The organism is Sphingomonas molluscorum (assembly GCF_039522995.1).
GTDB lineage: Bacteria > Pseudomonadota > Alphaproteobacteria > Sphingomonadales > Sphingomonadaceae > Sphingomonas > Sphingomonas molluscorum.
Genome location: NZ_BAAAEL010000010.1, coordinates 224,922 through 337,931, shown reverse-complemented (window position 1 = coordinate 337,931; position 113,010 = coordinate 224,922). Strand labels below are relative to the sequence as shown.

Below are 113,010 nucleotides of genomic sequence, written 5' to 3'. Positions count from 1 at the left end.
CTTGACGCCGCTCGGCGGCTTTGACCGCTTACTCGACCAGATGGCCCAACACGTCCGCCGTCCGATCGACGAGCGGACAAACAAAGGCTTCCGGTCCCTCCGTTCGATCGAAGGTTCAACTTAGAAGCCACGGGACGAAGCAGTATTCGAGTTGGGCCATGCAGCGTCGCCGAGGATCGACGACGCTGCATGGCGGGTTCATCGACGCGACGAAGGCCGCGCCGCTACTCGAACCACTCTGCGGGCATTACCTCGATCAGGGCACGCGCATATGCCGCCGCCGCCAGGGCGGCCGAGAAGCGCCACTCGTCGTTCTTGTGCTGATCGCAGTAGTCACTCACGCCGCGGACGATGATGGAGTCCTTTCCGGCCGCCCAGGAGGCCGTACGAACCGCGCTCCCCTCCATCTCGATCGCCCGAGCGCCATACCGGTCGCGCAGTTCGTCGCGGAGCTTCGGATCCTTGACCAGAGCATCACCGGTTGCCACGCCGCCTCCGAAGACGCGCGGTCGTCCGGGACGTCGGCGTTTGTCCTCGGGGTGCTCGACGGCCTTGCCATCCACATGCAGCACGTCGGTCGACGGATCCGGGCGCTCGAACGAATCGTCGGCCTCCCTGAGCTTGGGGAGCGAAGCGTCGATCACCTCCTCCCACCGCCTACGGCCACCGAACGCATCAGCCTTCACGGCCGCCAACGCCTGCAGCATCGTGTAGCCCGGCAGTTGGGGCGATCCTCGGCGCTCCACCTCCCCCATCTTGAGCTTGACGTCGTCGTACTCGAAGATGCCCTTGTGATCCGAGATGACGATGTCGCCCAGCCGCACGTGCTCGGCCGGTTGGGCGGGATTGGGACAGCCGCCGGCGATCCCGACCATCAGCACGTGTTCAATGTCGGGGAAGCTCTGCAGTGCCGTCGCGGTGACGATGGCGGCATTCGCCTTACCCATGTCCGACAACGTCGCGACGACGACCTTGCGCGTGGTCTTATCGGGAAGAACGTAATCGCATAGGCGATAGATCGCCCGGTCACCCTTCCCCGCGATCGTCCGGTGGGCATCGCAGGTCGAGAGTACTGCCGCGAGTTCCTCCGGCAGAGCGGTAACGACGAGGACCTTTGTGGCATCGGTCCGCGGCGGCGTATGCTGCACCTCAATGGTAGGCATGGAGTAGACGATCCCCCGATAGAGTTGGTTGGCCTGTGCAGTTCCTGCGGCCGCCGCGCAGGCGAGGACGAACCGTTCGTCGTCCCGCAGACGCAGGAGCTCCCGCGGTTCCGTTCGGTCGACGTCGCCGAGGACGCCCGTCGACCGACATGCGCCTACCAAAGCACGATAGTCGATGTCGTGGTTCGGATCTCCCGAAGGAAGCGGCTGGGAAGAACCCAGCCAGACGAGTTCCTGCACTAGCGCCGCCTTCAGGTCGAGGGCGTAGCTGTCGAAGTAAGCGGCGTTGATGGTGGAGAGCAGGCGGTTCGTGAGCTGCAGGGTAGGTTTTGCGTCACCGATCAGGATGCGGGCGGCATTGCCGGCGATGAAGGCCGAGCGCCCGAGCCGCTCGGGCAGTTCGGCCAGCCTTCGATCCAGATCGGAAGGCCGGTCGCGGATGGCGCGGGCGATCCGGTCCTGGCCATCCAGCTCCATGCCGGTCTGCCAGGCCTTGCCGATGTCCTGTGTGGAACTGCGGGAACGCCCATGCCAAGGGAACGCCGTGGCCAGGCCTCCGGCGCGGTACGCCTGGCCCTGCACCTCGGCGGCGCCGTACTGGCTCAGCTTGCCTTCGACGAACTCGTCGAGGTTCGCGCCGCTCGCGACGAACGAGATTTGCTCGGCAAAATGGTCCGGGTGGAACTCGTCCAAGATCGCGCGACACAACGCACTTTCGAAGTAGCTGCTCGCCGGGACCATGACGTGGTCGGCGAGGAGCAATGCGAAACGGAAGGCACGCCGCATCTCCATCGCCAGGCGGGGCAGGTCGCAGGCCCCTTTCTCGGCCAGTAGGTGGATGTCGAAGAAGTGCGTGAACAGCCGTCTCGCACGGAGCACCCGTGTCAGACCTGAAGGTCCAGCTGTCTCTCCCGCTCGCCGCACGCGTCGCGGTATAGTTGCACTAGAGGATCGAGTCTTCCGTGAAGAGGCACGGCCTTCCACGCACTGAGCAGGTCGCGGTACACCGGCGGGAACTCGTTGAGGATGAAGATTCTCTTGCCGTGGCTCGCAGCGGCCGCGATCTCCGCAAAGGTGCTTGGGCCGATGTAGTCCTCGATCCCGTGCTTGTCGAAGTTCGCGACCAGAATGGCGAACGTGTTGCGGCCACGGACCCGCTTGAGATGGTTCAGCGCGGCGCGGCCTACGAACTGCCGGTAGTTGGCTTCGTCCAGCGCCGCAATATCCTCGTCCTCTACGTCGGGCAGCGCGACGGGAACGGCGTCATCGAGCAGTTCCTCCTTGACCTGGCACATGCTCCCGAAGTGGGACATGCTGCCGCACACCACGACCACGTTCGACCTGCAGTTCCTTGCCATAGGCGCTGGAGCGTTCACCGGATCAAGCCTCTTTCAGTCCTCGACGATAGATCATCATCCATGGCGTGGATACTCTCGAGCGTCATTCTGGCTCCCGAGTTTCCGACGAGTTGCTCCGGCGTCGCCACGAACCTGTCGGGCACGCGGATCGGCAGGTCCTCGGGTTTCTCGGAGAAGTAGATCGGCCTGCCGGACTGGATCAGCCGGCCGATCTCGTAGCAGGTGGTCCGCCCGACGTATCCCGACGGAGCAATCACGTACGTCAGGTCGGCCGAGAAGATCCGCTCAAGCGTGATCGATTGGATCTCAGCATCGGTCCAATCGGGTTCGTCGGTGTCGAAGCGGACGAACTCGACGGCGGGGTCCAGCACCGATGATCCGTCCGGCGACGTCACGCTCCAGCCGGCTGCGCGGAATGTCTCGATCGCGCTTAGAACGGCATCGTAGTGCTGCCTGAAGCTGCCGATCACGGCGACCTTCAAGGCTTGCTGCGCGACTTCCGCGTGTTCTTCCTTGCGGAGACAGCAGTTCTGCTCGTGCGCTTGCAACCCTCATCCTTCCCCATTTGGTCGGCCTGCTTCTTGCCAGCGCAATCGGACGTGTTCAATCCGCTCACTCACGCCGATTCGGTCGCGTGATGCCCAAAAGAGGCAGCGCGTGACACCGCTCAGGCGCACGCGCTGCTCCTTTTCCCCAGCCCGTTGGCGCGGAGGCCGCCGTGACGATCAGCGGGTGCACATCGGCGCAAGCGCAACCAAGTTCGCGTTATGAGGATCAATTCGGCTCGCTGGACCGGGTGTCTGCGATCTGCTGCGAGGGATCGACTTGCATGCCGTCCGCGGTACGATCCGGTCGAGGCGGATAGGAAGGGGGCGGAGTTGCATGCAGGACGGAAGCGCGATCTTCGTGGATTTCGACAACGTGTTCTCCGCGTTGTGGGCCATCGACGGTGGCTTGGCCATACGCTTCGCTACAGACCCCGCGAACTGGCTGAAGGGCCTGGCGGAGACGGATCGGGGTGAAGAAGGACGTCGATGGCTCGTGGCACGCTGCTACATGAATCCGTCGGGTTGGGTCAGTGCGCCGGGAGAGCAGAACGATCGGATCTGGTTCTACAGGTTCCGAGCCGATTTCGTGAAGGCGGGCTTCGAAGTGCTGGACTGCCCGACGCTGACGCGCGGCGCCAAGAATGCGGCGGACATCCGCATCGTCATCGACGCGCTGGATCTCCTCGACCATCGCACCCGCTTCGGGGAGTTCGTGTTTGTCTCCGGCGATTCCGACTTCACACCGTTGCTGTATCGGCTGCGCTCCGAGGATCGCAGGACGATGATCGTCGCGCCGGGCCGCCTCTCATCCGCTTACGCCGCCGTCGCCGATCAGGCTTTGGGGTTCGACAGGATCGGCACCCTGCTCGGCGGTTCGGGGCGCGAACTGCCCGATGATGCGTGCGTCGGGCCGGCAGAGGCCGTGCTCGACGGCTCTGCCGACGAGCAGGCCTTTGCGGCGCTCGTGCGTCGCCGCTACGACGAGGCGCGTGCGCCGCTGAACCTGTCCACTCTTTCCAGCGAGGTGGTTCGCGGCCTCCCAGGCGCGAAGTCCAGCGACTGGTTCGGCAACGGCACCTTCCGGAAGGCACTCGACCGTTTGTCCCTGCCGAACGTGCGCTTTGCACAGCACCATCTGTGGGATGAACGCAGGCATTCGCCGCCCGCACCGATGCTCATTGCCGAAGCTAGTCCCAGCCCTTCACCGGGGGATGGCTGAATCCAGGTACCCGGCGATCGCTCTCCTAAGGATCGAAGGAGCCAGATGCATCGCAACGATGGCCGGCGGATCAGGGTCCGGACCGGGGAAAGGTTGCGGTGGCATCAGGAACATGGCGCGCTGGGGTGCGAACCTGAACTCGTCTTGCCCCTTGCACGAGGATGCCCTCCTCGATGCGGATCAGCATGCGCTTGCTATCGATGTCGTCGGCTCTGAGGTGCGTGACCTCGGACACCCGCAATCCGGCGCCGTACGCGACCCCCAACGCCGCTCGGTACTTGATGCCAGGGGCCGCCTCGAGCAGCCGCGCTGGGTCCGCGACCGCATTGAGCGCATCGCCATGTCGTCGAGCATACGCTGACGCAGCGGGGTGACAGCTGTCTCGGTCGGTAGGGTCGCCATGGGGAAGTTCCTCTCGTTGAAGGAACTCCATCGTCTGCCGCCGCTGCCGCAGGACCAAACCTCAGCGAGGCTGCGCTACCTCACCACCATCACCACTGCCGCGCAGCGGCTTCGTGCAATGGGTGTCAGCCGACGCGAAGCTGCCAGTCGGCTCCGGCCCACTTCCCGCTAGTGAAATATCTCGCCCGCGCCCCAGAATACGCCGCTAGGATGCAAGCGCCTCGATGATTCTAAAGTCCGCCACGGATCCACCGCCACACGGCTCGATCACCCTCTTCAGCTCTCGCCGCAGCGATGATGGGCGCGCGGGGGCAGTCGGTCGAGACGCGCATAACCAATGTCCGCAATCCGGGCAGCCTGTTCTGGCGGATGGCGCTTTCCCGCCCGCTGGACTGAGTACGACCTTCCAACTCTCCGCCAGGAAGATTCGCGCCCTTATGCTGGGGCAGTATATCTTAACCAGGATCCCCATCACATCGGCAACGGCGTTCCTCAGGGCAGGGCAGCGACTATCGATCCCGGTACCGCCTGTGGGACGGACGGCACGCCTAATCTGTCCGCGTCTCGGTTCACGCCTGGCGTTCAGGCGAGCCCGAAATAGCGTTCGAAGAAGTCGGTCAGCCTCGCGAGCACCGACACCTTCTTGGCGGAGTGGGTGCCACCCTTGGCGAACCTCGACACGGGCGGAAGAACATTCGTGATCGCCATGCCCGCGGTCGGGATCGCGCCGTCGCGGAAGGCATCCGCGATGAAGCTATGGGTGGCGGCCGGGTTGAGTTCCTCCTCGATGATAATCCGGTCAAGATCCTCGACCTTCTTGGCGGCCACGAAGGCGCCCCACTGAGCATCCACCTTGGCCTCGTTCGACACGGAGTCGACGAACTGCTCGATCAGGTCCTTCTTGTTCCTCAGTGAGGGGCTGGAGTTGATCGCGCGCTCGATGGTGGCGCGGATTTCCTTGTCCTCACCCATGCCCTTGGTGGCCAGATAGCGTTCGACCAGCATCAGGATGTAGTCGACGTCGATCTCGACCTGCTTCACCAGCTCGATTTCGAACACGATGTCGTCGTTGATCGCCTCCTTGTCCGCATCCGACGCGGTGCGGAAGTCGGCGTAAAGGTTCAGGTAAATGCTGAGATAGTCCTGGAACTCGCGCGCGCTCAGGATCTCGTGACCGGCGAAGTCGTCGAAAGCCGTCAGGACGTTGCGCAGGCGCAGGATCGAGCTGAAAAGCCTGATGAACGCCTTCTGCGCGGCCTCACCGACGATCGGCGATCCAAGGACATATCCGACCTGCAGGTCGGCTACCTTGGACTCGTACTCACCATAATAGTCGCCATAAGGCTTGAGCAGGACGATGCCCTTCGCATCCTTGTTCCCGAAGAGGGCAAGGGCGTCATTGGTCTCCTCTTCCAGGTCACGGAAGCAGATGATGTTCCCATAGGTCTTGACGGAGTTCAGGATCCGGTTCGTGCGCGAATAGGCTTGGATGAGACCGTGCGACCGAAGCCGCTTGTCGGCCCACAGCGTGTTGAGCGTGGTGGCGTCGAAGCCGGTCAGGAACATGTTGACGACAATTACGACGTCCAGCTCACGCGCCTTCAGCCGACGTGACAGGTCCTTGTAGTAGTTGCCGAACTTGTCCGCCGACGTATCGTAGCTGGTATTGAAGAGCACGTTGTAGTCCTGGATCGCCGCATCGAGGAAGTCGCGCGACCCTTTGTCGAGGCCAGTGGTCTCGAACTCCTCCTCGCCCAGAAGGCCGCCGTCCTCCTCCTCGTTCGCGGCGAAGCTGTAGATCAGGCCGACCTTGAGCCGCTTTGCCGGCATCACGGACTGCTGCTGCGTGGCGAACTCGGCATAGTAGCGCTTGGCGGCATCGATGGAGGCGGTCGCGAGCAGCGAGTTGAAGCCGGCGAGGCGCTTGCCGTCGTGGCGGTAAGTGCTGCTCCGCCGTGTTTTCTGGTCGAAGTGTTCGAGGATGTAGCTGACTACCTGCCCGATCCGCTCCGGCGCAAGCAGGGCGCGCTCGGTATCGATGGCCGACACCTGCTTGTCCTTGATCCCGGCACCGGTCTTGATCGTGTTGATGTAGTCGATCCGGAAGGGCAGCACGTTCTTGTCGGTGATTGCGTCGACGATCGTGTAGGTATGCAGCTTGTCGCCAAATGCCTGCTCCGTGGTGCGGCGCAGGGGATTGCCGCCACTGCCGGAGTTCTCGGCGAAGATCGGCGTCCCGGTGAAGCCGAACAGGTTGTAGCGCCGAAACGACCGCGTGATCTCCGCGTGCATGTCGCCGAACTGGCTGCGGTGGCACTCGTCGAAGATCACAACCACATGGCTGTCGAACACGGGATGCTTGCCGCCACCGGCCACGAAGCGAGATAGCTTCTGAATGGTGGTGATGATGATCCGGGCGTTCGGGTCCGAAAGCTGCTTCCGCAGCACTGCGGTTGAGGCGTTGGAGTTTGCAGCCCCCTTCTCGAAACGCTCGTATTCCCGCATGGTCTGATAATCGAGGTCCTTGCGGTCGACGACGAACAGGACCTTGTCGACGCCGGGCAGGTCGCGCGCGTGCTGCGCCGCCTTGAAGCTGGTGAGTGTCTTGCCACTGCCGGTCGTGTGCCAGATGTAGCCGCCGGCGGCGACCGTCCCGAGCTGCTTCGCGCTGGTGGCGGCGCCGATCCGTAGCAGGATGCTCTCAACGGCCACGATCTGGTACGGCCGCATGACAAGCAGCTTGCGATCAACGTCGAACACGCAATACCGAGTCAAGATATTGAGCAGCGTGTGTTTGGCGAAGAAAGTCTTGGTGAAGCCGACCAGGTCCATGATCGGCATGTTCTTCGCGTCCGCCCACCAACTGGTGAAGGCGAAGCTGTTCGAGCTCTTGGGGCGACCGCGCTTCCCGCGCTGCTCTGCGAGATGCCCGTCGCGCACCGTGTTGCTGTAGTATTTGGTCAGCGTGCCGTTGCTGATGACGAACAGCTGCACGTACTCGAACAGACCGGATCCGGCCCAGAAGCTGTCGCGCTGATAGCGGTCGATCTGGTTGAACGCCTCGCGGATGTCGACGCCGCGACGCTTCAGCTCGATGTGCACCATCGGCAGGCCGTTGACCAGAACGGTGACGTCGTAGCGGTTCGCCCGGGCGCCCTCGACCTCATACTGGTTGATGACCTGGACTGTATTGTTGTGGATGCACTTCTTGTCGATCAGCTGGACATTCCTGATCGTGCCGTTATCGCGCTTTAGGACCTGCACGTGGTCCTCCTGCAGGCGCGCGGTCTTCTGGACGATGCCGTCGTTCGCCGGGGCAATGCAGGTGTTGAGGAAGCGATCCCACTCGCCGTCGGTGAAGGTGATCTTGTTCAGCTTCTCGATCTGGTGACGGAGGTTGGCGACCAGCCCTGCCTCCGACGTGATCTGAAGGTATTCGTAGGCCTGGCCTGACAGCTGCTTGACGAACGCCTTCTCCAGCTCCGCCTCCGACTGGTAACCCGCATCGCCCGAACCGGCCGCACCGGGCTGGTATTCGGCGACGACCGTGCTTTCGCCGGAGACGGCGATAGGCTGGTAATGGGGAGGAGGCGGAGCGTCGGTCATGCGGCCATCTTGAAGGTGAGGAGGCGGTCACGATAGTGCTGATATTGCTGGCGGCGCGCGTTAATCTCGGCCGGCAACCCACTCGACAGGTCGTTCACCAGCGCATCGAACTTGTCGAGGATGCCGACGATCCGGGCCTGCTCCTCGAGCGGCGGCACGGGGATTCGCAGCTTGGCGAGGCTCTCGCCGGACAGTCGCTTCACCTTGGCGCGAGCCACGAACTTGTTCTTCTCGGCATTTAAGGCTGCCGTCTGAAAACAGTAGGAGATGAACTTGGGGTTCTGATCGTGATGGAAGGTGAAGCAGTCATCATGGACCGCAACCTCGTCCTCGCCAAGCCAAGCGACTGCCTTTCCGACGTCCTCGACCGTTTCGCCGACGGCTGCGATGACCACATCTCCCTTTGTCGCGAAACGCAACGATGGGGCAAGATCGGAGCGGACCTGAGAAACTGTCTTCGTGGCTGAAGTGCCGTACTGGGTGTAGATGTCAGCGTAGTGAATGCAGCCGATCCCCTCAGGGTCGTAGTCGTCCTTCGTGAACCTGCGACCACGCGTGAATGTGCCAATATCGCCAAGACTGACGTAATTGTCGGCAACCAACAGCGTGTCTCGATAATGGCTATACTGCTTCCGCCGAGCCTCCAGCTCTGCAGTCAGTTCAGCTTCCAATTCGACGAAACTGTCAAGAATGGCGACTACTGCGTCCTGCACCTCAAGCGGAGGAACGGGAATTTGGAACTGAGCATATGTGCCGATCCACTGTCGAGCATGATCCTGTGGAGCATATCTTATAGTTTGCATCGCATAGTAAGCGTAACGCAAACTAACCTGCTTGCTGGACCCAACAGAAATCATCTTCATAGCTGAAGATTTTGCTTTGAAAGGAAAATCGACCCACTTAAACGCAGTCGTGAAGTCGTCAAATATAATAACAGGGTCGTCTCGAGACGCCGGGTAGATACCATCAGTCTCATCAGTGTATCCGAGAACAAATGTCTGACCGGCCGTCAGTACAGGGGTTGCGTAATCATTATTGTAGTTCGTGGAGCTCACTAGGTATTTACCTGGCTGCTGATATGTGAGCAGTTCTCCAAGTTTAGCAAGATCGACGCCATTGGGGCACCGCTCTGTAAGCAGCTCGTCAATCCGGCTCATGCAGCACCTCCCTCGAGGTCGGCCACGATCGCATCGATCTCGTCGCGCAGCCGCGCCTGCCTTTTAACGATACCGGCGATGTCGCCGTTCAGCGTCTGGATGTCGACAGCCTTTCGATTGTCGGCCTGCTCAACATAAGAGGACACGGCGAGGTTATAGCCGTTCTCGGCGATGGAGTCGTTGTCCACCAGCTTGGCAAGGTGGTCTATGTTCGCGCGGCCAGCAAAAGCGTCTATGATCTTTTGTCGATGGCCCGGCATCAATGTGTTCTTGTTGCCCACCCGCTTGAACTCCGCGCTGGCGTCGATGAACAGCGTTGCGTTGTCCGTTTTCGACTTCTTGAGCACGATGATGCACGTTGCGATGGGCGTGCCGAAGAATAGGTCGGGCGGCAACTGAATGACGGCGTCGACGTAGTTGTTGTCGATCAGGTACTGGCGTATCTTCTGCTCCGCCCCGCCCCGGTAGAGCACGCCCGGGAACTCGACGATTGCCGCGGTGCCGTTCACCGCCAGCCAATGCAGGATGTGCATGGTGAAGGCGAGGTCGGCCTTGCTCTTGGGCGCCAGCACGCCGGCGGGAGCGAACCGCGGATCGTTGATTAGGAGCGGATTGGCGTCGCCGTCCCACTTCACCGAATAGGGCGGATTGGAGACGATAGCCTCGAACGGCTCGTCGTCCCAGTGAGCGGGGTCAATCAGCGTGTCGCCAAGGGCGATGTCGAACTTCTCGTAGTTCACGTCGTGCAGGAACATGTTGATCCGGCACAGATTGTAGGTGGTCAGGTTGATCTCCTGGCCGAAGAAGCCCTGACGCACCTTGTCGTGGCCCAGCACCTTGCTGAAGCTGAGCAGCAGCGATCCCGACCCACAGGCCGGATCGTAGACCTTGTTGACCTCCGTCTTGCCGGCGACCGTGATGCGGGCGAGCAGCTCCGACACCTCCTGTGGCGTATAGAACTCGCCTCCCGACTTGCCGGCGGTCGAGGCATACATTTGCATCAGGTACTCGTAGGCGTCGCCGAAGAGGTCGATGCTCTTGTCCGAGAAGCCTCCGCTCGTGAGGGGAAGATCGCCGATCGCCCCCAACAGCTTGACCAGCTTCTCGTTGCGCTTCGCCACGGTCGGCCCCAGCCGGGCGCTGTTCACGTCGAGATCGGCGAACAGGCCGTTGATGTCCCGCTCGCTGTCGGTGCCGTTCGCCGAACCTTCGATGTCCGAGAAAATCTGCGACAGTGTTACGTTCAGGTTCTCGTCCTTCCGCGCTCGCTTCCGCACGTTGGCGAACAGGCTGGACGGCAGGATGTAGAAGCCCTTCTCCTGAACCGTCTCGACACGTCCGAACTCGGCGTCGGCGTCGCTCAGGTTTGTATAGTCGAAGTCCGGATCTCCGGCCCGGCGTTCCTGGTCGTTCAGGTAGGCGACCAGGTTCTCGGAGATGAACCGGTAGAAGAGCATGCCGAGCACGTAGCTCTTGAAGTCCCATCCATCGATGCTGCCCCGCAGTTCGTTGGCTAGGCGCCAGATGGTCTTGTGCAGCTCGGCGCGCTCGATCTCACGGGTGGCACTCATTGCTTCCTGCTTTCGTCTTCGGTGGTGTCGATGAGCTCGAGCACCGCTTCTATTGCCAATCCCCGTTCCCGCAGCAGCACCTCCAGGCGGATACGCAGATCGTTCGGAGGCGCGTGCTGGCCGGCAAGCCAGTTGCGTATGGTGCGATAGGTCGTGCCCAGATCCCGAGCGATCGGCGTCTGCCACCGATCCCCGTAGAGGGCGCGCCCAGCCGCTTCGAGAATTTGTGCCCCCCTCATCCCCTTCATAATAATAGGAAGGGATTGCGGTACGCAACAGGAAGTTGCTATCTTGTTCTGCGTCAACCGCCGCCCGGTCGAGGCCGTCGGCTTCATCAACAGGGAGAGCGGATTTGAACGAGATCGTTGCACTGGCCATCCACAAGCTGGATCGTGTCGACGGCACGTATCAGGTCAGGCTGGCGGACAAGCAGCTGCCGGTCACTGTTACCACGCAGCGGGTGATCGACGAGCTCTACGATCTTTATAATGGGCGGGCGTCCAAGTCGCACGGCAAGTTCACGACCAACGAGGGTTATCCGACGCAGTCACAGGTGAAGGACTATGTCGCCGGATCGCATCGTGACTTCCTAAAACTGACGTCTCGGCTTATGGAGACGCTTCGCACGCAGGCTCAGGCAAGGTCCGCATCGATGGGCGGCCACGTGCTGTTCGCGCACTTCACGCGTGAGGCGCGTGACTTCCTGCTCGTCGCGATCATTACCGAGAAGCTCAGCGCTGCCCTGACGTCGCAGAACGACATGCAGGACGTTAAGCACCTCGACCTGGATGGCTTTAGGTTCGCCGGTCGGATAAACATGACCGCTTGGGCGGCGCGTGAGGAGCGCTACATCAGCTTCCTGAAGGGCAAGGGCGATGTGTCGGAATACTTCCGCCACTTCCTCGGCTGCGACTCCGTCGTCCAAGACCGGGTGGACACCTCCAATCTGGTGACTGCCCTGCGGGAGTTCGCCGTCGAGACGCGCATGCCCGAGAAGGAGGCGAGCGAGTTCCTGGGGCGTGCCAAGGCGATCTGCGAACGGGCATCACGTGAGAAGGAAGAGCTGCAGTTCGACACGTTCGCGAACGAGCTGATGCCCAAGGACCCGCGGAAGCTCGTCGATCACCTCGCCCACACGGATCGCGCGCTCAGCGATGGCTTCGTCCCTGATCGCCGCGCCTTGGCGGCCCTGGTCCGCTACCGTGGGGGCACGAAGCGATGGAAGGTGGAGTTCGATCGGGACGCAATCGGCGACCGTTCGGTCATCTACGATCCGAAGGCGAATACGCTGACGTTGACCGGCATCCCCGATGAGCTCGTCGCTCAGCTTCGGTCGGATGGGTTGGACAATGGCTGAGATCGGCTTCGCCGACCTCGTCGAAGTGTATCGGAACACCCGCTTTACCGGAGCGGGCGAGGGTATTCTGACGATTGCGGACGAGCATGTTGCCGGGACGATCCGCACGATCGAAGCCGACGAGGACCTATATGATCTGACGCAGATCAGTCTAGTCGATCCGGCCGATCCTGTCGTCGGGACTTCGGTGAGCATCAACGTGGCGGCACCGAGCCATCGGCTGGGGGTGTTGGCACAGGACTTCGATAGGCTGTTCCTCGCGCCTGGCGCGGCGTTCGAGGAGCCCCTTGCATACTACGTGATCGATGCCGGGTTTGCTCGTGGCGATGCGTCGCCTCCGGGAGATCTGGTTCGATATCGCGTACTGCTCGGTGTCATCGCGGTTCTGCGTAATGCGGCAACATACGTAGGCGAGTTGCAGCGGGAACTGGTGTTCATCGGCAACGAGAAGATCGAGGTGCCGATCGCGTTCACGACTTCCGATCTGCCGGCATTCCTGATCGAACAGGCGGAGCGCCTTCGCCGGATATTCGATGATCCGCTACATGCCGACGAGAAGACGGGGCTGCTTGCCGATGCGGTGATCGAGATTGCTGCGGGACAGAGGCGGCAAGCCCGGTTCACGCACCTCATCACGAACCTCGACAGGATCTGCGATGAAGTGGAAAGAGGATATCGGCTCTTTGTCTCCAGCTTCTCGTATTCCAAGATCAGGAAGGAGATCGAGACCGCTAAGCTCGAGTACATCGGCAAGATCCACAAGACGATCGTCGACATTCAAGGTCAGCTGCTGGGAATACCGGTTGCGACGATCGTCGTCGCGTCCCAGCTCAAGCGTTCAGAGCACTGCGATGCCGTGTTCTGGACCAACTCGGCGGTGTTGCTCGGCGCTTGGATATTCGTCGTGCTCCTAGGGATTGCGATCAAGAACCAGTGGCATACTCTTGCAGTCATCGGCACCGAGATCGATGGGCAACGTGAGCGCCTCTCCAGCGACCATGCGGCTGTCCGGGATGACTTCATAGACGTCTTCGATGATCTGGAGCATCGCATCGGTTGGCACCGCAAAGCCCTGATCGTTGTGAGTGTCGCGGCGTTGGTGGGTGCGATCTTGGCAACGATGGCGTTCTTGCTGCTTACCGCTCGTGGATCCGCGGTCTGCCTCATCTCGGGTTGAAAGACACCCGACGCCGTCACGGCGTCGGGTGATCGAGGAAGGTCACTTAACCGACAGGAGCCTGGTCGCAGCTCCGTGGTCCTCCAGCGACGCCGCCATCACCATCAGCATCCTGTGCGTCAGCTTGTCGGCCGTGTCGCCCATCAGGAGTTCCGCCCAGTTCGCCCAGCGATCCAGACGGAGCCCCAGCCATTCGTAGAAGGCGTCGCGCTGATCCTCGGTGTCGAAGGTCAGCGACCAGACCATCTGCATCATGGGAATGGGACCGTTGCCGCGGCGGAGCAACACGACCGCCGGCCTAACGCCGATCTGCTTCCTGACGAACGCGCAATCCCAGTGCGCAGCCGCCTGCTCGAGGCGCACCAGACGTGCCTCCCGCTCCTCCGGACCGAGCCCGAATTCGGACAGCTGCCGGATCGTGGCCACGCTCGGACGGGCGCTGCTGACGCCGGTGGGACGGGTCGCCGCCAGCATTTGGAGGACGGACATGCCGAAGGCGGTCGGCTTGTCGAAGCCGCTGCGGCCGACCTTGATGAACCCCAGCGATCGCAACCATTGGACGTACCACCATGCGAAGTCGGTGTTGCCGCGGAACAGGTCGGTCGCCCGCTCCTGGTCGTGCAGGTCGCGACGCACCATGGCCGCGAGCACGGCATGCATCATCTCCAGGCGGGCGTCGGGCACCCGACCGTACTCCAGTTCGCCTTTGAGGTGCCCGACCCAGAAGGCCTCGCGGATGGTAGCCCATTCCATCCCGGCGTCATCGACGAACACCGGCGCGGCGTTGTGCCTTGGCTCGAGGCGGAGGTGGCTGCCCCAGGGCAGTTCATGATCATGGTTCCTGGGCATGGCGCTCAACCTCCCACCCGGCGGGAATCGTAGGCGGACACCGACGGCTGTTCCGGCTCGACCGTCGTATGATCGACGCCGTCTGCGATAGCCCGGAGCTGCGCCGCGAGACGGACGCATTCGCGGTAGACGAACGCCTCGTCGCGGTAGACCCGCTCGTTGACGCCGGCCGTCACGTCGCGACCATGCAGGGGATCGCGACCACCCGGGATCACGTCACCGGCCTGGTCGCACGAGAAACCCAGCCACCACGCGTCATCGTGCTCCTTCCCTTCCTTGGTGAGTGGCCGCTGAGAATGAGAGGGACGAGTGTCCACGTCTGTGACATGGCAGACGCTGGTCGATTCCGGCTCGTACTTCTGGCAGGCCGCCGCGTAGTTGATCCCGCCGTGGGCACGGAGGCCGAGACCGACGAGCGCGCCCGGCGTGACGCCGAACAGCGGGTGCTCGGGACCCACGCCGACGAAACCCTCCAAGCATCCGGTCCAGCCCGAGCGCTTGATGATGCAGCCGAGACCGCTCATGCGGTCGGTCCAGGCGAGCTTGTCCGCTTCGCCGGTCCAGGGCCCAACACTGGTGGGATGAACGGCTGGCACGTGGAACACGGCCTCAACGGGCACGATATCGGTGCCGCCGTGCATGGGACGGACGACGTCGCGGGTCGGCTTTATGGCGGGCAGGTTCGTACCGCCGGCGTTCTTCTTCCTGGGCATGTTTATAGTCCTCATCGGCCCGGCGTCATCGCGCGGGCATGTCATCGTTCTGAATGAATGGCAGTGCTGCCGCCGCGCCGGCTTGGGCGGCCCGCGTGCTCCTCCGGAGGCAAGGCGGTGGCGTCCGCCGACGGGAACGTGCCCGCCGACGTGGTAGGTGTCGGTCATGATGATGGTCTCCGGCGGGCGGCTCAGGCGTGGAGCAGCACCCACTCCTCATTGAAGTCTTTGGCACCGCCACGCGGAAACAGTTCGCCGGTCTGGATTCCCTTGCGGCCGAGGGCGTCGCGCGCTGCCGCTACCGCTGCGCGGCCGGAATCGTCATCGTCACCGCAGACCGTGACGTGCCAGATGCCACGGGGCAGATCGACATGCTGGAGGTTGGCGTCGCCGAACGCGGACCAGACGGTGGCGCCGGGGAACATCAACCTGAGCGACAGAGCATCCTCCACTGCGCTCGCCAGCATGATCTTCGGCATGACGGGACCGAGACGCAGGGCTGCACCGCGCACGCGACCAAGGCTGAGCCTCGGCGAACCTCCACGCATCTTGCGACCGTCACGATCGAGGTAGGTACGCTGGATGCCGACGATCCTGCCCTCCGCGTCCTGCGCCCCAGCGATCATCGCCGAATGGCGCGGACCCGGGCTGCCGTCATCGTTCCAGTAGCGGGGGGTCTTCCCGAACCGAATGGTGCCCGGAACGGAGTACCCGATGACCCTGCTCAGGAGGTAGGTGTCCGCCGCCGTCCCATCGATCGGCCCTGCCATGCGCCACTCGTCACGGGCGCGGTTGCGGTTGGCTGCCTTGACGGCAGGGTTCACCTTCCTGTCCGAAATCGTGACGGCGTGGGATTCACTCCCCGCCAGCGCCTTGCACGCTTCGGGGAAGTCCACCTGCTTGAGGCGGGAGAACAGGTCGATCGTGTCCCCGTGCGCCGCACAGCCGTGGCAGAAGTACACGCCCTTGCTCTCGTTCAGGAAGAAGCTGGCGGTGTTCTCGTCGTGAAAGGGGCAAAGACCCTTCATCTCGGCGCCGACGTGGACGAGGTCAGTGGCTTCTGCCGCCACTTCGGCGATGGACACCTCCGCCTTCAGCTTCCCGGTATCGATCGATCCGTCCGGTCTGACGTACCTGGCGGGCAGGCCCGCCGTCCAAGCATTCGCTCTCATGTCATGATCCTTCAACTGCGCGTCACTCACGACGCTCCGGTGGATCGAAGGCCAGATTTCCTCCGGCCTTCCGCTTCCACCGTTGTTTCCTCCACCCACGGCGGCGCCGATTAGGCGGCGCCGGACTGCCCGGTTTGCGTTCTTCTGCGGGCCTGGACCGTTGCGTCGTCGGTGATGACGACGCCGATCACGATGCCGACCTTCAGCCTGCCCCGCGGCCTCGCTGGCCTCTCGTGTCCCGCAGGATGCTGCACCAGGTCTCGAGCGCCATGGCGGCGATCTCGGCCCTAACGCGGGGCTGCTGCAGGCCGCGGTCGTACCGGCCGAGCGCCGTCGCGATCTCCGCGGGCAAACGGCCCGCGGCGCTGAGGGCTCGTTCGCCCGCGGCCCGGATGCCGTGGAAGTTCCAGCTCTCGATCTGGAGGGCCTCCGGCACCGCGTTGGCGAGATGGTCCTGCAGCCGGTCCAGCCGGACGTATCTGGCCTCGAGGCGCTTCCCGCGTCCGGCCGTCACCGCCTGACCCTTGCCCGACGCCGAGCCCGCCACCCGGAGGATGGTCGCCCTTGCGTCGCCGGGAAGGACGAGGATGCGGTTCCTGCCGCCTCGGGCCGGGACGTCGACGAACCCGGTCGCCCACTCGATCTTCTCAAGATCAATCGCAACCGCCTCCCACGGTAGGCACAGCGCCAGGATGGATACTTCCAGCACGGTGCCGTACGGCCCTCCGGCGCTGCGAGCGGCTGCCAGCAGACGCCTGACTGCCGTGATCGACGGCACGATGGGACTGCTCCCCGCCATCAGCCTGCTCGCCCCGGACGGAACGGCGGCAATCCACTGCGGCGAATGGGAGCGCGTGCTCCCCCATCGATCAGCGCGAAGGGTGAGGGCGGCATCAGGCCGAGCCTGTACGACCACCAATCGGCGGCGGCGCGCTGATCGAAGAGCATCTGGGCTCGATCGATGTCCTTGACGTGCCCGATTCCGAGCCCCGCCTGCGCCATCGCGATGTGATGGGCGACGCCATCGTCCGCCATGTTGGCGAACACGCTCTCGCGCAGCAGGCGAAATGACCACGTGAACGTGATCGGTTCCTCGTTGTCGGACGCAAGCAACTCCCTGGCGTAGTCCTCGGTGTCCTTGTCGGCGGTGATGCCGCGCCCGAAACCGTCGTCCAGCAGTGGACCATCATGACGATCGTAGATGGCTGCAGCGATAGTCATCGCGGCATCGTGACCGAGCGCGACTTCTGCGACGAAGCCGGAGGGATCCTTGACGCGCAGCAGGCCCTGGTTCCTGTCGATCATCTCGATGGGGGCGCTGGCGATGGCGGCGGCGCTGCACGGGATCAGCGCCATGATCGCGGCCAGCTGGGCCGGCGGTTCGTGGTTGCGCGACGCGGTGCGCTGCAGCGCCGCGATCTGTTCGTTGTCGAGTAGGCACACGTGGGCGTGCGCCTCCTTGGAGACGTTCGGCATGTCCATTCCTTTTCGATGGATCGGGGCGGACCGTGGTCCGCCCCCGCAGATCAGTTGGCGGCCCAGTGCTCGCTGGTGCTGGCCACGCGGTTCATCGCCTTGAAGCGGTTGAGGTCGCGGATGCTGTAGCGGACCGAGCGTCCGATCTTATGGTAATGGCAACCGCCACCATATACGCGCTTCTTGCGCAGCGTGCCGGGCTTCTGGCCCAGGACGATGGACGCCTCATGAGTGTCGACGAGGCGATCCTCGTTAAAATCGTCGGCAACTTCCGACATGATGGTTCTCCGTCGCTGACCGACCGGATGTGATCGGCGACACACCATCTACGCCCCTTGACAAGCGGACGCTCCACGCTCGAAAGTCGTTATTCGGCCAGATTGCGAAGCAAACGTGGAGGAATCGGTGGAGCTTTCGCTTCAGCCCTGTCGGGTAAGAGCCTCCGGCGAAGCTGCGCGGGACCGCCGCTTTTTAAAACGTGATCGCTTGTTGTCCGAAACAGCGATCGCCTTGGCGCGCTCGTAGCAACGTCCGAGTCCGCGCGTGCCGAATTCGGCCTGTACGGCTGCCTCGAAGTCGCTGTTGGTGGCGTACTCCCATTCGCCCGAGTCCATCAGCTGGATAAGGAACTCGGCAACCTCTGCCCGTTGCACGGCGTAATAGTCGACCGACCGCCTAAATCCCCACGGGCCGAGTTCGCTTGCTCCGAGCTCAACGTAGTTCTTCCTCGCTGCTTCGATCAATGCGTTCTGCAGACCGTCACGCGACACGAAGATGAGATGGTCGATAGGCGCGTCCGCATCCATGGGGCGAGCCAAGTTGAGGCCGGAGGTAGCGATGCGCCTGACCGCCTGGTCAGGGAGCAAATCCCACCATTCGGGACCAGAGATATCCTCTGGATCTGGACTTCCGTTAATCCGTCGGGCGAAGCAGGAGATCTGCTTATCGTATGCCATCCGCGCGAGAATCGGGGCCACGGCGTTGGCGGCGTATCTCGCGCCCACACCATCGCTCCAATAGCCCTGACCTTCGAAGATGATCGCGTCCCATTCGTCACGCGTGATCATGTCCGGGCTGGTGATGCCGATTTCGAGATCATCGGCATGCGAACGCATCAGACTATCGAGACGCCGATGCACCGAGTGAATGGGCGTACCGTCGGCGTTGAAGGCGCCCTCGCTATCCACGATCCGCCCGGGCGGCGTGTTGCCGGCATTTGCGAGGAAGGAATCACCTTCCGGTGGCGGAGCGCAGACGTGCTTGACGAGCATGTCCACCACGGACGTCAGGATGATCTTCCCGCCTAAGTATGCCCGTTCGCCGATGCGATGCCGGGACCAGTCCAGGTCGGCGATCCATTCAGAGTCGATGTCGATGTCGATGTCGCGCAATCCGGCCCCCTTCGCGTGCTGCATAGCGGTTCCGCCGCGGTGATCGCAACGGACCCGAACGAGTGGCTGGGATTAGGCGGCCTTTTGGACGCCGACGTAGATCACCTCGGGGTTCTCGGGGTCGATGGCGCGCCAAGCGGCGTCGATCAGGTGTCGCGGAAGGGACATGCCGGCTACCTCCTCGCAGGCCGCACGGATGTCGTCCGGCCATGGATTGCGCAGGATCACGCCATCGTCGATGGCCTGCACGGGGCCGAGCAGTAGCCATTCGTCGCGTATGCCGGTGACCGGCTGTCCGCGGTAGAACTTCGGTGCGACCAGCGACCCATTCGCTGCCAGCATGCCCTCGGCGGGATCCGGCAAACCCTCGTGCGCCGGTTCGTCGAAGTTCGCGAGGACCATCGGCTCCCCCGGCGCGATCTCGACCAGGTCCTTGTCGATCCGACGCATGCAGAGATGCGACCATTCACCGCCGGCGGGGAGCTCGATGGTCCAGCACCACTCGACCGTCACGCCATGACGACCCCCGAGCCAAGGATCTTCCACAATTCCTTCGGGCGGGCGCTTGCCGTCACGATGGTTGCCATCGTGATCGAACCAGGTGCAGTCGGATGGTGACCAGACGATGCAGTAGCTCGCCTTCGACCAGCTCGCCTTCTTCTGGAAGGCGGCGATCACCGCGTCGCGCCCCGAAGCGGTGATGGTTCCGAATTCATCGACGAAACCGGGACCGTGGAAGGTCAAGGCTTGTGTGGCGTAGTGGGCCGTGACCGGTTCGTTCGTGACGGACATGGCCCACCGTCGATTTTGCCTGACGCCTCGAGTGATCACATGTGGGTATTCACGGTATCCCGCGAGGGCGTCGGCCGTTTTCATCACCGTTCTCCTATTCGAAGTTGAATGGAGACGATGACGGTTCTTCTCAATCCTTGCGCCGCCTGTTCCGCCTCCGGTCTCCAGCCGTTTCCGCGGCGCGCTTCTGATCGGCACGCTTCGGCCACCCCGCGCGGAGGTCGTCCAGGCGCGCCGTCCGCTCTGCCGGCGCCATCGACGGGAGTTCGCGCCCGCCGGGCCACGCCTTGGTACTAGCCAGCTGCTGATCGACGTGGTCGTTCCAGCGCTGCACCATGTCGCCCGCCTCCTGCACGAGCTTGGTGAGGATGTAGGTCGCGTCGAGTTCGTCTCCGTTGGTGTGGAGCAGCATCGCGTTGATCGTGTCGCGACTGAAGGAGAAGGGTGCCTCGGCGAGGTCCGACGCGGGAACCTTCCTCGTGTCGTGGATCGTGAAGTGCGCGATGCGCTTCGAGGTGCCGTCACGCTGGTTGGCGAGTTCCATGCGGCGGTGGATGAGCGAATCGAGCACGTCCTTCACCTGCGACCCCATCTCGACGGGCGCCGTGCCGTTGAGGGTGAACACCGGGCCGGTGCGCTTCGTGGGATCCGGCTGCTGACGCGCGATGATGTCGTAGACCTGCTTCGGCAGGAGGATCAGGTGGGGCTTGCCGCTCTTGTTGCGCTCCGGCGGCAGGCGCCACTGGCGCTTGTCCATGTCGAGCTCCTCCCATGGCAGTTCGGCGATCTCTTCCTTCCGCTTACCGAACCGGATCAGCACCTCGACGACGTCGCCACGGGGGCCACCGAGATCCCGCGCGGCTTCCAGCAGTCGCAGCCACTCCCAGTCGGTCAGTCGCCTGTCCCGCTTGCCGGTCTTCGGAACCTCGAAAACGTGGCCGGACGTCCGCAGGAAAGCCGAGCGGTACACCCCGTCGTTGATGAGCGTCTTGAGGCATACCAGCCCCGAGCGGACCATCGAGGGGCCGCGGGCGAACAGCTCCGCCTTGTACTTGTCCACGTCGTCAGTGGTGAGCTTGTCGAGCCTTTTGTCGCCTATGTGGGCCAACAGGTCGCGGCGGAAGACGCCGATCTGGCTGGCGCTCATGGGATCGTTGCCGGTACGTCGACGAGAGACGTAATCCTCGAAGTAGGTGCTGATAACGAGGCCAGTGTCTGCCGCAGTGGCGGCCATTTCCGCCTTGCGCTTTGCAATGGGATCGGTGCCGGTCCGGACTTCGTGTGCGAGGGTCGAGGCGAAGGTACGCGCACTATCGACGGTGAATTCGCCCAGGGTGCCGAAAGTGACGCGTTGAGAGCGCCCGCCCTTGAACCTATACTGGTAGACGAAAGTCGGGACCCCTTCGCTCGTCTTGTAGACACCGAACCCTCTCACTTCGGTGTCCCACACGAACTTCTTCGTGCCGGATGCAGGGGAGTTGACGATCGGTTTAATGGTCGAAAGGCTGATGCGCTTCTTGGCCAAGGTTCGCTCCTGAGTAATCGTGGAGCAATCCTATTGGCGGCACTTTGGGGTGCTTTCGACCACAGTGGTCTACAAGCGAAAATAAAGTAAGACACTGACACATAACGATAATCTACGGTGAGGAACAGTCATCTACCTCCGCGCCTCTTATCCCGATGAGGACGTTAGACAAGACTTCTTCCTACGAATCTGAGGGTCGGACGTTCGAATCGTTCCGGGCGCGCCATTTTCCTACATCTCCGTCTTCATATCGACGGCACCCGCTCGGGCGCCGCGTCGGGGAAGATCCGCGCGACCAGCGCTTCCGAACCGACGCCGATCGCGGCCCCTGCGAGGACGTCGATCGGAAAATGCGAGCCGGTCGGCAGCTGGAGAGCGCCGATCGCTACCGCCGCGGCATAGGCGGGGCGGCTCGCGCCTGGATATTCCCGCAGGATCGCGCGGCTTACCGCCATCGCCCCCGCCGTGTGGCCGGAGGGGAAGGAATTGTGCGGCCCCTCGTTGCGGTCGCCCCGTGTGAGCCGGTGATCATGGTCGCTGCTGAACAACCGCGGCCGTGCGCGATCGACCCTGCGCTTGATCGCGGCCTTGATCGCCGTGGCCGCGAGATGGCTGGCCAGCATGCGCGCGCCCGTCCGTGCGAGGCGGCGATCGCTCCGTGCCGCACCGACTGCTGCCGTGCCGATCGACAGCGCGATCAGCGGCGGCTGGTCGGCAAGCTCGCGCACCAGCTTCAGCGCACGCACCACGACGTGGTCGTGCCATTCGGCAGCGGCGCGCCCTGCCTTGATGTCGACGCGCTCCAACTCGTGCGCCAGCGCCTTGCCCGTCCTGCCCTTGCTCATTCGTCGCCTTCCATGGGTGCGCACGAACAACCCCTGGGAGCATGGCAGGCTCCATCGGCGCTTGGAGCCAGCGCGGCGGGCGGCTACAGCCCCGCGCCATGACCGATCCGACCTCGATCCGCCGCCTCTACGGCCGCCGCCAGGGACACAAGCTGCGCCAGGGCCAGGCCGCGCTGGTGGAAGACCTGCTCCCCGTCGTCAGCATCCCCGACGAAGGCCCGCTGGATGCGCAGACGCTGTTCGGCGACACACGTCCGCTGGAGTTCGAGATCGGCTTCGGCGGCGGCGAGCACCTCGCAGGCCAGGCGGCGATGCGCCCGGACCATGGCTTCATCGGCTGCGAGCCGTTCCTGAACGGCGTCGTCGGCGCGCTCAACCACATCCGCGACGGCGAGCTGGAGAACGTCCGCCTGCACATGGGCGACGCGCTGGAGGCGCTTGAGCGGCTGCCCGACGCCAGCCTGGAGCGCGTCTACCTCCTCCACCCCGATCCCTGGCGCAAGGCGCGCCATGCCAAGCGGCGCATGGTCAACGACGGCCCGCTGGACATGATCGCCGCCAAGCTCAAGCCCGGCGGCGAGTTCCGCCTCGGCACCGACGACTCGACCTATTGCCGGTGGTCGATGATGGTGATGCGCGGGCGCCGCGACTTCGCTTGGGCTGCCGAGACGGCGCAGGACTTTCTCACCCGCCCCGCCGACTGGCCGGAGACGCGCTACGAACGCAAGGCGCGGCGCCAGGGGCACGAGGTCTGGTACTTCCGCTACCTGCGGCTATGAGCGCTGAGATGACCGCTGCCGACCTGCTGGACCTGTTCGTCACGACCCTGGTGCGGGATGCGGGCGGCACGCGCCGGCACTGGCGGCTGGTGATCGGCCAGGTCACCGTCCACAGCCTGGACACGCACGCGCACTGCAACTGGTCGATCCATCCGTCGGGCAACGCCGCCGCGGTCGAGGCGGTGGAACGCGTCGCCGACGACCTGCGCGAGCGGCATCCGATCGTACGGGGATAGACGGGACCGCGACGCCATCGAGCAGACCCGTCCATGCTGAGTAGGGGCTGAGCCTGTCGATGCGTCGTATCGAGAGGCCGGTTGCGGGGCATCTCTCGATACGGGCTCTCGACAAGCTCGATCCCTACTCGAGACAAACGGGGAAGTATCGGCTCGGTCTTCAAGTGGATGCCGATACCGGCTGACCGCTCCGGCCGGCCGAAGCGCGGCCTCAGTCCGTGTTCGACCCCGTCCCGGCATTGGCGTTGGCGCCAGTCTTGCCCTCGCCTTCGCTGCCCTGGCCGGGGCCGCGATAGTCGATGTCGGTCTGGCCGCCATGGCCCATGAAGCCGCTCTGCTTCTCTTCCTTCCCCGTGTGGGGATTGGGATAGGCGCCGCCGCCGCTCTCGCCTCCGGCGTTGCGGCCGTTCACCCGCTCCTGGTCGACGCCGTCCTGGCCCTCTGCCACGCCCTTGCCGGCTGCCTGCATCGGCTGCTTGTCGCTCATGGTCCTTCTCCTCGGAATCTCTCTTCCCGAACCAGTGCCGGCGGCGAGGGTTCCGTTCAGTCGGCGGGCGTGGCCGGGATCGGCCCCTGTTCCGTCGCCTCCAGCAGCGTGTCGCCGCCGAGGGTACGGTACAGGGTGACGCGGTTGCTGGCGGCCACCAGCCGGGTCTGCACCAGGGTGCGCTGCGACTGGTAGAGCGATCGTTGCGCGTCGAGGCTCGCGAGGAAGGTATCGATCCCTCCGCGATAGCGCGCCTCGGTCAGGGTGAAGGTGTCCTCGGCCGCCGCGGTCTGCGCCTCGGTAGCGCGCAGCTGCTCGCCGATCGTCCCCTGCCGGGCGAGGGCGTCGGACACTTCGCGGAACGCGATCTGGATGGTCCGCTCATATTCCGCGAGCAGGCCTTCGCGCTGCGCCTCGGTCAGCCGGACGTTCGCGCGCGCGGCCCCGGCCTGGAAGATCGGGTAGGCCACCGCGGGTCCGGCCGAATAGGTGAAGGCGCCGTTGTCGAACAACGAACCCAGCGCATTGCTGGCGAGCCCCAGCACCGCCGTCAGCGAGATGCGCGGGAACAGCGCGGCACGGGCAGCGCCGATCTCGGCGTTGGCGGCACGCAGCTGGTACTCCGCCTGCACCACGTCAGGCCGGCGCAGCAGCACGCCGGAGTCGACGCCTGCGCGCAGCGCCCGGATGGCAGGCGCCGCCTGCTCGATGGTCTCCGGCAACAAGGCACGGTCGAACGGCGCACCGACCAGCAGTTGCAGCGCATTCACGTCCTGCGCCAGCTGGGTACGCTGCTCCGCGACGTCCGCCTGGGCGGCGGTTAGGATCTGTTCGGCCTGGCGCAGATCGGTGCGGGGCGCGACCCCGCCCCGGAGCCGTGCGCGCGTGAGCGTGACGCTGCGCTCCGCACTGGCCGCCGTCTGCTCGGCAATGCGCAGCAGGCTCGTGTCCGCGGCATAGGTGAGCCAGGCGTCCGCGATGTCGGCGACGAGCGTCAGCCGCGTCGCGCGCGCCGCCGCTTCGGTTGCGAAATACTGGTTCTGCTGCGCGCGCGTGAGCGAGCGGATCCGGCCGAACAGGTCGAGCTCGAACGAGGTGACGCCCAGGTCCGCGCCGAAGCGGTCGCTCGTCCTCGCCCCGCTGCCGCCTTGGTCCCCCGAGCTTCCACCGTCGGTGCCGCTGCCGGACGATTGCCCGGCACTGCGCGACCGGGTGTAGCTGGCCGAGGCATCGACTTGCGGGAACAGCTCCGAACGCTGGATGCGGTACTGCGCCCGTGCCGCCACGATGTTCGCAGCGGCGATGCGCAGGTCGCGGTTGTTGACCAGCGCCTGGCCGATCAGCGTCTGGAGACGCGGGTCCACGAACACGTCGCGATAGCTCACCACCGGCAGGCTCGCCTCGCTCTGGCGCAGATAGGCATCGCCCACCGGCCAGGACGCGGGCACCGGCGACGGCGGACGGACGTCCTCCGGGGCCATCGAACAGCCTGCCAGCAGCAGCGGCAAGAGCGCGGTCAGCCGGGCGTTCATGCCGCGGGTTCCTCCTTCGGCAGGTCCTTGGGCTGGTGACCGGTCGGCTTGCCGCGGAGCTTGGCAAGACCGTCGCGCACGCCGCGGCGCACCAGCACGAAGAACAGCGGGATGTAGAAGATGGCGAGGATCGTGGCCGTCACCATGCCGCCGATCACCGACGTGCCGATCGCGATGCGGCTGTTGGCACCGGCGCCCGTGGACAGCGCGAGCGGCAGCACGCCGAAGATGAAGGCAAGGCTGGTCATCAGGATCGGACGCAGACGGATGCGGGCCGCCTCCAGCGCGGCGTCGATGACGCGCGCGCCCTTGCGCTCTGCCTGTTCGGCGAACTCGATCATCAGGATCGCGTTCTTGGCCGCCAGCCCCATGGTCGTGAGCAGGCCGATCTGGAGATAGACGTCGTTCTCCAGCCCGCGCAGCGTCACGAAGAACACGGCGCCGATCAGGCCGAGCGGGATCACCAGCAGCACCGCGATCGGGATCGACCAGCTTTCATAAAGCGCAGCGAGGCACAGGAAGACGACCAGCAGCGACAGGCCGTAGAGCAGCGGCGCCTGGCCGGAGGACAGCCGCTCCTGGAACGACAGCCCGGCCCAGGCGACGCCAACCCCCGGGATCTCGGCCGCAAGCGCCGCAATCCGCTCCATCGCCTCGCCCGAGCTGGTGCCTGGGGTGGCATCGCCCTGGAACTCGTAGGACGGCAGGCCCTGAAAGCGCGATAGCGTCGTCGGTGCCACGCCCCAGGACGTCTGCGCAAAGGAGGAGAAAGGCGCCATTGAGCCGTCCCCGGTGCGAACGAACCACTGGTCGAGATCGGAGGGCGCGGCGCGGTAGGGCGCATCTCCCTGGACGTACACCCGCTTCACGCGGCCACGATCGATGAAGTCGTTGACGTAGCGGCCGCCCCATGCGGTCGACAGGGTGGCGTTGACGTCGCTTTGCGAGAGACCCAGCGCGGAAAGCTTGGTCTGGTCGAGATCGACCTGCAGCGTCGCGACGTCGGGCAGCTCGGTCAGGCGCACGCCCGTCAGCTTCGGATCGGCGGTTGCGGCCGCGAGCAGCTTGTCGCGCGCTTCTGCGAACGCCTCGGCGGACATGCCGCTGGTGTTCTGCAACTCCATGGTGAAGCCGCTCGATTGACCGAGACCCCGGATCGCCGGCGGGATCAGCGCATAGACCTGCGCGTCGCGCAAGCCGCGGAAGGCGGCCGCGGCACGGGCGACGATCGCATCGGCGCTGTTTTCCTTGCCCTCGCGCTCCGACCAGTCGACGAAGTTCATGAAGCCCTGGCCGGTGTTCTGGCCGGCCGCTCCGCTGCCGCCACCGCTGACCGTCAGGATGGTGCGAACGTTCTTGCCTTCGTGCTTGAGCAGGTAGTCCTCGACCGCCCGCTGCACCGCCTCCGTACGCCCGCGCGTCGCCCCGGCCGGCAACTGGTAGCGTACCAGCGCCGCGCCCTGGTCCTCGGTCGGCAGGAAGCTCGTCGGCAGCCGCACGAACAGCAGCACCAGCAGCGCGAGAACGCCTGCATAGATCAGCAGGAACAGCCACTTGCGGTTGATGACCCGCTGCACGCCGCCCTCGTAGCGCGCGACCATCCGTTCGAAGCCATGGTTGAAGCCATGGCGGGCGCGATCCGCCAGGCGGACGACGCCCGGGAAACGGCGCGCGAACCGGCTGTCGCGCAGATGCTCGCCATTCTCGTCGCGCGGGTTCTGCTTGAGCAGCGTCGCGGTGAGCGCGGGCGAGAGAATCAGCGCCACCAGCACCGACAGCACCATGGCCGCCACGATCGTCACCGAGAACTGGCGATAGATCACGCCGGTCGAGCCGCCGAAGAAGGCCATCGGCAGGAACACCGCGGAAAGGACGATGCCGATCGCGATCAGGGCGACCTGGATCTCCTTCATCGACTCGATGGTCGCCTGGCGCGGCGTCATCTCGGGATTCTCTTCGAGCAGACGCTCGACGTTCTCGACCACCACGATCGCGTCGTCGACCAGCAGGCCGATCGCCAGCACCAACCCGAACAAGGTCAGCGTGTTGATCGAGAAGCCCGCGAGATAGAAGACGGCAAAGGTGCCCAGCAGCACGACCGGCACCGCGATCGTCGGGATCAGCGTCGCACGCCAGCTCTGCAGGAACACGAACATGACGATTACGACTAGGATCACCGCTTCGATCAGCGTCTTGATCACTTCCTTGATCGACAGCTGGATGAAGGCGGTGGTGTCGTTGGCGTAGTCGTACGTATAGCCCTGCGGGAAGTCCTTGGCGCGGCGCGCCACTTCCGCCTTCACCAGCCGGGCGGTCTTGAGCGCGTCCGCCCCTGGCGCCAGCGAGATGGCGACGCCGGCGCCCGGATGCGCGTTCACGCGGCTGAGCGAGCTGTAGTTCTCCTGGCCCAGTTCGACGCGGGCGACGTCGCCGAGCCGGACGCTCGCACCGCTGCTCTGGGTCTTCAGGATGATGGCGCGAAACTGCTCGGGTGTCTGGAGACGCGCCTGCGCGGTCACGGTTGCGTTCAGCAGCTGGGTGTTCGGCTGCGGCTGCCCGCCCAGTTCGCCCGCGGCCACCTCGGTGTTCTGGTTCTGGATGGCGGTGATGACGTCGCCGGGGATCAGGCTGTAGCTCGCGAGCTTGGCCGGATCGAGCCAGATGCGCATGGCATATTGCGAGCCGAAGACGTTGGTTTCGCCCACGCCCTCGATGCGGCCCAGCGGCTCCACGAGGTTGGATTCGAGATAGTCGGAAACGTCGCCGTTGGTGCTGCGGTCGGTCTCGTCATAGACGCCGACGATCATCAGGAAGTCGGGGTTCGACTTGGTGACGCGCAGCCCCTGCTGCTGCACCTGCTGGGGCAGGCGCGACAGCGCTTGCTGGACCTGGTTCTGGACCTGCACCTGCGCGATGTCGGGATCGGTGCCCTTGGCGAAGGTCGCGCTGATCGTCACCTGCCCGCGCGAGCTGGACTGGGAGCTGAAATAGAGCAGCCCGTCGATGCCGGTCAGCTGCTGCTCGATGATCTGGGTGACGCTGTTCTGGATCGTCTGGGCATTCGCGCCCGGATAGGTCGCGCGGATGTTGACCTGGGGCGGCGCGACGTCGGGATACTGCGCGATCGGCAGGCTGAAGATCGCGCCGATGCCCGCAAGCATGGTGATGATCGCGATCACCCAGGCGAAGATCGGGCGATCGATGAAGATCCGGGACATGCTGGCTCAGCCCCCCTTGGCGGAGGTGGCTGCGCCCGACTGGCTGCCCTGCTTGCCCTGGCCGGAGGGGTTTCCCTGCGGCGGGGCGACCCGTTGCGGGCTGTCCGCGGGGACCGGGCGGACCTGGGCGTTGGGACGCAAGTTGCCGGTTCCCTGCACGATCACCTTGTCGCCGGGCTGCAACCCCTGGGTCACCACCCAATTGGTCCCCTGCGTCAGGCTGGTGACCACCTTGCGCTGAACGGCGGTATTGTTGGGTCCCACCACGAACAGCGTCGCCTCGCCGGCCGGGCTGCGGCTGATGGCGGGCTGCGGCACGAGGAAGGCCCGGCTGTTGATCGACTGGGCGAACACTGCGCGTGCGAACATCCCCGGCAGCAGCAAGCCGTTCGGGTTGGGGAAGCGGGCGCGCAGCGTCACCGTGCCGGTGCTGGGATCGACCAGCGATTCCGCGAACTCGACCGTGCCGGTCTGTTCATAGTCGCTGCCGTCCTCCAGCTTGAGCCGCACGGTGGCACGCCCCGGAGCGACGCCGTCGCGCGACAGCGAACGCCGCAGCGCGAGCAGCTCTGCGCTCGACTGCTGGATGTCGACAAAGATCGGATCGAGACGCTGGATCACCGCAAGCGGGTCCGCCTGGTTGGCGGTCACGAGGGCGCCGACGGTCGCGAGCGAACGACCGATGCGCCCGGTGATCGGAGCCGGGACGCTGGTGAAGCGCAGGTTGATCCGCGCCGTCTCCAGCTGCGCCTGCGTCTGCGCGACCGAGGCCTGGGCCTGGCGCGATGCGGCGGCGGCGTTGGTATATTCCTGCTGAGAGACTGCTTCCATCCGCGCCAGCGGGCGCAGCCGCTCGGCGTTGACGCGGGTCGCCTCGGCATTCGCGCGCGCGCTCTGGAGGTTCGCCTGCGCTTCCGACACGGCGGCGCTGTAGATGCGGGGATCGATCTCGTAGAGCGTTTGGCCCCGCCGGACGATCGAACCTTCGGTGAAGAACCGGCGGCGGATCACGCCCGCGACCTGAGGCCGCACCTCCGACTGCTCATAGGCGGTGACGCGCGCGTTCAGCTCGACGGTCTGGGCGACGCTGGTCGGCTGGACCACCACGAAGCCGACCTGCGCCGGCCCGCGTGCGCCGCCGCGTCCCCCACCCTTTTCCTGCTCTTCCTCATGCGAGCAGCCGGCGAGCAGCAGAGCCGCGGCAAACATGGGAAGGGTCGCGTGAGGAAAAGCCGGGTGCATAGCGAAAGCCTGGTCGTTGCACGACACCACGGCCGAGGCCGCGGCTACGCGCCGGGGATACGGGCGGCCCCGCACGGAGCAGCCGGACGCAGACCCGGAGCTGGCGCTCTGGGCATCGCTGGCCGCCCGCCGAGGCGCTGGGCAAGGACGAGGCCTTGTTAGCCGTCGCCTCCGCGGGCTGGCAATCGCTACTTTGTAACCGATTGTCGCAGGTTAGCGCGCCCCTTCGGCGCTTCTTCCTTGGGCGTTTCGACGGGCTCGACCGCCCCGATGCCGCCGTAGAGGGTCCCAAAGAAGTCGCCCCGGTTCCAGACCGGCCGTTCGGGCGCATCGGCGATGTCGCGGGCGATCTGATAGTTCACCTTGATGAAGCGGACGCCGGATTCCCAGTCGATCGCCGGGTCCTGCACCACCTCGTCGGAGGGCTGGTGGTAATGCTCGGCAAAGAACTTCTCGACCGCAGCCTTGCCCGCGCCGGCCTCACCCGGCCACAGGAAGACCGAGGGGATGCCCTGCTGCACGAAGCGGTAGTGATCGGAGCGCACGAACAGGCCCTGCTCCGGCATGGGATCGGGCGAGAAGCTCGCACCCGCCATCGCGGCCGCGCGGCGCACGATCGGCCCCAGCGTCGAACGGTCTGCGCCGAAGGCGATCACGTCGGTGAACTTGTAGGTGATGATCGGCATGTCGAGGTTGACGTTGGCGACCAGTGCCGACTTCGCGATCGTGGGATTGTTCGCGAAATAGTCGGAGCCGACCAGCCCCTTCTCCTCGGCGGTGACGGCCAGGAACAGGACGCTGCGCCGCGGCGGCTGCCCGGAGGCCTGGAACCGTTTCGCCTCCTCGATCAGCGAGGCGACGCCGACCGCATTGTCCATCGCCCCGTTATAGATGCTGTCGCCCTTCACCGCGGTGCCGACACCGACGTGATCCAGGTGCGCGCTCAGCACGACCACCTCGCTCCCCACTGCGGGATCGCTTCCCACCAACAGCCCAGCGACATTGTAGCTGGTGAAGGACGTGCTGGTGGTGGTCATCCGCACCGACAGGTTCTTGTGCAGCGGGATCGCCTCGAACCGCTCCGGGCCCTTGAGCGCGGCCGCCACCTGTTCCCAGCTGGTTGAGGCGCCCGCGAAGAGCTTGGTGGTCGCGGCCTGGCTGAGCATGCCCAGCGTCGGCGTGGAGGGTGCGGGGACGTTGGCGATGCCGTTGCGGTTCACCCAGGTGACGCGCGGCTGGTTCCAGCTCTCGGCCAGCTTGGCGAAGGGTCGCTGCTTGGCCGCCTCCGGCGTCTCCAGCGTGACGATGCCCACCGCGCCCTTCGACATGGCGATCGCGGCCTTGGTGGCAGGGCTGCCGAAGTGGGCGCGCTCCTCTCCGTTCAGGCCGTCGGGCGTTCCCGGCACGATCGCCACGATCTTGCCCTTCACGTCCACGCCCGAATAATCGTCGCGGCCGATGCTCGGCGCGACCAGGCCATAGCCGACGAACACCACCGGCGCGTCCACCGCCAGCTGCGGCGTCGCAGGGTTGCCGGCGGGGATATAGTCCTCCCCGAACACCAGCGGCTCGCCGCCGATCGCGACGCCACCCTTGTCGGCCGGCTTGTAGCTCAGCAGCGGCACCTTCTGGAGATAGCTGCCCTGGTCGCCCGCCGGCCGCAGCCCGGCCGCATAGAATTGCGACGCCACATAGTTGGCGGCGATGTCATATTCCGGCGAACCCGCCTCGCGCCCGCGCATCGCGTCGGAGGCGAGGAACAGCACATGCGCCTTCATCGCCGCCTGATCGGATGGCAGCGGCGCGTTCGCCGCGGCATTGCGCTGGGCAACATCGGCGGCGGGCTGTGCGGCCGGTGCAGGCTTGGCCTTCTGGGCCAGGACCGGGGATGCGATCGGAGCGGTGGCGACGAGAGCGACGAGCGGCAGGACGGTACGGAGCATTGGAATCCTTGACGTCGAGGGCATATGGGTCGGCTATGCAGCGGGCCGCGGTGCGACGCAATCACGCGCGCACTCAGGCCCCGACCGCCTCCGCAAGGGTTTTCCGATGGCCGACGCACTCCGTTCCCCCGACCAGCCTCCCGCGCCGATCCTGCGCAGCGACTATCGCGCGCCGGACTGGCAGGTGTCGGAGATCGCGCTAGACTTCGACCTCGATCCGGCACGCACGGTGGTGCGCGCGAAGCTGCACGTGACGCGCAACGGCGACCACGACCGGCCGCTCCGCCTCGACGGCGACGGGCTCCAGCCGCTGTCGGTGGGGATCGACGGGGTGGCCGGCAGCAACGACCGCTGGCGCATGGACGGCGACGCGCTGGTGGTCGACCTCGACGGCAAGGCCCATGTCGTGGAGACGGAGGTCGCGATCGCGCCGGAACGCAACACCCAGCTGATGGGGCTCTATGCCTCGGGCGGGAACCTGTGCACCCAGTGCGAGGCGGAGGGCTTCCGCCGCATCACCTTCTTCCCCGACCGGCCCGACGTGCTCGCGCGCTATTCGGTGCGCATGACTGCCGACAAGGCGCGCTTCCCGGTGCTGCTCGCCAACGGCGATCCGATCGCGCACGGCGACCTGGAAGACGGACGCCACTGGGCGGAGTGGCACGACCCCTTCCCCAAGCCCTCCTACCTCTTCGCGCTGGTGGCGGGCGACCTGGTTGCCAACCGCGCCACCTTCGTCACGGCAAGCGGACGCGAGGTGCAGCTCGCCATCTGGGTGCGGGAGAAGGACCTCGCCAAGACCGATCACGCGCTCGACGCGCTCAAGACGTCGATGGCCTGGGACGAACGCGTCTATGGCCGCGAATACGACCTGGACGTGTTCAACATCGTCGCCGTCGACGACTTCAACTTCGGCGCGATGGAGAACAAGGGCCTCAACATCTTCAACTCGCGCTACATCCTGGCCGATCCGGACACCGCGACCGACCACGACTATGACGCGATCGCTGCCGTCGTGGCGCACGAGTATTTCCACAACTGGTCGGGCAACCGCGTCACCTGCCGCGACTGGTTCCAGCTGTCGCTGAAAGAGGGCTTCACCGTCTTCCGCGACCAGGGCTTCTCCGCCGACCAGGGCTCGGCCGCGGTCAAGCGGATCGAGGACGTACGCTCCCTGCGCGCGGCCCAGTTCCCGGAGGACGCGGGTCCGCTCGCGCATCCGATCCGCCCGGACAGCTATCTGGAAATCTCCAACTTCTACACCGCCACCATCTACAACAAGGGCGCGGAAGTGGTGCGGATGCTCCACACCATCCTGGGCCCGCAGCGCTTCCGCGCCGGCACCGACCTCTATTTCGAGCGCTTCGACGGCACCGCCGCCACCTGCGAGGACTTCGTCGCCTCCATGGAGGAGGCGAACGGGGTCGACCTCGCCCAATTCCGCCGCTGGTATTCGCAGGCCGGGACGCCGCGGGTCACCGCCACGCTGGAGCACGAGCCGGGCGGCGGCACCGCGACGCTGCACCTCGGCCAGGCGGTTCCGCCCACGCCCGGCCAGCCGCACAAGCTGCCGATGGTGCTGCCGCTCAAGCTGCGGCTGTTCGGCGGCAACACCGGCCGGCCGCTCGGCGACGAGCAGCTGGTGTTGCTGTCGGACGCGGAGGCGACGCTGCGCTTCGAGGCGGTCACCGAGCGGCCGGTGCTGTCGATCAACCGCGGCTTTTCCGCACCGGTGATCGTGGACACGAACCGGACGCCTGCGGACCTGGGCTTCCTCTCAGGCCACGACGACGATCCCTTCGCGCGCTACGAGGCGATGCAGCAGCTGATGCTCGACACGCTCGTCGCGTCGGTGGCGAGCGGGCGCGGCGACCATGGCGCGGTGGTGGATGCCGTGCGCGAGACGCTGCGCAACCCGGACCTCGACCGCGCCTTTGTCGCGGAGGCAGTGCTGCTCCCTTCCGACAACTTCATCGGCGACCAGCTCCCGATCGTCGATCCGGACGCAATCTTCCGCGCGCGGGAAGCCCTGCGCCGCGACATCGGCCGCGCCCTCGAACGCGACTGGCGCCAGGCTTATGAGGATACGCGCGGCGGTGCGTTCGAATATTCGCCCGAGGCCAAAGGAAAGCGCCGCCTGAAGACGGTCGCGCTCGGCTATCTCGCCGCCTCGGGCGCGCCCGACATCGGCGAGCTCGCCTTCGCCCAGTTCGAGCAGGCGGACAACATGACGGACCGCCAGGGCGCGCTGATGACGCTGGTGAACGGCCCCGGGGACCAGCGGGTCGCAGCGCTCGACATCTTCTACAATCGCTACCGCGACAATCCGCTGGTGCTCGACAAGTGGTTCTCGACCCAGGCGCTGTCGACCCGCGACGACACGCCCGAGCGGGTGGAGGAACTCGCCGGCCACCGCGACTTTACCCTGGCCAACCCCAACCGCGCGCGCGCGCTGGTGGGTGCGTTCGGGGTCAACCAGCGCGCCTTCCACGCAGCCGACGGCCGCGGCTATCGCTTCTTCGTGCAGCAGCTGATCGCGCTCGATCGGCTGAACCCGCAGACGGCGGCCAAGATGATGCCGCCGCTCGGCCGCTGGCGCCGCTTCGATCCCACCCGTCAGCAGGCGATGCGCGCCGCGCTGGAGCAAATCCTCGCCTCGCCCGGCCTGTCCAAGGACATGCTCGAGCAGGTGAGCAAGAGCCTCGCCGCCTGATCTCCTGGACTCCACCACCAAGGTTGTTTGTTATGCGTTTTCCGCTTCTCGTTGCCCTGCTTGCCACCACCGCCTGCACGCAGGCCCAGAGCGTTTCCCCGCAGTCCGCGACCGCGTTGAAACCCATCCCGTCCACGACCGAGGACGACGGCTATTCGGTGGAGGCGCAGCGCGCCAAGATCGCGCGGGTCGACATTGCACCCGACACCGGCTTCCTCTCGGCCGAGGAGCGCCAGGTGGTGAACCTGCTGATCCAGGCATCCGACCTGATGACGCCGATCTACCTGCGCCAGCGCTCGGTCCACAATCCGGAGACACGGCTCGTGATTTCGCGCATGCGCCGCGCGGATCAGCCGCTGATCCTCGACTGGTTCGACGCCAACCTGGGTCCTTGGGACGATTTCGCCGAGCTGCGCCCCTTCTGGGGGGACCAGCCGATGCCGGAGGGTGCGGGCTTCTACCCCGAGGACCTGACCCGCGAGGAGTTCGACGCCTATGTCGCCCGGCACCCGGCGGAGAAGGCGGCGCTCACCAGCCTCTACACGGTGGTCCGCCGTGACGGCACCAAGCTGAAGGCGGTGCCCTATTCGGTGGAGTATCGCGAATGGCTGGAGCCGGCGGCCAAGCTGCTCGAGCAGGCGGCGGCCGTCACCACGAACGCCAGCCTCAAGCGCTTCCTCACCCTGCGTGCCAAGGCGTTCCGGACCGACGACTATTTCGAGTCGGAGCTCGCCTGGATGGACCTGAAGGATACGCCGATCGAGGTCGCGATCGGGCCGTACGAGGTCTATACCGACCGCCTCTATGGCGCGAAGGCAGCGTTCGAGAGCTTCGTGACGATCAAGGACCCTGAGGAGTCCGCCGCGCTCGACAAGTACAAGCACTACCTGCGCGACATGGAAGCGAACCTGCCGGTCGACGCGCGCTACAAGAACTTCACGCGCGGGTTTGAATCACCGATCGCAGTGGCGGAACAGGTGCGCGGCGGCGGGGACAACGAGCATGGCGGCCGCACCATCGCCTTCAACCTGCCCAATGACGAGCGCGTGCGCGAAGCCAAGGGCGCGAAGAAGGTCATCCTCTCCAACGTGCTGGGCGCCAAGTACGACCGCATCCTGGCCCCCATGGCGCCGCTGGTGCTGGTGCCGGACCAGGCGGGGCTGGTGGCCAAGAAGTACATGCAGCTCGAAACCCTGTTCCACGAACTGTCGCACAGCCTGGGGCCGGGCAACATCACGCTGAACGGCCGCAAGACGAGCGTGAACGCGGAGCTGAAGGAACAGGCCTCCGGGCTGGAAGAGGCCAAGGCCGACGTCATGGGGGTCTGGAACATCCTGTTCATGATGAACAAGGGCGAGCTGCCGGTCGCGGAGAAGCCGCAGCTGTTCTCGACCTATCTGGCGGGCGTGTTCCGCGCGATGCGCTTCGGCACGGCCGAGGCGCATGGCCGCGGGGCCGCGATGCAATACGGCTACCTGCGCGACAAGGGCGCGTTCGCCTGGGATGCAAATGCCGGCCGCTTCCGCATCGACGACGCCAAGATGGAAGCGGGGCTGCGCGACCTGCTCCGCGACATGATCGTGGTGCAGGGCAATGGCGACTATGCGGGCGCCAAGGCGATGCTGTCGCGCTGGCAGCAACTCGATGCCGATGCGCAGAAGGTCGTCGGCACCATGGCCGCGATCCCGGTCGACATCCAGCCGATCTACCCGACCCGGATCTGACCGGATGGGGAGGCGTATCCGTCGCCTCCCCTCTTCCGCCTCAAGCCTGTGCCTGCGCTTCGTCTTCTTCGTTCATCCGGATGCCTGCCTTGGCGGCACGCTCCGACTCCCGCTCCAGCGCGACCTTGATCATCGCCACCATCGGATCGGCGAGCGCGAGGCCCAGGATGCCGAACAGCGTCGATGCCAGGATCTGCGAGGACAGCGTCAGCGCCGGCGGCAGGTCCACCGTGCGGCGGGCCACGATCGGCAGCAGCACATAGCCGTCGAAGGTCTGCACCACGAAATAGATGACGATCGCCCACAGCCCGGTGTCGACGCCGGCGCTGAAGCCCACCGCCACCATCAGCACGCCGCTGATGAACGCGCCGATGTTGGGGATGAAGGCGAGCAAGCCCGTGATGATGCCCAGCAGCAGCGCCATGGGCACGCCGGCGATCCACAGCAGCAGCCAGGTGAGCACGCCTTCGAACAGCATTCCGGCCAGCCGGCCTGCGAGCAGCCGGCGCATGGTCGTGGCCATGCGGTTGATGGTGACGGCAAACTCGGCGCGATTGCCGACCGGCACCATCCACTGAAGGCCGCGGTCGTAGATGCGCGGCTCCATCGCCACGAACAGCCCGATGACCATGATCATGAACAGGCTGGTGAACGCGCCGAACACCGTTCCTACCGCGGAGGTGAGCCGGCCCACCGATCCCATCGCCTGCTGGACGATCCCGCTCAGGTCGGATCGCCCGGGCATCAGGCCCATGCCGTTCGCCCAGGCGATCAGGCGGTTGCCCTGGACTTCCAGGGTGGAGCGCAACTGCTCGGCCTGGGCGGCGATCTGGACGCCGGTGAGGTAGAAGGTGCCGAGGATGAAGGCGAGGGCCAGCAGCACCACGATCATCAGCCGCAGCCCACGCCCGATCGGCAGCACGCGCCCGAGCAGCCGCACCCCGCCGTCCAGCATCGCGGCGAACACCAGCCCGCCGAAGATGATGAGCAGCGGCTGGATCAGCAGCACCACCAGGCCGGCGGCGATCGCCAGGCCGAACCAGACCGAGGCACGGCGCAGCTCCGCCCGCACCAGCGGATCGCGCAGCTCGTTCGGGCCGGGCGCGCGCTCGACCTCCACCCCCTCGTTCTTGCTCATTGGGCGCGTTCCGGATGCAGCGAGGTTCCCGCACGGCCACTACGCAGCGAGGACCACCAGGTCAGCGGATTCAGGCTCGTCGTTCCGTCGAGCGAGAAGGTGATGAATTCGGCGCGACCGCCGATATTCTCCCAGGGCACGGGACCACCCAGCCCCTGGTCCGCCAGCGAGAAGCGGCTGTCGGCGCTGTTGTCGCGATTGTCCCCCATCAGGAAGACGTGGTCGGCAGGTACCGTGATCGGCCCGAAATTGTCGCCGATCGAGCCCTGTACCGCGTCAATCGTGTCATAGGATCGCCCGTTGGGCAGCGTCTCGCGATAGATCGGCAGGCGGCAGAATGCTTCGCCCGCTGCATTGCGCACCTGCGCATCGGGATACTGCCCCGCGGGGCAGTGGGTGTTGGCGTCGACCGGGATCATCCGGTCGCCAGCCGCATGCCGCTCGACCGGCTTGCCGTTGAGGTAGAGCATGCCGCCTGACACCTGCACCCGGTCACCCGGCAGGCCGATCACGCGCTTGATATAGTCGGTCTTGGTGCCCGGCGGCGTCACGATCACGACGTCGCCACGTTCCGGCAGGCTGCCGAACAGCCGGCCGTGGAAAAAGGGCAGCAGGTGGAAGGCGGGGGTGACGAACGAATAGCCATAGGGGTACTTGGTCACCACCAGGCGATCGCCGACCAGCAGCCCCGGCATCATCGATTCCGACGGGATGTAGAAGGGCTTGGCCACCAGGCTGTGAAAGCCGAGCACGGCCAGGACCAGCACCAGCAGGTTGCGGATCTCCGCCCCCCAGTCTGTGGGTCGACGCGTCGTTTTGGACGGCTGGTGGGTTTCGGACGGCAGCGCCAGGTCCTCTCCGGTCATCGGACTTCCTGCTGGGCGCCGGGCAGCGCCTCGATGATAACGAACGCCTGCGCCCAGGGATGGTCGTCGGTGAGCGTCAGGTGAATCTTGGGGACGTGCCCCGGCGGGATCAACGCATCGAGCGCCGCCTTGGCTCCGCCCGAAAGCGCCAGCGTCGGCGCTCCCGAAGGCGCGTTGACCACGCCGATGTCGCGCATGAACACGCCGCGGTTGAAGCCGGTGCCGACCGCCTTCGAAAAGGCCTCCTTGGCGGCGAAGCGCTTAGCGAAGGTCCCGGCGCGGGTGAACGGCCGGCGTGCGGCCTTGGCCTGCTCCACGTCGGTGAAGACGCGCTGGATGAACCGCTCACCGAACCGGTCGAGCGAATTCTGGATGCGCTCGATGTTGCAGAGGTCGGAGCCGAGCCCGACGATCACCGCGCCGCGTCCATCAGCGCGCGCATCCGCGCGACCACGGGCGCAAGGCCGTCGAAGATCGCCTCGCCGACCAGGAAGTGTCCGATGTTGAGCTCGCGGACCTGGGGAATGGCGGCGATCGGCACGACATTGTCGAAGGTTAGGCCGTGGCCGGCGTGCACCTCGATGCCGTTCTTGGCGGCCAGCGCCGCGGCGTCAGCAAGCCGCTTGAGCTCGACTTCCCGGGCGGCCTCGTCCAGCTCCGCATAGCGGCCGGTGTGGAGCTCGACCACCGGCGCCCCCAGCCGGACCGCGGCGTCGATCTGCGCCGCCTCGGGCTCGATGAACAGCGACACGCGGATACCCGCATCCCGCAGCGACGCCACCATGGGCGCCAGGGAATCGAACTGACCGGCGGCGTCCAGTCCGCCCTCGGTGGTGCGCTCCTCGCGCTTCTCGGGCACGATGCAGGCGGCATGGGGACGATGGCGCAGCGCAATGCCGAGCATCTCCTCGGTCGCCGCCATCTCCAGGTTCAGCGGCACCGGCAGCTCGGCGGAGAGGCGCGCGATGTCCGCGTCGGTAATGTGCCGGCGATCCTCCCGCAGGTGCGCGGTGATGCCCTGGGCACCGGCCTCTGCCGCCAGCAGCGCCGCGCGCACGGGATCGGGATAGCCGCTGCCGCGCGCGTTCCGGACGGTCGCGACATGGTCGATGTTGACGCCCAGGCGGATCGGCCCCGTCACGCCGCGGCCCTGCTCCCCGGCTTGATCGCAGGGATCGCCGCCAGTTCCGGCGGCAGGGCGTCCGCCTCGTAGCTCGGGACCTCCAGCCGGATCAGCGGATAGAAGGGCACGCCCAGATCCGCCTGGCCGTTGGAGCGGTCCACGAGTGCCGCAGCCGCAACGACCTGGCCGCCCGCCGCGCGAATCGCCGCGATCGCTTCGCGTGACGAGAGTCCGGTGGTGACGACGTCCTCCATCATCAGCACGCGCGTGCCCGGATCGAGGCGGAAGCCGCGGCGCAGTTCGAACGTGCCGGTCGGCCGCTCCAGGAACATCGCCGGGCGGCCGAGCGACCGGCCCATCTCGTGCCCCGCGATGACGCCGCCCATGGCGGGCGAAACCACCGCGTCGATCGCGCTGCGCACGTCGCTCGGCAAGCGCGCGACGAGTTCGTCCGCCAGCCGTGCACCCCGCCTGGGATCCATCAGCACCCGCGCGCACTGGAGATAGCGTGCGCTGTGGCGCCCGGAGGAGAGAATGAAATGCCCTTCCAGCAGGGCCTCGGCCGCGCGGAATTCCGCCAGGATGTCGTCGTCTGTCATGGTCGAGGCTCTCTCTAGGCGCAGCCGTGCGGCGCGGCAATCGGCGCGGCAAAAAGAGGCGGTACGCGCTTGAGGCACGGCAAAACGCTGCCTATACCCCTCAACTGGGCCTTTTTTCGGGGTTCCGGATGCGCAAGCCCGCGCGACAAAAACGGGTGGATGGGGATGCGAATGGCTGGAATGGGGCTTTCCGGACTGAAGCTGGCCTTGCTGGGTGCCAGTCTGGCGCTGGCAGCGGGCGGCCATGCGACGACGCCCGCGGTGCCGGCGAGCACAGGCACGCAGGCAGCGGCACCGCAAGTGGGGGCGCCGCCTCCCGGTTCCGCAGAAGCCCAGCCCGACGGCAGCGTCACGCCTCCGGCCACCGCCGGTGCGGCCCAGCCGGCCGGAGCCGTCGCCGATCCCACGCTCAACGCCGATGGCAGCCCGAAGCTTCGCCCGACCGAGAACAAGGGCCAGCCGAGCCCGCGCGTGCTCGGCATCCAGAACCAGGTGACGCCCAACGGCGAGGAGGCGGCCCGCTTCCACAACAACCTGCTGATGCCGGTCGTCACGCTGATCGTCCTGCTGGTGCTCGCGCTGCTCGTGTGGGTGGTGATCCGCTATCGCGCGGCCGCCCACCCCAATCCGTCGCGCACCTCGCACAACACCACCATCGAGATCCTGTGGACCGCGGTGCCGGTGCTGATCCTGGCCGTGTTCGCCGTACCCTCGATCCGGCTGCTCGCCCATCAGTTCAAGCCTGCACCCGACAACGCGGTGACGCTGAAGGCGATCGGCAATCAGTGGTTCTGGACCTACGAATATCCGGACAACGGCGGCGTGTCGGTGACCGCCAACATGCTCAAGGAGCGTGACCAGGTCGCACCCGGCCAGCGCTATCGCACCGATGCCGACGGCCCGCGCCTGCTCGCCACCGACAACCGCATCGTGCTGCCGGTCGGCGTGCCGATCCGGCTGATCACCACCGCCAACGACGTGATCCACAGCTGGGCAATCCCGTCCTTCTGGGTGAAGCTCGATGCGATCCCCGGCCGGGTGAACGAGACCAGCTTCACCATCAAGGAGCCGGGCGTCTATTTCGGCCAGTGCTCCGAACTGTGCGGCGCGCGCCACGCCTATATGCCGATCGCCATCGACGCGGTTTCCCCGGCCGAGTTCGCCGCCTGGATCCGCGCCAAGGGCGGCACCATGCCGGGTGCTGCCCAACCCTCCACCGCCGCGCCGGCGCAGCCTTCGGCCGACCATGTCGACGACACCGCGACCCCGCCGACGGGCGGTGACGGTCCGACCGTCAACGCGACCGAAACCGCCACTCCCGTCACCCAGGGCGCAACCGGCAACCCGGCCGGCGCCGGCAACGTGGATCAGTAAGCCATGACCGACACCGCCCTGCAGCCCTCTGCGTTCGAGGCGCACTCGCATGATTCGCACGACCCTCATGCGGACCATCGCCCTGGTTTCTTCGCCCGCTGGTTCCTGTCCACCAACCACAAGGACATCGGCACCCTCTACCTGATCTTCGCGATCTTCATGGGCGTGGTCGGCGGCGCCATCTCCGGCCTGATGCGCTGGGAGCTGGCGGAGCCCGGCATCCAGCATCTGGGCAGCTGGGCGACCTGGCTCGCCGGCTCGGAACAGAGCCTCGATGAATCGCTCCACCTCTGGAACGTGATGATCACCGCCCACGGCCTGATCATGGTGTTCTTCATGGTGATGCCGGCGATGATCGGCGGGTTCGGCAACTGGTTCGTGCCGATCATGATCGGCGCACCGGACATGGCGTTCCCGCGCATGAACAACGTGTCCTTCTGGCTGCTGGTGCCCTCAGGCATCCTGTTGCTCGCCTCGCCCTTCTTCGGCGGCGCCGGTACCGGCTGGACGGTCTATGCGCCGCTGTCGACCTATGGCGAGCCCTCGGCCTCGGTCGACATGGCGATCCTGTCGCTGCACCTGTCGGGCGCCAGCTCGATCCTGGGCGCGATCAACTTCATCACCACCATCTTCAACATGCGCGCGCCGGGCATGACGCTGCACAAGATGCCGCTGTTCGCCTGGTCGGTGCTGGTCACGGCCTTCCTGCTGCTCTTGTCGCTGCCGGTGCTGGCCGCGGCGATCACCATGCTGCTGACCGACCGCAACTTCGGCACAACCTTCTTCGATCCGGCCGGCGGCGGCGATCCGGTGCTCTACCAGCACCTGTTCTGGTTCTTCGGCCATCCGGAGGTCTACATCATGATCCTGCCGGGCTTCGGCATGATCAGCCATGTGGTCGCGACCTTCAGCCGCAAGCCGGTGTTCGGCTATCTCGGCATGGCCTATGCCATGGTCGCGATCGGCGCCGTCGGCTTCATCGTGTGGGCGCACCACATGTTCACGACCGGCCTGAGCGTAAACACCAAGATGTACTTCACCGCCGCGACGATGATCATCGCGGTGCCGACCGGCATCAAGATTTTCTCGTGGATCGCGACCATGTGGGGCGGCTCGCTGCGCTTCCCGACCCCGATGCTGTGGGCGCTGGGCTTCATCTTCATGTTCACGGTCGGTGGCGTGACCGGCGTCATCCTCGCCAACGGCGGTGTCGACGATTACATGCACGACACCTACTATGTCGTGGCGCACTTCCACTATGTTCTGTCGCTGGGCGCAGTGTTCGCGCTGTTCGCCGGCTTCTACTACTGGTTCCCGAAGATGTCGGGGAAGATGTACAACGAGCTGCTCGGCAAGCTGCACTTCTGGGTGTTCTTCGTCGGCGTGAACGTACTGTTCTTCCCGATGCACTTCCTGGGTGCCAACGGCATGCCGCGCCGCATCCCGGACTATCCGGACGCTTTCGCGTACTGGAACCACATCGCCTCGATTGGCTATGTGATCATGGCAGTCGGCATCGTGATCTTCCTGATCAACCTGGTCGTGTCGCTGGCAAGCGGCCGCCGCGCCGGCGACAATCCCTGGGGGGAAGGCGCCACCACGCTGGAGTGGACGCTGTCGTCCCCGCCGCCCTACCACCAGTTCGAGACACTGCCGAAGGTCGACTGACCGTCCAGCACCTCCGCAAGCAAGAACGCCCCGGGGAGCATCCTCCCCGGGGCGTTTTCTTTATCCGCTGCCGCCGGAGATCAGGGGCGGACGAACAGGCTCACCGAGGCCACGTGGTTCACCGCGGTCTCGCCCCCGGTGCGGTTCACCAGCTGGTTGAGATATCCCGCCTCGATGGTCGACTTGCCCTTCAGCGGCACCTCGACGCCCACGAAGCTGCGCAGCTGGTCGAAGCCGCCGCGGGCGCCCCAGTCGGCGTCGTTGAGCGCGAACATGGCTTCCGCGGAGAGCAGCGCCTTGAGCGGCTTCGTCCCGCTGGCGATCGGCGTCTCCAGGCGGGCCATCTGGCGCACGCGCAGCCCAGTGTCGCTGAAGCCGTCCACCCAGCGCTGCTCGAATCGCGTGCGCGAGGACAGCTCGGTCGCGCCCGGCACCAGCGTCCATGACAGCTGCTGGAAGCTGCGGTGCTCGTCGCGGTCGGGCGCGGGCCCCTCCACCGGCTGCACGACATAGGCATAGCCCTGGTAGACGCTGACCTGGTCGCTCAATCGCCAGCCGATCGCCCCGCGCAGGAGGGCCTGCCGCATCTCCGACAATCCTTCCATCAGCCGCGGCTGTGCCTCGACGAAGTAGAGGAGGTCGTCCTTGGCCGATCCGGTGACGGTAACGTTGATCCAGACCTGCTCGTCCTGCGTCGTCTGCGCGAGCGCCGGGGTCGGGGAGATGGCGGCAGCGAGGGCCGCGCAGGCTAGAAGAGTTCGCATGCCGCCCCCTGTATCGCCGCAGGGGGTGGCGGCAACCCTTTCGCCGCGGCGTCCGCCGGACTATACACGGACGCAGCCCATGACGACCGCAGTTTCCCTGACGATGCCCGCCGATTGGCGGGACTTCCTCGCCCTCACCAAGCCGCGCGTGATGACCCTGGTGGTCTTCACCGGCCTGTGCGGCATGCTTGCCGCGCCCGTCGGCATCCATCCCGTGCTCGGCTTCACCGCGATCCTGTGCATCGCGCTCGGTGCCGGTGCGGCAGGTGCGCTCAACCAGTGGTACGAGGCGGATCTGGATGCGCACATGAAGCGCACCCGCGGCCGTCCGCTTCCCGCGGGGCGCATGGACCGGCAGTCGGCGCTGCATTTCGGTGTCGGGCTTGCGGTGTTCTCGGTCGCGCTGATGGGGCTGGCGATCAACCTGGCCGCCGCCGCGATCCTGACCGTCTCGATCCTCTTCTATGTGCTGATCTACACCGTCTGGCTGAAGCGCCGCACGCCGCAGAACATCGTCATCGGCGGTGCGGCCGGCGCCTTTCCGCCGCTGATCGGCTGGGCGGCGGCGACCGGCGAGATCGCGTTGCTGCCGCTGCTGCTGTTCGCGCTGGTGTTCCTGTGGACGCCCCCGCACTTCTGGGCGCTCGCGCTGTTCGTCCGCATGGACTATGCGGCGGCCGGCGTGCCGATGCTGCCGGTGGTGGCCGGGGAACGCACGACCCGTACCCAGATCGGCCTCTACACCATCCCCATGGCGCTGGCCGCGATCGCCCCCTGGCCGCTTGGCCTCGCCGGCCCGGTCTATGGCGTGGTGTCGGTTGCGATGACCGCAGTGTTCGGCTGGTTCGCGCTGGGCGTGGCTCGGCGCACGACAGCGCCTGAGGGCGACACGATGCAGCCGGAAAAGCGGCTGTTCGGCTATTCGATCCTCTACCTCTTCGTGGTGTCCGGCGCGCTAGTCGTCGACCGGTGGCTGCTGCCGTGACGCCGGAGGAGGAAGCCCTGGTTCGCGCCCGCCAGCGATCGCGTGCGAAGGTGATGGCCTGGCTGCTCGGCGCGCTGGTGCTGCTCGTGTTCGCGATCAGCATCGTCAAGATCCAGGCAGGGATGATGTGACCCGCAACGGCCGCACCGCACTGCTCGCCGGCCTTGCCGCCGTGTCGATGACGGGTCTCGGCTGGGCGAGCGTGCCCCTCTACCGCGTCTTCTGCCAGGTGACGGGGCTGAACGGCACCACGCAGCGCGGCGAGCTGGCGCCCGGCGGCATCGGCGACAAGGTCACCGTCCGCTTCGACAGCAACGTGGCGCCCAACCTCAAGTGGCGCTTTCGACCCGAGCGACCGGCCGAGACGATCGACATCGGCGCGCGCGACATGGCGTTCTTCACCGCCAAGAACCTGACCGACGGCCCGATCACCGGCACCGCCACCTTCAACGTGACCCCCGCCCAGGCCGGCAAGTATTTCACCAAGATCCAGTGCTTCTGCTTCACCGAGCAGACGCTCCAGCCGGGCGAGGAGGTGCGGATGCCCGTGATCTTCTACGTCGATCCCAAGCTCGCGAGCGATCCCGACACCCGCGACGTGCGCGTGATCACCCTGTCCTATACGTTTTACCCGGTGGATTCCCCCCGAACGCCAAGCTAGACCTTTGCGGACAAGAGAGGATGGGGACGACGATGGCCGGAACCAAGAACCACGATTATCACATCCTGCCGCCGAGCCCGTGGCCGATGCTGAGCAGCTTCGCCGCGCTGGTGCTGGCCGTGGGCGGCATCATGTACATGCGCGATGCGGCCTATGGCGGCCTGGTGTTCGGCGCCGGCCTGATCGCGGTTCTGGCCTGCATGGGTCTGTGGTGGGCCGACGTGATCCGCGAAGCGCGTGCGGGCGATCATACGCCGGTCGTGCAGCTGCACCTGCGCTACGGCATGGTGCTCTTCATCGCTTCCGAAGTGATGTTCTTCCTGGGCTGGTTCTGGGCATGGTTCGACTTCGCCCTGTTTCCGGCCGCCGTGCAGTTCAACCATGAGGACGGGGTCTCGCTGATCGACTCCGCGTCGCAGCTCGCCGCCCAATGGCCGCCGGCCGGCATCGAGGTCCTCGACGCGTTCCAGCTTCCGCTGCTCAACACCTTCCTGCTGCTGCTCTCGGGCACGACCATCACCTGGGCCCATCATGCGCTGATCCATGGGCAGCGCGGTGGCCGGCGGGTTGGCCTGTGGGGCCTGCTCGGCGTCGGCGAGGACGATGGCGTCAAGAAGGGCCTGTGGCTGACGATCGTGCTCGGGCTGCTGTTCTCGTGCATCCAGGCGTATGAATATGCCCACGCGCCCTTCCCGTTCGGGACGATCAACTACACCTCCGCCTTCTACATGGCGACGGGCTTCCACGGCTTTCACGTCATCGTCGGCACGATCTTCCTGATCGTGAACCTGGTGCGCGTGTACCAGGGCGACTTCACGCCGCGCCAGCATTTCGGCTTCGAGGCGGCGGCCTGGTACTGGCACTTCGTCGACGTGGTCTGGCTGTTCCTGTTCGTCACCGTCTATGTCTGGGGCGGATGGGGCGCGCCGGTCCACGCGGGCTGACGTGACCGGCCCCGCCGGCACGCCGCCGGAACCCCTGGCGGCCGCGACCGGCGGGCTTTGCCCGCGCTGCGGGGCGAAGACGCTGTTCGCCGGCTTCATCGCCTTCGCGCCGCGGTGCGCCAACTGCGGGCTCGACTTCCTCCAGTTCAACGTGGGCGATGGCCCCACGGTATTCCTGACGATGGGCATCGGCACGCTGGTGACGGTGCTCGCCGTGGTGGTCGAGCTGCTCTTCTCGCCGCCAACCTGGCTGCATGTGGCACTATGGCTGCCGCTCACGCTGGGAGGCGTCGCGGTGTCGCTCCGCTTCACCAAAGCGCTGCTGCTCGCGCTCGAATATCGCAATGCCGCGCGTGAGGCCCGGCTGACGAGCGACGAACCATGAGGCGCCTCCCCGCCGTCGCCACCGCAGCGGTGCTGCTGGCGGTGGCCGCGATGCTCGGCCTCGGCTTCTGGCAGCTCCACCGGCTGGACCAGAAGGAGGAGATGATTGCCCGCTTCACCGCCAATGCGGGTAAGGACGTCATCCCCCTTCCCCGCGCCCCGACAGACGATCTGCTGTTCCGCCGCGTGACCGCGCACTGCCTCGCCGTGACGGACTGGAGCATCAACGCCGGCCGCACCGGGGACGGCACCCCGGGCTGGCGCCACATCGCACATTGCAAGACCGCTCCGCACACGGCGACGTTCCGCGCCGACATGGGCGTCGGGAACGATCCCAAGCTGCGCCCCAACTGGGAAGGGGGCCGGATCACGGGCCTGCTGACACAAGCCCCGACCGGCACGCCCGCCATTGCCGCGGCCTTCGGCGCGCGGGCGGCAAAGGTGTGGATGATCGTCGCCGAGACGCCCGCACCCGGCCTTGCGCCCAGCCACCAGCCGGACCCCGCCGACGTGCCCAACAATCATCTCGCCTATGCCGTGCAGTGGTTCGCCTTTGCGGCCATCGCAATCGCCATCTATGCACTGGCACTTCGGCGGCGCCTGAAGGGCTGACGCGCTTGTGCCCTCCCGGCCGGGGGGCTAACGCCTCCGCATGCGCTATGTGAGCACCAGGGGGAATGCGCCGGTCCTCGATTTCGAGGGCGCGACGCTGGCAGGGCTGGCCGCCGATGGCGGACTCTATGTGCCGGAGGCGTGGCCGACGCTCTCGCGCGAGCAGATCGCGGACCTCGCCGGCCTCTCCTACGCCGAGACGGCGGTACGCGTGATGCTCCCCTTCGTCGGCGACAGCCTGAGCGAAGACGAACTGCGGGACCTGTGCGAACGCGCCTATGGCACCCGCTTTGCGCATGCCGCGGTCACCCCGCTCGTCCAGCTCGACCATCGCCACTGGCTGCTGGAGCTGTTCCATGGGCCGACGCTCGCGTTCAAGGACGTGGCGCTCCAGCTGCTCGGCCTGTTGTTCGAACGCTTCCTGACCGGCCGGTCGGAGCATGTGACGGTGATCGGCGCGACCTCGGGCGACACCGGCTCCGCTGCGATCGATGCGCTCGCCGGCCGCACCGGCGTCGACATCTTCATGCTCCACCCGCATGGCCGCGTGTCGGACGTGCAGCGGCGGCAGATGACGACCGTGCTCGCGCCCAACGTCCACAACATCGCCATCGACGGCAGCTTCGACGACGCGCAGGCGCTGGTGAAGGCGATGTTCAACGCGCCGGACTTCGCCGGCCGCTTCCACCTGTCGGCGGTGAACTCGATCAACTGGGCCCGGCTGATGGCGCAGGTGGTCTATTATTTCTACACCGCCGTCCGCCTGGGCGCGCCCGAGCGGCCCATCGCCTTCTCCGTTCCGACCGGCAATTTCGGCGACGTGTTCGCGGGCTATGTCGCACAGCGCATGGGGCTGCCGGTGGCCAAGCTGGTGGTCGCGACCAACGTCAACGACATCCTCCATCGCGCGCTATCCGCGGGCGACTATTCCACCGGCACCGTCACCGCGACCGACACACCGTCGATGGACATCCAGGTGAGCTCCAACTTCGAACGGCTGCTGCACGATCTCGGCGGCCGCGACGGGGCGGCACTCGCGCTGCAGATGCAGGGTTTCGAGACCAGCCGCGCGATGCAGCTGAGCGGCGCCCACCGAGACGGTGCGGCTGCTCTGTTCACCAGCGCGCGCATCGACGCGGACGGCATGATGGGCGCCATGCGCTGGGCGTGCGAGCGCACCGGCGAGCTGATCGACCCCCACACCGCCATCGGCCTCGCCGCCGCGCGGGAGCTGGACATTGCGCCCGACGTTCCCGTGGTCACACTCGCCACCGCCCATCCGGCCAAGTTCCCGGACGCGGTCGAGCGGGCGACCGGCCACCGGCCGGTCCTGCCTGCCCGCGTCGGCGACCTGTTCGAGCGCGAGGAGCGCTGCGATCGCCTGCCCGCCACGTTCGAGGCGGTCACCGGCTACATCGCCGAACGCGCGGTGGCACGCGCGTGAAGCTCATCAGCCTGATCGGCGAGCCCTGGCCCGACTATGGCCTCGTGGACTCCGGGCATGGCCGCAAGCTGGAGCGCTACGGCCCCTATCGCTTCATCCGACCAGAGCCCCAGGCGATGTGGGCACCGGCCTCCCCGGACTGGGATGCGCACGGCGAGTTCGTGCCCGGCTCCGACGAGGAAGGCGGCGGCCGATGGCAGTTCGACAAGCCGGTACCGCGCGAAGGCTGGCCGCTCGCCTGGAACCAGGTCCGCTTCACCGCGCAGAACACGCCCTTCCGCCACCTCGGCTTCTTTCCCGACATGGCGCCGGTGTGGAGCTGGATGCGCGAGCAGCTGAGCGACGCGCAGGATCCGGAGTGCCTCAACCTGTTCGGCTACACCGGGGTCGGCACCCTCGCGCTCGCCTCGGCCGGCGCCCGCATGGTGCACGTCGACGCATCCAAGAAGTCGGTCGAGGCCGCGCGTGGCAACGCCGTGCTCTCGGGCATGACCGACCTGCCCGTCCGCTGGCTGGTCGAGGACGCCAGCAAGTTCGTCGCGCGCGAGGTGCGTCGCAACCGCCGCTACGACGGCATCCTGCTCGATCCGCCCAAATGGGGCCGCGGCCCCAATGGCGAGGTGTGGAAGCTGGAGGATCACCTCCCGGGCCTCATCGCCGACTGCCGCCAGCTGCTCGACGAGAACTCGCGCTTCCTGTTCCTCACCGTCTACGCCGTGCGCATGTCCGCGCTGGCGATCGGCGAACTGTTGCGCCAGACCCTGGCGGATCTGGGCGGCACCGTGGAATGCGGCGAGCTCGGCGTCCGCGAGGAAGCCCGCGGCCTGACGCTGCCGACGGCGATTTTCGCGCGGTGGCGGCGGTAGCGGCTGGGTCACATCGACCGTAAACGCCCCAACCTAGTCTTTTCCCGTTCGTCTCGAGTAGCCGTCGAGCTTGTCGAGACGGCATATCGAGAGACTGGCTGCGGCTCTCTCGATACGGGCTCTCGACAAGCTCGATCCCTACTCGAGACAAACGGAAGGGATTGGGTACAGTCCCGCGCTATTCCCTCGCAAAGCGCAGCGCGGCGCCCGCGACGAACGGCGCGCCGGCCAGCAGCAGCAGGCTGGTGGCCGCGACGAGCTTGAGGCCGGAACTGCCGCCCTCCAGCGCGCCGGCGCCGAACACCAGCAGGGGGAGCGCGAAGGGCAGCATCACCATGCCGGCCACCGCGCCGGCGCCGCGCAGGCCGGCGACCAGCGCGGCGGTTGCGACGGCCAATGCAGCCAAGCCCGGGGTGCCGAGCAGAAGCCCCAGTTGCAGCCTCAACAGCACGTCCGCCGGCATCTCCAGCAGCGCTGCGCTGAGCGCCGCCGCCAGCATCACGGCGGGTCCGAAGCCGATCCAATGGCCTAGGATCTTGGCCAGCGCGACACCCGCACCGGACAGTCCTCGGACCGCGAACTGGTCGATTACGCCCGATTCGAGGTCCGGCAGCACCAGCCGTTCGACCGGCAGCAGCGCAGCGAGCAGCGCGGTCGCCCACACCACCCCGCCGCCGATCCGCGCGAGCAGCTTCGCGTCCGGGCCGATCGCGAACGGGAACAGCGTCGCCACCAGCAGGAAGAAGGCGAGCGTCAGCATCAGCCCGCCGCCGCTCCAGGCGCGACGCAGCTCGCGCAGCACGATCGCGATCATGCCGCCGGCTCCAGCGGCAGCACGCGGGCGTCGGGCAGCGCCACCGGCACATGGCTCGCCACCAGAACGATGCCGCCCCCCGCGCGGTGCCGTGCCACCAGATCCTCCAGCAGGGTGGTCGAGGCGGCGTCGAGGCCGTTGACCGGCTCGTCCAGCAGCCAGATGGCGGCACCGCCCGCGACCACCCGCGCCAGCGCCGCGCGCCTACGCTGGCCGGTCGACAGCATCCGCACCGGTACTTCCGCGAGCGCCCCGAGCCCCACTGCCTCCAGTGCGTCCGGCACCCGCCCGCGCGCGCCATCGAGCGCCGCCCAGAAGCCGATGGCGTCGGCGAGCGTGCGTTCCGGATCAAGTGCGGCGGCCTCCGCCAGCAGCGCCGGCGCGCCGCTCGCCTCGACCCGGCCCGCGGCGGGGGCGAGCAGGCCGGCGGCGATGCGGATCAGGCTGGACTTGCCGACGCCGTTGGGGCCAGTCACCAGCGCCGCCTCCCCAGGGCCCAGCGCAAGGCTGAACCCTTTGAACAACAGCCGCCCGCCACGGATGCAGGCAACGTCGTCCAGCACGAGCGCCGCCGTGCTCACGCGCCCGCGGCTTCCTCCAGCGCGTGCATGTCGGCATCGGACAGGCCGAAATGGTGTCCCACCTCATGCACCACGACATGGGTGATGAGCGCTTCCAGCGAGACGTCGGTCTCGACCCACTCGTCGAGCAAGGCGCGGCGATAGAGGTGGATGCGGTCGGGCATGGCAGCGCCGGTCCAGGCCGATTTCTCGCCCACCGGCAGCCCGTGGTAGAGGCCGGTCAGCGCGAACGGATCCTCGATGCCCATCGCGTCCAGCGTCTCGTCGTCCGCGAACTCCTCGACCAGCAGCACCACGTCCTTCAGATGCTCGGCAAAGGGCTCCGGGATGCGGGCGAGCGCGGCGCGGGCCAGCGCCTCGATGCGGGCGGCGTCGGGGGCGAACTGCAAAGGCGCTTGCTCGGACATGGCTTCGTCCATAGGCCTTGCCGGCGAGGCCGCACAAGGAGGGTCGAATGGAGCTGTTGAACGAGGCGGAGCGCGCCGATGCGCTCGACGGACTGCCGGACTGGGACCATGACGACGCGCGGGACGCAATCACGCGCAGCTTCACCTTCGACAATTTCAGCCAGGCCTTTGCCTTCATGACCCAGGTGGCGCTGCTGGCGGAAAAGGCCAATCACCACCCGGAATGGTCGAACGTGTGGAACCGCGTGGACATTCTCCTGACCACGCATGACGCGGGCGGGCTGTCGTACCGCGACATCGACATGGCCCAGGCGATCGACGCCCTGGTGGAATAAAGGACCCTCTGGCGTCCCCGCCCGTTGGACGGGCGATGCCGAACCGATCCGACCGCCCGATGCGGCTGGGCTTCCCCGTCAAGGTGATGGGCAAGCCCGAGCTCAAGAGCAACGACACCCGCCGCTGGCAGGCGGGTCCGCACCTGAAATGCTCGCTCGAGCATGTCGACCGCGTGCTCGACTATTGCGCCGCCAAGGGCATCTCCATGTACCGGCTGTCGTCGGACCTGGCGCCCTATGCCACCCATCCGGACATGCCGCAGTTCCACGCCATGGTGGCGGAAAGCGATGCGGAGCTCGCCGCATTCGGTGCCAAGGCGCGGTCGCTCGACATGCGACTGTCCTTCCACCCGTCGCAATATATCCTGCTCAACAGCCCGAACCCGGAGCTGACCGCCAAGAGCATCCAGGATCTCGCCAGCCAGTCGGAAATGCTCGACCGCATGGGGCTGGACGACGAGGCGGTGGTCATCACCCATGTTGGTGGCGTGTATGACGATCGCGAGGCGGCGCGCGCCCGCTGGATCGAGGGCTGGGAGCAATGCCCGGAGCATGTCCGCCGCCGGCTGGTGCTCGAAAACGACGACCTCCGCTTCTCGGCCGCCGACGTGCTGTGGATCCATGCGCGCACCGGCGTCCGGCTGATCTTCGACTATCAGCACTTCTGGTGCCTCAACCCGGAAGGGCTGGACCTGCGCGAGACGCTGGAGCGTTTCATGGCGAGCTGGCCCGAGGGCGTGCGCCCCAAGATCCACTTTTCGTCGCCGCGCACCGAGATGCGTGAGGTGAAGCAGAAGATCACGCCCGCCAAGCGCGGCAAGGCGGCCAAGGACGAGGTCACCAAGGCGCCGGTGAAACCGAATGCACGCGTGAAGACGGTGCTGCGCCCGCCGGTGTGGACGGGCCATGCCGACTTCACCAACCCGTTCGAATTCGCGACCTTCATGCGCACCGCAGAGGGGCTCACCTTCGACGTGATGCTGGAGGGCAAGTCCAAGGACCTCGCCCTCATCAAGCTGCGCGGCGACCTGCTGCGCTACGCGCCCGACGTGGCGGCTAGGTTCGGCATCCATGCCGAGGACGCCGCCGCGCTCGCCGCCGACGATGCCGCGCTGGAGAACGGCGTCGATGCGGAGGATGCGCCCGACGTGGACGAAGGCGCCGCCTGATCCCCGGGGATACCCGGCGCCCTCCGCTCGTTGCCTTCCAGACCATTCCAGGAGACCCGCATGCTTCGCTCCCTCCTCATCGGCCTCGTCGCAGGCCAGCGCGCCATGACCCCGCTCGCGCTCGTCGCGGGCGCCGCCCGGCGCGACCGCCTGCCAAAGGATGCGCCGGCCCGCGATCTGCTCGCCCATCCGCTGGTCGCGGGCGGTGCGGTGGCACTCGCTGCGGCGGAGATGGCGGGCGACAAGATGCGCACCGCACCCGACCGCACAGTCGTGCCGGGCCTGATCGCGCGCACTGCGACCGCAGCCTTCGCCGGTGCCGCTCTGGCCCCTGCCGAGCAGCGCAAGGCTGCCGCGGTGCTGGCCGCGGCGACCGCAATCGCCGCCTCGTACGTGGGCTTGTCGCTGCGCATGCGGGCGCTGCGCCGCTACGGCCAGGACAAGAGCGGCTTCGTCGAGGACGCGCTGGTCCTGGGCAGCGGATTGGCCATCACGCGCTGACGCGGCCACCATCGTGCTCCTGCGGAGGCAGGAGCCCAGGGCCACAAGCGCTGCGTTCCGTAACCCTGGACCCCGGCCTCCGCCGGGGTACGGGGCGTCAGCCGTCCCCCACCTCGCCCAGCAGCGCCTGCACCCGGTCCGCGCGCGCGGCCGCATCCTCGATGCGCTCGGCCAGCACGTAACGCTCACCCTTTGCCTCCAGCCCCGCGGCCTTCAGCTTCGCCTTGCCGTAGGGCGTGAGCGCGATTCCGCCCGGCCCGGCATCGACCCGCGCGACTTCCGCCACCCGCGCCAGCTGGCGGATGCGCGCCACCGTCATCAGCCGCTGGGCGTCTTCCGGCAATTCGCCGAAGCGGTCCTCCAGTTCCTCCTCGAACCCGTCGAGCGCCGCCTCGTCGCCCAGCCGCGCAAGCCGGGCATAGAGGGTCAGCCGCACCTCGGCTTCAGGGATCCAGCCCTCCGGCAAGCGACCCTCGATTCCCAGGTTCAGCTCCGGGGTCCACACCGTCACCTCCTCCCCGCGCGCCGATCGCAGCGCGAGGCCGAGCAGATGCTGGTAGAGATCGACGCCGATCAGCTTCATGTGCCCGGCCTGCGCCTCGCCCATCAGATCGCCGGCGCCGCGCATGTCGAGGTCGCGGGCGGAGATCGCAAATCCCGCACCCAGCCGGTCGAACGCCTGCAAGGTCCGCAGTCGCTTCAACGTGGACTCGGCGATCTCGGCACCGGCTTCGGTCATCAACAGCACCTGCCCGCGGCGGCCGCCACGTCCGACGCGGCCGCGCAGCTGGTGGAGCTGGCTCAACCCGAAGCGGTCCGCGTGGTGGACGATCATCGTGTTGGCGCGCGGCACGTCCAGCCCAGCCTCGATGATGTTGGTGGCGAGCAGCACGTCGCCCGCGCCATTGGCAAAGGCGACCATCGCCTCGTCGATCTCGGCCGCAGGCATCTTGCCATGCGCGGTGACCAGCCGCAGCTCCGGCACCAGCTTCTTCAGCTCCGCCTCCAGCGGTGCCATGTCCTCGATCCGCGGCACCACCACGAAGCTCTGCCCGCCGCGACCCTTTTCGCGCAGTAGCGCGCTGCGCACCGTCACGGGATCGAAGCTGGCGATGGCGGTGCGGATCGGCTGGCGGCGCGCCGGCGGCGTCGCGAGGATCGACAGCTGCTGCAGGCCGACCAGCGCAGTCTGCAGCGTGCGCGGGATCGGCGTCGCCGACAGTGCCATGACGTGCCCCGCACCCAGGTCGCGCAGCTTGGCCTTGTCGGCCGCGCCGAAGCGCTGCTCCTCGTCGATCACCACCAGCGCAAGGTCGTGGTACTCCACTCCGGCGCCCGCCACCGCACCGGTGCCGATCACCACCCGGATCGAGCCGTCGGCAAGGCCGGCCTTGACCTCTCTCTTCTCCGCCTCGCTCGACAGGCGGGAGAGGCCGGCGACGGCGATACCGGTGCCTTCGAAGCGCTTCTGAAAGGTCTCCAGGTGCTGGCGGACCAGCACGGTGGTGGGTGCCGCGATCGCCACCTGGCGGCCGGCGAGCGCGACCATCGCAGCCGCGCGCAGGGCCACCTCGGTCTTGCCATAGCCGACGTCGCCGATCACCAGCCGGTCCATCGGCTTGCCCGAGGCGAGGTCGTCGCGCACGGCCGCGATCGCCCGCGCCTGATCCGGCGTCTCGGTAAAGGCGAAGCCGGCGGCGAAGCGCTCGTACGCAGCCGGGTCCGGCTCGATCGGATCGGTGGTGCGCGCGTCGCGCTCGGCGGCCAGGGCGGCGAGGCCCTTGGCGCTCTCCGCCACCGCCGCATCGATCGCGCCGCGCCGCTTCTCCCAGCTCGATCCGTCGAGCGAGTCGAGCGTCACCGAGTCGGCGTCGGCGCCGTAGCGCCAGATGCGGTCAGCCTCGGCGACCGGCACCAGCCGGCGGCCTTCGCGCGCATAGCCGAGCATGATCGCGTCCCCGCCATGCTCACCCGGCAGCGTCTCCAACCCCATCACGGTCCCGATACCGAAGTCATCGTGCACCACCACGTCGCCGATGCGCAGTTCGCCGGCACCCGCAAACAGCGGGTCGATCGCGGCAACCGCGCTGTCCTCTGCCAGCGCGCGTCCGCCGAGCAGGTCGGACGCGGCGACCACCGCCAGTCCTTCGACGCGGAACCCGCGCTCGATCGGCGCGACCAGGGTCGCGACCGTACCAGGTCCGAGCGCCCGCGCAGCCTGCCAGCTGGCGACCTCCTGCGGCTCGGTCTTGAGCAGCTTCCTCACCCGCGCGCCCAGGAAGCGCAGGTCGCGGCGCGATCCGACCAGCAGCAGCGCGCCATCCTCCAATGCGGCGCGGCCGAACCGCGCAAAGCCGCGCGAGGGCTGGCGCTGCTCGACGAAGCGCGGCGGCACTTCCCCGCCCTCCGGCAGGGCGAGCGTATCGGCCTTGGCCAACTGCGCGTTCCAATCGCTGTCGGACACGACGCCGGCGTTTGCGCGACGACGCTTGGCGCCGTCTTCGGCCAGCGCCAGGAAGCGTTTCCGACGCTTCTCGGCGCCGGGATCGCTGGCAATCGCGACCGGGGGCAAGTGCGCGAACAGCGATACGCCTGCCGCACCCTCCCCGACCCCGGGCTCCATGGCCCGGCCGATCTCGATGGTGTCCAGCGTCTCTTCGGAGCGCTGGGTCGCGGGATCATAGCCGCGGATCGCGGCGATCCGTCCCTCCACCACCTCGATCCGCACCGGGCGCGGGGCGTCCGCGGGGAAGATGTCGACCACGCCGCCCCGCACCGCGACCTCGCCGGGCTCGTCCACCCGATCGTCGGTGAAGTAGCCGATCGCCTCCGCCTCGGCCCGGAAGGGCTCCGGATCGAGTTCGTCGCCGACCGCAAGCGCCGGCGGCGCCGCATCGAAGCTTTCCACCGGCGGCAGCAGCGGCACGGTCGCCTCCGCCGTGGTGATGCAGGCGAGCCGCGGCCGCTTGGCGTCCCCCGCCAGCAGCCGCAGCCGGCGGAGTGCTCCGACCCGGCGCCCCACATTGGCGGCGGAGGGCGGCGCATCGTCGCCCGGGATCGCGTCGCTCGACGGCAGGTGCACCACCGCCGCGTCGGGAGCGAGGGCGGCCAGCGCCGCGGCAATGCGTTCGGCGCGCTGCTCGTCGGCCGCGATGAACAGCAGGTCCTGGTTCGCAACTGCGTCCGCCAGGGCAGCGGCAAGCGCCCCATAGGGCATGGGATCGGCGGTCGGCATCAGGCGGCGCCACCGGCGCGCACGGGCAATGGGTGCATCGGGAACTCCAGCACGCCGGGCGGCGCGTGCGGGTTCAAACGAGCGCAGCCCAGCCGCGTTCCTTGGTCACTCCGCCTTGGCGATCCAATCGGCGAGCGAGCACTCGCGGGTGGGGCCGATCTCCGCATCCATGCTGTTGCGCATGATCTCCAGCGCCCATTTTGTACGCTGCGGATCGCTGCTGGCGACGGCATCCTCGGGCACCCACAGGTCGTACGCCCGCATGTGCGCGTCCGCGGCGGTGAACAGCACGCAGATGTCGGCGGCTACCCCGGTCAGGATCAGCCGGCTGACCCCCAGCTTGGGCAGCAGCACCGGCAGGTTGGTCGAATAGAAGCCGGAGAACTGCGGCTTGATGATGAAGTAATCGTCCTTGCGCGGCGCCAGCTTGCGGGTGAGCTCGCGCCCCGGCGCATCGCTCTCCGTCACGTTTTCGACGAGGCGCGAGCGTTCGGAATGCCATTCGCCGTTGTTGTCGTTGACGTAGATGACGGGCACGCCCGCCGCGTCGGCCGCCGCGCGCAGCGACAGGATCGGCTCCGCAGCCGCCTCCGCCGCCTCCTGTAGCGGCGCCGCGTCCTCGAAATCGAGCGCGTTGATCATGTCGATGATCAGCAGCGCCGTCTTGCCGGGCGCCTGTTCCGTGTCCGCCATCGCCTCTCTCCTCGCCGCCGGCGCTTGCGAGCCGGTGGATCGTTCCAGCGCGCGGGGGAGGCTCCTGGTTCCGCTCGCGCCAGACCTGGCGACGGACGCGATCGCCGCCGCCGCCCGGCGCCTAGTCGAAAAGGCCGTCCTGCGAGTTCACCGGGGGTTCGATGCCGAGGTGCTTCCATCCGGCCGAGTTCAGGCAACGCCCGCGTGCCGTGCGCGCCACCATGCCGATCTGGATCAGATAGGGTTCGATCACTTCCTCGATCGTGTCGCGTGGCTCGCTCAGGCCCGCCGCCAGCGTCTCCACGCCGACCGGGCCGCCGCGATACACGTCGGCGATCATGGTCAGGTAGCGCCGGTCCATCGCGTCCAACCCCTGGTTGTCGACCTCCAGCCGGTTCAGGGCGGCATCGGCCGTGCGCGCGTCGACCGTCTCGGCGCCCGCAACATTGGCGAAGTCGCGCACGCGGCGCAGCAGCCGTCCGGCGATGCGCGGCGTGCCGCGTGCGCGCCGGGCGATCTCGCGTGCACCATCCGATGCCACGTGCAGGTCGAGCAGCCCGGCCGCGCGCGTCACCACCCGCTCCAACTCGTCCACCGTATAGAATTGCAGCCGCACCGGGATGCCGAATCGGTCGCGCAATGGCGTCGTCAGCAGGCCCTGGCGTGTGGTGGCGCCGACCAGCGTGAACCGCGGCAGGTCGATCCGCACCGAGCGCGCCGAGGGACCTTCGCCGATCATCAGGTCGAGCGCGCGGTCCTCCATCGCCGGATAGAGCACCTCCTCGACCGCCGGATTGAGGCGGTGGATCTCGTCGATGAACAGCACGTCGCCGTCCTCGAGGTTGGTGAGCAGCGCGGCCAGATCGCCCGACTTGGCGATCACGGGGCCGGAGGTGGCGCGGAAGCCGACGCCCATCTCGCGCGCGACGATCTGCGCCAGCGTCGTCTTGCCGAGCCCTGGGGGGCCGAAGAACAGCACATGGTCGAGCGCGTCGCCCCGCGATCGCGCCGCGTCGATGAACACGCGCAAATTCTCGCGCGCGGCTTTCTGGCCGACGAACTCGTCCAGCGAACGCGGGCGAAGCGCGGCGTCGACGTCCTCGCCGCGCCGGGCGGGCGTCAGGATGCGATCGGCATCGCTCATCGGCTTGCCGGCCCCATGGAGGACGGGATTGCGGCCTTCGGATCGAAGATGTCCATGGTTCGTTCCGTACCGATGCACCCCGCCCCCTGTCGAGGCACATCGCACGCCGCTAGGCTGACGCGATGACCGATCGCCCGCCCCTGTTCGTCATGACGCCGCTCGCATCCGAGATGATCGAGCAGCTGGAGGAGCGCTTCACCGTTCACCGCGGCGGCGGTCCCGAGGACACGCGCGCCATCGTCGCGGGTGGCGCAAGCGTCATCGACGCCGCGATGATCGAGGCCCTGCCCCAGCTGGAGATCATCGCGATCAACGGCGTCGGCTATGACGGCATCGACCTGGAGGCGGCCCGCGCCCGCGGCATCCGCGTGACGACCACGCCGGACGTCCTGACCGAGGACGTCGCGGACCAGGCGATCGCGCTCATGCTGGCGGTGCAGCGGCGGATCGCCGCCAACGATCGGATGGTGCGCGACGGCGGCTGGATGGTCCCTCCCGGCCGTCAGGCGAGCGGCCGCCGCATCGGCATCTTCGGCCTCGGCCGCATCGGTCGCGCGATCGCACGCCGCGCCGAGCCGTTCGCGGCCGAACTCCTCTACACCGCCCGCCATGCGAAGCCGGACGTGGCCGGGCGGTTCCTGCCCGACATCCGCGCCCTGGCAGCCGCCTCGGACGTGCTGATCCTGTCTGCCCCCGGCGGCGAGGAAACGCAGCACATCGTCGGGGCCGAGGTGCTTGCGGAGCTTGGCCCCGACGGCGTGCTCGTCAACGTCGCGCGCGGCAGCCTGGTGGACGAGGCGGCGCTGATCGCGGCGCTCGCCGACGGGCAGATCGCCGGCGCCGGACTGGACGTGTTCGAGAACGAGCCGGACGTGCCGCGGGCGCTTCGTCACATGGATCATGTCGTGCTCGCCCCCCACCAGGGGAGCGCCACCGTCGCCGGCCGCGCCGCCATGGCCGCGCTGGTGCTCGCCAACCTCGATGCCCATTTTGCGGGGAAGCCGTTGCCGACGCCCCTGGTCTAAGCGGCCTCCTTTCACCTAAGCATTGCTCAGACAAAAGGGAGAGGCAGGCTTGGCGATCAACCGGACGAAGGGGACGCGCATCGGGCGCACGGTGCGGATGGTTGCGCTGCTGGGCGCAACCGGCTTGCTGGGCGCCGGTGCGACGGCGGAGCCGCCGCAGCAGCCTGCCGCGATCGCGTTGCGGATCGATGCGGACGGCGTGCTGCGCACCCGGTTCGGCAACGACGCGCCTTGGTATCGCGACAATATCCCGCTATTCGAATCATCCGATCCGAAGCTCGACGCCGTCTATTACTATCGCTGGAAGCTGTTCCGCGCCCACCAACGCGACCTGGGTGAAAAGGGCTACATCAGCACCGAGTTCATGGACGATGTGGGCTGGCAGCGCGAACCCTATGCTAGTCTCAACGACGCGACCGGCTTCCACCTCTACGAGGGCCGCTGGCTGCGCGATCGCCGCTATGCGGGCGATTACATCGACTTCCTCTACCAGGACGGCGGCAACGACCGGCACTTCAGCGAGGCGATCGCGGATGCCACCTACGCGCGCTTCCTGGTCGACGGCGACCGCGCCGATGCGGTCCGCCACCTGTCCGCGATGCGCCACATCTATGGCCTGTGGGACGACAAGTTCGATTTCACCAAGGGGCTCTACTTCATCGAGCCGCTGCTCGACGCGACCGAATACACCATGTCCTCGATCGACGCCTCGGGCGGCAAGGATGGCTTTCGCGGCGGCGATTCGTTCCGGCCGTCGATCAACGCCTATATGTTCGCCAACGCGCGCGCGATCGCACGTCTGTCCGCCCTTTCTGGGGATGCGAAGACCGCCGCCGACTATGACGCACGCGCCGACCGGCTGCGCACCCGCGTCGAGGAAGCGCTGTGGAGCCCGAAGCTCGGCCACTTCATCGACCGGTACAAGGTCAACAACGAGCATGTGAAATATTGGGAGCCGATCCGCGGGCGCGAGCTCGCCGGCTACGTGCCCTGGACCTTCGGCCTGCCGAGCAACGACCCGCGCTTCGCCGACGCTTGGAGGCACCTGCTGTCGCCGCAGGGGCTAGGCGGGCCGTTCGGCATGCGCACGGTGGAGCCGAGCTACCCGCACTACATGCAGCAGTATCGCTACGAAGGCACGGCGCCCGAATGCCAGTGGAACGGACCCATCTGGCCGTTCCAGACGACGCAGACGCTGACCGCCATGGCCAATCTGCTACGTGACTATCGCCAGGACGTCGTCACCCGCGCCGACTATCTGCGCCTGCTGCGCCAATATGCGCAGCTCCACTTTCAGGGCGACCGGCTCGACCTGGAGGAGGATTATCATCCCGATACCGGCAAGCCGATCGTCGGCCTGGCGCGCAGCCACCATTATTTCCATTCGGGCTTCACCGACCTGGTGATCTCCGGCTTGGTCGGACTGCGTCCGCGCGAGGACGATGTGCTCGAGATCGACCCGCTGGTGCCCGCCGGATCCGGGCCGGACACCCTTCAGTGGTTCCAGTTGCAGGACGTACCCTATCACGGGCGGCTGGTGACGATCCGCTACGACGCCGATGGCAGCCACTACCGCCAGGGTGCGGGCATGCGCGTGCTGGTTGACGGGCAGGAGGTCGCCCGCAGCGCCAAGGCCGAGCGGATCGAAGTGCCGATCTCGCGCCGCGCCGCGCCTGTACGCGCGACCCGCATCGACCGCGCCGTCGAACTGGTCCGCGGCCAATTCCCCAAGCCGAGCGCGTCGAGCGGCACGCCCGAGCGCATCCACGACGCCGTGGACGGCCGCGTGGTGTTCTTCCCCGAAAACGACCACGGCTGGAGCAGCCAGGCCGGCGAACGCGCGCCTTGGCTGCAGGTGGACTTCGACAAGGCCACCGAGCTTTCTTCGGCCGAACTCGCCTTCTTCGCCGATGCCCAGCACGCCGCCCCGACCGGCTACACGATCGAGGCGCAGGTCAACGGTCGCTGGCAGAAAGTCACGGCTGAGCAGGACGCTCCGCTCGCCAACGGCATCACCAACGCCCGCTGGAAGCCGCTCCGCGCCACCGCGGTTCGGGTGCGCATGCGCCCGCAGGCGGGAAAGCCGGTGCGCGTGGTGGAGCTGAAGCTGTTCTGACGAACGCGCAGTCCGGGCCTCTGCAACCCCTCTACCGTGCTCCTGCGCAGGCAGGAGCCAGGCTTCAAGGCGCCGCAAGCCGTGGCTCTGCTTGGCCCTGGAGCCCGGCCTGCGCCGGCGTATGGGACGGAAGAGGGACCCTGCTTTTGGTTACTGCGTCCTTGCCGGCGGGATCGGCGTGTATTGCGTCGAGATCAGCCGCCAAGCGCCGCCGGACCGATGCGCGACATAGCGGACGCGCATGGAACGGGACGCACCGCCGGGAAGCATCACCGACATGCGCGACGTAACCACTGCAGTATCCCCGGCCGATCGCACAGCGACTTCATCGCTCTGGATCGGCGGCGCAGGCTTCTTCGCCTCGGGCGCGTAGAAGGCGAGCACCTCCGCGCGGGAGTCGACAGCACCAGCCGGCGAGATCTCTTCGTACTCGGGCGAAAGCGTCTCTTCGAGCGCAGCAGGATCGAACCCGAGGCGCGCCGCCTCGAACCGCTCGACCAGTCGACGCAGGGCCGCATCCTCAGCACTCGCAGGGCTTGTCGCAAGCAGCGCCACAAGGATCATCGCATGCATCGCCATGTCGACCGTGCTTTCTTTTGGTGCCTCACCCCTTCCGAGGACAGCGCCCCCGTTCAGGCAGAGGCATCCTGCCGCGCACGGGCCGCGGCGTCCAGCGCTGCCGCTATCGCGCCGCCTTGCGCAGCGCGAGGCGGACGAGCGCATCGAGGCTGGCACCCTCGCCGACCTCTTCGGCGGCCGCCTCCACCGCGCGCGCGGCTTCGGCCGGCTTGAAGCCCAGGTTGAGCAGCGCCGATACCGCGTCGGCGCTCGCGCCGCCCGCCGGGATCGTGGCGCCGGCGACGCCCGCGAGCCCGGGCGCGATGCCGCCGACTTTGTCCTTCAGCTCCATGGCGATGCGCTGGGCGAGCTTGGGCCCCACCCCATTTGCGCGGCCGATGCCGGCCTTGTCGCCCTTGGCAATGGCGGTGCGCAGCTCGTCGGGGGCGAGCACCGACAGGATCGCCAGCGCGACGCGCGCACCCACGCCCTGCACGCCGGTCAGCAGCCGGAACCAGTCGCGCTCGTCGGCGGTGGCGAAGCCGACCAGCCGGATGAAGTCCTCGGCCACCAGCATCTCGGTGTGGATGGTGACGTGCTCGCCCACCCCGCCCAGCGCCTGCAGCGTGCGGGACGAGGCGCCGACGAGATAGCCGACGCCGCCCACGTCGATCACCGCGTGGTCGATGCCGGTCGACTCCAGCCTGCCTTTGAGATGCGCGATCATGCCCCCACTCCCGTTCGTCGGGCGCGCGCATGGGCGCTCGCCAGGTGATGCGCATGGGTGATCGCCACCGCCAGCGCGTCGGCGGCATCGGGCCCGGCCAGCTTCACGCCCGGCAATAGATGCCCGACCATCGCCTGGATCTGCCGCTTGTCCGCGCCGCCAGTGCCGACCACCGCCTTTTTGACGATGCTCGGATGATACTCGCCGATCGCCAGCCCCGCAGTGGCGGCGGCGAGCAGCACCACGCCGCGCGCCTGCCCTAGCTTGAGCGTCGACTGGGCATTGGAATTGCCCAGCACTTCCTCGGCCGCAGCGCTCTCGGGGCGCTCCGTGCGGATCACCTCGCCCAGCGCCCCGAACAGGTGCGACAGACGCCGGGGCAGTTGCATCGACGGGTCGGTGCGGATCTGCCCGTTGGCGACGTGGCTGAGGCGATTGCCGTCCGCGCGGATCAGGCCCCAGCCGGTGGTGCCGAGGCCGGGGTCGAGACCGAGGATCACCACCGGACCGCTCCTCCCCAGCATGGGGAGGGGGACCAGCCGTAGGCTGGTGGAGGGGGGGCGCCGCCAGCGCCCCGGCGGTGGAAGCCCCCCTCCACCGCTCTGCGAGCGGTCCCCCTCCCCGTCCCGGGGAGGATCAGACGCATCAGCCGAGCTTCTCCATGACGGCGTCGGAGACTTCGTAGTTGCCCCACACGGTCTGCACGTCGTCATCGTCGTCGAGCGCGTCGATCAGCTTGAACAGCGTCGCGGCGTCGTCCTCGGTCACTTCGACCATGGTCTGCGGCTTCCAGGCGAGCTTGGCGCCCTCGGCCTCGCCCAGCACCGGCTCCAACGCCTTGGCGACTTCGTGCAGGTCGCCCTGCGCGGTCCAGATCTCGTGGCCGTCCTCGCTAGAGGTGACGTCCTCGGCACCGGCTTCCAGTGCCGCCTCGAACACCTTTTCGGCGTCGCCGGCGCTTGCCGGATAGTTGATGAGGCCGACGCGGTCGAAGCCGTGGCTCACCGAACCGCTCGCACCCAGGTTGCCGCCGTTCTTCGACACCGCGGTACGCACGTTGGTGGCGGTGCGGTTGCGGTTGTCGGTCAGCGCCTCGATGATGAGGGACACGCCGCCGGGCCCGAAGCCCTCGTAGCGGATCTCCTCGTAATTCTCCATGTCGCCCTTCGACGCCTTGTCAATCGCGCGCTGGATGTTGTCCTTGGGCATCGACTGCGCCTTGGCGGCGTTCACCGCCGCGCGCAGGCGCGGGTTCATGTCGGGGTCCGGCAGACCCATCTTGGCTGCGACGGTGATTTCGCGGCTGAGCTTGGAGAACATGCCCGAGCGCTTCTTATCCTGCGCGCCCTTGCGGTGCATGATGTTCTTGAACTTGGAATGGCCTGCCATGTGCTCTCTCGAATCCAGGGGCAGCCGGCTTCCCCGGGAAGCGGGCCGTCAATGCATAGACGGGTAGAAGAAACACCGCCCCCGAGACAAGCACAGTGCCTGTCCCGCGCGGCCGGGGCGGGAACGGCGCCCGAAGGCGCCGTCGATCAGATGCCGAGCGCCTGCTTGTAGGTCTCGAGCAGCATGTCCGCCTCGTCGCGGTGATGCTTTTCCATCCGGCGGAGGCGGATGATCGATCGCATGGTCTTCACGTCGAAGCCGGTCGACTTCGCTTCGGCATAGACATCCTTGATGTCGTCGGAGATGCCCTTCTTCTCCTCTTCCAGCCGCTCGATGCGCTCGATCAGAAGGCGCAGCTGCTCGGCGGAGATATTGTCGCTCATGATGGTCCTGTGGAATCTGTGGTGAACCGGGGCGTCTAGGCGATCCCCCGCCACCGCTCAACCGGTCGTGAGGCTCGCGCGCCTGGTTTGGCCTTCAGGCGAGGTCGGTCGGATTGCGCGCCAGGCTTTCCTGCATGCGCGCGAGCTGCGCCTCGGTTGCCGGCGGCTGGTGGCTGGCCTTCCACTCGGCATAGGGCATGCCATAGATCAACTCGCGGGCGGCTTCCCGGTCGATCGGCTGCTCCGCGCGGATGCTCGCGTCCTCCACCCATTCCGACAGACAGTTCCGGCAAAATCCCGCCAGCCCCATCAAATCGATGTTCTGCGCGTCCGAGCGATGGCGCAGATGACGCACCAGCCGCCGGAACGCGGCCGCAGCGATCCTGTCATCAAGATGGTCGATGTCTGTCATTTACGCCCTCCAAAGGTTGATCCGGATCGAAGAACAGGTAGAGCCGGTGGCTCGAAAACCAAGGATCGAGGATGACAAAGGCTTTTACGCCCCGCTCGCGCAAAGTCCGCGTGCTCGCGACACTGGGCCCGGCCAGCAACACTCCGGAGATGATCGCCCGGCTGTTCGAAGCCGGCGCAGACGCGTTCCGGATCAACATGAGCCATGGCGACCAGGCGTCCAAGCTCCCGGTGATCGCGGCGATTCGCGCGCTGGAAAAGGAATATAACCGCCCGACCACGATCCTCGCCGATCTTCAGGGTCCGAAGCTGCGCGTCGGCCGCTTCGCCGAGGGCAAGGTGATGCTGGAAACCGGCAGCCAGTTCATCCTCGATCGCTCGGACGCGCCGGGCGACGCGACCCGCGTCGAGCTTCCCCACCGGGAGATTTTCGCCGCGATCACGCCGGAGGCTCGGCTGCTGCTGGACGACGGCAAGCTCGTGCTGCGCGTCGTCGAGCATGACGACACCCGCATCGTCACCCGGGTCGAAGTCGGCGGCATGCTCTCCAACAACAAGGGCCTGAACGTTCCGGACGTGGTGCTGCCGATGGCGGCGCTGACCCCCAAAGACATCAGCGACCTTCACTTCGCGGTGGACGCGGGCGTCGACTGGATCGCGCTCTCGTTCGTGCAGCGGCCCGAGGATCTGGCGGACGCCCGCAAGCTCATCCAGGGACGCGCGGCGCTGCTCGCCAAGATCGAGAAGCCGTCCGCCGTCGTACGACTGGAAGAAATCGTCGAGCAGTGCGACGGCGTCATGGTCGCGCGCGGCGACCTGGGCGTGGAGCTGCCGCCCCAGTCGGTGCCGCCGCTCCAGAAGCGGATCGTCGAGACCGCCCGCCGGCTGGGCCGACCGGTGGTGGTCGCGACCCAGATGCTCGAATCGATGATCACCTCGCCGTCGCCGACCCGCGCGGAAGTGTCGGACGTCGCGACGGCGGTCTACGACGGTGCCGATGCGATCATGCTGTCGGCCGAAAGCGCCGCCGGCGACTGGCCGGTCGAATCGGTCGCAATGATGGATGCGATCGCCAATTCGGTGGAGCGCGATCCCGGCCACGGCGACCGCGTCCACTTCACCATCACCCGTCCCGATCCGACCACCGCCGACGCGCTCGCCGAAGCTGCCAAGAACATCGCCCGCACGGTCGATGCCAAGGCGATCCTGTGCTTCACCATCTCCGGCTCGACCGCCCGGCGAATCGCACGCGAGCGTCCCGGCGTGCCGATCATGGTGCTGACTCCGAAGCTGGAGACCGCACGGCGACTCGGCCTGTTGTGGGGCGTCCACGCGGTCCACACCCGCGACGTCGGCTCGTTCGAGGAGATGATCGCCAAGGCGAAGCGCATGATGCTGCGCCATCACATGGCCGGCGCCACCGACCGGGTGGTGGTCTGTGCCGGCGTGCCGTTCGGAACGCCGGGCTCCACCAACGTGCTGCACGTGGTGCGACTGATCGGCGACGAGCTCAAGAATTACGAAAAGAACAAAGCCTGAGGCCGACCCGGTGCTCCCGGAAAGCGGGAGCACCGGGTATGCGAACGCCAGCGCCTGCGGCCCTGGGCTCCTGCCTGCGCAGGAGCACGTGCTTGTTATTCGGGTAGCAACCCCAGCCGCACCAGTTCGGCGCGGAAAGCCGCAGCGTCCGAGAAATGCACCGCGCGAAGGCCCGCGGCATCGGCGGCGGCCACGTTGGCGAGGTTGTCGTCCACGAACACCGCCTCGCCCGGTGCCAAGCCGAATCGGCGCAGCGCCAGCGCATAGATCGCCGGATCCGGCTTCACCAGCTTCTCGTCGCCCGACACCACCACGTCGCGGAACCGGTCGAACAACTCGGGCGCGGTCGCGCGGAACGGCGGCCAGAACTCGCCGGAAAAGTTGGTGATCGCGTAGAGCGGCACGCCCGCGGCATCCAGTTCCGCGACGATCTCGGCCATGCCGGGCACGGGCCCGCCGATGCTTTCGTTGAAGCGCGGCCCCCAGGCGGCGATCAGCGCGTCATGCTCTGGATAGCGCGCGATCAGCTCGGCCGAAGTCTCGGCGAAGGGGCGGCCGGCATCATGCTGGAAATGCCATTCCTGCGTGACGACGTCGCGCAGAAACGCCGCGAGCGCCTGATCGTCGTCGATCAGGCGCTCGTAGAGGAACCGAGGGTCCCAATGGTAGAGGACGTTGCCGACGTCGAAGACGACGGCCTTGACCGGGTTCGGCACGTCGACCGTCACCGAACCGGCAAGATCAGCCCTGGCGTGCCTTGAAACGGCGATTCGTCTTGTTGATGACGTAGATACGGCCGCGGCGGCGGATCACGCGGTTGTCCCGGTGGCGATCCTTGAGCGACTTCAGGGAGTTGACGATCTTCATGACCGGGTTCGCTTCTCGAAATTTGGGCTGACAAAAAGAGGCGCCCGCCTAGAAGCTGACGGCTTCCAAGTCAAGGATGGCGGCATTGGAGCGGATGCGGCAAGCCGCGCGTTGAACACGGCACGACGATTCGGGCCGCACAGGAGCCAAGGCATGAACAAGCTCGTACTGGCGCTTACCGCAGGGATCGCAAGCCTTACCGCGGGCTGTGCGACCACCCAGCGTGCCGCCCCGATCGATGTGACCCGCTTTCACCTCGGTTCGCCCGTGGAGCCGGGCAGCTTCACGATCGAGCCGCTCCGCACCAACGCGACCATCAGCCCCGAGTACCAGACCTATGCCGACGCGGTTTCGCGCGAACTGAGTCGCCTTGGCTTCACGCCTACACGCACCACGGTGAGCAGCGATTCGCGCTATGTCGTCTCGGTCGCATTCCTGCGCGCCACCCGCGGCTATGTGGAAAAGCCTGCACCCTTTTCCGTGGGCCTGGGTGCCGGCGGCGGCAGCTTCGGCCGGCGCTCGGGCGTGGGCGTAGGCGGCGGCGTGACCCTGCCCGTCGGCGGCGGCCGCCAGCAGGCGGTGATCGGCTCCGAGCTCTCCGCCCAGATCCGCCGTCGCGCGGACAACACGGTGGTCTGGGAAGGTCGCGCCATGACCGAGTCGCTGGAGGGCAAGACGTCGAGCCAGCCGATCACCGTGGCGGACAAGCTTGCCCGCGCCTTGTTCCAGGGCTTCCCCGGAGAGTCGGGGATCACTACCACGGTCAAATGAGCATCACCGTCAACGCCGCCTTCGACAGCGGTAACATCCGCCTCGCCGGGAACGCGGGCGACACGCTGAACCTGGAGATCGTGCGCGATCACCAGTCCGACTTCTATCAGTGGTTCCACTTTCGCGTGGCCGGCGCCAAGGGGCGCCGGCTGACCTTCCGCATCACCAATGCGGGCGGGTCGGCCTATGCGTTCGGCTGGCCCGGCTACCGCACGCGGATGAGCACCGACCGCGTGGCATGGCGGCAGGTCGCCGACACCGACTATGCCGATGGCGTGCTGCGCTGGACGGCGGAGATCGACAGCGACCTCGTGTGGTTCGCCTATTTCGCACCCTACACGATGGAGCAGCACGACGCGCTGGTTGCACGAATCGCTGGCGAGCCCGGCGTTACCGTGCGCGAGCTGGGCCAGACGCTCGACGGCCGCGCGATCGATTGCCTGACGATCGGCACCGGCCCCAAGCAGGTGTGGTTCTACGCGCGCCAGCATCCCGGCGAATCGATGACCGAATGGTTCATGGAAGGCGCGCTGGAAAAGCTGGTCGATCCGAACGACGCCACCGCCCGCGCACTGCGTGAAAAGGCGACGCTGCACCTGGTGCCCAACATGAACCCGGACGGCTCGTTCCGCGGGCACTTGCGCACCAATGCGGCCGGCGTGAACCTCAACCGCGAGTGGCACACGCCGACGCCGGAGCGCAGCCCGGAAGTGCTGTGCGTGCGCAATGCCATGGATGAGACCGGCGTCGTCTTCGCCATGGACGTTCATGGCGACGAGGCGATCCCCGCCAACTTCCTAGCCGGATACGAAGGCATTCCCGCCTGGACCGATCCGCATGGCGAGAAGTTCTACGAATATGGCCGGCGGCTCGCCGCGGCGACGCCCGACTTCCAGCTGGAGCTCGGCTATGTGAAGTCCGCACCCGGCCAGGCGAACCTGTCGATGTCCACCAACCAGCTCGCCGAACGCTTCGGCGCGGTGTCGATGACGCTGGAGATGCCGTTCAAGGACCATGACGCGAACTCCGATCCGGAGTTCGGCTGGTCGCCCGAGCGCTCCAAGAAGCTCGCGCATTCCTGCCTCGACACGCTTGCCGGGATGATCGACGAGCTCTGATCCGTCCGTCCTGCCGTACTCATTTTCTCAAGGAGCCCCGATGCCCAGCCTCGTCCTCATTCGTCACGGCCAGTCCGCCTGGAACCTGGAGAACCGCTTCACCGGCTGGTGGGACGTCAACCTGACCGAGCAGGGCATCGCCGAGGCGACGGCGGCCGGCGAACTGATGGCGGCCAAGGGGCTCGACTTCGACCAGTGCTTCACCAGCTTCCAGACGCGGGCGATCAAGACGCTCAACCTCGCACTGGAGTCGATGGGCCGCCTGTGGTTGCCGGTCGAGAAGGACTGGCGCCTCAACGAGCGCCACTATGGCGGGCTGACCGGCCTCGACAAGGCAGAGACCGCAGCCAAGCACGGCGAGGAGCAGGTCAAGATCTGGCGCCGCAGCTTCGACATCCCGCCGCCCCTGCCGGAGGCGGGAAGCCCCTATGACCTCAGCAACGACCGTCGCTATGCCGGCATCGCCGTACCTGCGACGGAGAGTCTGAAGGACACGATCGCGCGCGTGCTGCCCTATTGGGAGGCGCGGATCGTGCCCGAGCTCAAGGCCGGCAAGCGCGTGCTGATCTCCGCGCACGGCAATTCGCTGCGCGCGCTGGTGAAGCACCTGTCCGGCATCTCGGATGCGGATATCGCCAGCCTGGAGATCCCGACGGGGCAGCCGCTGGTCTACGAACTCGACGAGGCGCTCAACGCGACCGACCGTTACTATCTGCGCGACCGGTAACGCCGTTTCGCAGCGTGACACTTCGGGCAGGGCTTCGGCCTTGCCCGGTGCCGTGCCGCTCTCTAGGAAGCCGGCTTCCTCGCATTCGGGACAGCGATGGCAGACCAACCTCTCGTCGGCATCATCATGGGCAGCACCTCCGATTGGGAGACGATGCGCCATGCAGCAGACGTGCTCGACGCCTTGGGCGTCCCGCACGAGACCAAGGTGGTGTCCGCGCACCGAACGCCGCGGCGTCTGGTCGACTATGCCGAGAGTGCGGCGGGACGTGGCCTCAAGGTGGTGATCGCCGGTGCCGGGGGCGCTGCGCACCTGCCCGGCATGGCGGCCTCGATGACGCGGCTGCCGGTGCTGGGCGTGCCGGTGGAATCGAAAGCATTGAGCGGCATGGATAGCCTGCTCTCGATCGTGCAGATGCCGGCCGGCATCCCGGTCGGTACGCTCGCGATCGGCCGCGCCGGCGCCGTCAATGCCGGCCTGATGGCAGCGGCGATCCTGGCCGTCTCCGACGATGCGCTCGCCGCCCGCCTCGACACCTGGCGCGCCGCCCAGACCGACAGCGTGGCGATCGACCCGCAATGACCCACGCTCCCGGCGCCACCATCGGCATCATCGGATCGGGCCAGCTCGGGCGGATGATCGGCATGGCCGCCGCCCAGCTGGGCTATCGCATCCATGTCTATGCGCCCGATACCGGGCCGGCCAACGACGTCGCCGCCGCGCACACCCGCGGCGCCTATGACGACGGCGCGGCGCTCGCCGAGTTCGCCGCCCAGGTCGACCTCGTCACCTACGAGTTCGAGAACATCGCCGCCGAGCCGATCGCGACGCTCGAGGAACAGGTGCCGGTTCACCCCTCCTCCAAGTCGCTCCGCGTGGCGCAGGATCGCGTCGCGGAGAAGCGCTTCGTCGAGGATCTCGGTGGCCGGCCCGCCCGCTGGGCGGCGGTCGCCAGCCGCGCGGAGCTGGACGCGGCGATCGCCACCATCGGCTGCCCCGCGGTGCTCAAGACCACACGCTTCGGCTATGACGGCAAGGGCCAGGCCCGGCTTGCAGGGCCGGAGGACGCGGACGCCGCCTGGGCGGCGATCGGCGACGGCCCGGCGATCCTGGAAGCGTTCGTTCCCTTCACCCACGAATTCTCCATCATCCTGGCGCGCAGCCCGGACGGTACGGTGGTCAGCTATCCGCCGGCGTGCAACGTCCACAAGGACGGCATCCTCGATACCTCGACCGTTCCCGCGCCGGCGGAAGTCGCCGCGCAATGGACCGAGGCGGCAGCACTCGCCGGCCGCGTCGCCGAGGCGCTCGGCCATGTCGGCGTGCTGACGCTGGAATTCTTCTGCGGCGCCGAAGGCCCGGTGTTCAACGAGATGGCGCCGCGCGTCCACAATTCCGGCCACTGGACGATCGAAGGCGCCGAGACCTCGCAGTTCGAGAACCATGTGCGCGCGATCTGCGGCCTGCCGCTCGGCCCAGTGCGGATGACGGGCCGCGAGGCGGTGATGACCAACCTGATCGGCGAAGACGCCGATGCCTGGCCCGAACTGATGGCGGAGCCGGGTGCCCACCTCCACCTCTACGGCAAGCGCGAGGTTCGTGCCGGCCGCAAGATGGGGCACGTCACGCGAGTCGTGCGCGACTGAGCCTCGCGGGGCGCTGCTCGCGCCTGCAAGTCCAAGCGTAGCCCTTACTTGGAGCGTCGCCATCTTCGGCGAGCGGTCGTCTCCCTGGCGACCGGCTCGGGCGGAGGTACGCACCTCCCGCACGCGCTCCACTTTGAGATGCACGCCGCGCAACTGCCGGCAAGTTCATTGCATTTGCTGCAATCGCGCCGAAACGCCACATGGATGGGGACAGATGCTGCACCGCAGCAAACATCTAAGAGGTCCACCATGTTCAGCCTGATCGCGCTGTATTTCGCCTATCGCAACCAGACCGTCGGCGCGCACATCGCACCGGTCTCCAAGACCACTGCTGCCAACGACCGCGCGATCGTCGCCGAGTTCGCCAAGGCCGCCTGACGCCCGCGCCGCAACTGCGCGGCGCACTCCCGACGGGCGGAGCCGCGGCTCCGCCCGCGAGGGCTCAGCCCTCGACCCCGAGCTGCCACAGCACGAACGCCATTTCCTCGGCGGCTTCCTTCAGGCTCTCCCACCGGCCCGACTTGCCGCCATGGCCTGCGCCCATGTTGGTCTTGAGCAGCAGCACATTGTCGTCGGTCTTGGTGAAGCGCAGCTTCGCGGCCCATTTGGCCGGCTCCCAATAGGTCACCCGCGGGTCGTTCAAGCCGCCCGAGATGAAGATCGGCGGGTACGCCTGCGCCCGGACGTTGTCGTACGGGCTGTACGAGCGGATCAGCTCGAACGCCGCCTTATCCTCGATCGGATTGCCCCACTCCGGCCATTCGCCCGGCGTCAGCGGCAGCGTCTCGTCCAGCATCGTATTGAGCACGTCGACGAAGGGCACGCTCGCGACCACCGCGCCCCATAGCTCGGGGTCGGAGTTCACCACCGCGCCCATCAGCTCACCGCCCGCCGATCCGCCGGCGATGGCGATCTGCCCTTCGCTGGTGAAGCCGTGCTCGATGAGCCCACGTGCCACGTCGACGAAGTCGTTGAACGTGTTGGTGCGCTTCTCGAGCTTGCCGTCCAGGTACCATTGCTGGCCGAGATCGTCGCCGCCACGGATGTGCGCGATGGCGAAGGCAACGCCGCGGTCGAGGAACGACATGCGGCTGGTCGAGAAGCCCGGCGGCACCGCATAGCCATAGGCGCCATAGGCATAGAGGTAGAGCTTGCCCGTGCCGTCGCGCGGGAAGCCGTTGGGGTAGACCACCGACACCGGCACTTCCGTGCCGTCGCGGGCGACAATCTTCAGCCGCTCGGTCGCATACTTCGACGCGTCATAGCCGCTGGGGATGGTCTGGACCTTGAGCACGCGCTGCTCGGCGGTGGCGACGTCATACTCGATGACGGTACCCGGCGTGACCATCGACTCATAGCCGAGCCGCAGCTTGTCGACGGCGTACTCGGGGTTGTCTCCCAGCCCCACGACATAGCTCGCCTCCGGGAAGGCGATCGCCGTTCCCTCGCCGCCTTCGTAGCGGTGAAGGAAGATCTGATCGAGACCGTCCTCGCGTCCCTCGACCACGAAGAAGTCGGCGAAAGTGGTGACGCCGGTCATGTAGAAATGGTCGCTCGCGGGCACGCGCTCGGTCCATTCGGAGGGGCGCTCCAGCGGTGCGGTTACCAACCGGAAGTTCGGATCGGTGTCGTTGGTGTGGATGAACAGCGTGCCGTCATGCTCCTCCACATCATATTCGACGTGCGGCTGGCGGGCGCGCACCAGGATCGGCTCGGCGGTCGGGTCGTCGGCGGGGATCAGCCGGACCTCGCTGGTGACATGATCGCCGGCGGAGATCACCAGGAAGCGGCGCGACTGGGTCTCGCCCACCGACACCCGCCAGCCCTCGTCCGCCTCGTGATACAACTCGACGTCCTGGTCGATCGGCGTGCCCAGCCGATGCAGCCGTGCATTGTCGGTCCGCCACTGGTCGTTGGCCAGGCCGTAGAGGAAGCCCGAGGAGTCTGCGACCCACACCAGTTCGGACAAGGTGCCGGGAATCACGTCGTCCAGCAGCGCGCCGGTGGTGAGGTCCTTGACCCGCGCCTCGAAGCGTTCGGAGCCATTGTCGTCGATGGCATAGGCGAGGTAGCGGCCGTCGGGGCTGACCGAGAGGGCACCCAGGCGGAAATACTCCTTGCCTGCGGCCAGCGCCGGCTCGTCCAGGATCAGCTCGTCCGCGCCGCCTGAGACGGGCTTGCGCCACCAGCGGCGATATTCCCCGCCGGTCTCGAAGTCGGACCAGTAGAGCCAGTCGCCGTCCTTCTGCGGGACGGTGGCGTCGTCCTCCTTGATCCGCCCGCGCATCTCCTCGAACAACCGGTCGGTAAGCGGCTGGTGGGGCGCCATCACCGTCTCGAAATAGGCGTTCTCGGCTTCCAGGTATCCGAGCACGTCCGGATCGGTGACCTCGGGATAGCCGGCGTCGCGCAGCCAGGCCCAGGGGTCCTCTACGGTGATGCCGTGGCGTTCGAACTGATGGGGGCGCTGCTCTGCGATGGGGGGCGTCGGGTGGTTCATGCCCGCCCATGTGGGCCGGGACGCCTGCGAAGTCGAGGGGAGCCAACGCTTGCATCTATCGTGCTCCTGCGCAGGCAGGAGCCCAGGGTTTCAAGCGCTGTGGCACGTGGCCCTAGGCTCCTGCCTGCGCAGGAGCACAGGAAGGAAGGACGCTCCGCACCCTCTTCCGGTACCCCGCTCAGGCCGGAACACGGCTGGCTGGGATCTAGGGCGCCCCTAGCGCCCGCTTTCCAGCGCCAGCCGCTCGCGCAGGTTCGCCAGTTCCACCGCCGAGGCACGGGGCCGCTCCGGCGCCGGCTTGCCGTCGCGCAGCCGCGCCCGGTCCTTTTCCGGCGGCTCGACCCGGCGCACCCGCACTGCCGCATAGCCCTGCGTGCGGATGCCGAGCTGCTCGGCCGCGCCCCGGCTCAGGTCCAGGATGCGCCCGCGCGAAAAGGGTCCGCGATCGTTGATCCGCAGCAGGATGGTGCGCCCGGTGTCGAGCGCCGTCACCTCGACATAGCTCGGAAGCGGCAGGGTGGTATGCGCGGCGGTGATCCCCTTCGGCCGGAAGCGCTCGCCGTTCGCCGTCTGGTTGCCGGATTCATTGCCGTACCAACTGGCATAGCCGACCGCGTCGTAGCTCGGATCCTCGGCCGGCGTGTAGCGGATGCCGCGCACCGTATAGGGCTTGCCGATCTTGACCGGCGTGTCGCTCACCGGCCGGAAGTGCTTGCCGCCGCACGCGGCCAGGAGCGGCACCGCAAGCAGTGCCAGCCACGCCCCCCTGCGCATGGACGGAAGGGCGGACGGCATCTGGATCGCGTCGGGCATGCGGGCGGGGTATCGCAGCCGGCGGGGCGAATGAACCCCCAAGCGGTGAGCCGAGTCCGGGTGCGGCCCTGTCGCCCACCGGCTGAATCTGGCACAGCACGGCCTTCCGCAGCCGTGGGGCATCCCCCGCCGCCGCCCCGACCGCCAGATGGATTGCCGATGCCTGCTTATTCCGAACGCCTCGCCACCCTCCGCACCCGGCTCGCGCAAGAAGGGCTCGACGGGTTCGTCGTGCCGCTGACGGACGAGCATATGAGCGAATATGTCGGCGGCTATGCGCAGCGGCTGGCGTGGCTCACCGGCTTCCAGGGCTCGGCCGGTACCGCAGTGGTGCTGTCCAGCGACGCGGCGATCTTCACCGACGGCCGCTACACGCTGCAGGTGCGCGAGCAGGTCGACGGCGCCGACTGGAGCTATGCCCAAGTGCCGCAGGAAAGCGTGGCGGGCTGGCTCGCTGGCCATGCGCCGCAGGGCGGCCGGATCGGCTACGACCCGTGGCTGCACACGCGCGAGTGGGTGGAACGGACCGCCGCCGCCCTCGCCCCGCGCGGCGGCACGCTGGTGCCGGTCGCGGCGAATCCGATCGATGCGCTCTGGGCGGACCGCCCGGAGCCGTCCGACGCCCCGCTCGCCGTGCAGCCCGACACTCTCGCCGGCCGCAGCGCCGCCGACAAGCGGGCGGAAATCGCCGACTGGCTGCGCGCCCAGGGCGCCGACGCGCTGGTGCTCTCCGCGCTCGATTCGGTCGCCTGGGCGTTCAACGTGCGCGGCACCGACGTGACCCACACGCCGGTCGCGCTCTCGTACGCACTGGTCGCCGAAGATGGCACCGCCGAGCTGTTCGTGGCGCCCGACAAGGTCTGCGACGACGTCCACCGCCACCTGGGCAACGCCGTGCGCGTCCGCGACAAGGCGGAGTTCGCATCCGCCTTGCGCGCCCTTGCGGGCAAGCGCGTCGCCGTTGATCCCGAGCGGGCGGTCGCGGCGATCTTCGACGCGCTCGGATCGGGCGGGGCCACGCTGCTGCCGATGCGCGATCCGGTGGTATTGGCCAAAGCGATCAAGAACCCGGCCGAGATCGCCGGTCACCATGCCGCCCAAGCGCGCGATGCTGCCGCACTGGTGCGCTTCCTCAAGTGGTTCGAGGACACCGCGCCTGCCGGTACGCTGACCGAACTCGACGTCGTGGCGCGGCTCCACGATTTCCGTGCCGAAACCGGCGTGCTCAAGGACGAGTCGTTCGAGACGATCTCCGCCACCGGCGCGCACGGTGCCAGCCCGCACTACAAGGTCACGGACGAATCGAACGCGCCGATCCTGCCGGGCCAGCTGTTCCTGATCGATTCGGGCGGGCAGTACGCCGATGGCACCACCGACATCACCCGCGTGATGCCGGTTACCGAGCCCACGGCCGAGATGCGCGACCGCTTCACCCGCGTGCTCAAGGGGCACATCGCGGTCGCCACCGCCATCTTTCCGGACGGCACAACGGGCGCGCAGATCGACGCCTTCGCCCGCCGCCCGCTGTGGGAGGCCGGCCTCGATTTCGCGCATGGCACCGGCCACGGCATCGGCGCCTATCTGTCGGTCCACGAAGGGCCGCAGCGCATCGCCCAGCCGACCTATCCGGGCGGCGGCCCGCTGGAGCCGCTGCGCGCCGGCATGCTGCTCTCCAACGAGCCCGGCTATTACAAGGCCGGCGAGTACGGCATCCGCATCGAGAACCTGATGCTGGTGGTGGAGCACACGCCTGCGGGCGGCGATGCGACCATGCTGGCGTTCCAGACGACTAGCTTCGTGCCGATCGAGCGGCGCCTGATCGAGCCTGCGCTCCTGACCCCGGCCGAGCGCGCCTGGCTGGACGCCTACCACGCCGAGACGCTGCGTCGGGCCACGCCGCTGCTGGATGCGGACACCCGCGCCTGGCTGGAGGAGAAGTGCGCACCGATCGGGTGAGAGACCGAGATACGCATGCCCCCGTCACCCTGGCGAACGTCAGCGTGACAGGGGCGGGTATCCGCCCTCTTCAGCGGTCCCGATCCTCCTGCGACCCGCCAGCGCGCTCCTCGACGGGCGCAGGCGCCCCTTCCCCCGCGCGCGCCTGTGCCTTGCGCCGCCGCAGATTGTCGCGCAGCGCCTGCGCCAGCCGGGCCTGTTTTTCGGGGTCGTTCATCGCGCTTCGCATAAACCGCGCCATGCCGGGTTGACAATCATCCGCGCCCCGCACATAGGCGCCCCTCCGCTGGCAACTGCCGGCGTGTGCTGCCGTAGCTCAGTGGTAGAGCGCATCCTTGGTAAGGCTGAGGTCGTGAGTTCAATCCTCACCGGCAGCACCATTTTTTCCTAGAAAATCAGACACTCCCTTCGGGGACCCGCCCCACGCATCAAGACGCGCGCGGCGCGCTTTCGCGCGTCGCGTTCAGGCTGCAGGCTAAGGGAACAGCGGCGGCGCAGACCTGCTGCACCGCCGCCGGAAGGATCAATGCGCCGCGCTGGTGTCCGCCGCGCGGCGGGGCCGGGGGGCCAGCCAGATGATCGTCGCCGCCCCGAAAAAGGCCAGGGCCGACAAAAGGAAGATGTGGGTGGTGGCGAGCGCCATCGCCTCCTTGTCCACCAACTGCGCCACGATCGCGCGCACCTGATCGAGCGGCATGCCCTGGGCCGTCAGCGCGTCGATCGTGTGGCCATCGTTCAGCCGGCCGGTCACCTCGCTGCGCGCCACGCGGGAGCTGTCGTCCCACATGGTCGTCACCACGGAGGTGCCGATCGCGCCCGCCATGGTGCGCAGGAAGCTCATCAGGCCGGCGGCGGCCGCCGTCTCCTTGGGATCCACCGATCCCAGCGCCAGCGTCATGAGGGGCACGAAGAAGAACGGCATGCCGAACCCCTGGAGCAGCTGCGGGAAGGCGAGCGTCCAGAAATCCGCGCCGCTGTTCCACTGCGTGCGTAGCAGCGTCGTCATGCCCAGCCAGACGATACCGAAGCATACCAGCCCGCGCGGGTCGACCTTGGTCGAGAGCTTCGCAACGATCGGCGACATCACCACCGCCGCCACGCCGTTGAACGCCGTCGCATAGCCCGCATAGGTCGCGGTGTAGCCCAGGCTCGTCTGGAGCCACTGCGGGATGATGACGGCGGAGGCAAAGAAGGTGCCGAACGCGAAGAACAGCGAGGTGACCGCCACCGTATAGCCGCGGTGCCGGAACACGCGCAGGTCCACGATCGGCTCGGCCTCGGTCGCCTCCCAGGCCAGGAACACCAGGAAGCCGACGCCCGCGATCACTGCCAGTCCGACGATCATCGGATCCGCGAACCAGTCATGCTCGCGGCCCAGGTCCAGCATGATCTGCAAGGCGCCGATCCACAGCAGCATCAGCATCAGACCGATCTTGTCGACGCGCAGCGGCTGGGTCGGCGTCTCGGCATGGCGCAGCAGCCGCATCGCGCCGAATGCGCACAGCGCCGCCACGGGGATGTTGATGAAGAAGATCCAGTGCCACGACCAGCTGTCGCTGATCGTGCCGCCCAGGATCGGCCCCAGGATCGGCGCGACGACGGTGGTCATCGACCAGGCGCCCATCGCCTGCGCGCGCTGATCGGGGCGGAAGATGCGCATCAGCAGCGTCTGCGACAGCGGCATCAGCGGTCCGCCGCACAGCCCCTGCCCGATCCGGCACGCGATCAGCATGCTCAGGCTGGTCGACAGCCCGCACAGCACCGAAAAGATGCCGAAGCCGATCATGCCGACCGTGAAGACCCTGACCGCGCCGAACCGGCCGGATAGCCAGCCGGTGAGCGGCACGCACACGGCCTCCGCGACCGCATAGGAGGTGATGATCCAGGTCCCCTGGCTGCCCGAGATGGCGAGACTGCCGGAGATGTGCGGCACGGAGACGTTGGCGATGGTGGTGTCGAGCACCACCATGAAGTTGGTGAGCGCGAGGACCGCGCCCGCAAGCAGCAGCCGCACGCCCGTAAGGGGCGTGGGCGACTCGGCCTTGGCGTTCATGGGCCTGTCCTTAAAGCGGTTGCGAGGCAGGTGGCATCAGCTGCCGGCTCGGCAACCGCGACAACAAAAGGAAACCAGAGCGGCGATCCGGGGAAGCCGGATCGGACGCCGCTCTAGTGCGAGCGGAGGTCGATCTCGGCGTCCATCGACAGGCCGACGCGCAGCGGATGCGCCTGCAGCTCCTTGGGATCGAGCGCGACGCGCACCGGCAGGCGCTGGACCACCTTGATCCAGTTGCCGGTCGCGTTCTGCGCCGGGATCAGCGCGAACGACGATCCGGTGCCGCCCGAGAAGCCGATGACGCGGCCGTGATATTCGATGTCGCCGCCATAAAGGTCGGAGGTGAGCGTCACCGGCTGGCCAACCTTCACGCGGTCGAGCTGGCCTTCCTTGAAGTTGGCGTCGACGTAGAGCTGGTTGAGCGGCACGATCAGCATCAGCGCGGTGCCCGGGGCGACGCGCTGTCCGACCTGGACGTTGCGGCGCGTGATGACGCCGTCGATCGGCGCGCGGATCACGGTGCGCTCCAAGTCGAGCTTGGCCTGGGCGAGCTTGGCCTGGGCGGCGAGCACCTCCGGCGCGGTCGCAGCCGTGGTGCCGCGGATCAGCGCGTTGTTCGCCGCAAGCTGGCCGGTCGCCTGGCCGCGGGTCGAGCTCGCCTGGGCAACGCCGGCACGCGCCAGCTCCAGGTTCGCACGGGCGGTGGCGAAGGCGTTGGTCGCGCTGCTCAGTTCTTCGCCCGAGACGGCACCGTTGGGCGCTAGCCGCTGGCGACGCTCCAGGTCGAGCCGAGCGCGCTCATAGTCGGCCTGTGCAGCGACCAGCTGGGCGCGGGCACGGGCGATGTCGGCGTCCCGCGCTTCCACCTGCGCAGCAAGCGCGGTGCTGGTGGCGGAGGTCTGGCCATATTGCCGCTGCGCCCGCGCCAGATCCGCCTCGGCCTGGGCGACGGCGATGCGCGCGTCGCTGTCGTCGAGGCGCACCAGCACCGTGCCCTTGCGCACCGTCTGGGTGTCCGCAACCGCGACGCTCGCGACCTGGGCCGCGATCATCGGCGTGACGCTCGCGGTATCGGCGCCCACATAGGCGTTGTCGGTGCTGACATAGTGGCGGGAGACCAGCAGGTAATAGGCGCCGAAGATCACCGCTGCGATCAGCACCAGTACGGCGATGATCCCCAGCAACTTCTTGCGCCGACCGTTGGGCTTGGTGCCCTCGCCTGCGGCGGCCTGGTTGGGAAGGGCGGCGTCAACCATGGGTCGGGTCCTTGCGTGCGGTCGTGGCCGCGATGTTGGTGGAAAAGCCGCCGCCGAGCGCGCGGACGAGCTGGACGTCGAGCGCGAAGGACCGCGCCTCCAGGTCGGCAACCGCGGTGCGGTTCTGCAGCACCCGGTCTTCGGCGGTGAGAACGTCGAGGAAGGTCGAAAGCCCACCCTCGTAGCGCTGGCGCGCGAGCGACCACGCCTCTTCGGAGGCGGCAAGCGCCTCGCGGGTCTGGGCAAGCCGCTCGACCAGCGCGCGCTGGCTGGTCACCGCGTCGGCGACCTCGCGATAGGCGTTGGCAACCGTGCCGTCGTAGCTCGCGACCGCCTCGTCATAGCTGGCGCGCGCGCCGCGATACTGGCCCGACAGCTGCCCGCCGCGGAAGATCGGCAGGGTGAACGCCGGCCCGACCTGACCATAGGTGGACCCGCCCTTGAACAGGTTGCCCAGGCCGAGCGACTGGAAGCCTACCAGCGCGTTGAGATTGATCGCGGGATAGAAGTCGGCACGCGCGACCTTGATTTCGCTCGCCCGCGCTTCGACCCGCGCCCGCGCGGCGGCGATGTCGGGCCGGCGACCGATCAGGTCGGTGGTGACGCCGGCCGGCAGCGCCCGCGCCCCCGGAGGAAGCGGTGGCAGCGCAATGCTCAGCCCCCGGTCCGGCCCCTTGCCCAGCAGCGCGGCGAGCCGGTTGCGGGTCAGGCCGATGTTCTCGTCGATCGCGGCGATCTGCGCGCGGATCGTCGGGATGGCCGCCTCTGCCTGCTTCACCTCGGCCCGCGTATCGAGGCCGTTGGTGACGCGCTGCGCGACCAATCGCTCGGTCTGCCTGCGGACTTCCAGCGAGCGCAGCTGCACCGCCCGCTCGGCGGCCTGGCGCGCCAGATCGGCATAGGCCGCAGCGATGTTCGTCGAGAGCACCAGTCGCGCCTGCTCGACATCGATCCGCGAAGCCTCCGCCTCCGAAGTGGCGGCGGCCAGGGCGGCGCGGTTACGACCCCACAGGTCCAGGTCGAAGCCCAGGGTCGCGGCGACCGAACCGGTGTCGTTCCAGCCGTGCGGCACGAAATCGGCTGGGATGCCGTTGTTGTAGCTCTGCTTGTTCTCGCTGACGTTGCCCTCGATGCCCACCGACGGCAGCCGGGCAGCGCCGCGCTGCTCGACGATCGCGCGTGCGGCGCGCAGCCGGGCGGCGGCGGCGACGACATCCGGGGAGTCGGCCAGCCCCTCCTCGATGAGCGCGCTCAGTTGAGGGTCACCAAAGCCGGTCCACCAGTCGGTTGCGGGCCAGGCGGAGGCGGTAGACGTGGTTGCCAGGCTCTGCTCGGCGGCAAAGCTCTGGGAGGTCCGCACCTCGGGCCGGGCGCCCAGGTTCGGCACTGGCGCACAGGCCGCCAGCGGGACGACACCGACCGCGGCGGCAAGCAGCAACGGCCGGAAGGAAAATCGGATCATGAAGCAAAACCGTACTGATTGGTACGGTGCGGCAGATGGCCCCGTGCCGCAGTCTTGTCAACTGAAAACTGTACTCTATAGTACGGTTATGGAACAGGATGCGAAAAGGAGCTGCGGCAGGCGCGAGGCACGCAAGCAGGACCGGCGCCTGACGATCATGGCGACGGCGCGCCGGATGTTCCTGGAGAACGGCTATGCCGCGACGTCCATGTCGGCGATCGCGGCCGAGCTGGGTGGCTCGAAGGCGACGCTGTGGAACTACTTCCCTTCCAAGGAAGAGCTGTTCGATGCGGTTCTCGACGACGCAACCGCAGTTTATCGCCAGCAGCTGACGGATCTACTGCGACCCACGCCCGACATGGCAGCAACGGTGCTGGCCTTTACGCGCAGCTTCATCGCGAAGATCACCTCTCTGGAAGCGGTACAGCTCCATCGCCTCGTCGCCACGGAAGCGGCGCGCTCGCCTGAGGTGGGCAGGATCTTCTCGCGCGTGCCCCAGCGCACTCGCCAGCTGCTGGCCGAGTTCTTCGCCGCTGCCATGGCCGCAGGGCAGCTTCGCCAGGCGGACCCCGCAGATGCCGCCAACGTGGTCACCTATCTGTGCATGGGGCTGCAACAGCGCATGCTGTGGGGCGGCGCGGCGCCCTCTGCGGCGGAGATCGAGGCGGGGGCTCAGACCGCGACCGAGGTGTTCCTGCGCGCATATTCCCCGGACGGGACCGGCGGCGCCTGAGCTCTCGTCTTGGTGGGACCGAGGATGCATCCGTTCGCTCCCTCGCGCATTCTGCCCCGGTGACCGTTTCCGAAACTCCCAGCATCGTCTGGTTCCGCCAGGACCTGCGCCTCTCCGACCAGGCCGCGTTTGCCGCCGCCGCGGCGGAAGGGCCGGTGCTCGCCGTCTATGTCCTCGATGATGAGACACCCGGCGAATGGCGGATCGGCGGCGCGCAACGCTGGTGGCTGCATCATACGCTCGCCGCATTGGCCAAGTCGCTTGCCGATCTCGGCGTCGCGCTGGTGCTGCGGCGTGGCCGCGCAGCCGACGAAATTGCCAGGATCGCGGAGGAGACCGGCGCCAGGCGCGTCCATTGCCTCGCCCATCAGGAGCCCTGGTGGCGTGAGGCCGAGGATGCACTCGCCCGCTCGGTTGATCTGGTGCGCCACCCTGGTCGGCTGCTGGCCAAACAGGGCATGGTCCGCACCGGCAGCGGCGGGCCCTTTCGCATCTTCACCCCGTTCTGGCGCGCGCTCCAGCTCCACATGCCGCCACCGCCGCCCGAACCGGCGCCCACCAACGTGCAGGGCATGGTCCATCCGCCGCGCAGCGATCGGCTCGAGGATTGGCACCTGCTCCCCACCGCCCCGAACTGGGCGGAGGGCTTCGCGCACTGGACGCCGGGTGAGGCCGGTGCCCGGGCGCGACTAGAGGCGTTTGCGGACGAAGTCGGCGACTATGATCACGCCCGTAACCTGCCTTCCACCGACGGCACCTCCAGCCTGTCGCCGCACCTGCACTTCGGCGAAGTCTCTCCCGCCACCGTCTGGCACGCGCTCGACGGCAAGGCTGGCGCGGAAAGCTATCTGCGCGAGATCGGCTGGCGCGACTTCGCGGCCAACCTGATCGTCCAGCTGCCCGACTATGGCACCGCCCACGGTCGCGCGAAGATGGATGCGCTTGCCTGGCGCACCGGCCCGGAAGCTGATGCGGAGTTCCGCGCCTGGACACGAGGGCAGACAGGTTACCCGATCGTGGACGCAGGCATGCGGCAGCTCTGGCACATCGGCTGGATGCACAATCGCGTCCGGATGATCACCGCCAGCTTCCTGGTGAAGCATTTGCTCATCGACTGGCGGCGCGGAGAGCGCTGGTTCTGGGACTGTCTGGTCGACGCCGACTATGGCAACAACGCCGTCAACTGGCAGTGGATCGCCGGCACGGGCGTCGACTCCAGCCCCTTCGGCCGGATCATGGCGCCGCTCGTCCAATCGCCCAAGTTCGATGCGGGAGCTTATATCCGCCGCTGGGTGCCGGAACTTGCCGGCCTGGACGACAGCAGGATCCACGACCCGCACGGCGCGGGCGTGGCGCCGGCCGGCTATCCCGAACCCCTGATCGCCCATCGCCCCGCGCGCGAGCGGGCGCTTGCCGCAGCAGCTGCGGCACGCGGCTGAAGGAGGCGTCGGCGCACACGCCGACGCCTGCCTGGCTCAGAAGCGGTAGCTCAAGGTCACCGTCGCATTGCGCGGCGCCCCGTAGCGGTACTGGCTGAACGAGCCCACGTTGCTGTAGAAGGTCTTGTCGAACAGATTGTCGACGTTGGCCTGCAGCTGCAGCTGCTCCGTCACGGCATAGCGCGCCATCAGGCTCACCAGGGTATAGCCGTCCTGCTGGAAGCGATACGGGGTGTTCAGGACCGAGTTCGTGCCGTCCGAATAGGCTTTGCTGCGATAGTTCACGCCACCGCCGATGGTGAGGCCCGCCAGCGGACCCTGCAGGTCATAGGTGGTAAAGATCTTGAGCAGCTTGCGCGGCTGGTCGGTGTTGGCGGGTATGTCATCGGCATCTTCGGCCTTGAACTGGCTGTAGCTGGCGTTGACGTTCCAGCCTGGGAGCGGCTGGCCGGTCGCCTCCAGTTCGAAGCCTTTGCTGACCACGCCCTGGGCGGCACGATAGGGTTGGAAGATCTGGCCGTCGAGGATGACTTCCGGTCCGTCGATCTGCCCCACATTGTCCTGCTCGATACGGAACAGCGCGATCGAGGTCTGCAGCGCGTCGCCGAAGAAGCTGCTCTTCAGGCCGATTTCATAGGCATCGCCGTCCAGAGGATCGAGCAACTGGTGTTCGCGATCGTAAAGGTTCTGCGGCTGAAAAATCTTGGTGAAGCTGGCGTAGAGGCGGTGATTGGGTGTGATGTCGTAGAGCGCCCCGACATATGGGATGAACACGTCGTCATCGCCATAGTCGCTGTTCGTTCCCCAAGCATAGCCCGTCTGCTTCCAGCTGGCGAGGCGCCCGCCCAGGATGACCTTGAACGGATCGGCCACGTTCAGGCGGACGGCGCCGTAATAGCCCGTCTGCTTGATCCGCTCCTGCTCGTTGCGCACGGGCTCGGTACCCCAGACCGGCTCGGGATAGGGGATGCCCTCCTGGCCGATCACCGGGACGTCGGTGAGCCAGGGCAGCGGCGCCTCGTAATTGTCGGTGTAGCGCTTGAGGATGCTGTGCAGCGCGCCGACCACCACTTCATGGTCGCGCCCGAACAGGGACACCGCACCCTTCAGCTGGGCATCGAAGCTGTTCTGATAGCTCACGCCTGCCGACTTGTACGGATTGGTGCCGTCCATCGTGCCCGTCGCCTTGTCGACGGTGCCGTACAGGTAGAGCAACTGGGTATCGCTGGTGTTCTTGAGGCGGTTGTAATTGACCGTGAGGTTCCACCGGTCGCCGAGTTCCTGGCGGACGGTGGCAAAGATGTTCTGGTTGGTGCTGTTCCAATAGGTCCAGTCCGCCGCCGTCGTCTGGGAACGCGGAAGATCGGTGAGCGTGCCGTCGCTGTAGAAGGTCGGCAGCGCACCCCAGGTAGCGCCCCCAGGCTTGGTATCCTGATGGCTGATCCCTGCCCGCACCAGCGTCGTGTCGGTCAGGTCGGCGTCGACCACGCCATAAAGCACCCACTTCTTCTTGTTCTGGATGTCGATGTAGCTTTCGCCTTCCTCATAGCGGCCGACGACGCGCGCGCGCACGCGTCCGTCCGCCGTCAGCGCGCCGCCGACATCCGCCGACAGGCGCCAGGTGTCCCAGCTGCCGAGGCTGGCGTTGACATAGCCGGTCAGGTCGGTGGCATCGGCGTGCTTGCGTACCAGGTTGACCGAGGCCGAGGGGTCGCCCACGCCCGACAGGAGGCCGGTGGCGCCCCGCACGATCTCCACCCGCTCATAGATGGACACGTCGATGCTGGTTTCACCATTGCCGCCCGCCAGCGTCCAGGCCGCCGGCACGCCGTCCACCTGGGTGTTCCGGATCTCGAAGCCGCGCGCGAAGAAGCTGTTGCGGACATCGTCGAACTCGTTCGCGGATACGCCGACCGCGTTGGTGATGACGTCCTTCACCGTGATCAGATTCTGGTCGAGGATGCGCTGCGCCGTCATGATGCTGACTGACTGCGGCGTCTCGCGGACCGTGAGGCCCAGGCCGGTCGCCGTGTCGATCGCATCGGGGAGAGTATAGGAACCGACCACGACGATCTCTTCGTCCGATGCGTTCGCGTCCGTTTCCTGCGCGGCTGCAGGAACCGCGACGAGCATGGCTGCTCCGCCCAGCAGAAACGCGATCTTCAATTGCATGACTTTCCCCACAACGCTCATTGCCCAAGGCATGGCTCCCGCTAGGAGAGTTGCGCATCATTCGCAATAGCAGGTCATGAGATTCTTGATCTTCGCTGGGACGGACGCGGCCCTGGTCAATCAACCGGCTAGGCGGCTGTCCTGACCCAGCCTGCGAGTTCCCGTGCCAGAACGGCCCGGAGCATCGCGATCCCGCCGGCGCTGGCGTTCAGGCACGGCAGATAGGCGAACTCGGCACCGCCCGCTGCGACGAAGGTCTCGCGTCCCCGGATCGCGAGTTCCTCCAGCGTTTCGACGCAATCGGCCGAGAAACCCGGCGCGAAGATCGCCACCTTCGTCACGCCCTTGGCGGGAAGGCCGGCGAGCACCGTGTCGGTGGCGGGCCCCAGCCACTTCGCGGGGCCGAAGCGCGACTGGAAGCTGACGGTCAGATCCCGGCCCAGCGCCTTCGAGAGAAGCTGACCGGTCTCCAGGCACTGGCGGTAATAGGGATCGCCCAGGTCCATGGTGCGCAGGGGCATGCCGTGGAAGCTCGCCACCAGCGCCTCCGGCTCCCAGCCGAGCGTCGCGACACTTGCCTCGACCGAAGCCTTCAACGCGTCAATATAGGCTGGATCGTCATGATACGGCGGCAGCGTGCGGACCGCCGGTTGCCAACGCATCCCCGCCAGCGCCTCGAACGCCTTGTCGTTCGCCGTCGCCGTCGTGGCGGCGCAATATTGCGGGTAGAGCGGCGCCAGCAGAATGCGCGCGCACCCCGCCTCCTTCAGTGCACGCGCCCGGTCGCCGATGGCGGGGCTGCCATAGCGCATCGCATAGTCCACCACGACGTCCTCGCCGAACGCCCCTTGCAGCGCCGCCGCCTGCTCCCGGGTGATGGCCGCAAGCGGGGACCCGGCGTCGGTCCATACCTGGGCATAGGCATGCGCCGACTTGCTGGGACGGGTGGTGAGGACTGCCCCGCGCAGGATCGGCTGCCACAGGAGTTGCGGAAGCTCGATGACCCGGCGGTCGGACAGGAACTCGGCAAGGTAGCGCCGTACCGCCTTGGGTTCCGGTGCGTCGGGCGTGCCCAGGTTGATGAGCAGCACGCCGACGCGGGGAGGCGGGGTGGCGGGATGGTTCGCCGGGATCATGCGACCGCCTCCCCTCACTTGGCCGAGAGCGCCGCTGTCAGCGCCGTGTTGCCCTGCGCGGCAGCGACCGAGGCGGCGGTCCGGCCGGTCGCATCCGCGATATTGGCATCCGCTCCGGCCGCCACCAGCAGGTCGACCTGAGCGGTCCGGCTGAACAGCGCGGCCATCATCAGCGCGGTCTGACCGGCCTTGTTGCGCGCGTTCACGTCGCAGCCGGTCTTGAGCAACCGAGCGGCGATGGCGTCGTCACCCTTGAACGCGACGCCCATCTGGGCGGTGTTGCCCTGGCCGGCGTCCGGCTTGCACGGATCGGCACCGCGTTCGAGCAGCGCCTCCACTGCCTCCTTCTGGCCGTTGTACGCGGCGAGGATCAGCGGCGTGAAACCGCGCCTGTCATACCCGTCGACGTCGGCGCCGGCCCTCACAAGGGTGTCGATCATGTCGACCCGTCCCAGGCGGGCGGCGTCGAACAGCAGTTCCTGGCGGCGCTCCGCCGACGGCACGGCGGTTGCCGGAGCCGCCGAGGCGGCCGGCACCTGCTGGGGAGTCGCCGCTGCAAGCAGCGCGGCAGTCAGCACGACAAACATCGGGGGTCCTTTGCTGAAGAGGGTGGGCCCCGGCACGAGGAGGGGGGGACGAGCGCCGGGGCCCTCGGGGCGATTAGTTCGCCCCGAACTGCTCAGGATAAGCGGCGCGATATTCGCTCGCCGCCTTCACGACTTCCGACAGGGGCACGTTCACCGCCTTGGCGACGCGCGTCCCATAGTCCTTGTCGGCCTGGTAGAAGTAGCTGAGCATCATGGTCTTCACCCGCATGGAGGTGACCTGGCCCAGGTCCCCCGCAAGGTTCTTGACCAAGTCCGCCTTGTCCTGCGGCTTCAGCGACCGGTAGAAGATGCCCGCCTGCTCGAAGTTGTTGGTCTTCTCGATCGGCTTGGAGTCCACGACGCCGGAGACTTCATAGGTCGAGTTGCGGAACTCGGCCGCCGTCGTCTTGGGCGCCGTGTCGGCCGGGAAATAGTTCACGTCCGACGAGCGCTGGGTAGCGTTCAGCTGCCCGTCCTGGTTGTTGTTCACCACGGCAACGCGCGGCCGGTTCACCGGAAGCGTCATGACGTTGGCGCCCACGCGATAGCGCTGGGTATCGGCATAGGAGAACAGCCGGCCCTGGAGCATGCGGTCGGGCGACGGTTCGATGCCGGGCACCATGTTCGACGGGGCGAACGCCGACTGCTCCGTCCATTCGAAGAAGTTGTCCGGGACCTTGTTGAGGGTCATCTCGCCGATCTTCTTGAACGGCACGCCCAGCCATTCCTTGGTGTCGTCGAACGGATTGTAGTTGAGTGACGCGAATTGGTCGGCGGACATGGTCTGCACCATCAGGTCCCAGCTCGGGTGGTTCCCCGCGGAGATCTGGCCATAAAGGTCGTCGGTCAGGAAGTTGAAGTTTGCCTTTGCGACCTGCTCGCCGTTCAGGTTCTTGACGCCCTGGCGGCTGATCCAGCGGAACTTTGCGAAGATCGTCTTGCCCTCGGCGTTCACCAGCTTGAACGCATGGACGCCGTTGCCGTCCATGGTGCGGTAGGACGCCGGCGTGCCCAGGTTGGTCCACACTTGGGTGATCATGTTGGTCGCCTCGGGCGTCTTCGAGAAGAAGTCGAACAGGCGGTTCGGATCCTGCTTGTTGGTGACGGGCGAGGGCTTGAGCGAGTGGATCATGTCCGGGAACTGGATCGCGTCCCGGATGAAGAAGATCGGCAGGTTGTTGCCGACGAGGTCCCAATTGCCCTGGTCGGTGTAGAACTTGGTGGCGAAGCCGTGCGGATCGCGCATCGTCTCCGGGCTGCCCGCGCCGTGGATCACGGTCGAGAAGCGGACGAACACCGGCGTTTCCTTGCCCGGCACGAACAGCGAGGCCCTAGTGATGTCGGAGATGTCGGCGGTGGCACGGAAAACGCCCTGCGCACCCGTGCCGCGGGCATGGACGACGCGCTCCGGCACGCGCTCCCGGTCGAACCGGGCCAGCTTCTCGATCAGGTGCGCGTCTTCCAGCAGCACCGGCCCCATGTCGCCCACTGCCTTGGAATGGCGGTTCTCGCCGATGGGCGCGCCATTGTCGCGAGTGAACTGGGGTGCGCTGGCCGCAGCGCCATTCCCCCCGGCCTGAACGGTGCCTGCAACGCCCGGCTGCGACAGCACGGGCCGCTCGGGAACGGTCGGCGCGGCGGCGGTCTGCATGCGGCTTGCAGCCTGAGTCGAGGCGGGGTCCGCGACCTGGTGTGCCTGTGCAAGCACGGGCCCGACGAGCGAGAGATTGATGCACGCAGCCAAGAGCCCGGCGCGCGAGGTAGTGAAAGCCATCATGTCGTCCATGTTGTCGGGTTAGGTGATGTCGGCGGTCGCTGGCATCACAGCGGTGCGGCCCCTTGGCCCGGCCGGGCGGTGGACCGCCAACGAGCAATGCCGATCACTGTGAGCGAGGAATTTGTCGGAGCATTGGTGCGCGGGCGGAATCCGAAAGCGATGCCGCTCCCAGCCTCTCGCGCCTGCAACTCGCCGCACTCGGCGTCGCCCCGGCTGGTTCAGCGGCTGCAAGTGCGCGATAGCTACGCGCCATGACCCGCCGTTCCGCTCCTGCCGCCGCCCTGCTTGGCATGCTCGCGTTGCTTGCCGGCGATCCAGCCGTCGCCCAGCAGCCGGGCCCGCCCGGCTTGAGCGTCGTCGACGCGGTGCAGAAGCTGAAGCCCGGCGGCTATCTGTGGGCGCCGCAGATCGCGCCCGACGGGCCGATGATGATCGTGGTGAGCCTTCGCCTGCAGCGCGCCTATGTCTATCGCAACGGCGTGATGATCGGCGTTTCCACCATCTCTTCCGGCGCCAAGGGACACGAGACGCCGACGGGCGTCTTCACCGTCCTTCAGAAGGACATCGACCATAAGTCGAATCTGTACAACGGCGCGCCCATGCCGTTCATGCAGCGCCTGACCTGGGACGGGATCGCCATGCATGCCGGCAACCTGCCCGGCTACCCGGCCTCGCACGGCTGCATCCGGCTGCCGCTCGCCTTTGCGCGGCTGCTCTACGGCGCCACCAGCAAGGGCATGACGGTGGTGATCACTCAGGATGCGCCGGTACCCCGCGTGGCTCCGACCCCGCAGCTGCTGAAGGCGGGCAAGACCACCCGCTCTCCGTCCGGGGATGCCGGCTTCTGGCAGCCGGAGCGGGCAGTCTCCGGCCCCGTTTCGATCATCGTCAGCGCGGCAGACCGGCGGGTGGTGGTGCTGCGCAACGGCGTGGAGATCGGGGCAGCCCCCGTCACCCTGCGCGGCGCCATTCCTCGCCCTGCGGCCTATGTCGCCAGCAGCGTCGATGCCGCCGGGGCGCACTGGACCAAGGTCGCGCTTCCCTGGGACGGCAAGGCGGCGAACTCCCCCGTCGCGGAGGACAAGGACCGCATCAGCGTCGATCCGCGCTTCCGGGATCGCCTGTTGCCGCTGCTGGTCGCGGGCACCACCGTCGTGGTGACGCCCGACAGCCTCAGCAGCGGCAGCACGGGCGCGCCGATCACGCTTATGACAGACACCGGCGAGCCCTGACCGCCGGCCATGGCGAAGTCCCCGATCCAGGGAACGAGCAGGGCTCTGGGAGCCAGCTCCGCTCAGTTGGCGTCGGCGAGCGCGGACGAGTGCCCGCCGACGCGGAACACGGCGTCCATGGCCGTCGCGGGCATCGGCCGGCTGAGCAGGTAGCCCTGGAGCGAATTGCAGCCGATCTCGGACAGGAAGAAGCGCTGCTCGGCAGTCTCCACGCCTTCCGCCGTCACCTTCAGGCCGCTCGCCTTAGCCAGATCGATGATCGCCTGGATGATCGGACTGCCGTCCTCCGTGCTGCCGATGCCGCTCACGAACGACCGGTCGATCTTGATGCGATCGACGTCGAAGTTGCGCAGATGGGTGAAGGAGGAATAGCCGGTCCCGAAATCGTCTAGTGCGACCTTCACCCCGCGTGCGCGCAGCGCCGTGAGATTGGGTTGGCAGGTGGCTGCATTCTCGATGAAGCTGGTCTCGGTGATCTCCACTTCCAGCCGGGCGGGGTCCAGGCCCGTTCGCCTCAGGATCTCCAGCACCCGCTCGGCGAAGTGCGCGTTGCGCAGTTGAACCGCCGAAACATTCACCGAAATCGTGCCGATCGGCCAGTTCACCGCTGCGCGACAGGCCTGCTCGAGCACCCATTCCCCGAGTTGCTCGATGAGCCCGGCCTCCTCGGCGATCGGCACGAAGATGGTCGGCGAGATGACGCCCTTTTCCGGATGCCGCCACCGAACGAGCGCCTCCGCGCCGGTGATGACCCCGCTCTGTGCCGAATAGAGCGGCTGGTAATAGACCTCCAGACCGGTGCCGGTCTCCAAAGCGGTGCGGAGTCCCGTCTCGATCTCCTTCCGCCGCCGCAGGCTGGCGTCCATCCCTTCGGCGAAAAAGGTGTAGCGTCCCTTGCCCGCGCTTTTCGCCTCGTAGAGCGCGATGTCCGCCTTGCGCGCGAGTTCGGTCCGCTCGCCCGCGTCGGCGGGCCCCATGGCGATGCCGATGCTGACGCCGACCCGCGCCTGGGTGCCGGCGATGTCGATCGGGCGGCTGATCTCCTCGACGATCCGCATGCACAGGATCTCGGCCCCGGCCGGGCCTTCGATGTCGCACTGGATGATCGCGAATTCGTCGCCGCCCACGCGCGCGACCAGGTCCGTCGAGCGGACCAGCGCGGCCAGCCGAGTCCCCACCTGCCGAATGAGTTCGTCGCCGGCAGGGTGGCCGAGGGTGTCGTTGACGTTCTTGAACCCGTCCAGGTCGAGGTACAGAAGCGCGAGCGAGGTGGATGCGGCGCGCGCGTGGGCGAGCTGATGCGCGAGGCGATCGTCGAACAGCGCGCGGTTCGCGAGCCCCGTCAGCGAATCGTGGAAGGCGAGATGCTGCGCCTGCGCCTCGCTCGCCTCCAGCCGCAGCGTGCCCTGTCGCACATGGCGCAGCAAAATGGTCACGATCGCGAAGATGAGGAGAAGCGATGCGCCCATCACGGGGGCCACGCGCTCCACCAGCAGCGAACCCGGCTGGAACGGTTGCCAGACGACGTAGCCGAGCAACTGGTTCGCGGAGGAGCGCAGCGGCACCGCCCCCTCTGCCTGGGCGGCGAGCGGCCGCTGCGCAAAGTCCGCGCCCTGCACCCGGTACCGCTCGGAAAGCTCCCGCGTGAACCCCGTGTCGAGATACCGCACCGCGATGTGCAGGAACTCGGTACCGGCAGCCTGGGGAATGGTGCCGGTGTCCGAGGTGATCGGCTTTACGCTGACGATGGCAGGATGGCCGCTGACGATGGCGAGGTCGATCGTTCCCGGCGTCAGCGCCGACGGCCCCACATCTTCCGGGGAGGGCTGGCGCAGCTTGCGGCGCAGCTCCGCGACGAGCGGAGCGGCGATGCGCGCGATGTCTTGATGGTAGGCGGAGGCAGAAAGGCGGCGCCCGGCGCGCATCGCATAGAGTGGCTCGTCCTTGGGGTTCAGGACGAAGGCTTCGTCATGCCCGTAATAGGTGCGCATCCACACGCCGAGGTTGGTATCTAGCCACACCGGGTCCTGACGAAAGGCCCGCACGTGCCGGACCGCGTCGTCCCAGACGGTGACGCCCTCCTGGTCGTGCGCGATCCGCGCGATGCTCTGCGCAAGCACGGTCGAGATCACGCCATGTTCGCGCTGGAAGGCGAGCCGGTCGGCCTGACGCGCGGAGAACAGGACCAGCGCGGCGATCAGCACCGCCATCGCCGCGACCGTGGCGAGGGCAGGTGCAACCACTTGGGCGAGGAACCGCCTGCGGCCCGCGCGCCCGGCTGAGTTCTGTGCCGGCTCCATGGTTCAAGGGGTAGGGAGTGGCAGTTAAGGAGGTCTTGCCGCCAAGCCTTGCCACCCCCGACTCCTCAAGAAAAAATCTCCGGTGTCCTAAGGAGTTGCGCTACCCGGCACTTTCTCCCTGTGCGGGTCGTAGCGCCGCAATTCGAAGACCCGCGGCCCATCTTCCGTTAACGTCGAAATCATCAATCTGCTGGATAGCCGCGGGCATGATCCCGATCTCTTGCCGTGCGCGCCTCATGTCCTGCGCCGCCCCGGCCTTCATTCTCTTGGCAACGCCTGCAGCGGCCGCTCCCGTGCAGGAGCCCGGCCCTGCGGCCGAACCGCAGGCGGAGGCGCACGAAGTCATCGTCACCGCGCAGCGCCGTCCGGAGCGTATCCAGAACACGCCCGTCGCGATCACCGCGCTCGACGAACAGGCGATCGTCCAGCGCAAGCTCAGCGACATCAAGGACGTGGTGACCTACACCCCCGGCTTCTCCGGCAACTCCGAAGACAGCTTCATCGATACGCTGGCGATTCGCGGCATCGTCTCGAACGACTATGGGATCGGCGGCGATCCCTCGATCGGCATCTTCAAGGACGGCGTCTATCAGGGGCGGACCGGAAGCGCGGTCACCTCCTTGTTCGACATCGAGCGCGCGGAGGCCCTGCGCGGGCCGCAGGGCTTCCTGTTCGGGCGCAACGCCATTTCCGGCGCGATCAACATCGTCACCAACAAGCCCGACACGGAGCGAGTCCGGGGGCACGTCTATCTCGGCTATGGCGAGGTGGATCGCGTGGAGGCGGAGGCTGCGGTCAACCTGCCGCTGACCGAGCATTGGGCGCTGCGCGTCGCCGGATATCACACTGCCTCCGACGGGTGGGTGGACAATGTGTTCACGCCCGGTCGCGACGATCGGCTGATGGGTGAGAACCGCACTGCGGCGCGCGCCTCGCTGCTCTATACGGTGGGTCCGCTGCGCGTGATCGCCATGGGCGAGTATGAGCGGCGGCGGCTGGATGGCACGCCCTATCGCGCTTCCAACGACGATCGCGAGGTGCTGGACGCGATCGACGACGCGCTTGGCATCGATCTCGTGGTCGGCGGTGGTCCTCGCGATGTGGATACGGAGCTAACGGACCCCCGCGACGACGGTGAGATCTACGGAGGCACGCTTCAGGCCGACCTGGATCTGGACTTCGCCACGCTGAGTTCCATCACCGCCTATCGCCGCCACCGCTTCTTCTATTCCGAGGATTATGACGGGACGCCGCTTCGCATCGGCAACTACAGCCAGCGCCAGCGCGGCACCTATGCAAGCCAGGAGGTCCGCCTCGTTTCTCCGGGCACGGGTCGGTTCACCTGGTCGGCCGGGCTGTCCGGCTATCGCGAGACGGTGCGGGCCCGCTTCACCGAGCAGGCGGACGAGACGGCCGTCTGCCTGGCCGGCTACGGCTACTCCAGTTGCGAGGAACTGACCCAGGACCTCTATGGCACGCCCTATGTTGCCGCGCCGGACGGTATCCTGGTCGACGTGAACGAGGCGCGGACGGTGAACACCGGCCTCTCCGCCTATGGCGACCTCAACTATCGCGTCCTCCCCAAGCTGAACGTCGGCCTGGGACTGCGCTACACCTGGGACCACAAGAAGTTCGGGCTGAACATCCTCCCGAGCGACACCACGCTCGGCAACATCTGGACGTTCGCCTATTACACCAACGGCTTCGTGACCGATGGCAGGTCCTGGCAGGGTACGACGCCGCGGCTCTACGTGCGCTATGAGATCCAGCCCCGGCTGAACGTCTACGCGAGCATCACGCGGGGCTATAAATCGGGCGGGTTCGGCTCCTTCACGGTGGCAGCGCCCGGACCGATCGAGGACTACAGCCTCGTCCCCGACAGCACCAAGCCCGACGCCTTTGCGCCCGAGACGATCTGGAGCGAGGAGCTGGGGGTGAAGGGCGACCTTCTCGGCGGGCGGCTGCGGTTCGACCTCACCGGCTTCCTCTACAACTACCGCAATCTGCAGAGCGTCTTTTTCGACACCGAAACGCGCACGCAGCGGGTCCTGAACGTCGGGCGGGTGCAGGGATATGGTGCCGAGTTCGCGACGACCCTTCGCCCCAGCCGCTTCTTCGATCTGACGGGGACGCTCACCTATACGCATACGCAGAAGCGCGGCGACCGCGATTGCACGCTGCGCGACTGCGGCGGCCTTCCGAACCCCAGCTGGGCGTCGAGCGGTGTCGGCACCTTCCATTATCCCCTCGCCTCCGGTGAAGCCTATCTCGCGGGCGAGTGGGTCTACGAAGGGCGCGGGCGCCAAAGCTTCGACTGGCGCGGCATCACCCGCCGCCACGGCTATACCGCGGTGAACCTACGCCTCGGCTATCGCTCGGACGCCGGGTGGGAAGCCGTCGCCTATGTCGAGAACCTGTTCGACGCGCTCTACTATCACGGCGCGGAGAACGGTGGCGACCTGACCCCCGCTACGGTGTGGGGCGTAGCGCAGCCGCGCAACGTCGGCCTGAACCTGCGGTGGCGCTTCGGCGACTAGCGCTTGCGAGGATGCGCCTCGAACGCCGCCGCCAGGGCATCGCGCATCGGCTTGGGGCGAAACTCGGCGTCGAACGGCAGCGGGCGCTTGGGCAGCGCATCGGGTCGCGGACGAAAGTCGTTGAGCCAGCTGTATCGGTCCGACAGCCCCCAGCACATGACCGTGCGGCACTGCGGATAGGAGAGCATGAGGTCCAGGTACGCGCGCGTATGTGCCGCGACCTCGGCATCCCGCTTGGCGATATCGCTGGGAAGCGGGTTGTCGTGCACGTCCATCTCCGTGATCAGCAGCCGGAAGCCCATGGCCGTGACCTCGTCGAGGAACTTGCGCCACGCCGTCTCGTCCAGCGCGCCGAGGCCGGTCGGCGAGTCCGAATATTTGCTGCCCAGGTGGCTCTGCACCCCGAGCGCGTCCACCGGCACGTTGCGCTTGCGGAAGCCCTCCAGCAGCTTCAGCACCGCGTTTCGATGCACTGCCTCGTCGCTGCGCCAGCCCATATAGTCGTTGTAGACCAGCTCAGCCGAGGGCGCCGCCGCCCGCGCGCTGTGAAAGGCGAGATCCAGCGTCTGCTGTGCGCCGCCCATGGCCTTCGACAACGCCGTCTCGCGCAGCATGCCGGTGTCGGAGTCGATCGCCTCGTTGACAACGTCGAAGCTGTCGATGACGCGGGCATAGCGCCCGGCCACCCTGGTCACATGCTCCTGGAGCAGCCGCTCGGCCGCGCGTGCGGGCTGCGCACCGAAGTCGTGTTCGGTGACCCATTTCGGCGTCCAGCGCTCCGAATGCCACAGCAGCGTATGCCCGCGTACGCCCAGGCCGTTGCTGGTTGCCCAGCCGATCAGCGCGTCCGCAGGGCCGAAGTCGAACGTCGTGGCGTTGGGCCGGGTGATGCTCCACTTGAGCTCGTTCTCCGGCACGATCAGCGCACACTCGCGGGCATTGAGCGCGCGATAGGCGGCGTCGGCGAAATTGCCCTTGCCGATCGTGCTGCCGAACCGGATGCCGCTGGCGGCGGCGATTGCGCCCAGACCGTCACCGCGGGGCGCGGCTTGGAGTGGCAGCACGAGCGCGCCGGCGGCCCCTGCGGCTCCGGCAAGAAATTGGCGGCGATCGAACATGGGCTTTCTCCGGTTTCCGGGGCTCAGCCCTGGTCGAGGGGGATGCGGCGATTGGGGTGGACTGTCAGCGTGCGGGGCAGTCGCCCGGCGAGGCGGAGCGTGACCCGCTGCGGCTTGGGCTCAATCCCGAGCAGCGCGCGCGGGGTGCCGTCCGTAGCGGTGATCAGCCGCACGGCACCGCCCTCGATCCGGCCGAGCAGCTTGCCCGACAGGGTGAGGCTCGCCCCCCTGCCGTCATAGGCCATCGCCGCCGTCCGACCGGCGTCCGTCGGCAGGGACAGCTGCGTTCCGACCGCGGCGGGGTGCCCGGGGCGCACGTTCCAGTGGAGCGCGTCGGGCTCCTCCACAACGCCCACCAGGCGCCAGCTATAGTCCACCATCACCAATGCGCAGGGTGAATAGCGTGGCTGGTCCTCGCCATGGGTGAAGGCGCCGGTTTCCGGATCGATCTGCTGGCGGAAGCTCGGGTCCGCCTGGATGGCCTCGCACCAGGCGTTCATCATCTCGGTGAACTCGGCCGTGCGGCCATAATGCTCGATCCAGCGCGGTGCGCGCATGGCGGTGAGCGCCTGCGACGCGCCGCCCCAGCTGTTCGCCGGGATCGGGCGCACGAACGTCGGATCGTCCATCGCGATCGACGCCATCGGGTAGCGCGTCCAGAACGCCTGCCGGTTGCCCAGCTGCCGGGCCCACAGGGTGTCGAAGGTCTTCTGGTCGACGACATGCTCCCCGCAGACGCGGCTGAGAATGTCGGAGCGCACGCGCACGAACTGATTCTGCGCATTCAGGTCGTAGAAGGCGGCATCCTCGGCGACATAGAGCGTGTCCAGGATCCGCCGCCGGATGGCTTCCGCCTGCTCGGCCCAGCGTGCGGCCTCGTCGCGCTTGCCAAGCGCCTCGGCCATCGCCGCCAGCGCCCGGCGGCCGCCGTACACCGTCGCGGACAGGTCCGGACACAGCCGCGGCAGGGAGGCGATCGGATGGTGGGTGCGCGCGTCCTTGTTCGGGCACTGGTTCGGCATGCCCTTCCAACGCGGCGAATTGTCGTGGCCGGTGTCATAGGTGCAGAAGCCCTCGACCAGCCCGGTGCCGCGCGTGTTGCGATGGCGCATCAGCCAGCCGTCCCACGCGCCGCACGCCCGATAGGCCGCCTCCAGCAGCTCGCCGTCCCCAGTCGCCCGCGCCAGGTCCCAGGCGGTGGCGGCGATCGGCACCACCATCTGGATCTGGCCGAAGCCGGTCTCGACGACCTTGTTGTTCGCCGGCAGCTGACCGTCGGCGCGCTGCAGTTCGAAGAAGGTCAGGTGGCTGTTGCGCGCAACGTCGGGGCGGAACTTGCGGTACAGCAGCGCCTCGTGGGGGCCGCACTCCTGCCAGATGCCCTGGTAGACCGATCCCTCGATCAGCACCGGCTTGCTGACGTACGGCATGACCTTCACGTTGCCGGCGAGCACGTCGAGCGCGGCGTCATAGGCGGCCTGCCAGCGCGTGTTCGTGGTCGAGAAGCGCGGCACGCCTGCTGCCCCGCCCTGCTGGGCACGGGCAAAGGCGGGCATAGCCAGCGTGGCAGCGGCGCTGCCCGCAAGGAACGATCTGCGATCCAAGGACGACCTCATGGGTTGAGCTCCGGATGGTCGACTCGGAACCAGTCGACGTCGATGTGGCCGCTCGGGCCCCGCTGGTTGAAGGTGAACAGCGCCGGGCGCGATCCCTTCCACCAGGAGAAGCGGGCGAGCGGAATGGCCTCGCCGACCGGCGTGAAGCCGTCCGTGCCGAGGCTGTAGCTGTAGCGCACGGTCTGGTCGCTGCCGACCTCCGCCCGCAGCTCGATGGTGTCGGCGCTCAGCCGCGGCCCGGCCTGTTCCTCGCCTTCGCGGGCCAGGGTCAGGTGGGTTTCACCCCGCTCGCGCACCGCACCGATCCAGCTCGGACGCACGCCGAACAGGGTGAGACCGGCACGCTGGCCATCCGCCATGTGGGACAGGTCGATCCGCGCGGTGATGCGGCTCTCCGGCCCCTGCAACACCTGGGTCAGCGTGTTGCGCGCCGTCACCAGATGCTGCGCCTCCCCCGCCTCCAGTCGCAGCCAGCCCGGACGCGCCGACAGGCTCCAGCGCTTGTCATCCGGATTGTGGTTCCACGCCCATTGCAGGCCAAGCCTCGGCGCGCTGAACTCGTCGGAGTCCTGCAGCCGTTCCCGCGTGGGCGCATGGCCGGTCTTGGGCCAGGGCGGCGTCATGATCGGCTCGCCCGAGGTCTTGCCCGCGATTGGCCGCCCCATCACCGGCCAATCGTCCACCCAGCCCACCGGCTGGAGGTGGACGATGCGGCCGAACGCGCCGGTGCTGTTGAAATGGGCGAACCATCCCTCGCCCGATGGCGTCTCGATCCAGCCGCCCTGATGTGGTCCTTCCAGCGGGGTCGAGCCCTGCTCCAGCACCACGCGCCACTCATAGGGCCCGCGAATGTTGCGGGCGCGCAGCGCGACCTGCTGTCCCTTCTCAACCCCGCCGATGGGCGCAAAGATATAGTACCAGCCGTTGCGCTTGTAGAACTTCGGCCCTTCCAGGATCGGCAGGTTCGCCTTGTCCTCGACGATCACCTCGCCCTTGTCGAGCACGCGAGTCCCGTCCGCGCTCATGCGGTGGAGGATCAGCGGACCGGCGCCATGCCGCGAATGGACCAGCCAGGCGGTGCCGTCTTCGTCCCAGAAGGGGCACGGGTCCTCCAGCATCCGCTCGTCGATGACCTTGACCGGCTTGCTCCACGGACCAGCCGGGTCGCCGGCGGTCGCCATGAACACGCCTTCGTCGATCGTCGCCCAATAGACGTAGAACCGGCCGTTGTGATGCCGGATCGACGGCGCCCACACGCCGCCTGCGTAGCGCGTGCCCCCCACCGGCTTTGAGATCTTGTCGGTGAGGCTGTGCGGTCCCGGCATGTCATATTCGGGCGCGAACGGCAGGCGCGGCAACACGCTGCCGATGATCGTCCAGTGCACCAGGTCATAGGACCGCAGGATCGGGATGCCGGGCGAGAAGTGGAAGCTCGACGACACCATGTAGTAGGCGGTGCCCACCCGGATGATGTCCGGATCGGAATAGTCGGCGAACAGGATCGGGTTGCGGAACGTGGCGGGTGCGGTGGCCGGCTGCTCCGCAAAGACTGATGGCGCACCGCCGCACAAGATCAACGCAAGCAGTGCCGCCCCGGTGCGTACAGACCTCCGCCGTCCCAAGCCTTGAACCATCAACCCCTCCTCATCCCAAACAGCGAGAGCGTTACCACGCTTCTTGTTGCTGCATCTGCGTTGTTCGCGTGGCGACTTGGTGCCGCTTTCCAGACGTAGAACATAGCATTGACGTGTTCAACAAGTGGAACTACGTTTCAACATATCTCGCGAGACGTTAGCGCTATCGCTTACGACTTGGCAGCAGACGGGCCCACCGTCGCGCCGCGGGGCGACAGGCCGATCAACGGGTCGGCAGCAAAGGGAGGATGTTTGATGGGCACTCGGGCTCTAGTTCGCGCGCACCTGCTGGCCGGCTCAGCGGTACTGATGGCCGGAGTGTTGCCCGGCGGCCCGGCGTTCGCTCAGGCGGTGCCCGTCCAGGCCACGGAGCAGACGGCGCCTGCCCCCATCGGCTCCAACGGCACTGCCCAGACCAGCACCGTCGCCGATCCCAACGGCCAGGCGGGCAGCCAGGTCAATGGGGAGGGTGAGCCCGGCGCCGACGTCGTCGTCACCGGATCCCGCATCGCCCGCACCGGCTTCGACGCGCCGACCCCCGTCAACGTCGTCGACGCGCAGGAGGTGAAGCTTTCGGGCAACGTCAACATCGAACGCACCCTCCAGCAAATCCCGCAGACGGTCGCCTCGCAGCTGGGCGGTGCCACGTCGAACACCGTTCCCGGTGGCTATGCCGACGTCAATCTTCGCGGCTTCGGCTCGACCCGAAACCTGGTGCTGGTGAACGGCCGGCGCTTCGCGATCTTCGGGCCGGAACAGGTCGTCGATCTCAACACCATCCCCTCGACGTTGATCGCCCGGACCGAGATCGTCACTGGCGGTTCGTCCGCGGTCTATGGCTCGGACGCGATCACGGGCGTGGTGAACTTCATCATGCGCACCGATTTCGAGGGCGTGGAAGCGCGCGCGCAGCTCAACCTGGCGGGGCCGACGAGCACGCCCACCTATAATTATGATCTCACGGTCGGCGGCAACTTCGCCGAAGGGCGCGGGAACGCCGTGATCTCGATGAACTATCTCGACCGCGGCTCCATCACCCGCGGCCAGCGGGGTAGCTTCGCCTATCTGTCGCTCGCCGATCGGTGCGTCGTGCCCGGATCGGGGAGCGCGAGCGGCCCGGGAACGCCGTTCACGCCTGCCGGAGGACTTGGCTGCGTCGCCGGCGGCGGCGAGCTCGGCTTCGTCGCCAGCGGATCGGGCGACATCCCCAACGGCCGCTTCTCCGGCATTCCGGCTTTCGGTGGCACCAACGCCGCGCTGAACGCCGCCTATGCCGCAGCCGGCCTGAGCGGCCTCGGTGGCCGCGGCTTCACCTTCAACGACGAAGGCTCCTCGGCCCGGCCGGCGCTTACCCCGCAGGACGACTTCAACCTCGGTCCGGACAACTACCTCATCCAGCCGCAGAAGCGCTGGATGATCAACAGCTTCGCGCACTATGACTTCACCGACTCGATCACCGGCTACATGGAGCTCCACTACTCGCACAACGAGGTGGATGCCCGGCTCGCGCCGACCAACGTCGGCTCGCCGACGCTGTTCAACGCCGACAACCCCTATCTCACGCCCGCGTTGCAGGAGGTCTTCCGGCAGCTCGACCTCGCCGAGACCGGACCCACGACCGTCACCAGCGGCACCGCCACCCGGATCAACAACCCGGGCGATGGCCTTGCGCTCGTCACTGCCGGCCGCCGTTACGTCGAGGTCGGCGCGCGGGCCGCGACCGAGCGGCGCAACGTCTATCGCGGCGCCTGGGGCCTGCGCGGCGATCTCGGGAACGCGTCCGAGAACTTCCTGACGGACCTGAAGTGGGACGCCTACTACACCTACTCGCGCAGCGAGAACACGCTGCAGCTGCGCAACGCCCTGTCGCGCAGCCGGCTTCAGGAGTCGCTGCTTTCGGAAGGCGGCGCGGCTCCCTTGTGCAACATCTTCGGCGCGAACGTCAGCGCGGAATGCGCAAGCGCGATCCGCATCAACGCGACCAACACCACCGTCGCCACCCAGCAGGTCGCGCAAGCAAGCCTCACCGGCAACCTCGTCAACCTGCCTGCCGGCGGGGCGGGCTTCTCGGGCGGCTTCGAATGGCGCAAGGTGAGCGCGACCTTCTCGCCCGACTCCTTCCTCGCGTCCGGGGACGTCGCCGGCTTCAATCCGGGCCTCCCCACCCAGGGCTCGGTGTCGGTGAAGGAGGCTTTCGGCGAAGTCCGCATCCCGCTGATCCACAACACGCCGCTGATCGAGCAGCTCGCGTTCAACGGCGCGTTCCGCTACTCCGACTACAGCCTGAAGGGCGTCGGCGGGCAGTGGACCTATTCGGCCGGCCTGGACTGGCGCGTATCCCGGGACCTGACCCTGCGCGGCCAGTATCAGCGCGCGATCCGCGCACCCAACGTGGGCGAGCTCTACGGCGGCATCAATCGCGTCGTCGGCGCAGCGACCGATCCCTGCTCGAGCCGCGCGCCGGTGTCGCAGCAGACCGACGCGGTTCGCGCGGTGTGCATCGCGACCGGCGTGCCAGCGGCCGCCGTCTTCTCGCCCGAGGTGCAGCCGAACGCGATCATCCCCGCGGACTTCGGCGGCAACCCCAACCTCGATGCCGAAAAGTCCAACACCTACACGGCAGGCGCCGTCATCACGCCGCGCTTCGCGCCCGGCCTGTACCTGAGCGTCGACTATTTCAACATCGACCTGAAGGGGGCGGTCGCTGCACTCGGCGGCGGGCTGCAGAACACCTTCAACCTCTGCTATCTGACGCTGCAGGACGCAAACAGCGAATATTGTCGCGCACTCAACCGCGATCCCCGCACGGGCGAGATCAACGATCCCTACGTCGCCCGCATCCTGAACGCGAATACGGGCGCGCTCCAGACCGAGGGCATCGACTTCGCCGGCCGCTATCGCTTCGACATCGGATCGGGCGATACCTCGGTCGAGCTCAGCTCCACCTTCACCTATCTGCTCGACTTCACCTCGACGCCGGTGGCAGCCTTCCCGGACATCAAGAACAAGTGCGTCGGCGCATATGGTCCCACCTGCGGGCAGCCGCTGCCGGAATGGCGCGGCACCACGCGGGCGACGCTCAACATCGGCGATTTCTCGGCGAGCGTTCGCCATCGCTACATCGGCCCGGTCACCACCGACCGCTACATCGTGCCGCTGCGCCAGAATGCGGAGACCGCCCCGCCGATCACCAACTTCGCCTATCCGCGCCTCGCCGCGCAGAACTATGTCGACGTCTCGTTCAGCCTGGGCGTGACCGATAAGGTGGAGTTCTTCGGCGGCGTCAACAACGTACTCAACAACAAGCCCCCGATCACCACCCAGGGGCCGAGCGCCAACACCTTCTCGGCCACCTACGACGTGCTCGGGCCGGAGTTCTTCCTCGGCGCGACCGCGAAGTTCTGACCTGGCGGGGTGGGCCAGCCCACCCCCGACCTGCGGAGAAAGAGACAGGATGCTGATCGATCGTCGTGCCGCGCTGCTGGGCGGAGCCGTTGCCGCCGGTGGCCTGCTCCTGTCCCCCGCATGGGCCGCCGGGCAGGTGGCAGGCGACGGCTGGGTCAGCGTGCGCCGCTTCGGGGCGAAGGGCGACGGCCGTGCGCTCGACACCTCCGCCATCAATCGTGCGATCGACCATGCCGCAGCCCGCGGCGGCGGCACCGTCGTGTTCCCCGCCGGCACCTATGCCGCGCATACCATCCGGCTGAAGAGCCGAGTGTCGCTGTACCTGGACCAGGGCGCGACGATCCTCGCCGCCGCCCCCACCGCCACTGCCGGCTATGACGTCGCCGAGCCGCAGGACCCGCGCGCCGTGGGCTTCCAGGATTTCGGCCACAGCCACTGGCGCAACAGCCTGATCTGGGGCGAGGGGCTGCACGACATCGCGATCCTCGGCCCCGGTCTCATCTGGGGCAAGGGGCTCGGCCGCGGCGACGGCAAGGACAATTGGCTCAAGGACCCCTCGGGCCCGGGCACCGGCAACAAGGCCATTGCGCTGAAGAACTGCCGCAACGTCCTGCTGCGCGACTTTAAGGTGCTCGAAGGCGGCTGGTTCGCGCTGCTCGCGACCGGCGTCGACAACATGACGATCGACAATGTCGTCGTGGATACCAACCGCGACGGCTTCGACATCGACTGCTGCCGCAACGTGCGCGTCACCAACTGCACGGTGAACTCGCCCTGGGACGACGGCATCTGCCCCAAGTCGAGCTATGCGCTGGGCGAGCCGCGCATCACCGAGAACCTGACGATCGCCAACTGCTTCGTGACCGGCAACTACCAGGTGGGGTCCGTCATCGACGGCAGCTTCCGCAAGATGCCGGCCGACTTCGCCCCCCAGATCCACGGCCGCATCAAGTTCGGGACCGAGACCAACGGCGGCTTCCGCAACGTCGCGATCAGCAACTGCGTGTTCGAGGACAGCCGCGGCCTCGCGATCGAGACTGTAGACGGCGGTGTGATCGAGGATTTCGCGATCAGCAACATCACCATGCGCGGGATCGTCGACGCGCCCCTGTTCCTGCGCCTGGGCAAGCGGATGCGCGGCCCCGCGGGCCGGCCAATCGGCACGCTCAAGCGGATCATGATCCAGAACGTGACCAGCAGCAACGCGACGCCCCTGCCCTCGGTCTTCGCCGGGCTCGCCGGCCATCCGATCGAGGACGTGTCCCTCTCCGACGTCTACCTCCACCATGTCGGCGGCGCGCCGGCGGCAATGGCGCAGGTGCGCCCGCCCGAAAACGAGCTCGGCTATCCCGAGGCCACCATGTTCGGAGACCTTCCCGCCACCGGCCTGTTCGCGCGCCACCTGCGCAACCTGGAAATGCACCATGTCGAGATCGCGACCGCGGCGCCCGATCCGCGGCCGGCGATCTGGCTGGAGGACGTGGCCGATGCGGACATCACCAATTTGCGCGCGCCGCGAGGCGAAACGTTCGCGCTCACCGACGTCACCGGCTTCCGCAGCACCGGCGCCCGCTGGCTGAAGGACCGGCAGGTCGACGGCCGCATCACCGACCGCTTCTAGCGCGCCGCCGCCCGGGATGGGCGGCGGCGGCAGGGTTCAGAAGCGGGCGCCCAGTTCCACGCCATAGAAGCGTGGCTCGCCTGCGATGTAGGTTGGAATGCCGAAGCCGCCGCCGGTGTTGCCGGCGTCGATCAGATATTGCTCGTCCGTCAGGTTCCGCGCAAAGCCCCCGATGCGATAGCGGCCGTCCGCAGTTTCGATGCCGGCCCGCAGGTTGACCAGCGCATAGCCGTCCTGGCTGATCGCTTCGTTGTTCGGGACCTCGAAATACACCTTCGATCGGTAGGTGACGGTCGGGGTCGCATAGAGCGTCCAGTTGCCGACCGGCACGCGCAGCGATGCACCGCCCGAGGCAGTCGTGTCGGGCTGCAGGCGGAAGCGGTTGCCGGCATAGACGCCGTTCGCCGCATCATCGGCGATGCCGCCGTCGAGGTAGGAGAAGCTGCCGAACAGGGTCAGCACGGGCGAGATCGCCAAGCTGGCTTCCAGCTCGACGCCCAGATTGTCGGCCGATCCAGCGCTTTGCGTCCGGGTGACGCCGTCCTCGCCGGTGACGGAGACCTGGAACCCCTTGTACCGCTGGTAGAAGACGGACGCCGCGCCGGTGAACGGGCCGACCCGGCCCTTGATGCCGCCTTCGTAGTTCCAGACCGTCTCCTCGGGCACCAGCTGGAGGTTCGGCACCACGCCACCGGCGCTGTTGGCAGCGCTCAGCTGCACGACGGGCGAGCGCCGGCCCTTGCTGACGGTGCCATAGAGGTTGAGGCTGTCGTTCAGCCGGAACAGCGCATTGAACCGCGGAAGCAGCGCCGCGAAGCTGCGCTGCGCCGTCAGCTTCGCGCCCTGGGTGTTCGCGGTGCCGATCAGGCTGGTACGAATGCCGAGCGCGGCCAGGATCACGGAGTTGGGCTGGATCGAGCTGTAGCCGGACTTGCGGTCCTCGATCAGCACGCGGGCGCCCGCGGTCAGTTCAAGCCGCGGAGTTGGGATCCAGGTGGCGTCGGCGAACACCGAATAAGTGTCGTTGTTGCCGTAGTTGCTGAACTCCGACGCGTAGGGAAGCTCGCGAAGCGCCCCGCCGGTGACGATCGACGTCACCTGCGTCGCCGGGATGGTACCGTTCGGCAGAACGCAGCCCGTTCCCGTCGGGATACCGATCGCCTGCAACTGCGCGCGGACCGGCGCATAGGCTGCCGCCACCGAGCAGGCGAGATAGGTCCCTTCCTCCGTCGAGAAGGGCACGCGCTGGTAGCCGTTTTCGAAAAAGGCGTTCCAGCCGAAGGCCGCGCGATACTCGGCACCTTCGAACGAGAAGCGGCCCTCATGGCTCCACTGCTCCCCCTTCGCATCCTCGGCGAACTCGAGGTACCAGGCCGGGCCGCCATCGGCGTCGAACACCTCCAGCGCGTCGAAATGGCGGAAGCCGTTGACGGTCGTGAAGCGGATACCGTCCGCCAGGTCGACGTTCACCGTCAGATTGGCGTCATAGACGTTGCGGTCGAGTCCGAGCTTGCGGGCGCCGAGCACCTCCTCGCTATAGGGAGAGCCCGACAGCTCGGCATAGCCATAGTCGCCGGTCTGCCCGCCGGTGGGGGCATGCGCGCGCGACTTGAACGCGGTGCCCGGGTTGCGCTGCCCGTCATAGGTGAGGACCAGGTCCGCGGTGACCGCATCGCTCGGCTGCCAGCGGAGCGATCCGCGGATGCCGCGCTGGTCCTGGCCATTGAGGTCGTCCTGGTCGACCCGGCCCTGGTTCTGGTTCGGAACGTCGGGATCGCCGGCGATGTTGCGGACGTAGCCGCGGCGGTATTTGTAGGCGAAGGCGATCCGCCCCGCCAGCACCTCGTCCCCCGCGTTCACGAAGCCCGAAACCTGGGTACGATCGAAATTGCCATAGGAGCCGGCGAGCTCGCCCGAGAAACCCGGCTCGGGTGCGGCGGGCACGATGCTGATCGCGCCGACCGCAGCCGCGGTGCCGAACAGCGTCGCCTGCGGGCCCTTCACCACCTCGATGCGGGCCAGGTCGTAGAGGTCCTGATAGGCGCCCCGCGAACGGCTGATGTCGACGCCGTTATAGTAGAGCGTGACGCGCGCACCCTGTTGTGCGGAGCCTGAGTCCGAGGTGATGCCGCGGATCACGAAGCCGGGATTGTTGGCGCTCTGCTCCTGCACCTGAAGGCCCGGGATGAACGCTGCCACCTCGTCCAGCTCGGACACGCCGATGTCGGCCATGTGCTGGCCCGACAACGCGCTCACCGTGACGGGCACGTCCTCGATCCGCTGCGCCCGCTTCTGTGCCGTGACGATGACTTCGTTCGCCTCGAACGCCGACCCGTCGCCCTCCGGCTGCGCACTCGCCTGCGCCAGCGCCCCCGACGAGACGCCCGCGCCGAGCGTCGCCAGCACGAGCCCAAAACCAAACTTCCGCATCTTTCTGTTTCCCCCAAACGGCGACGCGGCCCGACTAGGGAGGACAGGTGACAAAGCGGCGGCAGCCGCATGACGCGGCGGTGACGCCCGCTTCCCCAAAGTGTCACGCCTCCGCAACCGAAGTGTCGCGCGCGCTGCTTAGTGGCCGCGGCAGATTTGGGGAGCATTTTCGATGACGATCAACCGCCGCGGCGCCCTGTCCCTGCTGGGGACGGGCCTTGCCCTGACGTTGCCCGCAGGCGCCGGCGCGGCACCGGCCACGGGCCGCTTCGACCATGGGGTCGCGAGCGGCGATCCCGCCGCAGACGGCGCGATCCTGTGGACGCGAGCCACCCCGCCCGCCGGGTCCAACGCCGACGTTCCGCTGCGCTGGCACGTCGCCCCGGCCGCGGACGCAGCGCCGATCGCCTCCGGCGAAGTCGTCGCCCGCGCGGCACGCGATTTTACCGCCAAGGTCGCGGCAAGCGGCCTTTCCGCTGGCACCGAATATTGGTTCTGGTTCACCAGCGGAGACGGCACGCGCTCGCCGGTCGGCCGCTTCCGCACGCTTCCGACGGGCGCCACCGCGGAACTGGTGTTCGCAGTCGTCTCCTGCCAGCTCTACCCGGGCGGGCTCTACAACGCCTATGACGCGATCGCGCGCAGCGACCGGCTCGACGCGGTGCTCCACCTGGGCGACTATATCTATGAATATGGCGCGGAAGGATATGGCGCGGAGATGGGCGCCAAGCTCGGCCGCCTGCCCGAGCCCCGGCACGAGATCCTGACGCTCGCCGATTACCGCCTCCGCCACGCGCAGGTGAAGCGCGACCCCGACATGCAGGCAGCCCACGCCCGCGCCGCGTTTATCTGCGTGTGGGACGATCATGAGGTTGCCAACGACAGCTGGATGCACGGCGCCGAGAACCACGACGCCGGCACCGAGGGCGACTGGGAGAAGCGCAAGGCGGCAGCGATGCAGGCCTATTTCGAATGGATGCCGATCCGCGACCCGCGCCCGGGCGATCCGTGGGACGCGATCAACCGCAGCTTCGAATTCGGTGATCTGGCGACCCTGGCGATGGTCGAGACCCGCCTGCTGGCCCGCGCGCGCCAGGTCGCGGCGAAAGGCGCGGCGCCTACTGCGGCCGACTACGCGCCGATGATGGCGGAGCGTGCGCGCCCCGATCGGGAGTTGCTGGGCCCGCGCCAGCAGCGCTGGCTCGAGGGAACGCTTGCGGCCTCGGTGAAGGCCGGCAAGCCGTGGCAGGTCCTGGGCAATCAGGTGGTGATGGCACGCGTCGCCGGACCCGATCTGGAGCGTCAGCTGGGCGCCGAGCGCTACGCGGCGACGATCGCGAAAATGCCCGCCGCCTATCGCGAGCGGATGGCTGGCGCAGTCGCCTCCTATCGCGCCGGGCTGCCGTTCAACTTCGACAGCTGGGACGGCTATCCGGCCGCGCGCGAGCGGCTGTACGCCAGCTTCCGCCGGGCAGGGTCGCGGCCGATCGTGCTGTCGGGCGACAGCCACGCTGCCTGGGCCAACGACCTCCACGACCAGAAGGGTACGCTTGCCGCCGTCGAGTTCGGCACGACTGCGATCAGCAGCCCTTCCTATGGGTCGCTGCTGCCGGGCATCGGCCGGCTGATCGCGGATGCGAATGAGGAAGTGCAGTTCTGCGACCAGGACAACAAGGGGTTCCTTCGCCTGACGCTCACCCGCGAGGCGGCGGTCGCGGAGTTCGCGACCGTCTCCACCATCGTCGCCAAGCCCTACACGACCGCGGTCGCCGCCCGCTTCCGGGCGACCTCCCGCGGGCCGCTCCAGCGGCTGGCCTGAGCGGACCCGGCGGCGGAAACTATCCGCCGCCGGCACACCGCGATCAGATGCCCGTCGCGTACAGGCTGTGGTGGGTCAGGATGTAGAGCGTCCGCCGGTCGGGCCCGCCCAGCAGCAACTGCAGCGGCCGCTCCGGCACGTCGATCCGCCGCTGCAGGCGCGAGTCAGGGCCGTAGACGAACACCTGCCCGTTCGCGACATAGAGGTTGCCGGCAGCATCCCGGGCCACGCTCTCGCCCCCACGATCCGCCACGATCTTGAGGTCGGTCACCCGGCCGCCCTCGCCCACGCGGCCGCTGTAGGTCCGATTCTCCGATGCGTTGGTGACGACCACCCGGCCGTCCGCATCGGCCGCGACCAGCCCATAGGCATCCAGCGTGTCCGACCAGCGCCACCCGCGATGATCGTCGGGTCCCTGGTTCCACACGCGGAAAGCCGGCAGCACCAGCGATCCGTCCGGGGAGACATATTCCTGCGCCTTCGCCTCCCCCAGCTTGTCGACGAAGAAGTGGGACAGCGGCGGGTAGGCGTAGGTCGCGGGATCGATGCGGTCGGCAAACTCGCCATTCGCCCAGACGTTGACCGGGAGCAGGGTCGAGGCGCCGTTGTGCGCGCGGACTGGCGTCGGTGCGATCACGCGGACATCGGCCGGCTTCTGCGGGTCGATGCTGAACACCGTCCCGTCCCGACCTGCGGAGGAGAGCACCAGCAGGTCGCCGGAACGATCGACCGCCAGGTTGACCGCGTCGAGCGGCGCGTCGGCGACGATCGTCAGCCCCTCGGGCTTGGACCAGCCGTGGATGCGCTGAAAGAAGCGGTCGATGAAGAAGAGCTTGCCGTTGGCATCCACCGCCCCGCCCGCGATTGAGTAGAAGCCGTCGGCGAGCTTCTCCACGCCCGGCGACACCGGCACCCCGGACTGGGTTGCGGCGACCGTGGGCGCGGACGGCAGGTCGAGCCGCGCGAACTCCCGCTCCCGGACCTCCTGTTGCCGGGTCATGTCCTTGATCGCGTTCTCGAACGGGAATTTACTGACGCGGGTGAAGGTGCCGCAGCCTTTCGCGTCGCAGCTCGCAAAGCCGCTCTCGGCGTTCACATGGACGTTGCGGAAGCGGATGTCGCCCGAGTTGTAGAGCTTCACCGCCGCATCCATCGGCTTGATCGACCGCGTCACGCGATAGCCGTGGTAGTTGGCGAACAGGATGTTGCGGGAGTTGTGGAATTCGGTCGAGACCGCGTTGACGCCGTCCTGCACCTCCTGCTCGGTCTGGGGCGCCAGGAACTCCCAGTTCTCGACGTTCTTGAGCACGATCTCGGCACGATAGTGGTGCTCGGCCGACAGCTGGTAGACATGCCCCGGCGTCTTGGTGTCCGAGACGTAGAAGCCGGCCGACGCCAGCGTGTTGGGCGACCAGAGCGCCGCAAAGGTGCCGCCGCCGCCGTCCGTCACCCAGATGCTGGGATATTGCCCATCGAAGCGCGCACGCGGATCGCCGAAGCCGATCGGGCTGCCCTTGGTCAGCACGGTGCCGCCGCCGCCCTGGATCTTGACGTCGTTGACCTCCGACGCCTCGCCCGCGCGCCACAGCAGCGCCGTCGCGCGCGGGTTCACGCCACCGGTCCACAACCCCAGGCCGTGGACGATGGCATTGCCCCCCTTCGCGCTCTGGATCAGCGCCTTGGGTCCGCCGACGCCCATGAACGCCGGCGTCTCGTCCGGCAGGTAGAGGTGGGTGAGGCTCGGGTGGAGCGCGATCAGCACGCTGTCCGGACGCAGCTTCAGCGTGTCGGTGACGCGGTATCGCCCCATCGGCAGATACAGCACGCGGTGGGTGTCGATGGCACGCTGCAACGCCGCGGTGTCGTCGGTCGTATCGTCGCCCTTTACGCCGAGGTCGCGGACGTTGGTCCATTGCGACACGGGCGGCAGCGCGCGGATCTTTGCCGCCGGGCGCGCCGGCGTGCGACCGAGCGGCGCCATCTCGACGTCGGTCGCATAGTCGCCGATCGTGCCCAATCCGGCGAGCTTCAACCCGTAGGAGAAGTCCTTCACCTGGTAGCGGGCCCCCGACCCGGCCACCGTCTTCCCGCTGTCGCGAAAGCGGGCGAACGTCGGCGTGTTGACCGCCACCGCATCGGCGAAGCCGACCTGGGTGAAGACGTTGTTCTCTTCGGAGATCAGCACGCCCGCGTTCGAGACATTCTCGAACCGCACCTGCTTGCCGAACAGCGAGTCCGAATAGCCGCGGTCGATCTCGATCCCGATCGGCGTGTCGCGGATGGCGACGTTCACCAGCGTGAGGTCGACCTCATGCTCGCGGATCGCGGCGTCGCGCTGGCCCTGGAATTCGGAATCGATCAGCGTGAACTGCCAGGCAGGCGAGGTCTTTTCCGACATGATGCCATAGCGGCCGCCGTAGAAGCGGAGGTTCTCGAACTCGTTGCCCGCCTGATAGACGCCCGCGAGCCCGGAGCCGATGTGGAAGTCGACGTGGCGCAGATAGCCGTGCTGCGCGACGCGGAAACGCACGGCAACCGCGCCGGCATTGCCCGCGCCGATGCGGAAATCCACGTTGGAAAGCGCCGAATAGAAGGTGCTCGACGTGGCATCGAAGATGCTGGGGTCGAACGGCACGCTGGTGCGCGGCGGCACCGGCGCCTTGCCGACACGATATTGATCCTCGCCCGTGAAGGCCACCATTGCTGCAACGCCCGAGCCGAAGCCGCCGGTGTTGTCCCCAAGGATGATCTCGGGACGAGTCGGGCCGACGCCGAACACCCGCACGGCGGACTTCACGAAGATGGTGCGGCTGATGCGGTACCGGCCGGAGGGAAGGAAGACCACGCCGCCGTGACCGCCTTCCGCAGCGGCATCGATCGCCTGCTGGATCGCCGCACTATCGTCTGCGCGTCCGTCGCCGACGCCCCGGACGGTGATCGCACGCGGGTCGTCGGGAGCCTGGAGGTAGACCGATGATGACTTTGCCAGAACCGGGGCGGGCAGCATCAATGCCGCCGCGCCGAGCAGCCAGGTCGCCTTCATCCATCATCTCCCTCTGTTCTGGTATCGTTATCATTTTCGCACCGACGGAAGCGCCGAATGCAGCCGGGTTCCGGCCCGTGCGTAGCGGTGATCTCAGGAAAGGTGGTGGGCCAGCGCCTGTGCGGCGATCGCCACCTGGGTACGGTTGCGCACGTTCAGCTTGCGCATCAATGCGGTCATGTGCGCCTTCACTGTCGCCTCGGCGATGCCAAGGTCGAAGGCGATCTGCTTGTTGAGCAGCCCTGAGTGGACACCGCGCAGAACCTTGATCTGCGTAGGTGTCAGTTGCGCCAGACCGAACTCGGCCGCGTGGCTCGCGAGCGGTTCGGATCGGCGAGTCTGTTGGGCGGTCCCTCCCATCGACATCCTCCTCCTGGTCGGCTTCTTTGGCCTTGTCCGACCGGACGCGCGGTCCAGGCGGCCTCTTGGTCCAGCGCTCCACTCTCGTGGATTCGGTTGGACAGGTTTTGAGTATGATCCCTCTATTTGGGCCTGATCAAGCCTTTTTCATTGCTGATCCGCAAAAACCTGTCCTACAGCTATGGGCGGAAGGCAAAATGCCGCCAGACCCTTGGGAGGGATGTCGATGGCC

General features: G+C 67.3%; 97 protein-coding genes and 1 tRNA gene. 38 read left to right on the top strand and 60 right to left on the bottom strand.

Annotation, left to right across the window (positions count from 1 at the left end; all coding sequences use genetic code 11):
* Positions 1–224: 224 nt before the first annotated feature.
* From ABDZ92_RS11960 to ABDZ92_RS11950, 3 genes are all read right to left on the bottom strand, one after another.
* Entirely contained in the window at positions 225–2,042 is a 1,818-nt protein-coding gene (locus ABDZ92_RS11960; protein ID WP_343763018.1) for a 5'-methylthioadenosine/S-adenosylhomocysteine nucleosidase family protein, read from the bottom strand.
* A gap of 5 nt (positions 2,043–2,047) precedes the next feature.
* The gene (locus tag ABDZ92_RS11955; protein ID WP_343763015.1) at positions 2,048–2,458 is read right to left on the bottom strand and encodes a hypothetical protein; all 411 of its coding nucleotides are present in this window, start codon (positions 2,456–2,458) and stop codon (positions 2,048–2,050) included.
* Between the two features lie 77 nt (positions 2,459–2,535).
* Positions 2,536–3,069: a hypothetical protein gene (locus ABDZ92_RS11950; RefSeq protein ID WP_343763010.1), complete on the bottom strand. Its 534-nt coding sequence runs from the start codon at positions 3,067–3,069 to the stop codon at positions 2,536–2,538.
* 334 nt (positions 3,070–3,403) lie between these two features.
* Between ABDZ92_RS11950 and ABDZ92_RS11945 the strand changes: the two genes are divergently transcribed.
* A complete protein-coding gene (locus tag ABDZ92_RS11945) occupies positions 3,404–4,288 on the top strand; it encodes an NYN domain-containing protein (RefSeq protein ID WP_343763008.1) in 885 nt (294 codons plus the stop codon).
* 70 nt (positions 4,289–4,358) lie between these two features.
* Here ABDZ92_RS11945 and ABDZ92_RS11940 read toward each other — a convergent pair whose 3' ends face one another.
* From ABDZ92_RS11940 to ABDZ92_RS11920, 5 genes are all read right to left on the bottom strand, one after another.
* Entirely contained in the window at positions 4,359–4,721 is a 363-nt protein-coding gene (locus ABDZ92_RS11940) for a tyrosine-type recombinase/integrase (protein ID WP_343763005.1), read from the bottom strand.
* A gap of 551 nt (positions 4,722–5,272) precedes the next feature.
* Positions 5,273–8,296, bottom strand: coding sequence for a type I restriction endonuclease subunit R (locus ABDZ92_RS11935; protein WP_343763002.1), 3,024 nt, complete (start codon positions 8,294–8,296; stop codon positions 5,273–5,275).
* Positions 8,293–9,453 (bottom strand): restriction endonuclease subunit S, encoded by a 1,161-nt coding sequence (locus ABDZ92_RS11930; protein ID WP_343762998.1) that lies wholly within the window; start codon positions 9,451–9,453, stop codon positions 8,293–8,295. The genes ABDZ92_RS11935 and ABDZ92_RS11930 overlap by 4 nt, the downstream gene beginning before the upstream one ends.
* Positions 9,450–11,024, bottom strand: coding sequence for a type I restriction-modification system subunit M (locus ABDZ92_RS11925; protein ID WP_343762995.1), 1,575 nt, complete (start codon positions 11,022–11,024; stop codon positions 9,450–9,452). The genes ABDZ92_RS11930 and ABDZ92_RS11925 overlap by 4 nt, the downstream gene beginning before the upstream one ends.
* Complete coding sequence (locus ABDZ92_RS11920; RefSeq protein ID WP_343762992.1) at positions 11,021–11,359, bottom strand: hypothetical protein; 339 nt, start codon at positions 11,357–11,359, stop codon at positions 11,021–11,023. The genes ABDZ92_RS11925 and ABDZ92_RS11920 overlap by 4 nt, the downstream gene beginning before the upstream one ends.
* Positions 11,360–11,376: 17 nt before the next feature.
* On the opposite strand from ABDZ92_RS11920, the gene ABDZ92_RS11915 reads away from it, so the two are divergent.
* Together ABDZ92_RS11915 and ABDZ92_RS11910 are read left to right on the top strand one after the other, a co-directional pair.
* A complete protein-coding gene (locus ABDZ92_RS11915) occupies positions 11,377–12,381 on the top strand; it encodes a nucleoid-associated protein (protein ID WP_343762990.1) in 1,005 nt (334 codons plus the stop codon).
* Positions 12,374–13,558: a hypothetical protein gene (locus ABDZ92_RS11910; protein ID WP_343762987.1), complete on the top strand. Its 1,185-nt coding sequence runs from the start codon at positions 12,374–12,376 to the stop codon at positions 13,556–13,558. Before ABDZ92_RS11915 ends, ABDZ92_RS11910 begins: the two co-directional genes overlap by 8 nt.
* A 42-nt stretch (positions 13,559–13,600) precedes the next feature.
* On the opposite strand, the gene ABDZ92_RS11905 is transcribed toward ABDZ92_RS11910, so the two are convergent.
* From ABDZ92_RS11905 to ABDZ92_RS11860, 10 genes are all read right to left on the bottom strand, one after another.
* Complete coding sequence (locus ABDZ92_RS11905; RefSeq protein ID WP_343762984.1) at positions 13,601–14,407, bottom strand: hypothetical protein; 807 nt, start codon at positions 14,405–14,407, stop codon at positions 13,601–13,603.
* Positions 14,408–14,412: 5 nt separating this feature from the next.
* On the bottom strand, positions 14,413–15,288 hold the full coding sequence (locus ABDZ92_RS11900) for a hypothetical protein (protein WP_343762982.1): 876 nt from the start codon (positions 15,286–15,288) through the stop codon (positions 14,413–14,415).
* A gap of 23 nt (positions 15,289–15,311) precedes the next feature.
* Positions 15,312–16,322 (bottom strand): DUF7146 domain-containing protein, encoded by a 1,011-nt coding sequence (locus tag ABDZ92_RS11895; protein ID WP_343762979.1) that lies wholly within the window; start codon positions 16,320–16,322, stop codon positions 15,312–15,314.
* A 172-nt stretch (positions 16,323–16,494) separates the two neighbouring features.
* Positions 16,495–17,091, bottom strand: coding sequence for a hypothetical protein (locus ABDZ92_RS11890; RefSeq protein ID WP_343762976.1), 597 nt, complete (start codon positions 17,089–17,091; stop codon positions 16,495–16,497).
* Positions 17,091–17,768 carry a hypothetical protein gene (locus tag ABDZ92_RS11885; RefSeq protein ID WP_343762973.1) on the bottom strand — a complete coding sequence of 226 codons (678 nt, stop codon included), beginning with the start codon at positions 17,766–17,768 and terminating at the stop codon, positions 17,091–17,093. Before ABDZ92_RS11885 ends, ABDZ92_RS11890 begins: the two co-directional genes overlap by 1 nt.
* 50 nt (positions 17,769–17,818) lie before the next feature.
* Positions 17,819–18,046: a DNA-binding protein gene (locus ABDZ92_RS11880; protein ID WP_343762970.1), complete on the bottom strand. Its 228-nt coding sequence runs from the start codon at positions 18,044–18,046 to the stop codon at positions 17,819–17,821.
* A 141-nt stretch (positions 18,047–18,187) separates the two neighbouring features.
* On the bottom strand, positions 18,188–19,159 hold the full coding sequence (locus ABDZ92_RS11875) for a hypothetical protein (RefSeq protein ID WP_343762968.1): 972 nt from the start codon (positions 19,157–19,159) through the stop codon (positions 18,188–18,190).
* 72 nt (positions 19,160–19,231) lie between these two features.
* Positions 19,232–20,035 (bottom strand): hypothetical protein, encoded by an 804-nt coding sequence (locus tag ABDZ92_RS11870; RefSeq protein ID WP_343762965.1) that lies wholly within the window; start codon positions 20,033–20,035, stop codon positions 19,232–19,234.
* A 46-nt stretch (positions 20,036–20,081) separates the two neighbouring features.
* Entirely contained in the window at positions 20,082–21,476 is a 1,395-nt protein-coding gene (locus tag ABDZ92_RS11865; RefSeq protein WP_343762962.1) for a tyrosine-type recombinase/integrase, read from the bottom strand.
* A 245-nt stretch (positions 21,477–21,721) separates the two neighbouring features.
* The gene (locus tag ABDZ92_RS11860; RefSeq protein WP_125959313.1) at positions 21,722–22,321 is read right to left on the bottom strand and encodes a phosphatase PAP2 family protein; all 600 of its coding nucleotides are present in this window, start codon (positions 22,319–22,321) and stop codon (positions 21,722–21,724) included.
* Positions 22,322–22,419: 98 nt separating this feature from the next.
* Between ABDZ92_RS11860 and trmB the strand changes: the two genes are divergently transcribed.
* Positions 22,420–23,100: a tRNA (guanosine(46)-N7)-methyltransferase TrmB gene (gene trmB, locus ABDZ92_RS11855; protein ID WP_125959494.1), complete on the top strand. Its 681-nt coding sequence runs from the start codon at positions 22,420–22,422 to the stop codon at positions 23,098–23,100.
* Positions 23,097–23,336, top strand: coding sequence for a hypothetical protein (locus ABDZ92_RS11850; protein ID WP_241211716.1), 240 nt, complete (start codon positions 23,097–23,099; stop codon positions 23,334–23,336). The genes trmB and ABDZ92_RS11850 overlap by 4 nt, the downstream gene beginning before the upstream one ends.
* Before the next feature lie 211 nt (positions 23,337–23,547).
* On the opposite strand, the gene ABDZ92_RS11845 is transcribed toward ABDZ92_RS11850, so the two are convergent.
* From ABDZ92_RS11845 to ABDZ92_RS11825, 5 genes are all read right to left on the bottom strand, one after another.
* The gene (locus tag ABDZ92_RS11845) at positions 23,548–23,823 is read right to left on the bottom strand and encodes a hypothetical protein (RefSeq protein ID WP_206432128.1); all 276 of its coding nucleotides are present in this window, start codon (positions 23,821–23,823) and stop codon (positions 23,548–23,550) included.
* Between the two features lie 56 nt (positions 23,824–23,879).
* The gene (locus ABDZ92_RS11840) at positions 23,880–25,355 is read right to left on the bottom strand and encodes an efflux transporter outer membrane subunit (protein ID WP_125959315.1); all 1,476 of its coding nucleotides are present in this window, start codon (positions 25,353–25,355) and stop codon (positions 23,880–23,882) included.
* Positions 25,352–28,573: an efflux RND transporter permease subunit gene (locus ABDZ92_RS11835; protein WP_125959316.1), complete on the bottom strand. Its 3,222-nt coding sequence runs from the start codon at positions 28,571–28,573 to the stop codon at positions 25,352–25,354. Before ABDZ92_RS11835 ends, ABDZ92_RS11840 begins: the two co-directional genes overlap by 4 nt.
* Positions 28,574–28,579: 6 nt before the next feature.
* The gene (locus ABDZ92_RS11830; protein WP_241211717.1) at positions 28,580–29,782 is read right to left on the bottom strand and encodes an efflux RND transporter periplasmic adaptor subunit; all 1,203 of its coding nucleotides are present in this window, start codon (positions 29,780–29,782) and stop codon (positions 28,580–28,582) included.
* Positions 29,783–30,003: 221 nt separating this feature from the next.
* Positions 30,004–31,758 carry a M28 family metallopeptidase gene (locus ABDZ92_RS11825; RefSeq protein ID WP_125959318.1) on the bottom strand — a complete coding sequence of 585 codons (1,755 nt, stop codon included), beginning with the start codon at positions 31,756–31,758 and terminating at the stop codon, positions 30,004–30,006.
* A 106-nt stretch (positions 31,759–31,864) separates the two neighbouring features.
* On the opposite strand from ABDZ92_RS11825, the gene pepN reads away from it, so the two are divergent.
* Entirely contained in the window at positions 31,865–34,471 is a 2,607-nt protein-coding gene (pepN, locus tag ABDZ92_RS11820) for an aminopeptidase N (protein ID WP_125959319.1), read from the top strand.
* Between the two features lie 32 nt (positions 34,472–34,503).
* Positions 34,504–36,195 carry a dipeptidyl-peptidase 3 family protein gene (locus tag ABDZ92_RS11815; RefSeq protein ID WP_125959320.1) on the top strand — a complete coding sequence of 564 codons (1,692 nt, stop codon included), beginning with the start codon at positions 34,504–34,506 and terminating at the stop codon, positions 36,193–36,195.
* A gap of 40 nt (positions 36,196–36,235) precedes the next feature.
* Here the strand turns inward: ABDZ92_RS11815 and ABDZ92_RS11810 are convergent, their stop codons facing one another.
* Genes ABDZ92_RS11810 through pyrE form a run of 5 tightly spaced genes read right to left on the bottom strand, consistent with a single transcriptional unit; the run spans position 36,236 to position 39,921 of the window.
* A complete protein-coding gene (locus ABDZ92_RS11810) occupies positions 36,236–37,333 on the bottom strand; it encodes an AI-2E family transporter (protein WP_125959321.1) in 1,098 nt (365 codons plus the stop codon).
* Entirely contained in the window at positions 37,330–38,199 is an 870-nt protein-coding gene (lepB, locus tag ABDZ92_RS11805) for a signal peptidase I (RefSeq protein ID WP_125959322.1), read from the bottom strand. The genes ABDZ92_RS11810 and lepB overlap by 4 nt, the downstream gene beginning before the upstream one ends.
* Complete coding sequence (gene acpS, locus ABDZ92_RS11800) at positions 38,196–38,615, bottom strand: holo-ACP synthase (protein WP_125959323.1); 420 nt, start codon at positions 38,613–38,615, stop codon at positions 38,196–38,198. The genes lepB and acpS overlap by 4 nt, the downstream gene beginning before the upstream one ends.
* Entirely contained in the window at positions 38,612–39,340 is a 729-nt protein-coding gene (locus tag ABDZ92_RS11795) for a pyridoxine 5'-phosphate synthase (protein WP_125959324.1), read from the bottom strand. The genes acpS and ABDZ92_RS11795 overlap by 4 nt, the downstream gene beginning before the upstream one ends.
* Complete coding sequence (gene pyrE / locus ABDZ92_RS11790) at positions 39,337–39,921, bottom strand: orotate phosphoribosyltransferase (protein WP_125959325.1); 585 nt, start codon at positions 39,919–39,921, stop codon at positions 39,337–39,339. The genes ABDZ92_RS11795 and pyrE overlap by 4 nt, the downstream gene beginning before the upstream one ends.
* Before the next feature lie 180 nt (positions 39,922–40,101).
* Between pyrE and coxB the strand changes: the two genes are divergently transcribed.
* Both coxB and ctaD read left to right on the top strand, forming a co-directional pair.
* Positions 40,102–41,295: a cytochrome c oxidase subunit II gene (gene coxB, locus ABDZ92_RS11785; RefSeq protein WP_125959495.1), complete on the top strand. Its 1,194-nt coding sequence runs from the start codon at positions 40,102–40,104 to the stop codon at positions 41,293–41,295.
* 3 nt (positions 41,296–41,298) lie between these two features.
* Entirely contained in the window at positions 41,299–42,963 is a 1,665-nt protein-coding gene (gene ctaD, locus ABDZ92_RS11780) for a cytochrome c oxidase subunit I (protein WP_125959326.1), read from the top strand.
* Positions 42,964–43,043: 80 nt separating this feature from the next.
* Here ctaD and ABDZ92_RS11775 read toward each other — a convergent pair whose 3' ends face one another.
* Positions 43,044–43,727, bottom strand: a complete 684-nt coding sequence (locus ABDZ92_RS11775; protein ID WP_125959327.1) for a DUF2490 domain-containing protein — start codon at positions 43,725–43,727, stop codon at positions 43,044–43,046.
* 79 nt (positions 43,728–43,806) lie between these two features.
* Here ABDZ92_RS11775 and ABDZ92_RS11770 point away from each other — a divergent pair, with 79 nt between their 5' ends.
* Genes ABDZ92_RS11770 through ABDZ92_RS11735 form a run of 8 tightly spaced genes read left to right on the top strand, consistent with a single transcriptional unit; the run spans position 43,807 to position 49,623 of the window.
* Positions 43,807–44,712: a heme o synthase gene (locus ABDZ92_RS11770; RefSeq protein WP_125959328.1), complete on the top strand. Its 906-nt coding sequence runs from the start codon at positions 43,807–43,809 to the stop codon at positions 44,710–44,712.
* On the top strand, positions 44,697–44,843 hold the full coding sequence (locus ABDZ92_RS11765) for a hypothetical protein (RefSeq protein WP_164521180.1): 147 nt from the start codon (positions 44,697–44,699) through the stop codon (positions 44,841–44,843). Before ABDZ92_RS11770 ends, ABDZ92_RS11765 begins: the two co-directional genes overlap by 16 nt.
* 47 nt (positions 44,844–44,890) lie before the next feature.
* On the top strand, positions 44,891–45,373 hold the full coding sequence (locus ABDZ92_RS11760; RefSeq protein ID WP_241211740.1) for a cytochrome c oxidase assembly protein: 483 nt from the start codon (positions 44,891–44,893) through the stop codon (positions 45,371–45,373).
* Positions 45,374–45,405: 32 nt separating this feature from the next.
* Positions 45,406–46,317 carry a cytochrome c oxidase subunit 3 gene (locus ABDZ92_RS11755; protein WP_125959330.1) on the top strand — a complete coding sequence of 304 codons (912 nt, stop codon included), beginning with the start codon at positions 45,406–45,408 and terminating at the stop codon, positions 46,315–46,317.
* Entirely contained in the window at positions 46,277–46,702 is a 426-nt protein-coding gene (locus tag ABDZ92_RS11750; protein WP_125959331.1) for a DUF983 domain-containing protein, read from the top strand. The genes ABDZ92_RS11755 and ABDZ92_RS11750 overlap by 41 nt, the downstream gene beginning before the upstream one ends.
* Complete coding sequence (locus ABDZ92_RS11745; protein WP_125959332.1) at positions 46,699–47,313, top strand: SURF1 family protein; 615 nt, start codon at positions 46,699–46,701, stop codon at positions 47,311–47,313. The genes ABDZ92_RS11750 and ABDZ92_RS11745 overlap by 4 nt, the downstream gene beginning before the upstream one ends.
* 40 nt (positions 47,314–47,353) lie before the next feature.
* Positions 47,354–48,757, top strand: coding sequence for a threonine synthase (gene thrC / locus ABDZ92_RS11740; protein WP_125959333.1), 1,404 nt, complete (start codon positions 47,354–47,356; stop codon positions 48,755–48,757).
* Positions 48,754–49,623, top strand: a complete 870-nt coding sequence (locus ABDZ92_RS11735) for a class I SAM-dependent methyltransferase (RefSeq protein WP_125959334.1) — start codon at positions 48,754–48,756, stop codon at positions 49,621–49,623. The genes thrC and ABDZ92_RS11735 overlap by 4 nt, the downstream gene beginning before the upstream one ends.
* A 178-nt stretch (positions 49,624–49,801) precedes the next feature.
* Here ABDZ92_RS11735 and ABDZ92_RS11730 read toward each other — a convergent pair whose 3' ends face one another.
* The 3 genes from ABDZ92_RS11730 to ABDZ92_RS11720 are packed head-to-tail and all read right to left on the bottom strand — an operon-like array spanning position 49,802 to position 51,425.
* Positions 49,802–50,437 carry a heme exporter protein CcmB gene (locus ABDZ92_RS11730; RefSeq protein WP_125959335.1) on the bottom strand — a complete coding sequence of 212 codons (636 nt, stop codon included), beginning with the start codon at positions 50,435–50,437 and terminating at the stop codon, positions 49,802–49,804.
* Entirely contained in the window at positions 50,434–51,018 is a 585-nt protein-coding gene (gene ccmA / locus ABDZ92_RS11725) for a heme ABC exporter ATP-binding protein CcmA (RefSeq protein WP_206432129.1), read from the bottom strand. Before ccmA ends, ABDZ92_RS11730 begins: the two co-directional genes overlap by 4 nt.
* A complete protein-coding gene (locus ABDZ92_RS11720; RefSeq protein ID WP_125959336.1) occupies positions 51,015–51,425 on the bottom strand; it encodes a metallopeptidase family protein in 411 nt (136 codons plus the stop codon). Before ABDZ92_RS11720 ends, ccmA begins: the two co-directional genes overlap by 4 nt.
* A gap of 47 nt (positions 51,426–51,472) precedes the next feature.
* Between ABDZ92_RS11720 and ABDZ92_RS11715 the strand changes: the two genes are divergently transcribed.
* The 3 genes from ABDZ92_RS11715 to ABDZ92_RS11705 are packed head-to-tail and all read left to right on the top strand — an operon-like array spanning position 51,473 to position 53,430.
* Entirely contained in the window at positions 51,473–51,760 is a 288-nt protein-coding gene (locus ABDZ92_RS11715) for a 4a-hydroxytetrahydrobiopterin dehydratase (RefSeq protein ID WP_125959337.1), read from the top strand.
* 35 nt (positions 51,761–51,795) lie between these two features.
* Positions 51,796–52,929 carry a UV DNA damage repair endonuclease UvsE gene (uvsE, locus tag ABDZ92_RS11710; RefSeq protein ID WP_241211719.1) on the top strand — a complete coding sequence of 378 codons (1,134 nt, stop codon included), beginning with the start codon at positions 51,796–51,798 and terminating at the stop codon, positions 52,927–52,929.
* A 60-nt stretch (positions 52,930–52,989) separates the two neighbouring features.
* Positions 52,990–53,430 (top strand): DUF4126 domain-containing protein, encoded by a 441-nt coding sequence (locus tag ABDZ92_RS11705; protein WP_125959338.1) that lies wholly within the window; start codon positions 52,990–52,992, stop codon positions 53,428–53,430.
* A 97-nt stretch (positions 53,431–53,527) separates the two neighbouring features.
* On the opposite strand, the gene ABDZ92_RS11700 is transcribed toward ABDZ92_RS11705, so the two are convergent.
* The 3 genes from ABDZ92_RS11700 to ruvB form a co-directional block, all read right to left on the bottom strand.
* A complete protein-coding gene (locus tag ABDZ92_RS11700) occupies positions 53,528–56,665 on the bottom strand; it encodes a helicase-related protein (RefSeq protein WP_343762935.1) in 3,138 nt (1,045 codons plus the stop codon).
* A gap of 105 nt (positions 56,666–56,770) precedes the next feature.
* On the bottom strand, positions 56,771–57,358 hold the full coding sequence (locus ABDZ92_RS11695) for a cysteine hydrolase family protein (RefSeq protein ID WP_125959339.1): 588 nt from the start codon (positions 57,356–57,358) through the stop codon (positions 56,771–56,773).
* Between the two features lie 121 nt (positions 57,359–57,479).
* Positions 57,480–58,502 (bottom strand): Holliday junction branch migration DNA helicase RuvB, encoded by a 1,023-nt coding sequence (gene ruvB, locus ABDZ92_RS11690; protein ID WP_125959340.1) that lies wholly within the window; start codon positions 58,500–58,502, stop codon positions 57,480–57,482.
* A 122-nt stretch (positions 58,503–58,624) separates the two neighbouring features.
* Here ruvB and ABDZ92_RS11685 point away from each other — a divergent pair, with 122 nt between their 5' ends.
* Complete coding sequence (locus ABDZ92_RS11685) at positions 58,625–59,527, top strand: 2-hydroxyacid dehydrogenase (RefSeq protein WP_125959341.1); 903 nt, start codon at positions 58,625–58,627, stop codon at positions 59,525–59,527.
* Between the two features lie 49 nt (positions 59,528–59,576).
* Complete coding sequence (locus tag ABDZ92_RS11680) at positions 59,577–61,643, top strand: MGH1-like glycoside hydrolase domain-containing protein (protein WP_241211721.1); 2,067 nt, start codon at positions 59,577–59,579, stop codon at positions 61,641–61,643.
* A 150-nt stretch (positions 61,644–61,793) separates the two neighbouring features.
* Here ABDZ92_RS11680 and ABDZ92_RS11675 read toward each other — a convergent pair whose 3' ends face one another.
* The 6 genes from ABDZ92_RS11675 to ABDZ92_RS11650 all read right to left on the bottom strand — a co-directional run bounded on the left by ABDZ92_RS11675 (position 61,794) and on the right by ABDZ92_RS11650 (position 65,112).
* A complete protein-coding gene (locus tag ABDZ92_RS11675; RefSeq protein WP_125959342.1) occupies positions 61,794–62,222 on the bottom strand; it encodes a nuclear transport factor 2 family protein in 429 nt (142 codons plus the stop codon).
* A 103-nt stretch (positions 62,223–62,325) separates the two neighbouring features.
* The gene (gene ruvA, locus ABDZ92_RS11670) at positions 62,326–62,928 is read right to left on the bottom strand and encodes a Holliday junction branch migration protein RuvA (RefSeq protein WP_125959343.1); all 603 of its coding nucleotides are present in this window, start codon (positions 62,926–62,928) and stop codon (positions 62,326–62,328) included.
* Positions 62,925–63,452, bottom strand: a complete 528-nt coding sequence (gene ruvC / locus ABDZ92_RS11665; RefSeq protein WP_425542290.1) for a crossover junction endodeoxyribonuclease RuvC — start codon at positions 63,450–63,452, stop codon at positions 62,925–62,927. The genes ruvA and ruvC overlap by 4 nt, the downstream gene beginning before the upstream one ends.
* Before the next feature lie 121 nt (positions 63,453–63,573).
* The gene (locus tag ABDZ92_RS11660; protein ID WP_125959345.1) at positions 63,574–64,317 is read right to left on the bottom strand and encodes a YebC/PmpR family DNA-binding transcriptional regulator; all 744 of its coding nucleotides are present in this window, start codon (positions 64,315–64,317) and stop codon (positions 63,574–63,576) included.
* A 146-nt stretch (positions 64,318–64,463) separates the two neighbouring features.
* Positions 64,464–64,700 (bottom strand): DUF2312 domain-containing protein, encoded by a 237-nt coding sequence (locus ABDZ92_RS11655; RefSeq protein WP_125959346.1) that lies wholly within the window; start codon positions 64,698–64,700, stop codon positions 64,464–64,466.
* 94 nt (positions 64,701–64,794) lie between these two features.
* Positions 64,795–65,112 carry a DUF1244 domain-containing protein gene (locus ABDZ92_RS11650; protein ID WP_125959347.1) on the bottom strand — a complete coding sequence of 106 codons (318 nt, stop codon included), beginning with the start codon at positions 65,110–65,112 and terminating at the stop codon, positions 64,795–64,797.
* 71 nt (positions 65,113–65,183) lie between these two features.
* On the opposite strand from ABDZ92_RS11650, the gene pyk reads away from it, so the two are divergent.
* Positions 65,184–66,650 (top strand): pyruvate kinase, encoded by a 1,467-nt coding sequence (gene pyk, locus ABDZ92_RS11645; protein WP_125959348.1) that lies wholly within the window; start codon positions 65,184–65,186, stop codon positions 66,648–66,650.
* 95 nt (positions 66,651–66,745) lie between these two features.
* On the opposite strand, the gene ABDZ92_RS11640 is transcribed toward pyk, so the two are convergent.
* Both ABDZ92_RS11640 and ykgO read right to left on the bottom strand, forming a co-directional pair.
* Positions 66,746–67,378: an HAD family hydrolase gene (locus ABDZ92_RS11640; protein WP_125959349.1), complete on the bottom strand. Its 633-nt coding sequence runs from the start codon at positions 67,376–67,378 to the stop codon at positions 66,746–66,748.
* 13 nt (positions 67,379–67,391) lie between these two features.
* Positions 67,392–67,517: a type B 50S ribosomal protein L36 gene (gene ykgO, locus ABDZ92_RS11635; RefSeq protein WP_055755695.1), complete on the bottom strand. Its 126-nt coding sequence runs from the start codon at positions 67,515–67,517 to the stop codon at positions 67,392–67,394.
* 153 nt (positions 67,518–67,670) lie between these two features.
* Between ykgO and ABDZ92_RS11630 the strand changes: the two genes are divergently transcribed.
* From ABDZ92_RS11630 to ABDZ92_RS11605, 6 genes are all read left to right on the top strand, one after another.
* Entirely contained in the window at positions 67,671–68,288 is a 618-nt protein-coding gene (locus ABDZ92_RS11630) for a DUF4136 domain-containing protein (RefSeq protein WP_125959350.1), read from the top strand.
* On the top strand, positions 68,285–69,406 hold the full coding sequence (locus ABDZ92_RS11625) for a M14 family metallopeptidase (protein WP_125959351.1): 1,122 nt from the start codon (positions 68,285–68,287) through the stop codon (positions 69,404–69,406). The genes ABDZ92_RS11630 and ABDZ92_RS11625 overlap by 4 nt, the downstream gene beginning before the upstream one ends.
* A gap of 40 nt (positions 69,407–69,446) precedes the next feature.
* The gene (gene gpmA / locus ABDZ92_RS11620; protein WP_125959352.1) at positions 69,447–70,133 is read left to right on the top strand and encodes a 2,3-diphosphoglycerate-dependent phosphoglycerate mutase; all 687 of its coding nucleotides are present in this window, start codon (positions 69,447–69,449) and stop codon (positions 70,131–70,133) included.
* Positions 70,134–70,229: 96 nt separating this feature from the next.
* The gene (purE, locus tag ABDZ92_RS11615; RefSeq protein WP_125959353.1) at positions 70,230–70,715 is read left to right on the top strand and encodes a 5-(carboxyamino)imidazole ribonucleotide mutase; all 486 of its coding nucleotides are present in this window, start codon (positions 70,230–70,232) and stop codon (positions 70,713–70,715) included.
* Complete coding sequence (locus tag ABDZ92_RS11610) at positions 70,712–71,779, top strand: 5-(carboxyamino)imidazole ribonucleotide synthase (RefSeq protein ID WP_125959354.1); 1,068 nt, start codon at positions 70,712–70,714, stop codon at positions 71,777–71,779. Before purE ends, ABDZ92_RS11610 begins: the two co-directional genes overlap by 4 nt.
* Positions 71,780–72,028: 249 nt before the next feature.
* A complete protein-coding gene (locus ABDZ92_RS11605; protein ID WP_272695160.1) occupies positions 72,029–72,157 on the top strand; it encodes a hypothetical protein in 129 nt (42 codons plus the stop codon).
* 64 nt (positions 72,158–72,221) lie between these two features.
* On the opposite strand, the gene ABDZ92_RS11600 is transcribed toward ABDZ92_RS11605, so the two are convergent.
* A complete protein-coding gene (locus tag ABDZ92_RS11600; protein WP_125959355.1) occupies positions 72,222–74,279 on the bottom strand; it encodes a S9 family peptidase in 2,058 nt (685 codons plus the stop codon).
* A gap of 216 nt (positions 74,280–74,495) precedes the next feature.
* The gene (locus ABDZ92_RS11595; protein ID WP_125959500.1) at positions 74,496–75,053 is read right to left on the bottom strand and encodes a septal ring lytic transglycosylase RlpA family protein; all 558 of its coding nucleotides are present in this window, start codon (positions 75,051–75,053) and stop codon (positions 74,496–74,498) included.
* A 198-nt stretch (positions 75,054–75,251) separates the two neighbouring features.
* Between ABDZ92_RS11595 and ABDZ92_RS11590 the strand changes: the two genes are divergently transcribed.
* Positions 75,252–77,048, top strand: coding sequence for an aminopeptidase P family protein (locus tag ABDZ92_RS11590; RefSeq protein ID WP_125959356.1), 1,797 nt, complete (start codon positions 75,252–75,254; stop codon positions 77,046–77,048).
* 70 nt (positions 77,049–77,118) lie between these two features.
* On the opposite strand, the gene ABDZ92_RS11585 is transcribed toward ABDZ92_RS11590, so the two are convergent.
* Complete coding sequence (locus tag ABDZ92_RS11585) at positions 77,119–77,265, bottom strand: hypothetical protein (RefSeq protein ID WP_164521181.1); 147 nt, start codon at positions 77,263–77,265, stop codon at positions 77,119–77,121.
* Positions 77,266–77,353: 88 nt separating this feature from the next.
* On the opposite strand from ABDZ92_RS11585, the gene ABDZ92_RS11580 reads away from it, so the two are divergent.
* Positions 77,354–77,428 (top strand) — tRNA-Thr (locus ABDZ92_RS11580).
* Between the two features lie 143 nt (positions 77,429–77,571).
* On the opposite strand, the gene ABDZ92_RS11575 is transcribed toward ABDZ92_RS11580, so the two are convergent.
* The 3 genes from ABDZ92_RS11575 to ABDZ92_RS11565 form a co-directional block, all read right to left on the bottom strand.
* Positions 77,572–79,101, bottom strand: coding sequence for a DHA2 family efflux MFS transporter permease subunit (locus ABDZ92_RS11575; protein ID WP_125959357.1), 1,530 nt, complete (start codon positions 79,099–79,101; stop codon positions 77,572–77,574).
* Positions 79,102–79,214: 113 nt separating this feature from the next.
* A complete protein-coding gene (locus tag ABDZ92_RS11570) occupies positions 79,215–80,357 on the bottom strand; it encodes an EmrA/EmrK family multidrug efflux transporter periplasmic adaptor subunit (RefSeq protein ID WP_125959358.1) in 1,143 nt (380 codons plus the stop codon).
* Positions 80,350–81,819: an efflux transporter outer membrane subunit gene (locus tag ABDZ92_RS11565; RefSeq protein WP_125959359.1), complete on the bottom strand. Its 1,470-nt coding sequence runs from the start codon at positions 81,817–81,819 to the stop codon at positions 80,350–80,352. Before ABDZ92_RS11565 ends, ABDZ92_RS11570 begins: the two co-directional genes overlap by 8 nt.
* 157 nt (positions 81,820–81,976) lie before the next feature.
* Here ABDZ92_RS11565 and ABDZ92_RS11560 point away from each other — a divergent pair, with 157 nt between their 5' ends.
* Positions 81,977–82,552: a TetR/AcrR family transcriptional regulator gene (locus ABDZ92_RS11560; RefSeq protein ID WP_272695162.1), complete on the top strand. Its 576-nt coding sequence runs from the start codon at positions 81,977–81,979 to the stop codon at positions 82,550–82,552.
* A 59-nt stretch (positions 82,553–82,611) separates the two neighbouring features.
* A complete protein-coding gene (locus ABDZ92_RS11555; RefSeq protein ID WP_125959361.1) occupies positions 82,612–83,991 on the top strand; it encodes a cryptochrome/photolyase family protein in 1,380 nt (459 codons plus the stop codon).
* Between the two features lie 36 nt (positions 83,992–84,027).
* Here ABDZ92_RS11555 and ABDZ92_RS11550 read toward each other — a convergent pair whose 3' ends face one another.
* The 4 genes from ABDZ92_RS11550 to ABDZ92_RS11535 form a co-directional block, all read right to left on the bottom strand.
* Positions 84,028–86,163 carry a TonB-dependent siderophore receptor gene (locus ABDZ92_RS11550; protein ID WP_125959362.1) on the bottom strand — a complete coding sequence of 712 codons (2,136 nt, stop codon included), beginning with the start codon at positions 86,161–86,163 and terminating at the stop codon, positions 84,028–84,030.
* A 128-nt stretch (positions 86,164–86,291) separates the two neighbouring features.
* Positions 86,292–87,299, bottom strand: a complete 1,008-nt coding sequence (gene hemH, locus ABDZ92_RS11545) for a ferrochelatase (RefSeq protein ID WP_125959363.1) — start codon at positions 87,297–87,299, stop codon at positions 86,292–86,294.
* Positions 87,300–87,313: 14 nt separating this feature from the next.
* Entirely contained in the window at positions 87,314–87,886 is a 573-nt protein-coding gene (locus ABDZ92_RS11540; RefSeq protein WP_125959364.1) for an ankyrin repeat domain-containing protein, read from the bottom strand.
* Positions 87,887–87,959: 73 nt separating this feature from the next.
* Positions 87,960–89,672 (bottom strand): catalase, encoded by a 1,713-nt coding sequence (locus ABDZ92_RS11535; protein ID WP_272695163.1) that lies wholly within the window; start codon positions 89,670–89,672, stop codon positions 87,960–87,962.
* A gap of 242 nt (positions 89,673–89,914) precedes the next feature.
* Between ABDZ92_RS11535 and ABDZ92_RS11530 the strand changes: the two genes are divergently transcribed.
* Entirely contained in the window at positions 89,915–90,895 is a 981-nt protein-coding gene (locus ABDZ92_RS11530) for a L,D-transpeptidase (protein ID WP_241211722.1), read from the top strand.
* Positions 90,896–90,957: 62 nt separating this feature from the next.
* Here ABDZ92_RS11530 and ABDZ92_RS11525 read toward each other — a convergent pair whose 3' ends face one another.
* Positions 90,958–93,138, bottom strand: a complete 2,181-nt coding sequence (locus ABDZ92_RS11525; RefSeq protein ID WP_241211723.1) for a putative bifunctional diguanylate cyclase/phosphodiesterase — start codon at positions 93,136–93,138, stop codon at positions 90,958–90,960.
* 263 nt (positions 93,139–93,401) lie between these two features.
* Between ABDZ92_RS11525 and ABDZ92_RS11520 the strand changes: the two genes are divergently transcribed.
* Positions 93,402–95,732, top strand: a complete 2,331-nt coding sequence (locus ABDZ92_RS11520) for a TonB-dependent receptor (protein ID WP_125959366.1) — start codon at positions 93,402–93,404, stop codon at positions 95,730–95,732.
* Here ABDZ92_RS11520 and ABDZ92_RS11515 read toward each other — a convergent pair.
* Genes ABDZ92_RS11515 through ABDZ92_RS11505 form a run of 3 tightly spaced genes read right to left on the bottom strand, consistent with a single transcriptional unit; the run spans position 95,729 to position 100,100 of the window.
* A complete protein-coding gene (locus ABDZ92_RS11515) occupies positions 95,729–96,850 on the bottom strand; it encodes an endo-1,4-beta-xylanase (RefSeq protein ID WP_125959367.1) in 1,122 nt (373 codons plus the stop codon). The two genes, ABDZ92_RS11520 and ABDZ92_RS11515, sit on opposite strands and share 4 nt — an antisense overlap.
* 23 nt (positions 96,851–96,873) lie before the next feature.
* Positions 96,874–98,454, bottom strand: a complete 1,581-nt coding sequence (locus tag ABDZ92_RS11510) for an MGH1-like glycoside hydrolase domain-containing protein (RefSeq protein WP_343762908.1) — start codon at positions 98,452–98,454, stop codon at positions 96,874–96,876.
* An 8-nt stretch (positions 98,455–98,462) separates the two neighbouring features.
* Positions 98,463–100,100: a glycoside hydrolase family 43 protein gene (locus ABDZ92_RS11505; protein WP_125959369.1), complete on the bottom strand. Its 1,638-nt coding sequence runs from the start codon at positions 100,098–100,100 to the stop codon at positions 98,463–98,465.
* Positions 100,101–100,409: 309 nt separating this feature from the next.
* Between ABDZ92_RS11505 and ABDZ92_RS11500 the strand changes: the two genes are divergently transcribed.
* Together ABDZ92_RS11500 and ABDZ92_RS11495 are read left to right on the top strand one after the other, a co-directional pair.
* Positions 100,410–103,505, top strand: coding sequence for a TonB-dependent receptor domain-containing protein (locus ABDZ92_RS11500; protein ID WP_125959370.1), 3,096 nt, complete (start codon positions 100,410–100,412; stop codon positions 103,503–103,505).
* 49 nt (positions 103,506–103,554) lie between these two features.
* Positions 103,555–105,126 (top strand): rhamnogalacturonidase, encoded by a 1,572-nt coding sequence (locus tag ABDZ92_RS11495; RefSeq protein ID WP_125959371.1) that lies wholly within the window; start codon positions 103,555–103,557, stop codon positions 105,124–105,126.
* 36 nt (positions 105,127–105,162) lie between these two features.
* Here the strand turns inward: ABDZ92_RS11495 and ABDZ92_RS11490 are convergent, their stop codons facing one another.
* Positions 105,163–107,556, bottom strand: a complete 2,394-nt coding sequence (locus ABDZ92_RS11490) for a TonB-dependent receptor (RefSeq protein WP_125959372.1) — start codon at positions 107,554–107,556, stop codon at positions 105,163–105,165.
* A gap of 172 nt (positions 107,557–107,728) precedes the next feature.
* Here ABDZ92_RS11490 and ABDZ92_RS11485 point away from each other — a divergent pair, with 172 nt between their 5' ends.
* Complete coding sequence (locus ABDZ92_RS11485) at positions 107,729–109,375, top strand: alkaline phosphatase D family protein (protein WP_125959373.1); 1,647 nt, start codon at positions 107,729–107,731, stop codon at positions 109,373–109,375.
* Between the two features lie 43 nt (positions 109,376–109,418).
* Here the strand turns inward: ABDZ92_RS11485 and ABDZ92_RS11480 are convergent, their stop codons facing one another.
* Both ABDZ92_RS11480 and ABDZ92_RS11475 read right to left on the bottom strand, forming a co-directional pair.
* Positions 109,419–112,418 (bottom strand): glycosyl hydrolase family 28-related protein, encoded by a 3,000-nt coding sequence (locus ABDZ92_RS11480; RefSeq protein WP_272695164.1) that lies wholly within the window; start codon positions 112,416–112,418, stop codon positions 109,419–109,421.
* A 93-nt stretch (positions 112,419–112,511) separates the two neighbouring features.
* Positions 112,512–112,778, bottom strand: coding sequence for a helix-turn-helix domain-containing protein (locus ABDZ92_RS11475; RefSeq protein ID WP_239555229.1), 267 nt, complete (start codon positions 112,776–112,778; stop codon positions 112,512–112,514).
* Between the last annotated feature and the right edge of the window lie 232 nt (positions 112,779–113,010).

What these genes read in the sequence shown, in the direction of transcription:
- ykgO (WP_055755695.1), bottom strand. Translation starts at nt 67,517, where the DNA reads ATGAAGATCGTCAACTCCCTGAAGTCGCTCAAGGATCGCCACCGGGAC.
- ABDZ92_RS11490 (WP_125959372.1), bottom strand. Translation starts at nt 107,556, where the DNA reads ATGCGGAAGTTTGGTTTTGGGCTCGTGCTGGCGACGCTCGGCGCGGGC.
- ABDZ92_RS11815 (WP_125959320.1), top strand. Translation starts at nt 34,504, where the DNA reads ATGCGTTTTCCGCTTCTCGTTGCCCTGCTTGCCACCACCGCCTGCACG.
- pyk (WP_125959348.1), top strand. Translation starts at nt 65,184, where the DNA reads ATGACAAAGGCTTTTACGCCCCGCTCGCGCAAAGTCCGCGTGCTCGCG.
- ABDZ92_RS11685 (WP_125959341.1), top strand. Translation starts at nt 58,625, where the DNA reads ATGACCGATCGCCCGCCCCTGTTCGTCATGACGCCGCTCGCATCCGAG.
- ABDZ92_RS11920 (WP_343762992.1), bottom strand. Translation starts at nt 11,359, where the DNA reads ATGAAGCCGACGGCCTCGACCGGGCGGCGGTTGACGCAGAACAAGATA.
- ABDZ92_RS11500 (WP_125959370.1), top strand. Translation starts at nt 100,410, where the DNA reads ATGGCCGGAGTGTTGCCCGGCGGCCCGGCGTTCGCTCAGGCGGTGCCC.
- ABDZ92_RS11750 (WP_125959331.1), top strand. Translation starts at nt 46,277, where the DNA reads ATGTCTGGGGCGGATGGGGCGCGCCGGTCCACGCGGGCTGACGTGACC.
- ABDZ92_RS11530 (WP_241211722.1), top strand. Translation starts at nt 89,915, where the DNA reads ATGACCCGCCGTTCCGCTCCTGCCGCCGCCCTGCTTGGCATGCTCGCG.
- ABDZ92_RS11600 (WP_125959355.1), bottom strand. Translation starts at nt 74,279, where the DNA reads ATGAACCACCCGACGCCCCCCATCGCAGAGCAGCGCCCCCATCAGTTC.
- ABDZ92_RS11610 (WP_125959354.1), top strand. Translation starts at nt 70,712, where the DNA reads ATGACCCACGCTCCCGGCGCCACCATCGGCATCATCGGATCGGGCCAG.
- trmB (WP_125959494.1), top strand. Translation starts at nt 22,420, where the DNA reads ATGACCGATCCGACCTCGATCCGCCGCCTCTACGGCCGCCGCCAGGGA.
- ABDZ92_RS11480 (WP_272695164.1), bottom strand. Translation starts at nt 112,418, where the DNA reads ATGAAGGCGACCTGGCTGCTCGGCGCGGCGGCATTGATGCTGCCCGCC.
- ABDZ92_RS11675 (WP_125959342.1), bottom strand. Translation starts at nt 62,222, where the DNA reads ATGGCGATGCATGCGATGATCCTTGTGGCGCTGCTTGCGACAAGCCCT.
- ABDZ92_RS11760 (WP_241211740.1), top strand. Translation starts at nt 44,891, where the DNA reads ATGACGGGTCTCGGCTGGGCGAGCGTGCCCCTCTACCGCGTCTTCTGC.
- ABDZ92_RS11565 (WP_125959359.1), bottom strand. Translation starts at nt 81,819, where the DNA reads ATGATCCGATTTTCCTTCCGGCCGTTGCTGCTTGCCGCCGCGGTCGGT.
- ABDZ92_RS11475 (WP_239555229.1), bottom strand. Translation starts at nt 112,778, where the DNA reads ATGGGAGGGACCGCCCAACAGACTCGCCGATCCGAACCGCTCGCGAGC.
- ABDZ92_RS11650 (WP_125959347.1), bottom strand. Translation starts at nt 65,112, where the DNA reads ATGACAGACATCGACCATCTTGATGACAGGATCGCTGCGGCCGCGTTC.
- ABDZ92_RS11755 (WP_125959330.1), top strand. Translation starts at nt 45,406, where the DNA reads ATGGCCGGAACCAAGAACCACGATTATCACATCCTGCCGCCGAGCCCG.
- ABDZ92_RS11880 (WP_343762970.1), bottom strand. Translation starts at nt 18,046, where the DNA reads ATGTCGGAAGTTGCCGACGATTTTAACGAGGATCGCCTCGTCGACACT.
- ABDZ92_RS11515 (WP_125959367.1), bottom strand. Translation starts at nt 96,850, where the DNA reads ATGTTCGATCGCCGCCAATTTCTTGCCGGAGCCGCAGGGGCCGCCGGC.
- ABDZ92_RS11775 (WP_125959327.1), bottom strand. Translation starts at nt 43,727, where the DNA reads ATGCGAACTCTTCTAGCCTGCGCGGCCCTCGCTGCCGCCATCTCCCCG.
- ABDZ92_RS11595 (WP_125959500.1), bottom strand. Translation starts at nt 75,053, where the DNA reads ATGCGCAGGGGGGCGTGGCTGGCACTGCTTGCGGTGCCGCTCCTGGCC.
- ABDZ92_RS11845 (WP_206432128.1), bottom strand. Translation starts at nt 23,823, where the DNA reads ATGAGCGACAAGCAGCCGATGCAGGCAGCCGGCAAGGGCGTGGCAGAG.
- ABDZ92_RS11605 (WP_272695160.1), top strand. Translation starts at nt 72,029, where the DNA reads ATGTTCAGCCTGATCGCGCTGTATTTCGCCTATCGCAACCAGACCGTC.
- pyrE (WP_125959325.1), bottom strand. Translation starts at nt 39,921, where the DNA reads ATGACAGACGACGACATCCTGGCGGAATTCCGCGCGGCCGAGGCCCTG.
- ABDZ92_RS11575 (WP_125959357.1), bottom strand. Translation starts at nt 79,101, where the DNA reads ATGAACGCCAAGGCCGAGTCGCCCACGCCCCTTACGGGCGTGCGGCTG.
- ctaD (WP_125959326.1), top strand. Translation starts at nt 41,299, where the DNA reads ATGACCGACACCGCCCTGCAGCCCTCTGCGTTCGAGGCGCACTCGCAT.
- pepN (WP_125959319.1), top strand. Translation starts at nt 31,865, where the DNA reads ATGGCCGACGCACTCCGTTCCCCCGACCAGCCTCCCGCGCCGATCCTG.
- ABDZ92_RS11720 (WP_125959336.1), bottom strand. Translation starts at nt 51,425, where the DNA reads ATGTCCGAGCAAGCGCCTTTGCAGTTCGCCCCCGACGCCGCCCGCATC.
- ABDZ92_RS11655 (WP_125959346.1), bottom strand. Translation starts at nt 64,700, where the DNA reads ATGAGCGACAATATCTCCGCCGAGCAGCTGCGCCTTCTGATCGAGCGC.
- ABDZ92_RS11540 (WP_125959364.1), bottom strand. Translation starts at nt 87,886, where the DNA reads ATGTTTGTCGTGCTGACTGCCGCGCTGCTTGCAGCGGCGACTCCCCAG.
- hemH (WP_125959363.1), bottom strand. Translation starts at nt 87,299, where the DNA reads ATGATCCCGGCGAACCATCCCGCCACCCCGCCTCCCCGCGTCGGCGTG.
- ABDZ92_RS11890 (WP_343762976.1), bottom strand. Translation starts at nt 17,091, where the DNA reads ATGGCGGGGAGCAGTCCCATCGTGCCGTCGATCACGGCAGTCAGGCGT.
- ABDZ92_RS11560 (WP_272695162.1), top strand. Translation starts at nt 81,977, where the DNA reads ATGGCGACGGCGCGCCGGATGTTCCTGGAGAACGGCTATGCCGCGACG.
- ABDZ92_RS11900 (WP_343762982.1), bottom strand. Translation starts at nt 15,288, where the DNA reads ATGACCGACACCTACCACGTCGGCGGGCACGTTCCCGTCGGCGGACGC.
- ABDZ92_RS11550 (WP_125959362.1), bottom strand. Translation starts at nt 86,163, where the DNA reads ATGCAATTGAAGATCGCGTTTCTGCTGGGCGGAGCAGCCATGCTCGTC.
- thrC (WP_125959333.1), top strand. Translation starts at nt 47,354, where the DNA reads ATGCGCTATGTGAGCACCAGGGGGAATGCGCCGGTCCTCGATTTCGAG.
- ABDZ92_RS11830 (WP_241211717.1), bottom strand. Translation starts at nt 29,782, where the DNA reads ATGTTTGCCGCGGCTCTGCTGCTCGCCGGCTGCTCGCATGAGGAAGAG.
- ABDZ92_RS11810 (WP_125959321.1), bottom strand. Translation starts at nt 37,333, where the DNA reads ATGAGCAAGAACGAGGGGGTGGAGGTCGAGCGCGCGCCCGGCCCGAAC.
- coxB (WP_125959495.1), top strand. Translation starts at nt 40,102, where the DNA reads ATGGGGCTTTCCGGACTGAAGCTGGCCTTGCTGGGTGCCAGTCTGGCG.
- ABDZ92_RS11840 (WP_125959315.1), bottom strand. Translation starts at nt 25,355, where the DNA reads ATGAACGCCCGGCTGACCGCGCTCTTGCCGCTGCTGCTGGCAGGCTGT.
- ABDZ92_RS11940 (WP_343763005.1), bottom strand. Translation starts at nt 4,721, where the DNA reads ATGGAGTTCCTTCAACGAGAGGAACTTCCCCATGGCGACCCTACCGAC.
- purE (WP_125959353.1), top strand. Translation starts at nt 70,230, where the DNA reads ATGGCAGACCAACCTCTCGTCGGCATCATCATGGGCAGCACCTCCGAT.
- ABDZ92_RS11695 (WP_125959339.1), bottom strand. Translation starts at nt 57,358, where the DNA reads ATGGCGGACACGGAACAGGCGCCCGGCAAGACGGCGCTGCTGATCATC.
- ABDZ92_RS11910 (WP_343762987.1), top strand. Translation starts at nt 12,374, where the DNA reads ATGGCTGAGATCGGCTTCGCCGACCTCGTCGAAGTGTATCGGAACACC.
- ABDZ92_RS11935 (WP_343763002.1), bottom strand. Translation starts at nt 8,296, where the DNA reads ATGACCGACGCTCCGCCTCCTCCCCATTACCAGCCTATCGCCGTCTCC.
- ABDZ92_RS11495 (WP_125959371.1), top strand. Translation starts at nt 103,555, where the DNA reads ATGCTGATCGATCGTCGTGCCGCGCTGCTGGGCGGAGCCGTTGCCGCC.
- ABDZ92_RS11730 (WP_125959335.1), bottom strand. Translation starts at nt 50,437, where the DNA reads ATGATCGCGATCGTGCTGCGCGAGCTGCGTCGCGCCTGGAGCGGCGGC.
- ABDZ92_RS11850 (WP_241211716.1), top strand. Translation starts at nt 23,097, where the DNA reads ATGAGCGCTGAGATGACCGCTGCCGACCTGCTGGACCTGTTCGTCACG.
- ABDZ92_RS11535 (WP_272695163.1), bottom strand. Translation starts at nt 89,672, where the DNA reads ATGGACGACATGATGGCTTTCACTACCTCGCGCGCCGGGCTCTTGGCT.
- ABDZ92_RS11570 (WP_125959358.1), bottom strand. Translation starts at nt 80,357, where the DNA reads ATGGTTGACGCCGCCCTTCCCAACCAGGCCGCCGCAGGCGAGGGCACC.
- ABDZ92_RS11520 (WP_125959366.1), top strand. Translation starts at nt 93,402, where the DNA reads ATGATCCCGATCTCTTGCCGTGCGCGCCTCATGTCCTGCGCCGCCCCG.
- ruvC (WP_425542290.1), bottom strand. Translation starts at nt 63,452, where the DNA reads ATGCTGGGGAGGAGCGGTCCGGTGGTGATCCTCGGTCTCGACCCCGGC.
- ABDZ92_RS11700 (WP_343762935.1), bottom strand. Translation starts at nt 56,665, where the DNA reads ATGCCGACCGCCGATCCCATGCCCTATGGGGCGCTTGCCGCTGCCCTG.
- ABDZ92_RS11925 (WP_343762995.1), bottom strand. Translation starts at nt 11,024, where the DNA reads ATGAGTGCCACCCGTGAGATCGAGCGCGCCGAGCTGCACAAGACCATC.
- ABDZ92_RS11585 (WP_164521181.1), bottom strand. Translation starts at nt 77,265, where the DNA reads ATGAACGACCCCGAAAAACAGGCCCGGCTGGCGCAGGCGCTGCGCGAC.
- ABDZ92_RS11870 (WP_343762965.1), bottom strand. Translation starts at nt 20,035, where the DNA reads ATGAAAACGGCCGACGCCCTCGCGGGATACCGTGAATACCCACATGTG.
- ABDZ92_RS11930 (WP_343762998.1), bottom strand. Translation starts at nt 9,453, where the DNA reads ATGAGCCGGATTGACGAGCTGCTTACAGAGCGGTGCCCCAATGGCGTC.
- ABDZ92_RS11770 (WP_125959328.1), top strand. Translation starts at nt 43,807, where the DNA reads ATGACGACCGCAGTTTCCCTGACGATGCCCGCCGATTGGCGGGACTTC.
- uvsE (WP_241211719.1), top strand. Translation starts at nt 51,796, where the DNA reads ATGCCGAACCGATCCGACCGCCCGATGCGGCTGGGCTTCCCCGTCAAG.
- ABDZ92_RS11955 (WP_343763015.1), bottom strand. Translation starts at nt 2,458, where the DNA reads ATGTGCCAGGTCAAGGAGGAACTGCTCGATGACGCCGTTCCCGTCGCG.
- ABDZ92_RS11485 (WP_125959373.1), top strand. Translation starts at nt 107,729, where the DNA reads ATGACGATCAACCGCCGCGGCGCCCTGTCCCTGCTGGGGACGGGCCTT.
- lepB (WP_125959322.1), bottom strand. Translation starts at nt 38,199, where the DNA reads ATGACCGGAGAGGACCTGGCGCTGCCGTCCGAAACCCACCAGCCGTCC.
- ABDZ92_RS11885 (WP_343762973.1), bottom strand. Translation starts at nt 17,768, where the DNA reads ATGCCGAACGTCTCCAAGGAGGCGCACGCCCACGTGTGCCTACTCGAC.
- ABDZ92_RS11905 (WP_343762984.1), bottom strand. Translation starts at nt 14,407, where the DNA reads ATGCCCAGGAACCATGATCATGAACTGCCCTGGGGCAGCCACCTCCGC.
- ABDZ92_RS11945 (WP_343763008.1), top strand. Translation starts at nt 3,404, where the DNA reads ATGCAGGACGGAAGCGCGATCTTCGTGGATTTCGACAACGTGTTCTCC.
- ABDZ92_RS11660 (WP_125959345.1), bottom strand. Translation starts at nt 64,317, where the DNA reads ATGGCAGGCCATTCCAAGTTCAAGAACATCATGCACCGCAAGGGCGCG.
- ABDZ92_RS11705 (WP_125959338.1), top strand. Translation starts at nt 52,990, where the DNA reads ATGCTTCGCTCCCTCCTCATCGGCCTCGTCGCAGGCCAGCGCGCCATG.
- ABDZ92_RS11625 (WP_125959351.1), top strand. Translation starts at nt 68,285, where the DNA reads ATGAGCATCACCGTCAACGCCGCCTTCGACAGCGGTAACATCCGCCTC.
- ABDZ92_RS11745 (WP_125959332.1), top strand. Translation starts at nt 46,699, where the DNA reads ATGAGGCGCCTCCCCGCCGTCGCCACCGCAGCGGTGCTGCTGGCGGTG.
- ABDZ92_RS11715 (WP_125959337.1), top strand. Translation starts at nt 51,473, where the DNA reads ATGGAGCTGTTGAACGAGGCGGAGCGCGCCGATGCGCTCGACGGACTG.
- ruvA (WP_125959343.1), bottom strand. Translation starts at nt 62,928, where the DNA reads ATGATCGCGCATCTCAAAGGCAGGCTGGAGTCGACCGGCATCGACCAC.
- ABDZ92_RS11825 (WP_125959318.1), bottom strand. Translation starts at nt 31,758, where the DNA reads ATGCTCCGTACCGTCCTGCCGCTCGTCGCTCTCGTCGCCACCGCTCCG.
- ABDZ92_RS11630 (WP_125959350.1), top strand. Translation starts at nt 67,671, where the DNA reads ATGAACAAGCTCGTACTGGCGCTTACCGCAGGGATCGCAAGCCTTACC.
- ABDZ92_RS11835 (WP_125959316.1), bottom strand. Translation starts at nt 28,573, where the DNA reads ATGTCCCGGATCTTCATCGATCGCCCGATCTTCGCCTGGGTGATCGCG.
- gpmA (WP_125959352.1), top strand. Translation starts at nt 69,447, where the DNA reads ATGCCCAGCCTCGTCCTCATTCGTCACGGCCAGTCCGCCTGGAACCTG.
- ABDZ92_RS11860 (WP_125959313.1), bottom strand. Translation starts at nt 22,321, where the DNA reads ATGAGCAAGGGCAGGACGGGCAAGGCGCTGGCGCACGAGTTGGAGCGC.
- ruvB (WP_125959340.1), bottom strand. Translation starts at nt 58,502, where the DNA reads ATGAGCGATGCCGATCGCATCCTGACGCCCGCCCGGCGCGGCGAGGAC.
- ABDZ92_RS11590 (WP_125959356.1), top strand. Translation starts at nt 75,252, where the DNA reads ATGCCTGCTTATTCCGAACGCCTCGCCACCCTCCGCACCCGGCTCGCG.
- ABDZ92_RS11505 (WP_125959369.1), bottom strand. Translation starts at nt 100,100, where the DNA reads ATGGTTCAAGGCTTGGGACGGCGGAGGTCTGTACGCACCGGGGCGGCA.